Raw genomic sequence first — 91,016 nt, forward strand, 5'->3', positions numbered from 1 at the left:
CGAGTCCGATTTTATCAAAATAAGAAAAAGAGCATACCGCCTGAAACCCTTGCGATGATTGATCATTTACCCGACAGGAGGGGTCATTTGCCCGATGATCGACTTAAAAAGCCGATAGAAGGGGTCATTTACCCGATGATCGACCCAAAAAGCCGATGGAAGGAGTCATTTACCCGATGATCAATCATAGAAGGCAATGTGAGTTAAGCTGCAAACGATATGAACATTCTTATTAAAATACTTGTATTACGAATTAAAACATACAGGTTTCCTCCACAATTTTGAATACAATTTTTCACTTGGCATATTTTCTAACATCAATGGATGAACTGTTTTAACAATCTCAAATCACCTTTTGAATCGTATTTTTCAAATAAATATTAATACCAATGCCATGTTTTCCAAAAAAAATTCAACCACCTTACCCCTACTCCTTTTCAGATAAATAATATCTTTGCTCGCAACAAATACGAACTTTCAGATTAAGATTATGCGTAAATCTTTAGCCAAAAAGCTCTTGATATATTTTGTTGTACTCAATCTCGTCTCCATTCTTGTGGTAGGAGTTTTCGCGTACACACAAGCAAAAGATGCATTAATTTCACGCACCTTCGACCAGCTTACCTCGGTTCGTATCGAAAAAAAGAAACGCATCGAAGACTTTTTTCAGCAGCGAATTCACGAAATACAAGCCATAAGCGAGGCGGAATTTTCCAACATTAATTCCAATCAATCCGCTGAGACTGGTTTTTCGCAAAAACTCATCGACCACAAACTATTCTCCGGTGTATTTGCTTCCTTAATCGCGAGTAAAAGAAATTTCAATCGAATCTATATTTATGAATCGGATACCGTTTCTTTTGGATTCGAAATTAATCCTGAAAATGGAACCTGGGATTCCAGGAATCTGCGAATCGATCATCAAAATTTATTCAAAGATTTAATCGAGCTTCACAACAAAAAAATAAGCATTCACGAATTAATAAATCCGAAGCAAAAAAATCAGGCAGAAATCCTACTTTGCGAAGTAATTACCCAAGCAAAACACAAAGTTCTGATTGCTTTTAGTATCAACACAGAACAATTGAATTCCATTATGCTCGACCGAAATCCATTAAATGGATTGGGTAAATCAGGGGAAGCCTATTTGGTTGGCGAAGATTACTTTTTACGAAGCAAAAGCCGATTTAAAGAAAACTCAAACTATACCGTAAAATCTTATACACAAGGAGTTCGTTATGCCTTTCAGGATAGTATTGGCACTGCTATATTCAGGGATTATCGTGGAATTAAAGTACTGAGTTCTTTCAGTAAAATTGAGGTGAGTAATTTAAACTGGGCCATTCTTGCCGAGATTGATCAGCGTGAAGCAATGATTCCCATCCGCAATTATGGAAATAGCATGTTCTACATCTTAATTATCCTCAGTTTACTCTTATTAGGAGTTGTTGCCCTTATTGCCAATACCATTACGGCACCTATCCGCAAATTACTAACAGCAACAGAAAAAATTGCCTCGGGCGTTTACGAACAAATGAGCGACATCAAAGCAGATGGTGAGTTAATGGAGTTAATTGCTGCCTTCAATCAAATGACTAAAAAGATTAAGGAGCAACAAGATAATCTGCAAATTGCCAGAGATAAAAGTATCTCTTCCATGATAGACGGTCAGGAGATAGAACGCAGTCGTTTAGCTCGCGAACTACACGATGGATTGGCTCAAACGATATTGGCAATTAAAATGCGATTGGAAAATACAGCTCCCGAAGATGCTGCTAAAGTTCTAGGCGAATCGAAGGAAATGTTTTCTGATTTAATGCACGAAATTCGAAGCATGTCCAACGATTTAATGCCAGCAGTTCTAAGAGAATTTGGTCTGATTAAAGCACTAAACAGTTTGCTGCTTCAAATTGAAGAAAATAGTGCCATTCGAACCAGTTTACAAATTGATGACTCCATAAAGATCAATAAAAAGGCAGAAACTTATCTGTATCGTATTGCGCAGGAGGCAATCAATAATATTATAAAACATGCAAATGCTAAAAATATACAGCTTAGTTTAAGGATGAAAAATAAATGCTTATATTTTGAAATAAGCGATGATGGAAAAGGAATTCCAAAAGAAAATCGTTCTAAAACAGGAAATGGTTTATCAAATATTAAGGATAGGATTTCTGTATTAGGTGGGAAGGTTAGCTTTAAAAGGAATAATCCTCATGGATTAAATATTGTGTGTAAAATACCATTAAAAAGATGCCGTTATGAATAGTATAAATGTTGTATTGGTTGACGATCATAAACTCTTTCGCGATGGATTAAAATCTCTATTGCTGAAACATGATGATATTAATATTGTAGGAGAATTTGGTAATGCAGATGATCTGCTTTCTCAACTCGAACAGCTCCATGCACACATTATTATAACCGATATTAGTATGCCGGGAATGAATGGCATAGAATTAACACAACATTTGTCCAAGCAAGCTCCCTGTCTTAAAACCATTATCTTATCCATGCACAACAACAAAGACTTTATCCTGAGTGCTATGGAAGCAGGTGCTAAGGCATATCTCCCTAAGGATATTGCTGGCGAAGAATTAAGCGAAGCCATCTACGAAGTAAGCAAAGGAAACGAGTATTTCAACCCAGTCATCAGTAATATTATCATGCGCAGCTTAATGCGCGACAACAAGCAAGACGAAAAACATGGCGATTTAACCAAAAGAGAAACAGAAGTGCTTAAATTGGTTGCCGATGGTTATATGAACAAAGAAGTTGCAGATAAGCTCCATATTAGTGTTCGCACAGTAGATTGCCACAAGAACAATATTATGGGGAAACTTAAACTTAATACCACCGCCGAATTGGTGAAATATGCCATTAAAAATCATATTATCGAATTCTAAAAAAGCTCATTTGCCCTACTATATTTCCATCCTCAATTATTTGGCATCCTATAATCTCATTAATTAGCTGCAAGCGCAAATCGCACTTTCTATTGTGGTTTTCGATACACTAACTAGGTATTTCTCCTAGTACACTTCTATTTTGCGTAGTATTTTTTAGGGGAAATTCTCTATTTCACCAAATACTCTTCTCTCCTATGTTTGTTGATTGAAAATTAACACTAATTAACAAACACTATTTTTAGAATGAAACGATCAGGCGCATTCCTGTTGTTATTGCTTTTTGTAGGTATCAACAGCTACTCCTTCGGTCAAAAGGAAAATCCAAAACTTGATTTCAGTGCAGATGTCATGAGCCGTTATATTTGGCGTGGAAGCCAATTTGGTGGTAACAGTCCTAGTCTTCAACCAAGTGTAAATCTTAGTTGGAATGGATTGGAACTTGGTGCTTGGGGAGCTTACTCATTAGGCGGAACCAATAATGCACAAGAATTTGATCTTTATTTGGGCTACACTTTTTTAAAAGATTTAATGAGCATTACCCTTACCGACTATTATTTTCCAATTGAAGGAGCCAATTACGATTATTTTGAATTCAATCACAATAAAACTGGTCATGTGTTGGAAGGAACTATTGGTTTTAATGGTAACGAAAAAATCCCATTCGGATTCTTACTAGCCGTTAACTTTTGGGGTGCCGATGCGGCCTCTATTAGTGAAGGTTCATCTAATATTAATCAAAAAACTGGCATTCAATATTCTACTTACGCAGAAATTTCCTATAGCCATAGCATGTCGAATGATGTTGATTTTAACACTTTCATCGGTTTTAATCTTACAGATCCTAAGACTGCCAACCCTAATAGCGGTTTCAATGGAGAAAGTGGATACTATGGCAGTAAAGCAGGCATCGTGAATCTTGGTTGTACCCTCACTAAGAATGTAGAGATTAATGACAAATTTTCTTTGCCAGTTTCAGCTTCAATAATTACAAATCCAGTAGATAAAAAAATCTTTTTTGTCTTCGGGTTTTCTTTATAAATAACACTTAAACAATAAAACTCATGTTAGATTCAGGAGCAACAACTTTTATGATCTTATGTACCAGTTTGGTGATGTTAATGACACCAGGACTGGCATTTTTCTACGGTGGTCTTGCAGGAAAACGCAATATTTTAGGCGTTATGATGCAAACCTTTGTATCACTCGGTATCACCACAATCATGTGGGTAACCATTGGATATTCACTATGTTTTAGCGGCGGTGAAGGCGGCATTATTGGAAACCTTGACTTTGCATTTTTACATGGAGTGGGATTTGAAACCAATTTTGCAGGCGCAGGTGGTAAATATCCAAATTTCATCTTTATCGCTTACCAGATGATGTTTGCTATTATTACACCCGCCTTGATTACCGGTGCATTTGTAAACCGGGTAACTTTTAAAGCTTACCTCTTTTTCTTAGTAGTATGGCAATTATTCGTGTATTACCCATTTGTTCATATGGTTTGGGGAGGTGGAATCCTTCAGGAATGGGGTGTTCTTGACTTTGCAGGTGGTGTTGTTGTACATGCTACTGCAGGTTTTGCAGCTCTTGCTTCGGTATTTTATGTTGGTAAACGTCGCGACAGACAAAGTCCTCCAAATAGTATTCCATTGGTTGCAATCGGAACAGGTCTTTTATGGTTTGGATGGTATGGTTTTAATGCCGGTAGTGAGCTAGATGTAAATCACATCACCACTCTTGCATTCTTAAATACCGACGTTGCAGCTTCTTTTGCTGCTATCACCTGGTTAATTATTGAATGGTCACGCGAAGGAAAACCAAAATTTGTTGGTTTACTAACTGGTGCTGTTGCCGGTCTTGCAACCATTACTCCTGCTGCTGGTTTTGTGCCTTTGTGGGCTGCAATGGTAATTGGTATTCTTGCTGGTTTTCTTTGTTACCTTGCAGTACAATTAAAGAACAAATGGGGTTGGGATGATGCCCTTGATGTTTGGGGAGTACACGGTATGGGTGGTGTTTTTGGAACCATCTTATTGGGTGTTTTTGCATCTTCAGCTATCAATGGTCAATCAGGATTGTTAGAAGGCGATGGAGCTTTCTTCTTTAAAGAAATTGTTGCGGTAATAATAAGTGCTGCTTATGCATTTGTCTTTACTTATCTCATGTTAACCATTATCAATTATATTACTCCCGTTAAAGTTAAAATGGAAGACGAAGATAAAGGTTTGGATGCCTCTCTTCATGGCGAACAAGCCTATGACGAGGGTGCCCTTTAGTCTATCTTTCATTTAGCGGGACTATTAACCCCTTTTGCATATTAAAAGCAGTTTCAGCAATGAAGCTGCTTTTTTTATTGTTCCTCGCAATCCAATTGTCGAAATAAAAAACTCCTTAATAGTAAATAATCCTCGGGGCAAACCCACGAGGCATTTTAGAATATTTTTTAAACGTTTTAGTATTTTATGACATCGAGTCACAAAATACTAAATTACGAGGCAAGCCTCGAGGAATTTAACCTAAAGAAATTAAAAATTTCCAACTCCCAACAATTCAAAGCCAAAAGGTATTTGTTATTGTTTAAAAATGAGTTTTAAGATATATCATTCTACCTGATCTCTAATAAACGGAGCATAATTTAAAATCAATTCAGACAAACTTGACTTTGCTTTTTAGTAAAAAAAATTACTCAATTGATTTTTTACCTTTACAAACAGAAAATCCGGTATATATTACTCTAACTTCTAATTCGAATTATTTTGCGCTATTTTTTTCATATTGGCTATAAAGGCACCAACTACCAAGGCTGGCAAAGACAATTAAATGCCCATAGTGTACAGGAATGTATCGAAAAAATATTATCGCAGTTTTTAAAGGAAGATGTACATTGCATTGGTTGTGGTCGTACGGACTCAGGCGTACATGCATCGCAATATTATTTTCATATCAATACAAAAAAAATTATTGAATCCAAGTTATTTTTTCCCATTAACAGGATGCTTCCCCGAGATATTGCAGTTTATGAAATTTTAGAAATGCAGGAAAATAATCATGCCCAATACCACGCTACTGCCCGAACCTATAATTACTTTATTCACACCAAAAAAAATCCATTTTTAAATGAGATTAGTGCTTTATATTCTGTTTTTTTAGATGGAACTAAAATGCAGGAAGCAGCTAATTTATTAATTGGAAAAAAAGATTTTAGAGCCTATTGCAAGACTCCCGACCGACATAATCATACCTTTTGCGAAGTGAGTAAAGCCCAATTCTACAGCAATTCAAAAAAAGATATGTTCCGTTTTGAAATTACTGCTAACCGTTTTTTAAAAGGGATGATTAGAATTCTGATGCAACAATTTATCGAAATTGGAAGTAGAAATTTAAGTTTGGCCACTTTCCAACATCAATTAGAAGAAAAATCATCACCCAAAACCATGAAACTAGCATACCCACAAGGACTTTATTTAAGTAATATAATCTATCCCTTTCTAAAATTAAAGCCAAATTCTGATTATTGTCCATTGCTCCAACTTGAAGAGTGGAAGGCATTTCATCAAGACAATGATATACATTCAGCGTTTTAAGAAGCATACTTCTGTAACTTAACATACAAATCCTCTGGATTAATTGGTTTGGTTACAAAATCTGTCATTCCTGCATCTACAACCTTTTTGCGAATTTCACTAAATGCAGAAGCTGTTACAGCGATTATAGGCATTACTTTAAATTTATCCTCTCCAAGGCTTCGAATATTTCTGGCAGCATTATATCCATCCATCACTGGCATCTGCAGATCCATGAGTACCATATCAAAATCACCAGATTGTACTTTGTCGTAGGCTAATTTTCCATTTTCAGCTACCTCACAAGTTATATCCCATTTCTTCAGAAATTGTTTTAAAATAAGAACATTCATTGGATTATCTTCAGCTACTAGTACATGTAATCCTTTAATTTTATTGATTTCAGTAAAATGATCCGAAGTAAAATTCACTTTAGGTTTTGATTTCAGACTTACCGGAAAACTTAAACTCACACAAAAAGTAGTTCCTTTATCTTCTTCGCTATACACACTAATATTACCATGCATAATTTTTACCAATTTCTGAGTGATCGTTAATCCTAAACCTGTTCCACCATACAATCGGGTGGTATTAGAATCTGCCTGCGAAAAAGAATCAAAAACCGCCTCTTGTTTTTCAAGAGGAATTCCAATTCCTGTGTCCGAAATATCAAACTGAAGCTGTACTAAATCACCTTTTGAAGGTTGCATACTAACTTTTATCTTAACAAAACCTCTTTCTGTAAACTTAAGTGCATTACTACACAAATTATTAAGAACCTGCGAAATTCTGGTAGGGTCACCCATTAAATATGGAGGTATTTTCGGATCGATATTCACAATAAAATCAAGACCTTTTTCTTTAGACTTTGATTCGAAACCAGCAGCAATATTATTCACCAAATTCCTAAAATTAAAATCAATTTCTTCTAAACTAATTCTACCTGCTTCAATTTTACTAAAATCAAGAATATCATTAATCAAACTCATTAAATTATCAGCAGACAATTTTAATATATTAATATTATTTAGTTGATCCTCTCTTGGATTATCATCCGCCAACAAATGAGTTACTCCAATAACAGCATTCATCGGAGTCCGTATCTCGTGCGACATAGTTGATAAAAATTGAGCTTTCGCCCGAGTTGCTTCTTCTGCTCTTTCTCTAGCCCTAATCAATTCATGTTCAACCCTTTTTCGTTCGGATAAATCGTGAAGCACAACAAATAAAAGATTACCCTCCACCATAGGAATCGAATTTAACGAAACTTCAACAGGAAATTCTTCGCCATTCTCTTTTATATGAACCCAATCGAAAGTATTGGAACCTGTTTCCTTCGCTATTTGTATCATTTCCTTTGCTTTATCTTCCGAACAATTTCCATCATGTTGATATTCCGGGGAAAAATTCTTCACATATTTTCCTACAAAATTTTCCCGTTTACTTACCCCAAATAAATCGAGACAAGCTTGATTACATTCCAGAAATTTAGCTCCTTCAATAATTAAATAAACTACCGATGATTTTTCAAATATCAATTTGTATTTTTCTTCCGTTCTATTTTTTTCCTCTTCCAGAAGCTTACGTTTAGAAATATCCTTAATAGAGCCTGTTAATCCGGTCATTTTCCCATCCTTATTATAGGACAATTTAGCAACCAATTTACACCACACATAAGATCCTTTGACAGTAACCAAACGTATTTCCTCATTACACAATTTTTGCTTCCCGGTTAATAATCGCTTCAATTTCACCTTACAGAATTCAATATCATCGGGATGCATATATTCAAATACATTAGAATCCAGACTTTTTTTCACTTTGAAACCAGTAACCTTTTCCCAGGTTGGATTCAAATACAACCAATCCCCATTTCTGCTTGCTTGAAAGATTATCTCCGAGATATTATCAACAACAAACTCTAATCGCGAAGTTGTTGTTTTAATTTCTTCTGTTTTTGTAACAAGAGTCCTTTTCAATTCAGCATTCGCCTTGATTAACTTCTTCGATTCTCCCGCCAACGCATCTGACATTTGCATTAAATCTGTATCTAAACTACTAAAAGCATTATCAATTGCCTGTATAAAATCATGCAATCTCTGCTCTTCCCCGCTAGATAAATACTTCTCTATTTGCTTTTTTAATAGTGGATTCATAATTAATAAAATTTGCACTCACCATTTCTTTTTTATCCGCTCAATAAATTAAAATAACAGATATTTCTAATCCTTATTATTAGGAATCTCCTTTGAAATATTAGGCAACTAAGAAGAATTCAATTATTGTTTTAAAATTCAAAAATAAGGTTGATTCTATCCTATTATATTGGAATATAGGGAATCCTACTTATGATTAATTTTACAAAGATTAAAGCTAGATACAATTTTTTAAAAACATATACCAAACTTTCCTAATCATCAATTTAAACTTATTCGCTTTAAAAATCAAACGACTCATCAATAACTTACTACGCATTTGCAAATCATACAGTTACAATAAACTATAAAAAAATAAAATATATTGTTTAAATTTGAAGTCACAATACAACAATCTTCCATTAGAATCCTATAATCTTTAAGACTTTAATTCGTTATAATAAAGAAGACTGTAGAAGTAAAAATATCATGGCAAAAAAGAAAACAACATCCACTAAAAACAAGACTTCTAAGAGAAAAAACATTAAAAAGAAAAAAACTACAAGACGAAGCTTGAAGGCATATATTATCCGATTTGTTCTCCTGTTAATAATGGGAGGAATATTTGCTATTGGTCTTCTTTTTAGCAGTGTTTACATTGGTCTATGGGGTAAACTCCCAGATTATAATACACTCAAAACCATTAAGAATGCAAATGCGTCTGAAATATATTCTGAAGATGGAATGATTTTAGGACGAATATATGCTGAAAATAGGACCAATGTTAGCTTTAAGGATATCTCCCCTAATGTTATTAACTCCTTAATTGCCACAGAAGATGTACGGTTTTACGAACATCAAGGCGTGGATGAGAGAAGTCTCCTACGTGTATTGGTAAAATCGCTTATACTGGGTAACAGAAGTTCCGGAGGAGGAAGTACATTAAGCCAACAACTAGCTAAAAATCTGTTTCCAAGAAAAAACTATGGTTCTATTAGTATGCCTGTAAACAAAATCAAGGAAGCAATTACAGCATCACGTCTTGAAAAAATATATTCCAAAAAGGAAATTTTACAATTATATCTGAATACAGTATCCTTTGGAGAAAATGTATTTGGCATAGAAAGTGCTGCCAGACAATTTTTCAATAAACCTGCATCAGCCCTTCACACGCAGGAATGTGCCTTATTAATTGGCATGCTAAAAGCTCCCAGTCACTACAATCCGCGACTTCATCCCGATAAATCAAGGCAAAGAAGAAATGTAGTGCTAAACCAAATGGCTAAATATGATTTTATTTCAAATCGGAGGGCAAACCAATTAAAACAATTACCTGTAGTACTGAATTATACAAAACCATCAAATAATAATGGTCTGGCACCCTATTTAAGAGAACGTATTCGAATTGAGCTTAATAAAATATTAAAAAACTATCCGAAGGAAGATGGCTCCTACTACGATATTTACAGAGATGGCTTACACATTCAAACAACCATTGATTCCAGGATGCAAGCTTACGCTGAACAATCTGTTAGCGAACACATGAAAAATCTTCAGAATTTATTTATCAAACACTGGAGCAATAGTCATCCCTGGGAAGGTAGTCCTGAAATAATTAAAAATGCAGAGAAAAGATCGGAACGATATAAAAGTCTTAAAAGAAAAGGAAAAACAGCCGCTGAGATCAAAAAAGAATTTGACATTAAACATCCGATGAAAATCTTTTCCTGGAATGGAGACAAAAAAGTAAACCTATCACCCTTAGATTCTATTAAGTACTATGTGCAGTTATTAAATACTGGATTTCTGGCAATGGAACCTCGAAGTGGTAAAATTAAGGCTTGGGTTGGCGGTATTAATTTTAAACATTTTAAATACGATCATGTAAGATCGAAAAGACAAGTCGGTTCCGTATTCAAACCCATAGTTTATTCCGCAGCCCTTGAAGAAGGTATTTCTCCTTATGATTATATTCCAAACGAAAGAAAAGTTTATAAGGACTACGACAATTGGTCTCCCCGAAATGCGGACAACTTATATGAAGGAAGTTATAGTATGGAAGGAGCCCTTGCTGAATCTGTCAACACTATTGCTGTGGATGTTTTACTGCAAACTGGTATTCGCGATGCTATTGTTCTTGCTGAAGAAATGGGCATAGATAGCGATTTACCAAAAGTTCCTTCTCTTGCATTAGGAACAGCTGATATCTCTCTGTTGGAGATGATACAAGTTTATGCCTGCCTTGCAAATAGAGGTATTCATGTTGAACCATATTATATATCAAAAATTACAGACAGTAAAGGCAATTTAATTGCTGATTTGTCTGAAAACCGCGAGAAGGATCGCTATGTTATGGCTCCACAAAACGCAGATATTATTAATCATATGTTGGAAGCAGTAGTAAACGATGGAACCGGTAAATCACTTCGAAATGTATTTCATTTAGAAGGGGACTTAGCGGGAAAAACAGGAACAACACAATCGCATGCTGATGGCTGGTATATTGGATACAATGCCAATTTGGTTGCAGGTGCCTGGGTTGGTGCTGATGATAGGAGAGTTCATTTTAGAACCCTAAGTCTTGGACAGGGAGCCAGCATGGCACTTCCTATATATGGAAAATTCATGAGAAAACTAAGTCAGGACAGACACTATTCCCATTATAGTTTTTCTGCCATTCCGAAACCTGATAATGAAATACTATCGCAATTGAATATACCTCATTATCTTCCACCGGATTCTAGTTTTTTCGAGAAGATTCTTGGAATCAAAGCTAAGAATCACGATAAACTAATGAAAAGAAAGTTAAGAAGAGAGAAACGTAAAAAAGAGAAAAAATCTATCTATCAAAGAATTAAAAATATTTTTAGAAAAAATAAATAGTTTGCTTTGTTTTAGGAAAACTCCTTCATCAATGCTTTAACTTCATTTAATAGCATTAACTTCTCTTCTCTTTTCCAAAATTTTAATTCTCTAAAGAATTTTCTATAATCAGCATCTGGAAATTGATTTTTATAATCAAGCATTCGTTGATCGAAAACCTCATAATCGTGCCATAAACCTAATTTTGACTCAATTTTATTCACCAGATTCAAACTCTTTTGAAGCTCCTCATTATCATTTATTTCGATTAAGAATTGCAATAAAGTCTTTTCAATTTTAAAGTATTTTCTCAACTGATGAAGATTCTCCAAGTCATAGGAAGAGTTCCATATTTTAAGAATAAGCTTCAATTGATCTTGAATAATTTCTTCAAGCTTTGCAACAAGTTCATTTAATTGCAATTGTTCCAGTTTGATACAAATGCGGTTCACTCTTTTTTCAAATTTTAATAAATTGAATTTTTCGTAGACAGCATTTACCTCCTCAGATACTTCAGTTTTTTTTACTTCTAACAAAGACTCCATTGCTAAAGGAATATCCAAAGGAAATTCGTTTAATAATCGATTGCCAAGCTGAAGCGTTCTTAATTTACCTGATGCCTTAAAAACAGGGCGTAACTGTTTCAACAATTTAGATACTGGATCTTCTTCAATACCTAATTCTTCTAACACCAAAAGTAAGGACCGTAGCTTCTTAATATCTACCCGTATCTCATGAATACTCTCTTCACTCAAGTCTTTTGCCTTTGCTAAAAGATTCAAAAAACTCTCAAAACGAATACTATAGTAAAAACTTACACTAAAATTGTTTTTATTGGCTTGCATATTTTCAAATTTTAAATACAATATACATAAAAGTACAGAGACTTTCTAAATTATAGATTCAGTTCTTAAATGAAAAATCCAACGACATACAATTATAGCTATTTTTCCTCACAAATAGGTAGAGATACATAACAAATACAAAAAAGGACATTCCTTTTAGAAATGTCCTTTTAAAACATATGGTATATCCTTAAAATCTATATCCAATTTTTGCGATCACAGCACGACCAGGCATATTGTAACCATCTTTCTCTGTGTAATTTTCATCCAATAAGTTAGAAATTGTTATTCCCACACTATATTTTTCTTTAAAGGTATAGTTTGCACTATAATCAAATACATAAGAAACAGGATGACGCAAAACTGATTCATTTAAAAGATCAGGTCTAACATCTGCTCCCTTAAAATTAATAGGAGTCTTTGCCCAAGTTGTAATCCAATTATCTTCATATCTATGACCGATATAACGACCATTTAAACGAGTAGTAAAACCTTTCAGGTTATCGAATTCAATACCAAATGAAGCAGTATTGTCTCTCACATATTTCATTTGAGATTCCAAATACTCATTTCCAGATTTGGTTTCTACCGTAGCATCAAATAAATGGGTATAGTTTAAATAAACACGCAAAGAATAATCGTAATCAGACAAAGCTCCAAAATCATAGGAGGCAACTACTTCCAAACCATTCATATCTGCCTTATTCGCATTCATATAGGTATTGTATTCATCTCCATTATAAGGAGTTCCATCAGGATCAATACTTTCGGTAACAATTTTATCCTTATGGTGAGTTTGGAAATAAGTCAGGTCAAAATTGATTCCTTTCTTAAAATCCTTATAAGCAAAACCTAAATCGAAAGTATTTGACTTTTCAGGATCAAGATTAGGATTTCCTTTTGTAGTAGCATAAATAGTTGAAAAAGAACCAGCAACCTGATAGGCATCAGGAGCTAAAAAAGCATTTCCCCAACTAGCATGAGCTGCTAATCCCAAACCTAAATCATATTTCAATCCAATATTCTCTGTTAGTACTGAATAATTTTCAGTTTTTGATTTTGCATTTAAGAATTGATTCTCATTAATTTTAAAGGCAATTTGATCAAAACGAGTCCCCACAGAAGCATTCAATTTATCGTTGAATAATTTAAAATGTATTTGCCCGAATATTCCTGTAGCAGAATGACTGTAGTTTGGAAGATAAGGAGCAGCTTCATCTCCGGAATTTCCCCACAAAGTACTCTCATATTTTTCGGTATTATTATCTATTCCTAGCGCGAAAGTATGTTTTCCAATTGCAATAGCATCGTTAATTAAGAAACCATAGTTTTTAAACACATTCTCACTACTTTGATAGTAATTGGCATCCATATCCTTACTAAAGAAATCACTATTCTCTTTCGAATAGAATGGACTAATGGTCAATTTATGATTCCCAATTTGCCCCAATACATCCATTCCTGTTGAGAACTTATCCAAATCTTTTTTGTTCATTCCATAGATATGCCAAAATGTACCAGGAGCTTCTACATCATCAGCAAGAAAATAGCTGGCGTTATAATTTATTTTCCAATTTTCCGATAGCTTAATTCCTAATCTGGCATCGAAATTTTGCTTTAGCAATTGAGAATTCTCCATGCGTTCCCCATAAGTACTTACATCTAAAATAGTTTTCGCATAATCCTCATCGTAGAAGTTATGATCTCCCACTTTATAATCCTTTGCTTGATTATAATAGGAATAAGCGAAATCAAAATCGAATACATCAGATAGTGCACCTCCCACATTCATATTCGCCTTACTGGTTTGAAAACTGCCATATTGCAAGTCAACAGCTCCGGCAATATCTCCAGTACTCTCCTTAGTTACAATATTAACAACACCACCCATAGCAGCAGAACCATACTGAGCAGAAAATGGACCTTTCAATATTTCTACACGTTCCACATTATTAAGGTCGATAGTGGCAATATTTTTCGTTCCTGCTGGCTTTCCGTTGATTAAAATCACAGCATATTTACTAGAAGTAGAAGCTGAAAATCCCCGAATACCAATACCTGCATTAACACCAGGATATTGCTGGATATCCACAGAGGAAGAAGCTTTTAATAAACCTGCCATATCAGCTGCTGGCGATGCTTCAATAACTCTTCTACTAATCACATCTACCTTTTGTGGTAGATCTTTCATTTTTGCATTAACACGTGAAGCATTTACTTGTACTTCGGATAGATTTAGATGCTTTACGGCTGTTGAATCCGTTACCGTTTCTCGATTTTCTTCCGCTTTAAGTGTGAAATTCAAAATCGAAAGCAATGCAAAAGTTGTTACAATAGTTTTTTTCATGAATGAAATACATTAATAATTGATTAAACTTATGCATTACATTCAGGGAGCAGATAAAAGAAGGAATTCAAAATAATTGGCTAGCCATTCAAGATTTGAATATCATCTTTTGTCTTCTTGCTCTTGTCCCGAAAGCAATGACTTTTGGTTTGCATTGGCAGGTCTTCTGACTTACTCAACTTTTTTTAGCCTTCCCATTTCGAAACAAAACAGTGGCAGTAGTAAAAAAGAAATAATTGAGCTTACAGCTACGGGAATAGTTCCGGATTCACACCGGATTCCCTTTTGATCCACTCTTTTGAAAAAGAGATATGGAACCAATTGCGCAGCAAATGTATGTAAATTTTAATTAATCAAAGCTTAATTTCAAGAAGGAAATAAGCAGATTTTATAGGTTATAGAACAGCAAAGACTAGTTCTGTGTTAGCTTGCTAGTTTCATGCTTACGAAGATCGAGTATCAACGCTTCCATCTGAGTATAAGTCTTATGTCTTCCCTTCAGAATAAGATTCCATGTGCGATTCACTTCATCTAAAATGATCTTACAATCGGCAACTTCTTCACAAGTCACCTGATAGCCTTCACGCGAAAGTGCACGACTGGTCCAAAAGCCCATCACATCATTACCAACAACTTGAATGGCTGCTTTTTTCTGATAATGCATGATAAAGTTTCCGGATTTGCGATCGAAATTAAAGGAATTGTTCTCGAAAGTCTTTTCGATACTACCGGATAGCACCAAGTCCTCCGGAACTCCCACCCTGATCGCTTCATTTTTAGACATTAACCAAATTCTGTCGGCTGCCTGAAGCGCCAAATCCAACTCATGGGTAGATAAAAGAATCGCCTTATCTGTTTCCTGTGCCAGACGACGAAGTAATCGCATGATCTCTACCCGATTTGGCAAATCCAAATGTGCCGTTGGCTCGTCCAGCATGATTAAAGGAGTATCCTGAGCAAGTGCCTTTGCAATCATCACTCTCTGCCTTTCACCATCACTCAACTGGTTGATAAACTTATCGGCAAAGCCTGTTAAGCCAACCTGTTCCAATGCCCATTGGATAATTTCTACATCCTTATCAGACAATCTTCCCATAAAGGAAGTATAGGGATGTCTTCCCAAAGAAACGATATGATATACAGACAAATTACCAACCGATAAACGCTCCGTTAAAACGATGCTCAACAAGCGGGCTATCTCCTTAAAATTTCTCTCTTTGATAGGAATATCTTCCACCAAAGTATATCCCGCTAAAGGAGCTTGTAATCCCGCAATTGTCCGCATTAAAGTAGACTTCCCCGAACCATTGGGCCCCAGCAAACACACCAGTTCTCCCCTTCGAATTGTGAGATTAATATCCGATAACAAACAAAAATCGGGTCCCTTCGATTCTTTATATCCGATCGAAAGCTGTTTTGTGGTTAATATATCTTTAAAATATTTTTTAGTATCCATGGATATTCAATAAATCAGGAAAATGAAGCTTTTACATTACGACTACGGATTATCACCCAGATAACTACCGGTCCACCGAACAAAGCCGTTACCGAATTAATCGGCAAGGTAGATTGATTGCCCGGCAGTTGGGAAATCATATCACAACAAAGCATTAAAACTGCACCTATTAATATTACCGCTGGCAATAACACTTTATGACTTGCGGTACGAAAAATAGATCGGGCAATGTGAGGAACAGCAACTCCAATAAAAGCAACAGGGCCAGTAAAAGCAGTAAGTGTTCCGGCCACCAAAGCAGTACAGATAATCACTCCTATTCGGATTCTATTAACCGAGATCCCTACTCCTCTGGCATAATTCTCTCCCAACAGAAGAGCATCCAAGGATTTTATGAGTAGAACTGCCATTATAATACCTGCTACAACGATGGGTGCCATTACTCTCATCTCTATCCAGGTTACCCCACTCAGGCTACCAAATGTCCAAACGATAAAACTTTGCAATTGCTCTGGTGTACTAAAAAACTGAAGAATGCTTACCACTGCACCTGTGATACTTCCAAACATGATACCGATTATCAATAAGGAAACGCTATCGGAAATTCGAATGGAAGCCATACCTACAATAAAGAAGATAACTGAAGCTCCGACGATAGCAGCTACCACCAAAGCCCAACTTCCTAACGAAGCATAAACCAATCCGAAAACACCTGGCAAAATTACCGATGCCATCACCATTAAGGCAACCCCCAGACTTGCTCCGGAACTAATACCCAAAACATAAGGACCAGCAAGAGGATTGCGAAATAAGGTTTGCATCAACAATCCGGTAACCGATAAGCCAGCGCCTACCAATATTGCTGTAATCGCTTTGGGCAATCGAAAATTAAGGATGATATAATTCCATGATGTTTTCACCTCTTCCCCCATTAAGATTGCAAATACCTTTTCAACAGGAATACTCACACTCCCCCAAATCAGATCTAGAATCAAAAACAAAAGAATGCACAAAAAGAGTACGCTAAAGAGCAATATCTTCGTATTTTTTTTCAAACGGAATAACATAGTCTTAGTTCAGCTTTTTATAAAAGTACAATTCGTAATCCGGCAAAACTTCCGGATGCAATATCTTGATGATATCCTTTAATACCGTATCTGGTTTCATGATACCAGACTCCCACCAATCATTTGCTCCCGAAGCCGTCATTCGCTTGGTACAACAATAAACCTGACCGGTCTTATAAGCTTTGAATAAGGTATATCTCTCATCCATATTTTTCAGTTGTTCCAAAGAGGCGCACTGAGCCGGTCCAAACCAAATATCCGCATTGGCCTGTTTCTCGTAAACCACTTCAAAACTCAATGGAATACTTCCGCGAGTGGTATCCGAAAGCCAGCAATAATCCCCTTTACTATCGCGAAGCACCTGTCCCAGATAACTTTTTCCCCCCGGCATGTACCAAATACCTTTAAATTGATAACCGGACACTACAGATGGACTCGATTTTATTTTCTGTACCAAACTTTTTACTTTTTGATAACGTTGATCCAGATCATTGAACAATTTATCTGCCTCTTTTTCCTTATTAAAGAAAGCCGCAATAAATTTAGCCCATTCTGCACGAGCAAGTGGATCACTTTCCATCCATTCTATATTATACACTACAGGAAGTCCCGCACTAACCAGCTTTTTCTCCTGTTTTGTCTTGGTCATAAAGCCAGCAAGCATCACAATCTCGGGAGAGAGCTCCACAATTTTCTCAAAATTAATCTGATGCGCGTGTCCTACGCCTTGGATTTTCCCTTCCTCTGCTTTCCTCGAAAGTTCTTTATCGTAAATATGATCGGATAAGGACAAAGCGACAATACGATCTGCCACACCTAAAAACTTAAGAATACCAATATGAGTATTGGAGAGAGCAGCAAGTGTTTTTACAGGAGTTCTCACTACCTGCACATCAGCAGGAATACTATCTGGCAACTTACTGCTTTTTGGCACCAGATAATAGCTTTGGAAAATTTTGCCTTTGTTCCAGGGATCATTTACGATGATCTCCTTAAAACCATTCCGCATTTTAATGGAAAAGCCTTCGGCATATTTTACTGTCGAAGTATAAAAAAAGCCCGAATCAACGCTTGTTTGTAAAGCCGCCTTCCGTTCTCCAGTTCTTCCCGACTGGTTCGGATGACATGATTCCAAAAGCCCAATAAAGCAAATACCCACAATCAGGTATAAAAATCGATAAGCCATATCAAAATTAAATAAAGGCCAGGGAGAAAAGATAGGAAGATACAATCCTTCCGGATTATATAATCGTTACTCGACACCCCGAAGTTACGAAAATGTATATGCAAGGCAGGTCTTCTGGCTTACCCAATCTGACGCCTTCCCATCCAAAATAAAACTTAGATAGTGGCAGTGAGGTCAGAATCAATGAAATAAATCATTGAGGGCTTACAGCTGCGGGGACAGCTCCGGTATCACACCGGATTCCCTTTTAATTCCCAAAATTCGGGAAACCCTAATGCTGCAAATCTATGGAATATTTCGGAGATAAGACGAAGATTTGAAAAAGCATTGAGGGGATTGTACAACACATCCGTTTTTTGTATAATCGGAGAATTAGCAGAAAAGAATTTATTACTGCAAAAAAAAAGAACAAATTGAATTTGTTCTTTTTGAATATTATCGATAAATCTCAAACAACTATTATTCCACCAACTTATACAAATACAATTTCCTCCTTCATACTATATAATACGAAAAGTACTTCTTCCTTCTCCCGTTGTTCGATATTGTTTTTATCTAAGGCTTGCATCACATCATCAATAACAGAAAAAAATTCGGAGTGACTAATATTCATGCCCTGATGCGTTTTCATCATATCTTTCCCCTTATAAACAGCAGGACCACCTGTTCCTGCAATAAAAAACGTTGCAGCCCCATTCTTCAAGCTATTAACATCTGCCTTGGCATTCTCAAACCGGGTAGCTATTTTAGTATTCTTTAAATGCAGATCCACTGCATCATTGGCAATATTTGTTATTCCTTCACTTCCACCTAATCTCTCATAAAGTGTTTTTTCCATCTTTCTTCCTCCTACTTAAATTTAAATAAATCAGAATTTACGAAGAATCCCAAACAATGTCAATTGTCTAGACTTAGGAAAATAAAGCAAATAAACCACCAAAAACAGCTATCTTCATCTCCCATCAAACTTCTAAAAACAAATATGAAAAAATTACTTCTTCTATTTATCCTTCTTCCTCTTGTTGGTATGGCACAAGATCAGAAATTACCTGATAACTTTTCAGCTTTAAACTTCTTTATGGGAAATTGGCAAAGCGAAACATCGGGTAAAGCAGGCAAAGGAATAGGAACCCAATCCTATACGATGGAGATGAACGGACAGTATATTGGTGTGAAGAATGAAACCAAGTTTGAAGCCAGTGAAAAAAATCCCGAAGGGGAAGTCCATCAAGACTGGGGAATGATTAGTTTCGATGAAAACAGGGGAAAAATTGTATATCGCCAGTTTAATATTGAAGGATATGTGAATCAGTATGTATTAGATCATTCGAAGGAAGGAATATTTGTTTTCGAAACCGAAGCCATTGAAAATGTACCTGCCGGCTTTCGAGCTCGCATCACCTTAAAGGTTGTTGATGACAATACTTACGAGGAAGGATTTGAGTTAGCAGCACCCGGTAAAGATTATTCGGGATGCATCTACAATACCTGGAAAAGAAAATAGCTCCGCTAACAAAATAAACAGGATACCTATATTTAAGGTAGAGGTATAAAAAAGTGCCTCTACCTTAATACATTTAATTGCTGCTCTAATTTCGCAGAATATTCCTCTATTCCTTTGGTGATAAATTCGTGAACTACAAAATCCGGATTAATTTCCCCGATAATCTCCTTCACCCTTTCGGTCTGAAACGGCAAGTGCTGATCAATTTTCAGCACATGATTTCTTGCAGCCGAATATTTTTCAGAAAAATTCAGTTCCGACCAATTCAATGGTAGTCCTTTTTGTAATTGTTCTACCTGATAAACTCCGGAAAGGCTACAGTTCAGGTGTAAGCTTTGAATTTTTGCTTGTGCCTCCTTTGATAATCTGGAAACCCGATCCAAAACAAAATCCACCGCCTCATCCTCACAGCGCAAGGCAGGATTGGTATTCATGAGGTGCCCGGTATCCAAAAGCAGATTCCAGTTCGAAAACTCCAATCTCCCTGCAAAATCATCCAATTCGGCAGGATAAAGGAAATCAAGTCCCGGCCACCATAAATTCTCTATCGCCAGCTTCACGGGAGGCTCCCCATCATTACATTCTTTTGCCGTTCTATTTAATAAAGCAGCCAAACCAGCTAATACTTCAGTGTTTTTATAAGTAAAATCCCAGGTAAAAGCATGTTCCAACTCCACATGAGCAGCATGCACCACCGCATGTGCGGGATGAAACGAAGCAGCATATTCCCACAATTGCTTTTGGCTAGTCACCATTTCCTTAGCATTATTCCCACCGCAGCAAAATTGCAGATGATCTGCCGACATTCCGGGGAAATAGTGCTTTGCAGCCACTTCTCCCTTTCTCCAAACCTCCAACCAGGTCACCCAAAAAGGCAAATGCACCGATTTCACAAGCTCCCTGGGAATATCCACAGAAGGAGTTTCATAACCTATTAATAGCTCCACCCCATCCAATTCCTTTTCGGTAACATAGGCTTGCAAGCCCTCCCATTTATTAGAGAAACGATTCACATCGGAAGGATGGACAGAGAAATCCATTAAATTTTGATAGCTCATATTTTTACAGATAGATAATTTGAATCTTTCCTGCGATAAATATTTAGGAGAGATTTAAAATGTGGATCAAAAATAGTTCAATTCTGTAATTTTTCAAGTCTTATTTTTGATCAAAAAAAATCATTTTTAATTCGGAGTTGCAAAAAAATGACGTTTTGGACATTTTGGCAACATTTCGAAAACGTTATCATAAAAGCTATTTTTCCAGTTTGAGCTTAATAATGACAAAATTCTTTATTAAATCTGTGTAACGCAAACAATTTCGGGGCTTTCCGCAACCGTTATAAGTTGTTTTTTTTGTTATTTCTGCAATTTCGAAGGATTTTATTTAGATCATTTCTATGATTTAGCTTTAGATTTACAACATCGGTTACAAACAATAAAACAAGGCCGATGTAATTAACATTTAATTATTGAAATTTTACAAAATGAAAAGAAAAAATTTAAATCTAAAAGGAATCGTATTGGGAGTAATACTATTCTTAGGGGCAAATGCAGCATTCGCAACGGGTAACATTCGTATCAATTCTTATTTGGATACCGATTTGTCTATTGTTTCCATCATCAATCCAACACAAGCACCTTTGAGAATGAATATCACTGATGAAGCTGGTAATTTGTATTACTCTAAAAAAGTGAGTAGCGCAACCACTGCACAAAAACTATTCGATTTCTCTTATCTGGAAGATGGTGTTTACAAAATTGTTTTAAACGGAAACGAAGAAAACATCGAAAAATCCTTTGAGATTGTCAATAACAAATTGGTAGCCGCCAAAGTAGAAAAAGACACAGAGAAAACCATGTTTAGAGCAGATGCAAACAATTTGTTTATCACCTATTTATCTTTCGATAACAAAGATTTAAACATCTCTATTACCGATGAATTTGGTAACGAAGTGTTCACAAAGAGCTATACTTCTGAACCTACATTCTCTAAGAAATTTAACGTAGAAGCATTACCCGAAGGCGACTATAAAGTACGTTTGATTTCTAACAATAAAGAATACAACTATGCCTTTAGCAAGTAGTGAATCCAGTGATCAGGATGACCAATCGGTTCATCAGAATCAACACAAAATAATAAGTGTATCCCTCCAAAATCAGAGATACACTTATTTTTTTTGTTTGACATTATCCCGCAAAGTGTGTCAAATAATATTTCCAGGCTCGCACTTATCCTCATTCTCACCCGCTAGTTTCCTGAATCTATAAAATTCAGCAAAAACAAAGAGGAGGTCATCAGAAAAAACATTTTCATTTCTTCTTCAGACCTCCCCAATCATGACAATTACAATTAACCTATGGCTTCGCTTGTTTCATTAGGAACTTCTGCTCTAGGCGTCGGAATTTCCGTACTTGGTTCCGATACCGGAATGGGCTTTATCTTTTCAACAACAACAGGCTTGCGTACCAATTTAATAATCTGATTCAAGCGATAATCATCGGCTTTTGTTTTATCGTAGCTCATCACTAATTTTCCTGTTTTGGAAATATCGCTGAGCATACTCCATAAAACATTAAATTCGGAGTTGTTATCTATAACCAATTGCTTGCGTTCTCTTAATTTTCCCTCCTGAACCAGATTTAAATCATAAATTTTTTGGGTAAGCGTTTCTAATTCGGTTCCCAACTCCTCTTTATAGCCTTTTCCTTTCAAAGCCTCCAGATTATTGGCGATATTTTGCTGTACCACTTTTACTTTTGCACAATAACCTTCAACATTTCTGCTTCGAAGATTCTTTTTGGCTTCCTTCACGCCAAATGCAGCATACTTTATATTCAAGCTTTTATTGGCGCGTTGTGCATAAGCAGCAATTCGATTCAGTAGGGGAAGTACTTGATCCATACTCAAGTATAAATCCTCCGTTATCTTAGCAATTTCGGCAGTTAGCAGCGGTGATTGGGTTAAGTCCCGTACTTTGCTGATTTGGTTGCGAACTCCAGTTACATACTCCCCATTATATTCTGGAGAAAAGGCTTCGAAATCACTTATATCCCGATTAATTAGTTGTAACATTAAATCACCTGCAACTGGCAGTTCCTCTTGACGAAATTTAAAATACCTAGCACTCATTTTACTTTTTTTTAGGGTTAAACTATATAATTAAAAACTTTTCACTTTCTAATTTCATATTCCAACTCCCTCTATCCTTCTTGCTTATTTTATTGATTTTCTGCTCTAAAATCTCAAAACTCTCTTTTTCAAATTTTTCCGCCTTGCTACTTTTTCGTTCCGCCTGCTTACTTTCTTGTTCCGCCTTGCTACTTTTCCGTTCCGCCTGCTTACTTTCTTGTTCCGTCTTGCTACTTTTTCGTTCCGCCTTGCTACTTTTCCGTTCCGCCTGCTTACTTTCTTGTTCCGCCTTGCTACTTTTCCGTTCCGCCAAGCGATTTTACTGCATTACATCAACTTCTTATCGTTCATATCTCTTTCTCATACTCCTATTCTACTTACTGTTCTGCACAAACAAGCTACTTTTTTCTATATCTGATTATCTTCAACGAACTATCGAAACACTCACCTAATACTTAAAGCCACCAAAAACCCTAAACAACAAGCAGAAACAAAACAACACACATATAAAGTCCTCTTTACTAATTTAACGATAGTATTTTTACTAACACAACACCTAATTTAGTAGTTTAAATTTATATGTCAATTATTTTTTCTGTTTTTTTTCATTATTTTTTTCATATGATTATTAACACCAATAAAATCAAGGCTTGTGCGATTTTCGGACTTTCCTATCCGATTTACAATAAAAGAAGAACACATAAAAGACCATTTGGTTAAGAATTACAGGAAATGATATAGCTTTGTTTTCCCAAAAGCGAAAAATTCTTTTTTATTTGAAGATTGGCTGCATAATCTGTATCTCAAAACCAATATCCTGATGCCCTATAGAAAATAGCCACTAAATAATCAGCCGAAGAAGGAATTATTCTCTCGCCATGCTACAGCAATAGAAATAAGCGATCAGCAATGTCCTATACATCTATTTTACAAAACACCATAGTGGAATAATCCTTATTTCCAGAAACATTACTACAACTCCTGCTTAATACAAGCTGGAAAACATCACTATGATTAGTATTTTATCTTTTTACCTTAATATAATTGATTACTTTTGCAAACTATTACCCAAAAACGAGAGCGGACAAAAAGAAAATACAAGATGCTTCTACATGATATTAATTGGAAAAAGCAGGTATAAGCACAGGAAATATTTACACTGCTATCGGTAGGCTTAAGCAATAAAGAATATCAAAAAAGAATACAATATAAACTATGAAATTACAGAACATTATCAAGAGCCGTTATGGCGGAATCGTCATCTTTAGCATGATATTTTTAGCTTTATCCTTTCTGGTTCGAAGCATATTACTTATCACAGACTTCAGCAATGTAGATTTTGGAATTACTCATTTCTTGCAGATCTATTTATATGGTTTGTTTTACGACTTGGTAACCATTTCCTATTTTATTATTCCTTTCGTGCTTTACCTTTTAATAATGCCCGACCAACTATACCGAAGTAAAATTCACCGATGGATCTCCTATCCTTTCTTTATCTTCACTATCGGCATCCTTGTGTTTTCAGGAATTGGAGAATGGTTTTTCTGGGAAGAATTTAGTGTTCGCTATAACTTTATTGCAGTAGATTACCTGGTTTACACCCACGAAGTAATCTCTAACATTAAGCAATCATATCCTATGCCAATCATTATTTTGGGAATGCTTACGCTCTCGGCGGGAATTTTTGCATTAGTAAAGAAATATTTCGATAGAAGTCTGGACAGCAAATCCCGTTTTATCCACCGATTGGGTATCAGCACAGTACTTTTGCTTCTGCCTGTGCTTGCATTCTTCACTATCGACAAAACAACTGCCGAGGTAAAAGACAACACCTATTCGAACGAGTTGGCACACAATGGGATCTACCAAATATTTTCGGCCTTTCGCAACAACGAATTAGATTACAAGACTTTTTATCAATCGATAGATGATAAAGAGGCTTTTACCCGCTTACGAAAATTAATAATGACTCCAAACAGTAAGTTTTTAAGCGATGATGTTTTTGATGTAAGCCGAAAAATAGACTATCCCGGAGAAGAAAAACATTATAATGTGATAATGATAACGGTGGAAAGCCTAAGTGGCTCCTTCTTTACTGAATTTGGCAATACCCAACACATCACTCCAAATTTGGATAGCCTCGTAAAACAGTCGCTTTTCTTCACTAACTTTTTTGCATCCGGAACCAGAACCGTTCGTGGAATGGAAGCATTAAATCTTTCCTTACCACCAACACCCGGATACTCTATTGTAAAACGTCCGAACAACGAAAACATGTTCACCCTGGGTAATATCCTAAAAGAAAAAGGCTATGTGAATAATTTCATCTATGCAGGAAATGGGTATTTTGATAATATGAACTATTTCTTTGGAAATAATGGCTACGACATTATTGATCACAGCAATTTTAAAGATGATGAAATCAGCTTTGAGAATGCATGGGGCGTTTGCGACGAAGATCTTCTGACAAAAGTTCTACAAGTGTCCGACAGTATCTACAAACAAGGGAAAGCCTTCCATCATTTTATCATGACCACCTCTAATCACCGTCCATACACCTATCCGGAAGGAAAAATTGATATTCCTTCTCATTCGGGTCGTGCCGGAGCGGTAAAATATACCGATTATGCAATAGCTAAATTTCTTAGGGATGCCAAAAAACACGCATGGTTCAACAACACTATCTTTGTTATTGTGGCAGATCATTGCGCATCAAGTGCTGGAAAGACTTCACTACCAGTGAAGAAATATCATATTCCGCTAATTATTTATGCACCACAAATTATAAAGCCTGCAGAAAACACAACCCTTGCCTCACAAATTGATTTTGCACCTACTATCTTAGGTTTATTGAATATGAGTTACACCTCAAAATTCTTTGGAAAGGATATTTTGCTAAGTCCACCAAACCGGGCGGTTATCGGAACTTATCAGAAAATTGGATTCCTACACAATAACCAGTTAACCGTGCAAGTTCCTACTAAGCAAATCGAAGCTTTTACCGTTAACGGACTGGAACAAGAGCCTGCAAAAACAAATCGGGAGGAATTACTGGATGCAATTACCTATTATCAAACTGCCAGCTATCTTTTTCATCATAAAAAATACCAGTTTAAGGAATAAATCATGCCACAAGTTTTAAAACTTCTAGTAATTATCAATCCGGTTTCGGGAACAGGAAAGCAAAAAGGCATAGAGAAGCTGTTAAATCAGTATCTTAATCCAGCTCGCTTTGCACTGGATATTCGATACACACAGTATGCCAAGCACGGAATGGAATTGGCAAAGGAGGCCATTGCGGAATCCTTCGATGCCGTTCTGGCTGTGGGCGGAGATGGCACTGTGAATGAGATTGCCAGTATATTAACCGGTACTGATGTGGCATTGGGCATTCTTCCTTGTGGGTCGGGAAATGGCTTAGCCCGACATCTTGGTATTCCCATGAATCTGAAAAAAGCCATTGCCTGGATCAATAAAGCCCGGATAATAAAAATGGATACGGTAAAAGCAAATCAATACATTTTTGTGAATATGGGAGGAATAGGTTTCGATGCCTTTATCAGTAATAAATTTGAAAACATGAAAGGAAGAGGATTTTGGAATTACGCCCGGGCAGTACTCCAGAGCTTTTTCACTTATCCCATGCAAAATTTCACGATCATCGAAAATCATCAGGAACATCATCATCGGGGTTTTCTGCTGAGCTTTGCTAATTCCGATCAATTTGGAAATAATGCATTTATCGCTCCTAGCGCTAACATTCAGGATGGAATTTTAAACCTGGTATTATTGCAAAAACCAAAATGGTATCAGATTCCTCTTTTGGCATTCCAGGTATTCACCAAACGTATAGAGAAATCCCCCCTATTTAGCCAAGTAAAGGGAAGTGAATTTCGAATTATTCAGGAAAATACGCTGGCACACCTCGATGGGGAACCTATAGAGTTGGGACAGGAAATACATTTACAGGTTTGGGCTAAATCTTTGAAGGTGTTTAAAGTATAATACACTTCTTAACTAATAGAACTTTCGATTGTAAGGCAGGATACATGCAAGTGAAAAAGTGGTTCATCCAAAAAATGCAAAGCTCAAAAGACAGCATTCCTATCAAATATCGGTTTTTATATGATTTGCTTATCTACAAACTTCATTTCAATTATTACTTTTCAACTCAAGCCGTTTTGGCTCCTACTTTTGATTGCCCAAAAGTAGGCAAAAGGTCACCGCGGCATGAAAAATCCCTAAAAATCAGTTCACTAAAACTTAGGAACTCGTCCTTTTAGCCCCACCTCCCTCGCAGGACAATCGCATTTAAAAAATACATGTAATATTTCGGTGCGCTGCACCTTTTGATATGGCATAAAATATTAAGCTATAAATATTGCGCAACGCTGTTGCTTATTAACAAATAAAAAAAGCAGTACAGATTCACTCATTACAACAATCATTGTTGTTTGATGAATTAAAGATGTGAAACATCGAAATATTAAAGGAAAAAAAATTAAATGCGTTTGCCCTGTCTTATCTCGGGGCTAAGGTCTTCAAACAGCCTAAGTTTTTTAACCTTACCTACTTTTGATTTTTTTAACGGCTTTTTTCATGATGCAGATCCTGCTCTATCAAAGCCATTTATCACTAATTAATCGATGCATAAAAGCAAAAACTAAAAAAATAAGGCAAAGCTATTGTAATCTACAGGCTTTGCCTTACTTTTGACCACTTTTTAAAAACCGGGAGATTAACCCCACAAATATTACGAAATGAGATTCTTACTATTCAGTATAGCGATTGCCTTTTTGGGGAGTTGTAACAAAGCTCCGGAAAGAAATTTTGAATTTGATTACAAAGTGAGCTTAAAGGCAGACACCATTAAAAACACCAAAATATGGATTCCCATTCCCGCTAGTAATGCGGCACAGGAAATTAACAACCTAAACATACAGTCGAATATCGATTACGAAATCAAAAAAGAGGAGAAATTTGGCAACACCTATTATTTTACGAACATCAAAGGAGAAAGAACAAAAGCAAGTCATATCCACTTCCATTTTACCGTTCACAGAAAACAACGAAATACCATAGCAGCATCAGGAAAAGATGTTACGAAGTATTTGCTTGCCAATCGTCTGGTACCTGTTGGTGGCAGATTCGATTCAATTATAAAAACCAATTCCTTTCGCCCGGATAATATGCGTGCCATTTATGATTTTGTGCAAAGCGAAATGCAGTACGGCAAACCAAAAACAAAAGACCAAAAGGATCATTACTACGCCAGCCTGCCGGAAATTATCAAGAAAAACATCACAAAGGACAGTGTGGTAAACCTCTACGAACGATCTAAATTACTCCACAGCGAATTTACTTTTGGAAATGGCAACTCAAACTATGCCTGCGACATTTCTGTTGGTAACTGTACTGATTTTCATTCCTACTTTATGAGTTTGGCACGCAGCATGAAAGTACCTGCTCGTTTTCACATTGGTTTTTCGATACCAACCGAAAAGAAAGGGAAAATTGGCGGCTATCATTGCTGGGCTGATTATTACAGCAAGGATCAATGGATTCCTATAGATATATCGGAAGCGGATAAATCTCCTGAAAAATCAGATTTTTATTTCGGGAATCTCGATTTCAACAGAGTAGAATTTACCCACGGAAGAGATTTGAAATTAGAAGATTACCATCACGGGCTGGTAAACTTTTTCATCTATCCAATTGTTGAGGAAGATGGCGTAGTTACAAATAATTACAGTAAAACATTTTCGTATAGAGAAATAAATTAAGAGATAATCCTCTTATATTTTTAAAGCCAATCAATAATCAATTTTTTTATGATTTTTAAGAACATTACTTAGCAGATAAAAGCTATAATTTTAATTAACAATGGAGTACAACTATCGTTTGCATGGGATCATTCCCAGTATTTTCCAGACAAATTTTTCTTTTTTGTTAAATTTACTTGCTTTTTTGTCACAAAATTAATACTTTCACAAAGCTTCTATTAGGAAGAAAAAAACACTTCCTTCGGAATCATCAAAACAATTTAAACAAACTAATTAGTCTTATCATGAAAAAATTATTATTTACGATCGCTATTTGCGGTTTTGTAATGACATCCTGTGTTAACAAAACAAAAAAAGCTGCAACAGAGGAAAAAACTACTACTCCAACCGAAGCAGTGGAAACTACAGCTCCTGATACAATTCAAGCCGATTCTATAAAGGCTGAAATGGTAGACACCCTTAAGGCAGAAGCAGCCAAAGTTGATATTCAAAAAACAGAAGCTCCTGAAACTAAATAGAAGAATTCAAAAGCAAGAAAAGACCAAAAAGCGAGCTTGAACAGTCGACAAAACTTATAAGCCTCTATTGCTAAAATTAAGCTAGCCATGAAATAAACTTCATGGCTTTTTTCATTCCTAAAAACAAAACTCCCTAAAACCTGTAATTGCATATCAAAGAAGGCAAAATTGATGACTCAATTCCAAAAAGAAGAATCAAACATTGGGAAAATAGAAAAAGAAACCGCATTTCAGAAACTTTTTCAAAGCTATTTAAAACTAAAACAAAGCTTGAAGGACTACCATGAGATATTTTCAGAAAAAAAATATGACAGCTCACTTCGCAAAACCCTTAACTACGGCGAAATATCTGGAATTGAATATCTTATGGAGAGCATTTACTACTATGATAGTTTTGACACTTATCTGAAAATTGAACATGAATACTATAAAACGGCAGCAAAAATTCAAAAATACCAGCTCTAAGCATATTTAGAATGAATTGAAATACCACTTTTATTAGAACCTTTTAAAACAGGTGGCGTAGAAGATGCAAAACGATTTCCGTTTTTAAGGTTTAAAGTGAATAGATAGAAGAGGATGGGGTGGTTCCCATCCTCTTTTGATTTTACAAGTTCTACCTTACCGACCCGTTTAGGATCTACTTTCCCAAAATACAAGTAATTATTATCATCAAAATACACCCACCGACAAGGAATGAAAGTCATTATTTCCAATCAGTTAAAAAATATTTTTTTAAATTTTATTAAACTTTTTTATTGACAATAAAAAAGTTTATCCATATATTACAATTGAATTTTCTACGGAAAATTTAGGTTTTAAAGTGAATATGAAAAGGGACGGAGTGGTTGCCGTCCCTTTTTCCTTTCCTATATCCAGGTGGATAGTAATCTAAAAACGGTATTTCTCCTACATAAAACCCTACTTACAAAGACATTCCTTTTATTAAAATATACTATCCATATAAAATGGACAAAACTTATTCAAATTGAAGATTAGGAGACATATAGACACAAAAAAATGAAGACTTAAAAGTCTCCATTTTTCTAATTGTAAACAAGCTCCTTCTATTTAAATAATTTCTTTAAAAGATCCTTCCCTTTCTTCTCCAATTCTTTCTTTGCTCTGCGTTCTAATTCTCTAGCTACCGCTTTCTGTGCTTGCTTAATTGCCTTACTCAAATCCAATTTCACATTAGGATTATCCGAAGTACCGGTAATCTTAACAGCCACATCAAGCGCAGGAACATTTTCCATTCCAGGCAATTTGTCAAAATATTGATTTACTTCCTTACCCAATGCTTCTTTAGGAAGTTTCATATCCATAGTGAAATTCATTTTTCCATCTACCGATTGAGTACCATATATGGTTGCCGGATGTCCTGCTACCTTCGCTTGAAATGGTTTTACTTCCAGATTTCCATTTACAATTACAAAATCCATATCAAACTGAGAAACAGAAATCCGCTTGTATCTTTCATCTTTCAAGGCTGCAGCCAAGGCATCAAAAGCCTTATTATCTTTAATAATTACCTCTTTGGAGTGTAAAGAACCCTTTCCGTTCAAAGTATTCATCTTAGGGTTCATTTCCTTATCAAGTAAAGATTTGATCTTTAAATTAGAGGAAACTTTCCCGGAACAATTTACCGCAATTGGCATCATTTGCTTAATCATGCTTAAGGAATGGTAAGCATCATTAATGTCCAAATCCTTAATATCCATTCCGAAATCCATAGCGGGTTGCTTCACATTCTTTGTGCTATACGAGCCATTCATCGTCATGCTTCCTTTCAACATCTTCATAGATAAATTAGTCAGCTTGGCAACAGAATTCTTAACAACAATCAAGCCTTTGACATCCTGCACATCCATTTTATCAAATCGGATTGTGTTCATTGAAGAAACCAAACTTAAATCGAGATTTGCAGGAATTTCAATAACAGTTAAAGGAATAGTATCAGCATTTTCTGTTTCAGGAAGCTCCTCATCAGTCATAAACTCATTTAAATCGAATAATTTTGAAGTAAGCGTAAACTTCCCCTTCAATACCTGATTTTTTAAAGCATAGGCAATATAATTCTCAATATTTCCTTTTAATTGAATATCTGATTTACCGATTCGGGAATCGAAAGAACTCAAACTGATATACCTGGGCGTAAAATTGAGTACCGAACTTAAGATTTTAATACCCTGTGGGAAATCTGGTGTTGCGAACTCAAAATTCCTTAGTTTCACATTTCCTTTGGCCATAAATTTCTCGTACTGCTCCTTTTCAATATCCGATAATCTGCCGTCAAAACGAACATCAGATGTTACGATACCACTAATTTTAACACTATCCATTGGTATAGCATTGCGCAATTTGGCAAAATCAATAATCCCTTTGAATAAACCCTGAATTTGTGGATCGGTAAGTAAATGCTTTGCATGTACTTTCGCATCAAAAGGATTTTGCGCCACCTCGAAATGAAAGGCATTAACATCTGCAGTTAAAAGATCCATTTCCCCTCCTGGGTGATTTATCTGTGCATTGATATTGATATCTTTCACTGATTCGGGAAGATCGGCATACTTTATAGTAGCATTGTGAACCAAAAGTTTTGCTCCAAATTTCGGAAGACTATTTTCATGATATTCCCCTTTGGCAAAAGCTGATAGTTCCATCGTTCCGGTAGTTGTCAATCCCTCCAAATCCGATTTGAAAACATCCGGAACCATTGCAAGCAAAGTTTTAAAATCTGTTTCCGATGCATTCAACTTCAAATCCATACCATATCCTTCCTCAAGCATGGATACTTGTCCAACCACACCAAAAACCAGCTGATTCAAATTCAGTTTACTTTCTTCAAAGGAGAAAATCATATTCTCCAAATCGGCAGCTATTAAAGCGTCCAATTGAAGATTAGCCTGTTTCAAATATCTAAGCTTCTCAAAATCAAAGTTGATATCTGAAAATTTAGTCTGTAATTTTAGTTTGGTTGATTTGGCAGAAAAGTCACCACTCAACAGCACATTAACATCCGCAATGGTCAATTTGCTTTGTAAGGATTCATCATCATAGGTAAGTGCAAAATCCTCTACCCTCACCTCTTTAAAAATCACTTTGAAATCAGATGCTTCTCCACTCTCCTCTACTGTTTCCTCCTCCGCAGTACTTTCCTTAAGAATATCCCAATTCGCCTTACCCGATTTTAAAACTTTGGCATTTATCTTAGAGTTAGACAACACAATGGCTCCTACTTCAATCTGCGAACCTGATAGAGCAGATCCTAAATCTACCGCTGTGTATAGACTTCCAATCTCAGCCAAAGTATCCTGCTGAAATTCATTTTCCCCAATTACCCGCACATCTTTCAATTCGACATACAGATTTGGAAAATTTTTAAGCATAGATAAGGAAAGGCCACCGATTTCTACCTTAGCATTCATAGAACTATCCATCTCGGTTTTCACCCGATCCAGAATTTCATCCTTAAAGAAATATGGTAATATAATTAGTAGTGCCAGGAGAACAATAATAATTGCTCCGAAAATTTTTAGAAACTTCTTCATTCGAATCTGATTTTTGGTTTTACATAACAAATATAGGAAATATCAGCAATAAATCCGCTTTCACAATGAAGAAAACACAATATTTATAAAAATAATTTATGCTCTAAATTCAATGAGCTATCTAAAAGATTTTTAGATTTTTATCCAATAAAACTGGAAATGCTTACAGCAAAGCATCAAAAAATATTAGCAAACCGCTTGCATTTAAACATCCTTTTTTTCTATATTTGCACCGCCTTAAAAGGGAAAAGGATGCGTAGCATAACTGGATAGTGCACTACGTTACGGCCGTAGAGGTTGGGGGTTCGAATCCCTCCGCGTTCACAAAAAAAGCTTTGGTATTTACACCAAGGCTTTTTTTTATGCACAACTCCCATGGCGAGTAGCAAGGCAAAGTACCAACCAATTAACTTCAGAAGCCGAAATTGAATTTATACCAGATCTATTCCCTTCTATCGTATAAAATCCAGCATAGGGCAATATTTCAATTCATCAGCGAATAATATTTATACATTACACCAGACTAATCAAAATGACGAAATCAACGTGGTGTCTAAACAAAAATGAAAGCTAATATATTGAGGGAATGCAAATTTGTGGCTTGAAATCAAAAAGATAAATATTAAGACAAAATAATTAAGGCATAATTCTTGTATGTTTCCAATTAAATTCCCTATATTTGCACCGCCTTAAAAGGAAAAAAGGATGCGTAGCATAACTGGATAGTGCACTACGTTACGGCCGTAGAGGTTGGGGGTTCGAATCCCTCCGCGTTCACAAAAATTAGCTTCAACATTGAGTTGAAGCTTTTTTTATGCATTTCCCTTCCCAAAAATAAATTCCGATTTGGTAAATTTTCCCTAAATATCGACTGATTTTAATAAATGAATGCGTTTATGATACAGGAAGGGTCACTTTTCTTTGAGAAAGAGGGATTCCGATGTGAGAAAGAACGGTTTATTAGCTTCCTCTTATAAGATATTAGATTTGTTTGATAAGAGGAAGAACTAATCCTAAATAGTCAAAACAGAAGATTTAAAACTAATTCCTTCCTACTAGCCAAAACATTCATCTGCCAGAACAGTAAATAATCCTCTAGGCAAGCCCACGAGGCATTCTTAATATTTTTTAAACGTTTTAGTATTTTGTGACTCGATATCACAAAATACTAAATTATGAGGCAAGCCTCGGGGAATTTGACCCAAAGAGAGTAAAATCTCTGTAATAAAACACCTTAAAGTCTTTTTTTTACTTATTTTTACTGCGTCTAAATTCGAATAAACGAACAGACAGAATCTTAACTAAAATGAAGAACAACTTTTCAGATTATATACAGGCTTTTGAAAAGACCCTTAAGTCTGTATTTTACGAACGCGACGACATTAATAAGTTCAGTCTTCAACGAGGATTTCCTCCTTTGGTGATGCGTGAAATTATGGCTAGCGCTCCCCTTTCTGTTGCCATACCTGCCGAATATGGTGGCAGAGGCATGAAGGTAAAGGAATGCCTGGGGATTTTATCCTCGGCAGCCTACGAATCATTACCACTGGCTTTAACCTTGGGAATTAATATTGCTTTATTTCTGGAACCTGTTGCCAAATATGCCAACAAGCTGGTTAAGCAAGATATTTTCACCCGATTTTTAGAGAAGCAGCAAATGGGTGGTTTGATGATTACGGAACCAGATTTTGGTAGTGATGCCCTAAACATGCAAACTTCCTATACACAGCAGAACGATACTTTTCATATTAAAGGAACCAAGCATTGGCAAGGTTTAACCGGATTAGCGGATTACTGGCTCATCACATCGAGACAAAAAAGTAATGAAGGAAAGCTAAGCCGCGACATCGATTTCTTTATCTGCGATGTTACCCAAAAAAACCAACAAGTAGTTGTAGAGGAATACTTCGACAATCTGGGCTTGTATATGATTCCTTATGGAACCAATAAATTAAATCTGCAAATCCCACAGAAATTCAAATTGGAACCTGAAACTACCGGCATTAAAATGATGTTGGATATTTTGCATCGAAGCCGAATGCAGTTTCCCGGCATGGGATTGGGATTTATCAAGCGATTAATGGATGAAGCAATCCATCAATGTAAAAACAGAATTGTTGGCGGTAAAAGTTTACTTTCCTTCGATCAGGTTCAACATCAGATTTCTAAAATGCAAAGTGCTTTTACCGTTTGCTCGGCACTATGTACCCGCAGCAGCGAAAAAAGTGGAATTGAGAATAACCTGGCTACCGACGGAATTGAGGCCAACAGTATCAAGACAATCGTAACCGACCTGATGCAGGAATCGGCACAAACGCTGGTGCAGCTTTCCGGAGCAAAAGGCTATCGCCTGAGCCATATTGGCGGACGTGGAATTGTAGACAGCAGACCTTTTCAGATATTCGAAGGAGCCAATGAGATGTTATATACTCAGATATCCGAAATGATTATCAAATTGATGAAAAAGAAAAAGGAGTTGAATTTATTCCGTTTTTTAAAAGATTTTGATCTCACCAATAAGGCTTCGGATTATTTTAAGAAAGAGATGGATTTTAACCTGGATATTAATTTACCGCAACGTAAACTGGTGGATTTAGGCAGAGCTTTGGGTAGAATTGTATCTGCCGATTTCGTTATGGATTTGGGAGCAAAAGGATTTAGACAAGATCTTATTGACAATTGCCTGGCCTCCTTACAGCAGGATGTCAGCAACTTTGTAAATTCATTTCATTTCAATAAAGGAATTTCGAGTATCGAAAACTACAAGGACGGCAGTTCGTGGATGGAATTGGCTTAATCGCAGACAACATATTAACCTGAGGTCGATTTAAAATATGGCAACAGTTTGAGCTTATTTTAAAAGACCTTTCTTGTTTGCAATAAAAGATACAAATAAACAGAAACGTTTAGGACAATATTGACTGCATACCATTAAATTTTCATCTTTATTATTCGATAAATGCTTTCTTCCCTTAGCTGATTGAAGTAGTAGAATTTTCGATTAATTTTCTTCTCTATTCCAATGCACATCACACCTGTAAGCTATTTAGAATAATTCTAATCGCGCTTCCTGACCAACTTGACACATTTGGCAGCTTATTTTTATATAAACTTTACTTAACTTCATTTTTTCGTTTAGCAAAGCGTAAGAAGGACTAACAATATCCCCTTTACGGATAATTCCATATCAACAAGAAAAAGCCCTGTAAAAAACAGGTTTGTTCGACCATAGGATTATATGCATGAAACGGAATTTGATCTTTGACATGTTGGAAATCCTAAAACAAACTACTTTCCTATCTGAACAATGGAAATAATAGAAGGATATAAGCTGTGTGTATATTCCGTAATTATCTCGATAAACATGCAGAAAGCTCAGGTGGCTGCCCATTCGTTTTGCTTAAAATAAAGCACTCCAACGGTATTATCCGTTTTACCAAACCGAAAAACGATAAACCCCAGTGGCTTTATCCGTTTTACCAAAACAAAAAACGATGAACTCCAACGGCCTTATCCGTTTTACCAAACTGAAAAACGATAAACTCCAACGGTGTTATCCGTTTTACCAAAACGAAAAATGATGAACTCCAATGGTGTTGCTTGTTTTATCAAAATTGCAAATGAAGTGTGCCGCCGGACAGTAATTTTTCATCGAACAAAAATGCTGATCGAGTAATATTATTCCCTTTATCCTTAACCCTTTTTACTAGCCAATAAGCTGGAATACCATAATTAATAAGCATAGTACTCAGGTGGTTGTTGATATGACAACAGCCATTGAGCCAATACAATTCTAATCACATGAAACAAGCATGTAGATTTAATCGATTAAATCCCACCCGATGGAAGATTTAAATTTACTTGCGCCCTCCATGTGATCTTAACAAGAAAATTATAAACACATGAAAAAAGTAGCATATTACGTTTTTTCACACAAAGCACTTTACACCTTTATTGGTGGAGTTATTGCTTTGGTAGAAAAAGTAAATACAGAAGAATTAGGTTTGAGTGTATTTGTAGAGAAAACCAAAACCGAATTCGAAAAATTTGCGAATGCCATCAATCGCGAATATACAAATCCGTTTACACAATTATTGATTGAGGCAGATCAGCATCGCGATGATCGTTTCATCGGGTTAAAATCCTATATCGGGGCATGTAAATATCGCAAAGAAGAAGCATATCCGGGAGCCTCAGAAGAATTGGAACGACTAATTGCAAGAGTTGGTACCGATTTATACAAGATGCCTTTTGCCGAAGAATCAGCTGCTTTAGATACCCTGATTGATGAATTACAATCGGAGCAGTATGCAAAAGCAATCAGAACCATTAGGGCGAAGGAGTGGATTGATCAATTGGTAGAATCGCAAGAAGTATATAAGAATTTAATTCAGCAACGAATAGAATTACCAAACACCAATACCGATACGATTGGTGATACCAGAAAACCATTGATTCGGGCAAACCGATCCTTACTCTTGATGATTAGCCTTCAGGAACAAGCATCGGAAAATCCTGCAATTACTGAATTAATCGATCAGCTAAATAATCATATCAGCAAGAGCATGAGTAGTGCACGTCTGTCGAATTCCAGTAAGAATAAAGAAGAAGAGACAGAGACTGCTCAACAATAACAAATTAATTGGGAAGTAGCTGTTTTTGGGTTTCGAACATACAAAAGAGCTCCCCCTTATCCTCGTCGTTTCAATTAAAAATCGTAGCGAATACCAGTGAAAATACCTATAGAATATGGTTTATAATCGTAGGCTTTTCTTTTGCTGATAGAATTGATATAGTACTTAAGTGAGGGTTCCAACCCAAAATGAATCTTATCATTGAGTTTAAATTCAAAGCCCAATCCTACTTGTGAGCTAAAATTTGTGCTGCGAATATCTTCAATCTTGCCAATTTTTGTTTTCCCATTACTGATTTGATAAACTGCATTGCCAACAATCCAATTCGTACTAAGTCCGCCCGAAACAAAAATCCCCACCTTTCGCTGACTAATATTATAACGAATCAGGAATGGAATCTCCACCGTTTCAAAGGTCTGCAAAATGTCTGATCCGGAAGTGGCATACGTATTGTCAGCTGTTGCATAATCCAATTGCGATCCGGAAGATAGTGCTATTGGCCCGGCCTCGGTTTGTGCTGGTATCACCTTTATATTCGTTTCATTATTATCAGGATTACCGCCATTATCCATAGCATAATCGCCATGCAGACTACTACTAAAATCCTGACCGAACTGATTGTACATCACTCCGGTTTGCACAGCAAGTTTCCTGTTAATGGCATAATTCACCTTTAAACCACCACCTAAACTAATAATGCCATTGGAAGCACTTTGTGCAGATTTCTCGTTGGAATAAGCCGTAGAAAGCTGCCCCAACACAGCCCATTTATTTTTAGGTGCATCCTCCTTTTTGTGCTGATTCATTGCCATCAGGTTGCTTTCTATCTGTTGCCTTTCCAGTTCAGTTATGTCAGGTATTATTTTCTCTCGTTTCAAACTATTCGTTGCTAACTTATCCGGTAAGTGCATATTTTTATTGGCAATACGCGATGTAGTAAGCGGCTTTGCCAAACGTGTAAAAGTCCATTTCTCGGGATAGGTATCCTCCGACACATTCGCCATCTTCCGCTCTGTTTTTGATGTATTTATTTCAGAATTTATCTTCTTCGTTTCCACCACCTGTTTTTGCACATCAGCATTTACAGCATGCACTTCTGTCTTATTTATTGGAAGAGAATCATGGGATGTTTTACCCGCAATACTTGCAACCTTCATGTCTGGTTTTCCGACAGGACTTAGCGGCATTAATGATCGATTGGCAATACTGAACAAGAGTAATAAAGATGCAGCCATAGCAGCACTTGCAAACCAAAGCAGCATGCGCTTCTTTCGCCGCTGTCCCATCAGTTTACTATTTATTGCATTCCAAACTTCGGGATTTGGTTGAACCGATAAATCCTTTAATCCATCTGCAAATAAGCTATCGATATGGTTTTTGTCCTCTAACATATTCGTAATTTATTCTCTTTTTTAGCCAGATACTCCCCTATTTTATGCTTAAGAATTGCTCTTCCTCTTGCCAGATTAGACTTGGAGGTTCCCACTGAAATTTGCATTACTTCTGCTATTTCGCGATGTGTGTAACCATCCAATACATATAAGTTAAAAACTAGTTGATACCGATTTGGCAACTCCTGAATCATGTTAAGCAATATATCCAAAGGAATATCCGATTTAAGCTCATTTTCCATCTCGCTCTCCTCCCTATCCCAAGGCTCCTCTACCAGTTGAACATGTTTTGCTTTTCGAAATTTTTCAAGTGCTGTATTTACCATGATACGCCTCATCCAGCCTTCGAAAGAACCTTTAAACTGATAGCTTTTTATGTGTTTAAATATCTTTAAAAAACCATCCTGTAAATTATCTTCCGCTTCGCTTCTATTATTAGAATAACGCATACATACCCCCAGTAATTTTGGAGCATATGCAACATAGAGAGCCTCCTGAGCTTTGGATTTTCCCTTGATGCAATCTTTAATGATTTGTTCTAACTTCTGGTTTTCCAACGTAGCGTTAGGTTTTGCGCAAATACATGGTTTATTATCTAGTTGCAGTAAACCCCAAAGGGTTGCTTTAAAATTACTGCTTTTTGTGGATTAAGAGATAAATGGTAACAATCCTTAAATCAGAAAGTCTATCGGATTTTAAAATTGTGAGGCTGAAATTATCCTTCCGTATCCCAGTTCATAGAACGACCCAAAGCTTTATTCCAGCCTTTAATTAAGGTTTGAGATTTTTCCGGCGACATGCTTGGTTCAAATTTTTGATCTATTGCCCATTGTCCTTGAATATCATCTGTACTTTCCCAATATCCCACGGCCAAACCAGCCAGATAAGCTGCTCCCAAAGCAGTTGTTTCTAATGTTTTGGGGCGAATCACTGATACTCCTAGCACATCCGATTGGAACTGCATTAGAAGGTTGTTAATAACTGCACCTCCATCCACACGCAATTCATTGATTTTAATTCCTGCATCTGCTTCCATTGCCTTTAAAACATCCATTACCTGAAAAGCGATTCCCTCTAAGGCAGCTCTGGCAATATGTGCTGATGTTGAACCTCTGGTTAGACCTACGATTGTTCCTCTGGCATACTGATCCCAATGTGGAGCTCCTAATCCTGTTAATGCAGGAACTAAGAATACACCTCCATTATCTGCCACCGATTCGGCAAGTTCCTCTACTTCTTCCGAAGTTTTGATGATTCCTAAACCATCGCGAAGCCACTGAACAATAGCTCCACCCATAAAGATACTTCCTTCCAAAGCGTAAGTAGTTACCCCATTAATTTGCCATGCAATTGTGGTAAGCAGATTATTTTTAGATTTTACCGGAGTAGTTCCTGTATTGCAAAGCATGAAACATCCTGTACCGTAGGTATTCTTCACCGAACCCGGTTTCAAACACATTTGTCCGAAAGTTGCAGCCTGCTGATCGCCTGCGATACCAGCGATAGGTACCTCATGAGCAAATAATGTTGTTACAGTATGTCCGTATATTTCGGATGAAGACTTTACTTCCGGTAGCATACTGGCAGGAATATCAAAAAGCGCTAACATTTCAGTATCCCATTCCAGAGTTTTGATGTTATATAGCAAGGTTCTACTTGCATTCGAAACATCAGTTACATGAACGGCACCTTGAGTTAATTTCCAGATTAACCAGCTATCAATGGTTCCGAATGCCAATTTACCTGCTTCGGCCTTTTCACGTGCTCCTTCCACATTATCAAGTATCCATCTTATTTTAGTTCCTGAAAAGTAAGCATCGATAATCAAACCTGTCTTATCCTGAATCATCTCTGCATAACCATTGGCTCTTAATTCATCGCAATATTTTGAGGTTCTTCTGTCCTGCCAAACAATTGCATTGTAAATTGGTTCACCTGTTTCCCGATCCCAAACTACTGTTGTCTCTCTTTGGTTGGTGATACCAATGGCCGCAATACTTTTACCATTCACTCCTACCCGAACAATTGCCTCTGCTGCTACTCCTGCCTGTGTTGACCAAATCTCATTAGCATCCTGTTCCACCCATCCCAGCTGCGGAAAGATTTGTGTAAATTCTCTTTGAGCGGAACTTATAATTTCTCCCTTTTTATTAAAAACAATAGCTCTGGAACTGGTAGTTCCCTGATCGAATGCTAAAATAAATTTTTCTTCCATAATTATACAAACAGATTACATGGATTCAAGACCAACGAATTTAATCATTTCTATAAGTTCTGTATCCTGAAAGTGGAAACTTCTGTATTATCAAAACAAAAAAATCCCGTCTACCAATGGTAGACAGGATTCCCGGATTTAATTACTTAATTGTGTTTGACGCAAATCAACACCTCATAAATAATCGGATTAAATGACAACTTAAAAGAATAAATAAAAGTTACCCTTGAAGGTCTAACATTACTAATTAACTAGCCAAATTAATCTTACTTATTACTAGAAATTTACTTGAACTCTAGCTTTTAACATTCCTATTTTTTCATCCAATGGATATTTTTGATTTGTAACATCCATCAAGCTGTAATTAAGGCGGAACATGATATTATCATTCAAATAATAATTCACCGCAGCACTATAAGTTTCAGCTTTTCCACCTGCAATACTCATGTTACCAACGCCAGTTAAAGCAGTAGCTAGATCTGCATCGCCATAAGCACCATTAAAATAAGTACCATCAATATCATTTAAATTGGTATTGTCGTAACGTACTAAGAATTCATAAGTACCGGCTTTTGGTCTGTTAATATATGCAGTAGAAGATTTGTAAGAATAGTTATCTCCAACTAAGAACCCAATCTGAGCATAGTAAGCTTTTGTTTGAATATCACGTAACTTACCATACCAGTCAGGATAATCCTTAGGTTTTGTTGGCCACACGTAAGTAACGTAAAAAGCAGGACCATCTTTCATTAAACGAGACATGTAATCATCATCTCTGGTAACATTGGTTTGAGTGAATTCTGATTGAAACATGAAAGGGCCACTAAGTACCAAAGCCTGAAAGTTAAAACGCATATCGGTTCTTGCTCCTGTAATATCAGCATTCAGGAATTTGTGCTCAGGACCTGCATTCAAAACTACTTGACGATTGTAATCATCATCATTAAAAGCTTCATTAAATCCATTTGCTTCAGGAATTCTGTAAGTAAAGGAACCTCCTAATTGCACAGTCAGATTTTCTTTGCTTATTGGTGTATAAGCCAATTTAGAAGTAGTAGAAAATCCCTGATCACCTTTATTCATATTATCTACAGAACCAGCAAAAACACCTGTAGAACCGTAAAATTTGTTGGTATAATAAGTGTATCCTAAACCAATGCTACGACCAATTCCCATAGCTTGAGTTGTATTAGATGCTCCGCTAGATGCAGAAGCCTCAATTCCGAATGGCTCGAAAAAATTACCAAGTGTAAAAGTGCTGTTTTTAGAATAATTATATCTTAAAAAGGCATCCTTTATTTTTACTTCGTCATTACCAAAACCAATGTTGATTTTAGCGATCCATTTTCCCCAGGTTACTTTCGTTCCTAAACGAACATCATGAATAGATGCATCGGAACTCAAATCGGTAACATCATCGAAATAGTGAACACCATCCATATAAATTCTACCATTGAAGTTGATTTTATAATCCTGATCTCCAGAAGTTAGAACGATTCCACCTTTGTTCGTTTTTGCGGTCAATTGCTTTTCCTGACCGATAGCATTGCTTGCAAACAAACCCAAAGCCAGGGCTGCTATATATATTTTTTTAAACATGTTATTCGAATTTTATGTTATTGATATGTGAAATTTTGATATTAATAACCCAAGGAAGTTAATACCTCTTGAGCTGTTCCAATCACATCACGTTTTTGGTATTCCATTGACAAATCTGTCAGGTTGGTAAAACCTCCATCGATAAACATGTTGCGATTAACATCATAACCAAAATCACCACTCACTTCACGATCTGAATTTTCAAATCTTGAAATTCCGTTATAGAAATAATCACCATTGTATCTTCTTAATTGATCCTCTGTATCAAAAGTATAAGCATGAACAATCATTCCGGCACGGTGGTACATTTCACACATCCATGGCTCAGTTAACTCAGGATAATTATTAGGTTTTCCTTTTATAGAAGGACCAGCAATTTCACAATTATACTCCACTGAGAAATTGATAAACTCAGCCAAAGATTCAATAGTATTTGAAGGACGAACATAAGAAGCACTTTCATCTTCCCATAACAACATACACTTAGGGATTCCTGGTAATTCTTTTTCTAATTTAACTGCTGATTCACGAGAGAATGTTTGTAACACTACACGACCATTTGTATTCGCAACACCCACTTTTCCTGGTACTGTTGGAATTGTTTTTGGAGAGGTAGTAATATTCCAGCCATATTCTGTTAAAGCTTTAGCTAAATCAGCTTCCATTCCTGGAAATAAGTATGGTTCTTTGGTTTCAGGATAGATTCCAGGACGATTACCATTATCATCAGGATCGACTTCGAACTCATAAAATCCAGCCCACTGTCCATTTTCATCTAATCTGGTTAGATCTTTAACAGGCTCTCCATTAACATCTTTTTTAATTCTATATCCTTCTGCAATTTTAGTAACCTCTTCTAAGGTTAATATTTTTTGTCCCACGTAAGCTGGACGTGCATTCTCTGGATATTCATCATTGAACCATGAACCTGCATCTAGTTTACGAAGGTCTACTAATGTAAAGTAACTTACAGGATAGTCTTCTTTTCCTGGTAATACACTTTCAATATTAGTGGTGCGTCGTAAGTTATCATCATGTAATGCTATTAAAACACCATCTTTCGTTCTTTGCAAATCCAACTCTAAATAATCTCCACCCATATTTCTTGCCCAACGATAAGCAGGTTCGGTTTCTTCAGGTGCCCAAAAGTTAGTACCACGATGCGAAATAACTGCATCCATCTTCACATAATCGCGAATTGTTTTTGCTTGTGCACTTAACTCATTCAAAGGATAAGTTTGGTAATAATTGTAAGCATTGTAATCAGGAGTATCATCTTCACAGCCTGCGAATCCAATGCTGAGCAAGAATAATGCACCTACAAATAAATTTTTCAGATTATAATTCTTCATTTGATTTATTTATTAAAGGTTAGTATAAAAAATTCAACTATTTATTTTCTGGTTTCACCCAGATATTTCTTTAATGTATTCCGTTATGTCCTTTATATTCCTGATACCAGGATATTCCTATTAAGATTATCGCTGCAACACATGCTCCCAAAAGAACAATGAAACCACCTGACCATCCCCATTTATCAACTACAGCACCCATTGCAATATCAGCGAATAAAGCACCTCCCATATATCCAAAAAGTCCGGTTAAACCAGCAGCAGTTCCTGCAGCTTTTTTAGGCACCAAATCCAGAGCATGAACTCCAATTAACATTACTGGACCATAAATTAGGAATCCGATACAGATTAAGGCAATAGAATTGGCAACAAGAGAATTACTTACCCAATACATAAATACGGATACCATAACCAATACCATATAAATAATACTGACTGGTGCTCTTTTTCCATGAAACACCTTATCACTTAAATATCCACAAAGCAGTGTACCTGGTATAGCAGCCCATTCATAAGCAAAATATGCCCAACCACTTTCTTGAATAGAAAAACCTTTAGCTTCTTCCAAATATAATGGAGCCCAATCCAGCACACCATAACGCACCAAGTATACAAATGCATTTGCAAAAGCAATAGACCACAATAATCTATTCTTCAGAATATATTCCATGAATATCTGCTTGGCACTCATCTCTTCTTCAAACTTATCAGAGTACTCGTCAGGATAATCATCTTTAAACTTTTCAATATTTGGAAGCCCGCATGATTGTGGAGTATCACGAATCAAAAGCCAGGCTATAAGCGCAACAACCAAGGCTATAATTCCAGGAAAGTATAGTTTTGCGTGCCAATCCGTAAAAATAGCGACCCCTAAAATTGCTAATGGGCCAATAATACCACCACCAACATTATGAGCAACATTCCAAATTGACATTTTGGTACCACGTTCTCTAATTGAAAACCAGTGAACCATTACTCTCCCACATGGAGGCCAACCCATTCCTTGAAACCATCCATTCATGAGAAGTAAGGCAAACATGATTGCAATCGATGACGTTGCAACAGGTAATAAACCCATTGTTATCATGGTAATTGCCGATAACACAAGACCTAAAGTTAAGAATCGTCGTGCATTGCTTCGGTCGGACACGTTGCCCATAATAAATTTGCTCAGTCCATAAGCGATAGAAACTCCAGATAATGCAATTCCCAATTCGGTTTTACTATATCCTAAATTAACCAAGTCGGGCATCACTAATGAGAATACCTTTCTTACAAGATAATATCCGGCATATCCAAGAAATATTCCAACGAACACCTGCATACGCAATCGTTTGTAAGTCGGAGTAATTTTTTCATCCGGAAGCAGCGCTTTATGCGCTGCTGGTTTAAGAAATCCAATCATTATAATGAGTATTTAGTAATTAACTTTTAATTCAAAATATATCTCGAAGCCAGGTTAGTGTATTTTTTCACCTGCTTATCTTCCCACTCTTTATCGAATCCAAATTCTTTGGCTAACAATCTGGCAACTTCTGGAGCCATTCGAATGCTTTCTTTTGCATCGAGTAATAAGGAACGGGTTCTACGAGCTAGAATATCCTCAACGCTACGCGCCATTTCATATCTCGCACCCCATACTACCTGAGCTTTAATAATTTTAAGCTTCTCACTTAAATATTCCCCCAGTTCCGCATTTGACTTCACCAAATTCAAGATTTTTTCTTCATCGGAGCCGTAAAAGTACATTGGATTTTTTAAATCAATATTCTGCTTATATCCATGTATTTTTAGGTTACGGGTAACCGATTTCTTTTCTGGTAATCCAGCTGTTTTTGCAATAGTATTCATCACATCTTCTGCCATTTGTCGGTAGGTAGTCCATTTACCACCAATTAATGAAACCATACCTGATTTGGAAACAACTATCTTATGTCCTCTGGAAATCTCTTTTGTTTTTTTACCTTCTCCACTTGGTGCGGCTAATGGTCTTAATCCTGCAAATACACTGCGTACATCAGAACGTTTTGGAGGCTTCACTAAAAACCTACCAGCTGTTTCCAAAATAAAATCAACCTCTTGTTCCAATGCTTGCGGTTCTAGTTCAGCAACATCTTTCTGAACATCAGTAGTTCCCACCACCACTTTATCATGCCATGGCACTGCAAATAAAACTCTTCCATCGTCTGTTTTTGGAATCATTATGGCATAGTTTCCCGGAACAAATTCTTTATCCAACACTAAATGTACTCCTTGACTTACACGAACAATATCTTTAGCACTTGGTTCATCCATTTTAAGTACCTCATCTACAAACACACCGGTAGCATTCAATATAGCTTTTCCACGAATGGTAAATCTATCACCAGATTCCATATCTCTGGCAATAACAGTATCTACTCGACCATTGCTTTTTTGTAAACCTTCCACTTTCATGTAATTCACCGCCAAACCTCCGTTCTCAATAAAGGTTTGAGACAGATTAATTGCAAGACGTGAATCATCAAATTGTCCGTCATGATAAACCACTCCTCCGCAAAGATTTTCCTTTTTAAGCGTAGGTATATATTTTAAGGTTCTTTTCTTAGAAAACGGTAAAGATCTTCCATAACCGAGCTTTCCTGCCAACATATCATACATGGTTAAACCCAACGTATAGTAAGGAGTACCCCACCAAGTATAATTTGGAATAATAAAAGATTGATCTTTCACCAAATGTGGCGCATTTTTTTTCAAAATTCCTCTTTCGCGCAATGCCTCTAACACAAGAGCAATATTTCCTTGCGCCAAATACCTCACTCCTCCATGTACCAATTTGGTACTTCTACTTGAGGTTCCTTTGGCAAAGTCATCTTGTTCTAATAATAAGGTTTTATATCCCCTTGTTGCAGATTCTATCGCTGATCCCAAACCTGAAGCGCCACCTCCAATGATAATCACATCCCATTCTTGATTAAAACTCTTCAGCTCCTTAAGTATTTTCTTTCTTTCCATGACAGGTATTTCTTTTAAATCTTTCTGATACGACTACAATTCTTTTTCCCAAAACTCCCATATACTCGCATAAGTATTTTCATGTTCTGGAAAGCTTGTCTTTTTCTGAGACACCAAAATATCCAGAAAAAACTCATACAAACGATTGCCTAATTCCAACTCAAATTTTTGATTTTCCATGATGAATAAATTTTTATAAAATATATCCCAATACCTAACACATAGTATACCTATGTTTATTTTGCAAAAAAAGGGAAGATCTCCTTCCCGTCAAATCAATTCTTCAAGGCAAATTGATTTTTAAAATCACCCTAATAAAATCTGACTCTACAAAGCTATATAAAATACTTAGCTTTACAATGTATGTGGTAATAATATGCAATATTCTTATTTAGACTAATTCTACAATAACGATACCATCCTAGATAACAGTAATTTACTCTATAAAAAAAGCTGTGTGATATTCACACAGCTTTAATAATCTAAAATAAAATTCATTTAATCATTCGCATCCAGCCAATTCAAAGATCGACTTAGTGCTTTTTTCCAATATTTTTTGTCGTGGAGTATCAAATTCTTCTCCATCTTAACATTAAACTCTTTGGTGATTTTCCATTGATTTCTAATTTCATCTACATCCGACCAAAAACCAACAGCGAGCCCAGCCAAATACGCCGCACCTAAAGCTGTAATTTCTTTAATTTTTGGTCTCACTACTGGAATTCCTAGTATATCAGCCTGATATTGGAGCAATGTATTATTAGCCATTATGCCACCAACTCTTAATTGCTTAATTTTTAATCCGGAGTCAGCCTCCATAGCATCCAATACATCTGATGATCTGTGGGCAATTGATTCAAGAGATGCTCTTGCAATATGACCAGCTGTTGTACTCATATTTAATCCCCAAAAAGTACCCCGTGCATATTGATCCCAATATGGAGCTCCCAAACCAGTAAAAGAAGGCACGATATAAATTCCACCATTATCCTTTTCGGTAAGGGCTAATTCTTCTATCTCTTCTATGGAGTGAATCAAATTCAAACTATCTCTTAACCACTGAACAGCAGCACCACCAATAAAAACACTACCCTCCAAAGCATAAGTAATCTTTTCACCAATACTCCATGCAATAGTAGTTATTAAATCATTTTTCGATTTTACCGGTTGATCCCCTGTATTCATAAGAATAAAGCAACCAGTATTGTAAGTATTATTAACCATACCTTTATCCAGACAAGATTGACCAAAGAGTGCTGCTTGCTGATCACCACAGATACCGGAAATAGGAATCTCAACTCCGAACAAAGATTTTCTAGTCATGCCATACACTTCACTTGAAGAACAAACTTTTGGCAAGATCGATTCTGGAATTTGAAGTAATTCCAAAATTTCTTTATCCCATTTCAACTCATGAATATTGTACAACATGGTTCGGCTGGCATTAGACACATCGGTAACATGTTTCTCCCCTTTCGTTAATTTCCAAATTAACCAACTATCTACTGTCCCAAATGCAAGTTTACCTTGCTCTGCTTTTTCACGCGCACCTTTTACATTATCTAACAACCATTTGATTTTAGTAGCCGAAAAAAATGCATCTAAAATTAAACCAGTCTTATCTCTAATAATTGAAGCATAACCGTCTTGCTTCAATTGATCACAGATATGTGATGTTCTTTTATCTTGCCAAACGATGGCATTATAAATAGGTATTCCTGTCTCCCTATCCCAAATAATTGTAGTTTCCCGTTGATTGGTAATTCCAATTCCAGCGATATCATTTCCACTCAATCCAACTTTAGCCAACACTTCCTCTGCTACCGAAGCTTGAGAATACCAAATCTCTTCTGCATCCTGTTCAATCCATCCTAGCTTTGGGTAATATTGCTCATATTCTTTTTGAACAAGTGAAACGATCTCTCCATTTTTATTAAAAATGATTGCTTTGGATATAGAAGTTCCCTGATCCAAGGATAAAATATAGTTTTTCATCAAGCTTTCTTTTTATAATTTTATTATTTCACTTAAACACTTTCCTTAATCCTCGTAATAGAAAGATTTAGAGAATCAACATATTCCTTCATTACTTCCAGGTGAGAAGTTCCTGTCTCAGTAAGTTTATAATATTTTCTGGGAATTCCTGTATCCATTTCGGCCCATTCTGAGCTAACTAAATTCTCTTTTTTCAGCCTATTTAGGAGTGGATAAATGGTACCCTCTGCAATTTCGAGAGATGTAAATTGGTTCATTTCACTTATAAGTTCATAACCATAACAAGGCTTCGATCTCAATAACAATAGGATAATGTACTCCAAAAGTCCTTTCTTAAATTGAGATTTCCACTTGGTAATAAAATACAAATTGATGTCTTCGCTCATGGTCTTACAAACATATAAAAAAACACCTTGTGTTACAAGATACTTGACAAGAACACTAAAATAGATTTATTCCGAACTTCATATTCCATTAAAATATTAGAAACGAAAGCAACTTTGCAAAGTTTCATCAAATAAGTATAGAACCAATCGAAATAATTATCATTTAAGCTTACATATTTCCTTATTTTTAATCTTCGTAATGATACTTTCTAAAAATTTTTAATAAGTCTTTACATCTATTTAATTTTTTTTCGCTATTATTGTGTTGAATTAATATAAACCAACTTGCGAAAAAATGAACTACTGGGACTCCGAAACAAGCAATTCTCTAGCAGGGCTAGAGTTGAAAAAATTTATGAGCAAAAAGAAGATCTTAAAATACTTGTACCACTCCGGTGAACTGTCAAGTACTAAAATTGGAAAAATACTCCATCTTAGTGCTCCTACTACACTAGCCTATTTAAATGAATTAATGGACGAGGATTTCGTCGAAGACAGAGGAAAGGGAAATTCCATCGGTGGTCGTCGTCCTAACATGTATGGTCTAAAAAAGAATTCTATATACGTTATAGGTGTTGATGTAACGAGACATCATATCACGACCTCAATTTTCAATCATGAATTAGAAAGTATTGCTAAAATAAAAGTAGAATCCTCTGAGCTGAAAAGTGAAACCACTCTAAATAAAATATACAATGAAGTTTCAAGCGTGATAGATGATTCCAAAATAGATCCCGATAAAATTATGGGCATTGGTATCACCATGCCTGGATTAATTGATTCTGAATTAGGAATTAACTACACCTATCTTACTAATAATGGAAAGTCAATCGCCTATGATTTGCAACAAAAATTTAATCGCCCTGTTTTTATAGAAAATGATGCTAAAGCAAGGACTTTAGCCGAATTGCGCTACGGAGCTGCAAAAGACTTTTTAAACGTTCTTTATCTACAGGTGGATTGGGGATTGGGAACGGGCATGATCTTTAATGGAAAATTGTATCGGGGAAATTCTGGTTTTGCTGGTGAATTTGCACATATTCCGCTCGAAACTGATGGTAAATTATGTCCCTGCGGAAAAAGAGGTTGCTTAGAAACTGTCGCCTCCGGAGATGCTTTAGTAGAAGATGCCATTTCCTCCCTAAACAGCAATGTTGAATCTGCTATATATAAATATTGTCAGAATAAAGACAATAAATTAACACCAAAAATTATAATTGAATTTGCTCAAAAGGGCGATCAATTTGCATTATCTCTCATTAACAAGTTGGGATTGGCTTTGGGTAAGGGTATTTCTTACTTAATCCAAATTCTGAACCCTGAGCTTATTGTACTCGGCGGACGAGTTGCTCAAGCTAGTGAATATTTAGAAACCCCAATAAAACAATCGTTATATAATTATTGCATTCCTAAGCTACGAGAGGATGCAAAAATTGTACAATCAAATCTTGGCAGCAAGGCAGGAATACTTGGTGCTGCTGTAATTGTAATGGAACATATTCTGGAAAATTGAAAAAGTGCACGTTCTACTCCGGTATGTATCCAATAGTAATTACAGATTTGATTTACGATCTAATCATTATCCATTAAATCATAATTTATGAAAAGTCTAATTAGTGAAGTTTAAAGTGTATTGTAAAATCACACTTTTAGCCTTTTTGAATGTACCGGAGATGATGAAAGCAAAATTCATTAATCTCGCAAGTTAGGAACCTTCTGCTTGAATCACTCCGGTATTTTCTTTATTAAAAGAATCAACTTATCCATTCCTCATCACTATTAAGGAGAAAGGATATTTAAGCTATAAAGTTTCAAAAAAACATACATATTTATTCTTGAAACACATAAAATGATTATTCAAAAAGCCAATGGGCTGAATTAATATAATACATCAAATAAAACAGTGTCTTCAAATTATTAATACCAAAATATAAAACATGGAAAATCATATATTTTCTGAAGTCGAAAATCAGTTTAAGAGCAAGTCGGGAGTCGATAAGATAAACACATCCATACCGTACATTACAGTTGACAATTTTCCTAAATTAGGATTTTTTACAGCGCTTCGCTTTTTGGAGTGGGTTCGCGAAAATCCGAATGGAGTAATTAGTTTGCCAACGGGTAAAACTCCTGAGTACTTTATCAAATGGACTAAGTTTATCCTTGAAAATTGGAATACAGCAAAGGGGAAAAAGATAAGAAATGAATATGGCCTTAAAGGAGATAAAAAGCCTGAATTGTCTAATTTACATTTTGTTCAAATAGACGAATTTTATCCTGTTAGATCCTCACAGCACAATAGTTTTTACTACTATGTGAACGAGTACTATATTAAAGGCTTTGGATTAAATCCGGATAATGCCTTATTAATAAATTCCGATGAAATTCCTTTAGTAAATGGACAACATTTTTCCGAAGTATTTCCGGATAGTATTGTAGATACTTCGTTGCGTTACAGAGAGGCAAAAACTAAAAAGGAACAGGAACAACAACAATCCATTTTCATGATTGATGATTGGTGTGTTGATTACGAGCGAAAAATTAGAGAAAAAGGAGGAATTGGTTTCTTCCTTGGAGGAATTGGTCCTGATGGCCATATTGCATTTAATACAAGGGGAGCCGATCATTTTTCTACCACCCGACTAACATCAACCAATTTTGAAACACAAGCACAGGCCGCCGGTGATTTAGGAGGCATTGAGATTTCGCGCAACCGATTGGTAATTACGATTGGTTTGGAAACAATAACTTACAACAAAGATGCAGTAGCGATCATTTTTGCCGCAGGGGAAGCGAAAGCTGAGGTTATAAAAAATGCATTGGAAAGTGATCCATCCGTATTATATCCTGCAAGTATTCTAAATCAATTGCCTAATAGTAGGTTTTATATTACCAAAAGTGCAGGAGTTTTATTGAACGACAGTGTAAACACCTATTATACTACCGGTGAATGGACACCGGAAAAAACAGAGCGTGCAATCATTAATCTATGCAGAAAGATTAATAAATTTGGTCCTAAACTAGAATTAGAAGATCTAAAACAGGATGCCTATTGTAAGCTTATTCCTAATTTATCCTTAAATACTGTAAAGGAGGTAATCGCCTCCATCACACAAAAAATATACAAAGGTCTTAGCAATAATAGTGAAGAAATTTATTACCACACGGGACCACATCACGATGATATTCAATTGGGATTGCAGCCACATGTTAATCGTCTTCTGGATAATGGTAAGGATAACTCTCATTTTGCAGTCCTAACTTCCGGTTTTACCGCAGTAACCAACAAATTTATTATCGACACCCTTAAGGATACTCGAAAATTCATAGAGAGTGGGGAAATCCAAATGCTTTCCTATTCTGATTTTTTTGAAAATGGATACAAGTACAAATGGGATAAAGACGTTTATCATTTTTTAATGAAATTAGCATCTGGTGAACCGCAAGAACGTGCCAGAGCACTCTCCCATCGCATTGTTCGCGCTATCGTTGATATCTGGGAGGTGAAAAGTAAGGAGCAGTTAAGAAATCGAATCAATGCCATACTATCTAATCTTCAGGAAAGTTATGACGGTCAGAAAAACCCGGTTAAAATCCAGAAATTAAAAGGAATGGTGCGTGAGTTTGAAGAAGAGTTGGTTTGGGCACATTCCGGAGTTACGGTTAATAATGTTCATCACCTTCGTCTTGGCTTTTACACGGGAGATATATTTACAGAACAACCAAATAGGGAACGTGATGTTGCTCCAATTCTGGATCAACTACGACAAATTAAGCCCAGCGTGATTAGTCTGGCACTTGATCCCGAAGGAAGTGGACCAGATACTCACTACAAAGTACTTCAAGCCATTGCCGATGCCGTAAAACTTTGGGGAGAAGAGGAAGATATTTCCAATCTTAAAATTTGGGGATACCGAAATGTATGGTACCGCTTCCACGCTGCAGATGTTAATGTAATCGTTCCGGTTAGCATGAATGCCTTGAATGAGCTCAATACTTCCTTTTCGAATTGTTATTTAAGTCAGGTAAATGCTTCCTTCCCTAGCTATATGTACGATGGCAAGTTTAGCGTTCTTGCTCAAAAAATCTGGTCTGCACAATTAGAGGATGTTCAATACTTGCTTGGCAAAGACTATTTTTACACCAATAGCAATCCTAAAATAAGAGCCAGCCACGGATTAATTTTCTTCAAAGAAATGAGTGTTGCCGAGTTTATTTCAGAAGCACGAGAATTAGAAAAATCAATGGAAGGAATGGTTTAATATCAGAAACACCACAAACAATATTCATCATATACAATAGGAGGATATCTAAAAAACAGAAGAATGATTTTTTTAGATATCCTCACTAATCCCAATTAAAATATGCTTAATAGATCAATACTTGGAGTAGATATAGGAGGAACCAATATAAAAGCAGGTCTTATTTCGAATGACCAAATAATAAGAAAATGCACCAATCCTACAGGAGCTATGCGTTCGAAGGAGGAGATTCTACAGACTTTATTTGATACGATTGATGCGGTACTTACTCCTGAGGTTCAGGATATAGGTATTGGTGTTCCGGGTCTTCTAAATCTCGAAAAAGGTCAACTTTTGAATATTATCAATCTGCCAGCCTGGAAAAATCTTCCGCTTAGAGATATTGTACAAGACAAATACAATCGAAATGTTTATTTGAATAACGATGCCAACTGTTTTGCACTGGGAGAAAAATATTTTGGAAAAGGAAAAAAAGTACACAATATGCTCGCCATTACCCTTGGCACAGGATTGGGAGGCGGTATTATCTCCAACAATCAATTGGTTACCGGACTTTATGGAGGTGCTGGCGAAATAGGCTCTATACCCTATTTAGATGAGAATTTGGAAGCTTATTGCAGTAGTAAATTTTTCATTGACAAGCATCAGATTACAGGAAAAGAACTCTTCCTTCTAGCAGAACAAAATCAGGAACATGCCTTGCAGATATTTAAGGAATTTGGAACCCATCTGGGAAAAATGATACACGAGGTACTCTTTATGCTGGCGCCGGAAATGATTGTTTTTGGAGGATCTATAAGTAAGGCATTTTGCTTTTTTCAAGATGCACTTCAAAACGAATTGAATCAATTTCCTTTCGAATTGATCCGCGACAATGTACAAATTGAACAATCAGACTTAGAGGATGCGGCTTTATTTGGAGCAGCGGCACAATACTATAATTCTATTCTGACCCAAAATATAGCAGAAGAACAATAAAAACCACACATACTCCAAGTTATGAAAACGAATTACTTATTCTTGATTCTATTGATACTTAGCATAGCTGCATGCTCAACATTTGAGTCTCCTAAGCTTTATCAAAAGCTATCCATCACCCCAAAACCTGTCGAGCTAGAGAGGACAAACACACCCTTCTCTTTAGATAAAAATACAAGTATCGATTTTGATGATAATATCCCCGAATTAGCAATTGCTGCCGGGTATTTTAATAAATTTTTAAAAGATCAATACCATTTTCAATTGCCGGTAAATAAAAAATCCGACACTACAATTCGATTGGTCTTGAAAAAAATATCAGACAAACAGGAGGAATATCAACTAATTGTAAATTCCGATTCAATTGTAATTACGGCCAATCAAACTCAAGGTATTTTACATGGACTGGAAAGCCTGAAGCAAATCATTTATCCCAGTCAGGAATTAAGTAATGGAAAAATAGAAATTCCGGGAGTGAAAATCACAGACTACCCAGCCTATTCCTGGAGGGGAATGCATCTCGATGTATGCCGACATTTCTTTCCCAAAGAGGAAATCCTCCAACTACTCGATGCAATGGCTGCCGCAAAGCTGAATATATTCCATTGGCATTTAACCGATGATCAGGGATGGAGAATTGAGATCAAGAAATATCCAAAACTAACTCAGATCGGAGCCTTTCGTGATTCTACAATTATTGGTCATATGGCAGACAATCCCAAAAAATATAAGGTGGAACGCTATGGCGAATATTATACCCAAGAGGATATTAAAGAAGTTGTTCAATATGCTGGCAATTTAGGAATTACAGTAGTCCCTGAAATCGAAATGCCTGGTCATGCTGTAGCTGCTTTACGAGCATACCCGCAATATTCATGCAATGGAAAACATGTGGATGACTTTAGTGAATGGGGCGTTTCCGATGATGTATATTGTGCCGGTAATGAAAAAACATTTGCCTTTCTACAGGATATTCTCTCTGAAGTAATTGATCTCTTCCCCTCTCCCTACATTCATATTGGAGGCGACGAATGTCCGAAAACGAAATGGAAAACCTGTCCTAAATGTCAGGCGAAAATGCGGCTATTACATCTTGACAACGAAATGGAATTGCAAAGCTACTTCATCAAAAGAATAGAAAAATTTGTTCGATCAAAAGGAAAACGATTGGTTGGCTGGAACGAAATATTAGAAGGTGGATTGGCTGAAGGTGCCATGGTAATGTCGTGGCAGGGAGAAAAAGGTGGAATCGTAGCCGCCAAACAGGGACATGATGTAATTATGACTCCCAATGCGAAAGTATATCTGGATCATTACCAATCGAAATATTACGAACCGCTTGCTATTGCAGGACTCACTACTCCTGAAGAAATCTATAACTGGTCGCCAATGCCAAAAGAATTAGATGCAAAATACAAGAAATTCATTCTTGGAGCTCAGGCTAATGTATGGACAGAATACATTCCAAATAACGATCATTTGGAATATATGATATTTCCACGACTAATTGCTTTAAGCGAGATACTCTGGACAGGAAAAGACAGAAAAGATTTTGCTGATTTCACTAGCCGAATGAACGAAATGTATGCTCGATTAGATGCAATGCACATTCATTATAGAATTCCCTATCCCGAAAATCTACTTCCTTATAAAATTTTCACCAAACAGAAGATAGAGCTTCCCTTAACCAATGGAATTCCATCTTCAACCATCCTTTACACGCTCAATGGAGAAAATCCATTGGAAAAGGGAGAAAAATATACGAAACCACTCCTATTGAATTTAAAACAAGATGTGGAATTAAAAGCAGTAAGCGTGATGCCATCCGGCAGACATAGTGCTGTAATAACATCCAGTTTACGGTACAGAAAACCCGAAAAGGCAATAAGAACAAATCATGTTAAAGCGGGATTAACTTATCATTTGTATAAAGGTGAATTTTCATCCGCAGAAAAATTGACAGGGAAACATACTACTGGAGTTATAGAGAGCTTAATGATTCCAAAAGAAACACCTGAACACTTTTTCGGATTACAATACGAGGGACTGATAGAGGTACCTGAAGATGGAATGTATCAGTTCCGTCTGACAGCCGATGATGGTGCAACACTTTATATTCATAACAAGCTGGTGATTACCAGAGATGGCTTTTCCTATGGTAGCGATGCCGTCGGATATGCTTTACTAAAAAAAGGACTGCACCCCATTAGAATCAACTATTTTCAGGCAAAATATGGCAAAGAACTTCGGTTAGAAGCAAGCCTGAATGAAAATCAGACTCCAATACTGCTTCATTATTTTCACAAAGCACAGAACTAAAATGACAGCATCTACAAATCCTAAAAAGCGATTGGCCTCCCTCGATGCATTTCGGGGATTCACCATTGCCGCAATGATCATCGTTAACACACCCGGATCCTGGAAACACGTATTTCCTCCTCTGCTACACTCGCATTGGAACGGAATTACACCTACCGATCTGATATTCCCATTCTTTTTATTTATTGTTGGAGTTTCCATTGTATTGGCCTATTCTAAAAAAATAGTGAGCCAACCTCGCCCTATTTTATTAAAACATCTATTCAAACGCGCGGCACTTTTATTTATCATCGGAGTAATTCTAAACCTGATTGGAAGCGAATTTACTGCAATCCGATTGCCAGGTGTTTTACAGCGCATATCCATCACTTTTCTGGTTGGAGCTCTCCTGTTTATATACACCAAGCGAAGAACACAATTCTACATTGCCGGAAGCCTTCTCCTTATTTATTGGGCTCTGATGAAATTAGTTCCTGTTCCTGAATTTGGCGCAGGTGTTCTGGAACCGGGAAAAAATCTGGCAAACTATATCGATCATCTGCTTATTCCATTCAAAATGTATGAAGGTAGCTGGGATCCGGAAGGAATACTTTCTACTATTCCAGCCATAGCAAGTACCATCACCGGAATGTTTACCGGATATATCATTCTCAGCAAGGAAAGCGATATGCAAAAGTTAGTTCTAATATTTGTGAGCGGATTTCTAATGCTTATTAGCGGTGTTGTGCTAGGATGGTTTTTCCCAATCAACAAAAATCTATGGACGAGTTCCTATGTTTTATACACTTCGGGATTAGCAAATTTAGGACTTGCTACCATCTATTACTTTATGGATGTGAAAGCTTATCTGCAATGGGGAAAAACAGGTGTTATTTTTGGCACTAATGCCATTACAGCTTATATCATCCATTACCTTCTGATGATGCCATTATCGCAAATAAACATAGGCAGTGCAAGTATTCAAGCTCACTTTATGAATCTGTTCGCAAACATGCATGTCATGCCGGAAATAGCTTCCCTGACCTGGGCTTTACTTTATACCAGTCTCTGTTTTATTCCGGTTTGGCTTTTATATCAGAAAAAAATATTTCTTAAAATTTAATAGGGGCGGAATAGCTATGTCTTTGCCAATCTCTAAACTGTTTACAATTAATTAGTATAAAAACATGACACATTCAAATACAAAAAATAACTATCTCATTCCGCTAATCATTATTGGTATTCTCTTTTTTGTTATCGGCTTTGGCGTAGGCATTAGTGGGTTTCTAACACCCTTTTTACAAGATGCCTTTCACCTGAAAGCCAGTGAATCTTACCTGGTTACTGCGGCAATTTTTTCTGCCTTTGTGGTTTTCGGAGCTCCAGCCGGATGGCTTATCAAAAAAATAGGATACAAAAAAGGGATGGTGGTTGCTTTCTTCATTATGGCAGTAGGTATGCTGCTCTTTGTACCGTCGGCAAAAGAATTAAGTTTCAAGCTGTTTCTTATTGCACTATTTATAGGAGGAATTGGAAATACTCTATTGCAAGCCTCGGTAAATCCCTATGTTACCATCGTTGGTCCACAGGAAAGTGCCGCCATGCGAATGAGTTTAATGGGTGTAATGAATAAATCGGCATGGTGGATGAGTTCTTTGTTTTTAGGAATCTTCATGGATTTAAAACATGTAGCCTTACAAGATATTGTCCTTCCCTTTTATATTGTTGCCGGAATATTGCTTGTCTTGGGAATTTTTATGTGGTTTGCCCCACTTCCTGAAGTGAAAGCAGACGGAGAAGAAGAAGATTCCGAAGATGAAAATAAGAGGAGCTATGCTTATGGAAAAAAAAATATCTTCCAATTTCCACACCTGCTACTTGGTGTATTGGCTCTATTTCTATATGTAGGAGTAGAAACCCTGCCGATGGCTTCCATCATTGGATATGCAAAAAGCATATTTGGCGATACCAAAGGAAATTTAGACTCCTTTGCCATGTATGTTCCTCTAGGCTTGGTTTGTGGTTATATTTTAGGAGTGATAGCCATTCCTCGTTTAATTTCTCAAACCAATGCGCTTATTCTTTTTGCAGTATTAGGCATCGTAAGTTCTTTATTACTGATTTATTTGCCCGGAAACATTAGTATCTACATGATGGCATTAATAGGATTTTCCAATTCATTAATGTGGCCAGCAATATGGCCACTGGCGATTGTCGATTTGGGTAAATTTACGAAAACAGGAGCTTCCTTATTGGTTATGGGTATTGTTGGAGGAGCAGTTATTCCACTTCTTTTCGGCCTTCTTCTTGATATGGTGAAAACATCAGAAGTAGCAATGAGCTCAGATTATCAGTCTGCCTACTGGATTTTTATTCCAGCCTATTTGTACATTCTCTTCTTTGCTGTTAAAGGAAATAAAATAAGAAATTAAAGTTTTTGGTTCTCAAAGGGCTCTGGCAATTCGAGCCTTTTGTACCAATTTTGTAGTAGTAGTGTAAAAGGAGGCTTTCGCCTCCTTTTTTTTAATCCAAATTTTAATGATTATAAATATGAACATCATTTTGTGGGAATGGTATTCCAATTTTATTCTTATCAAATTCTTTTTTCACAGTTTCCTGCATATAAAAGAAAACCTCCCAATAATCAGCAGCATTCACCCAAGCCCGAACTACGAAATTCACAGAGCTGTCTGCCAATTCTGAAACAGCAATAAAATGAGCAGGATCCTTTAGCACCTTAGGATGATTAACAAGTAAACCTTCCAATACGCTTTTGGCTTTATCAATATCATCGGAATAACCAATACCAAAACTCATATCCACCCTACGAGTTGGTTGAGTAGAATAGTTGATCATCGAACCGGTAGATAAACCACCATTAGGAATGATTATGGTTTTATTATCCAGTGATAAAATGATGGTATTGAATAATTGAATCTCCTTCACTACACCCAAATATCCTTGTGCCTCCAACACATCGCCCACCTTAAATGGTTTAAAAATTAAGATGATAACTCCACCTGCAAAATTCTGTAAAGTGCCCGACAAAGCCAAGCCTACAGCCAATCCTGCTGCACCTAAAATGGCAATAAAAGAAGTCATTTGAACGCCAACCATTCCAATAACAGATATTAGCAGCATCACTTTTAGTAGAATGGAGAACAAGCTAATAACAAAAGGCTTTAAAGTTTCATCCATCTCCTTTTTATCCATCAAGTTCTTCACTCCCTTAGTAAGCATTTTAATAATCCACAATCCGATAAGAAGGGTTACTAATGCAAGTAATAATTTTGGTGCATACATCATCACCATTGACCATACCTGATCCGATTTACTCATAATAAAATCCATATCCATTTTTATAAAGTTTAATTAATTGGTCTTATTCCGTATCCATTTCAGGAATCTGAATTCCAGGTCTATTTTGAATATTAGCACAGTGCTAAAAAGCTCACTTTTGGCATTTTCAAAACAGATTAAACTAAATTTAAATAAAAATGATGCAAATAAAAAACCTGAGCTTTATCAGAATTGATAAAACCCAGGTTTACTTATTAGTTTTTATTAAACAGACGTTCTGTTTATTTCATTCGCTTCCGTGTATTAACACCTATGCGTCTCTTCTTTTTCTATCCGAATATCTGGAACCTTCGCTCTTTCTTTTTCTATCGCGGTAGGATTCTTTTTTATATCCTCCCCGATCCGAAGATCTGCGATCTGAAAATCTGCGATCCGAACCACCTCTGTCTGATCTGGAACCACCTGATCTTGGAGAATTCCCTTTACGATGGCTACTTTGTGTAGGATCATCACCAGAAATTTCAATACGAATAGTACGTCCACCAACAACAGCACCGGCAAAACCTTTGATGATTTCATCGGTATATTGCTTCTCTACATCAAAAAAGGAGAATACACCTTTCAAGTCAACGCGACCGATATTCTTCCCTCTCACACCACATTGTTTGTGAATCAAATTCAATAAACGAGGAACGTCGATACCATCTTTTTTACCAACATTAATAAACATTCTATCTTCGTTACTATCCCCTCTGTCACTAGCTCGTATGGCACGTTTTTGAGTAGAAGACTTCATATTCAAATCTGGCGTATTCTTGTAATACTCCCAGAATCGGTTAAATTCAAGAGATACGAATCTTTTAATCAAATCCTCTCGATCCAAATCTTTCAATTCCTCATTGATACCATCTAAAAATGGTGCAATTTCGGTTTCCTCTACATTTACTTCCTGCACACGATGCATAAAGTTTAACAACTGTCTTTCGCAAACTTCCTCTCCAACAGGAATTTTTACCTGAGCAAATTCAACTTTCAATTTGCGAGCAAGATTTTTCACTTTTCGCTCATCTCGGGGAGTAATTAAAGAAATAGAAATTCCTTTTTTACCAGCACGTGCAGTTCTACCACTTCGATGTGTATAAAACTCTAATTCGTCTGGCAAATTATAATGAATCACATGGGTAAGATCATCCACATCAATACCACGAGCTGCCACATCAGTAGCAACCAATAATTGAAGTGTACGATTTTTAAAGTTACGCATTACACGGTCTCGCTGCACCTGAGTAAGATCACCATGAATCGCATCGGCATTGTAACCATCTTTCATTAATAATTCGGCAACTTCCTGCGTTTCCTTTCGGGTACGGCAAAAAACAATACCAAATATATCAGGATAATAATCCACTACACGTTTTAAAACATTATAGTGATCTCTGTTGTTCAAAAGATAATACTGATGCTCAATGTTAACATTGGTAGCATTTGCAGTACCTACAGTAACCTCTACCGGATCGGTCATGTAGTTTTTAGAAATCCGACGAACTTCAGGAGGCATGGTTGCAGAAAACAACCAGGTTAATTTTTCCTCTGAAGTAGTAGCCAGAATTTCGTCTATATCTTCCTTGAATCCCATATTAAGCATTTCATCTGCTTCGTCAAGAATTAAGTATTCAATTTTTGATAGATTTACTGCTCTTCGTCTAATCATATCAAGAAGACGGCCCGGAGTAGCAACAATAACATGTGCTCCTCGTCTTAATTTTCGGATTTGATCATCAATGCTAGCGCCGCCATACACGTTCACTACACTGAGGTTCAAAATATTCTTAGAAAATAATCTTAAGTCTTCTGCAATTTGAATTCCCAATTCCCTTGTAGGGGATAGAATCAAAGCTTGTGGTAATTTTTCCTCCTGCTCGATAAGTTCGAGCAAAGGCAAACCATAAGCCGCCGTTTTTCCTGTTCCTGTTTGAGCCAAACCAACAAAATCAGATCTTCCTTCTAAAAGAACTGGTATCGCTTTTTCTTGAATAGGAGTTGGATTTTCGAAGCCTAATTCAGAAATGGCTTCGAGGATAGCCTTTGACAGGCCAAGATTTTCAAATGAATTCATTCTATAAAATTTATGAGCGGCAAAGATAACAATTAATACAGGAAGTCTATTGTATTGGTTGCTAGAATTTAGCACAATCGTATTTAAAACCTTTCCGGATAATAAATTACTGTAGTTCACCCCTCTGGTAGTAAGCTGGAATTTTTGTTTTTCCAAACTGATACTTTGTTTAGGACAAAGCTATTTATTGTAAGGTTTAAAGATACTATCATCTTTATACCAAAAAATGATAGTGATAAGAAGAAAAGGTGTTGTGCGATGCAAGCTATCGGTTCGGAACACAGATCTAACAGATAATCACGAATAACAACAATCCCTTTGCAATTCTGCTATGCTTTCAATTTCCATCGATAATCGCATTTGAACAAAACTGTACTTGTAATATTACAATGCGCTGCACTTCTGCGAAAAACCTAAAATGAAGAGCTATTAATATTGAACAACGCTGTTGCTTTAATCGCAAACCCCAAAAATGGCTTAGATACAGCGTACCGAAATTTTTATAGCATGCTGAGCTTGTGGTGCAGCAAAGGTGCAGCGCACCGAAATATTTAAATCTTCAGGAAAGTGCGCATTAGCAACAGATTGCTTCTTTCGCTATCGCTTCATCGCAACAACAGCTAAATTTGTTGCTTTAACATCAATCAATTACATCTACCCGGAATACCATAAAAAAACTCCTCTTCCGGTGCATCCAAACCAGAAGAGGAGTTTATTATCAGATTTTAGGATTCGATTAAATCATCGCTCGAATTCTGCGATGACTTGGGTTTCGGCAAACTATATTTTGCCAATTGCGCCTCATCGTCGCTAAAAATAATCCGTGCCACATCGCTTAAAGGTTTCACTAACCCATAAACTTTATTCAATAATTGGCTCCGATCCTGAGTTAACACGCCACGTTCTTTTTTAAATTTCTCCTGCTCGATGTTGGCAGTTTTCAATCTTTCTGCCTTCTGAAACAAGGAGTCAATAAGCATCGCATTACATCCTTCGGCAAGCAACTCGTTTTTATACTCGGCAGTAATTTCGGCATGCTCTTCCATAAAATAAATGAGCTTAGCTTGCGAATTACGCACTTTATGCAAATCACGAAAACCAAATTGATTTTGTACAGCTTCATTGTCTTTAAAAGCCTTGCGTACAAAATAAGAAATGGATTTATAAGCATGATTGCAATCACTCATGGCATCGAGCACCTTTTGGGTACACTCGGCCATTTCGTTCATCACAATCTGATCCGATTTTTGCGTTTTAACCGCAGCAATCGATTCTTTTATCGCATTTCCGTATTCTGCTGTAAAAGTAGAATCAAAAGCAATAAACTCTTCCGCATTGGCAGGATACAATTCTGCTACTACCTCTGCATATTCCAGAAGAACAGCTTCCGGAATTTTAAATAATCTGTCATTATTCGACATAAGTTTTAAAATTAAAAAGTTAATTCTAATCTTGGATGCATCATTTTCATCAAAAGAAATTAACATACGAGGAGTAGTCGGATTTTTCAGATTTTATTTCCATACGAATGAACTCGTGCAGCAATATATCTACCGCAAAAATTTATCGAAATCAAAAAATCACCAACAAACCTCCTCTGCCTGCTATTACTAATCATGATGATATTACTGCCGCCATTCAACGACAGTAAGAGGAAGAAGAGGAATATCCGGTTCGAATCCTGAACATCGGAATATTCCCCTGGGTTTATCTAATAAACTGTATGTACTGCATTTTTATAAATGGCGGAAGTCTGCCGAATCAGGCACGACACCGACCAAGTGGAAATAAGGCTCGCCATTTGTGGCGGATAACCAACAAAACCGGCGGGCAATCGCCAATTTGGAATTGCTCCTGCAATTTTAGGATCAATCCCAACCAAGTGGAAATAAGCCCTGCAATTTTGGGCGGGCAACCAATAAAACCGGCGGACATTCGCCATTTTAGGCGGACACCTGCAACTTCGGGCGGGCTCTCGACCAAATGGAAATAAGACCTGCCATTTGTGGCGGACAGTCAACAAAACCGGCGGATACTCGCCCATTTGGTCGACACCTATTCCGCATCGAAATTCCCGATTTCCACAATCATAAAAACACTTCTATATCATTTACTGATATTCCTAATGTCAAAGAACCTTTGCTCCCATCCATTCACAGGCAAAACCACGAAAGCCCTTCCGCCACTATTGTTGGGAAAAGAGGCTTACACCAAATAGGCCTTGCCACAAACGATAAAGTTATTATTGAGAATTTATTGACCAGACAGAATTTTAAAACCTGTCTGGTCTCCTACTTATTGCTACTCCTCCGGCGAGAAGCTGTAAAAACAAAAAGTGATATAAAAAGTACTATCCCGCTATGAATACCTCTCCAGCGAAAGGCTATAACAACCTAAAGATCCTAAATCGCAAACACATTTGAGTTGTGAATACCTCTCCAACAAAAGACTATAACAACCAACGATTTACATCCTAAGCAAAAGTTGTAGTTGTGAATACCTCTCCAACGAAAGACTATAACAACAGATGATACTTGGTATCAAATGACTATTGAGTTGTGAATACCTCTCCAATGAGAGGCTATAACAACTTTGTTTCGGTTAACGCGATTGGTGGTTTTGTTGTGAATACCTCTCCAATGAGAGGCTATAACAACCTATCCTTTGTAAAACATTACTGTCAAGTCATCTAAAATCTTATTTTCTATTAAAAATGGCAGCGTCTAAAACATATTTGCCTTTTTATTTAGCTTTTTCTATTCCTACAACTTACGGGCAACTGGTTTTCGATCTTCGGTTCCCATCAGGCAGCGTAATTGCTTGTGAATATTCTCTTCGCCACTAATCAGGCTGTTCACACTATTTACTGTATCCGGATTTATCAATTCGATAATATCCTGTTTTCCGGTTTTATCTAACATGCCGTGTACCAATCCTCGTAAGTGATACAAATCGTTTCGCAATTGTCGGGGTAAAAATAACTCTCCGTTTTTACTATACAAAAAGGTATTTAAAGCCAACAAAAAATCCTTGCCTTTGGTTCGATGCAAAAAAGTGCTTTTATCCCGGTTATTTTTCTGCACTACAAATATAGCAAAAGGATTATCCGGATTTTTACTCACATATTTTAAGGGCTCAAATAACAAACAAAAAGCATCGGCTTGCATCTTATCAATCTCCAATTGCAATTGCTCCTGTTTTTCTTTACGCATGGCATCTACCTGTTGCTGATGTTGCAGTTTTATTTTCTTCAGCTCCCGCTGATTTAATACAAAAGCAGCAATAAAACTCAAGACACCCGAAAGCAGAATGGGAATCACTATAGAGCCCCAATCAGGAGTTAGGGCAACAGCTTCCTTAGTTAGTAATAATATCATGGCAATGTATTATTTGTTTGTACAATTGTATGGCTTCCCCGAAATAATTATCGCGACAAGCTTCTGTGGATAAGCGAATGTATTGCTCGTTTACTTTATTGTGAGCTGCCGAATTTCTGGCCTGTATCAGCAATTCCATTTTATCGGCATCGGGAATAATTCCCATTGCTAAGGCTTTCTGCATTAAAAAACAATGACTGAAATAGTGCAATGCCATTTGTTTACTTCTGTCAGCTTGTTGATTTTTTTCACGAATCTCGTTTTGCCAGCTTTCCAATTTATCGGCACAGGTTTCGTGGATAAATTGCTCGAAAACATGAACCGCTTCGAAGAGTTCCAATTGCTCTCGGGTAAAATCGTGCAAAGCACCCGCAATTTTGGCATGTACTTCCTCTTCGGGTCGCCCTGCATACAAGTCCTCCCCTTTATATCGGAATAAACTAACAAAACGGCTATCGTAACGATAACGAGCTATTCGCCCAAAATTTTTCAGTTTCTCCTGAATACAGAATTTCCGGTCGCCAATAGGAAAACTAATTTCCACTTTCTTCTCTTCAAGAGCATTTACCATTTCCTGTCCATCGACTGATGGCGTATAAATATCGCATAAGTCTATCTCCGAAAAATCCAGATTCATATCCTTACAACGCAGCTGTAGATATTCCTGAATCATCTTCCAGAGCAATCGGTCGCAGGTTTGATAATAGCGTATTTTCTGTTCTCTTTTCAGGAAGTAATAAAGGGTTTTATGCGATTTATTTTCCTTCTCGTTGCGATATTCCATTTTGTGTAAATGCCTATATTCCGAATGTATCTGTTCCAGATCCACCTCCTGTTTATGAATGGGATGCTGGCGCTGAAACTGGTAAAAAGCCTGGGTAGCAGGAAAATCACATTCTATTTGTCGGCTGGCATTGTTCTGATCACTTACTCCTGCTCTGGCAAGAATATCCCGAAACAATCCACTTGGCATATTCACCGGTATATTGTGCGCTTTAATATCTGCGATAAGCGGTTTTAGATATCTGCTTCCATACTCGCGGTGATAAATCCGCTTCCCATTTTCCTCACTCGTTCCCAGTTTAAAATAATAGAGCAATCCCTGTGCTTCTTTTAATGAGGAAGTATCCGTTTTATGAAGAAAACGATTTACATTCTCGAGCCACTTGCGCTTTTGCTTGTAGTAATTCTGGGCAAAATGAAAGAGGGAGCTGTTATCGTTCTTTATAACTTTAGGTTTCGGAAAACGGGCTCTCGGGTTAAAACTTTCCACTTGAAACACCTTGTGCAAAAAAGGATGTTTTTTCTCGAAAAAGAGATCGTATTTGTTATTCTCTTTATCTGTTTTTTCGAAATAGCTTAATTGCAATTCCCTGCGGAGCAGGCGTTCTACTTCTCCTTCCTGATAAAAAGCCAATGCCTTTTGCAGATTGCTGTATTCAAAAAGCTCCAGCTTATATTTTTCCGGTAGAAAAAACTGAATATCCCTTGTTAATTCATTGGCCAGACTACCTTTCTTTAGTTTAGGTTGATCTTCCGTGCCCGCTAGATCCAGGTAATTTTTTAGACGATAAAATTTTTCTTCATTATCGTTATGCCACAATTCCCATTTTTTTAATGCCTTTTCCTGATAGCTAGCTTGTTTTATCTGCAATAAACTACGCCTTATCTGTTTCGGGATATGCGTATTCTGCATCTGGTAATTTTTAGCCAAATAGCTGTTAAATTCTTCTTTCCGAACATTCTTCTCTGCCATATAGTTGATGTTGGGAAAGACCCCACATTGCAAATCGCTTAGGAATTTATTGTAATTTTTAACCTGATTCAGCAATTTATTTTCTGCCTTGGCACGTTCTCCTCTTCCCAACAAACAAGCATAAACCAAATTTTTAAGTTCATAAATACTGATTATACCATCCGCCAAAATTGCTTTGGGATTCTCCTCGCATAAATCAGGAAATTTATCAAACTTCTCTGCTTGTATCACAAATTTGATATTCTGATCGTGAATGGCATAGGTGGGAGCAAAATTCTCCAGTCCGCTTCCCGGTTTTAGATGATGTTCCTTAATTCCGTCCTCGTTCAAAAATTGCTCGGTATATGGATTTTCTTGCAACAACTTGTGCAAGCTGGTAAAAGCATACACACGTTTATGATGCACTACTGGCTCGGTAGCATTATCGTGCGTATGGAATTTTTCCTTACGGTGACCAATACAAACCTGAAAACGAATTTTTGGCAGGAGATTCATTTCATCGAGGTAACGCAGGGCAAAATAGGGAAACTTATCTTCGTAGCGGATTAAATCTACCTTTCGGGATTCCATTTCCATTTCTCCGGTTTCCTCCTTTTCCATTTGAACCTCAGCTGTAGTCTGGCAAAGCTCTTTATTCTGATCCGGGAAATGATGAAATAAATCTTTCGGACATCGTTTCAGTTCATTGATACCATCCAATACAAAACGAAATTCAAAATCTTTACTTTCCAAAACGGGTTTTGGCATTTTGACGGAAAAGTGTGTAAAGCTTGATAAGGTAGCCTTATGCGCAGGATTATTTGAACTCTTATATCCCCTTTGAACTTTTAAAAACTCCATTGCTGTCTTCCGCTCCAAAAACAGGCAGACAAGGAAATTAATGGCAGCTTTCTTATTCTGCTCTGCCAGAAAATTAAAATAACCATTCGGTTCTGCCAGATGAGTCAGATTTTCAGAACCAATAAAATAAGGTTCTTTGTTTAAACGGTACAATACCAACTTTTTGATTTCGTTTAAAAACCGAAAAAGCTTTTCATTTCTCCCGAATTCTAATTCATCAATCTGATAAAGGTCGTGGGTAAAATAATTGCGCAATTGATTCATACGGGTGAAAAAATGTATCAGCTCTTCCCGATAGGCTGTATATTCCCCTTGCTTAAGAATTGCATTTACAAAAGGAAGTGAGCGACTCAGATAATTCAATCTTCCCCTGGTTTCTACGGCATCCTCTTCTGTTAATGGCAAAAGCTGATGCAATTTTTGAACTAAGGCTCCCGGCTGATTCGGCAAATAATCATGATGCAATCGTGGGTATATTTTTTCAAATTCCCCTAGAATTTTGTTTAGGTTATTTTGTGCAAGATTCAAATAAAGCGCAAAATAATGCTTGTGATTCAAGGTGTAGCTGACTCCTTGTCCGTAGTACTTTTCCTCCATGGTAGTATATTTATTGGGTTTTAAATTAATAGATGCAAGGCATCTGTTTTTAGGGAACAATAAATATAAGAAAATAGTAAGCCTGAATAACAAGAAAGAAAGATTTTTGTTAACTGTTTTAAAACATGTGATTGAAAATAAAATGATACTCCTGATAAATAGTCTCAATAGGAAATCACCCCTACCTCTCCAAAGTGGAGATAACAGTGCGAATGACTAACAAAAACAAAGTTGGTTTAATTTCACCACTCTGGTTAAACAATTCCATACGAACAACCCAGTAAAACCACTAAACAGATGCTTGACAATAAAAGACAGTATCCTAAAAACAAAAAGAGCCATTTCGACAGTTCGAAACAGCTCTTTTGTACATTTTACTATTTGTATATTAATGCTTCACCAGCATAAAAACCAATTCTGATTTAATGACGGATGGCATTTCAATTTTCCTCAATTCCAGACTTCGTATCCAGCCTTCTATTTCCTTTTCTTTTAAGCTATATAGCACATCGCGAAATTCATCAATCTGCTCGTCGTTATAATCGTTCTCCTCAAAGTTTTTATAGGCATCTAAATCTTCATCCTCATAGTAAATGATTTCCTCAGACATTTTATTAAGCAGGTCGACCTCGCAAATCTCGTGCGCCCCACAACAATCCCCCATGGGTTCGGGATTAGATTCCTCTTCCTCCACGATTCCCTTTTTCCGCCTCCATAGCTGCCCTATATAGCTAGCAAGAAGCACTATTCCAGCAGTTGCTACAAGTAATATCAATAAAGCTTTCATGCGTGCAAAGCTAAAAATTCAACATTAATAATTCAAAATATCTATAGTTTACTTTTTCGCCCAACAAATTGAATGGTCATGGCCACCCCCTGATGCAAGCCTCCTTCATTCATATGGGTTTCGTTTTCCTCTAAATAAAGAATTTCGAAATCCTCAAAATCTCTTTTAATTTCGTCCAGATCGTAAAGCATATCAGTATTTTGCGGTCCTCCGGATGTTCTGCCCAATTGTTTTTTCGAGAACATTTCCAACAGAATTATACCTCCGGGACTTAATGAATCCATAAGATATTGATGAACCATTTTCCGATCAGCGGATGGTAAATGCAGAAACAAACAGGCTACAAAATCATAATTAGATGGCTTTTCTTGCGGATCTAAAATGCTTGCCTGCTTCATATTTACCTTCACATTCTGAGATTGAAAAAAGGCCTGAGCATTTTTCACCGCCTGATTGCTATAATCAAAAGCATCTACCTGCCAGCCTGTTTTTGCCGCATATGCTGCATTTCGACCTTCTCCTTCACCCGGAAGCAGTAATTTACCTACAGAATGTTTATTAATTTCCTCCTTAAAAAATCGATTCGGTTCCGTTCCATATATAAATTTCGATTCCGAATATCTTTTATCCCACATCTCTTTCATCCCTGTCAACTCCCTATTTTGCGATTGCTTTTTCGTATTCTTTTTTATACAAATTCACCTGATTGCTTAATCGTTCTATTTCTTCCTCGTTTTTAATTTTTACTTTTCTAAGCCAACTCAATTTATCATCTCTTTCCTTCACTTGCTTTTGTAAAGCTTCAATTTCCAAATCTTTTTGAGCAACAGCATCAGCAGTTTTTTGTTTTTCGTTGAGGAGCTTTTTCTTGTCCCATTCTGATTCTACCCCGGCAGTTTTCACCTCCTGCGTTAATTTCGCAGCACCCGCCTTTAAAACTTCAATCTGTTTTTGCATATTCAAGATCTGCTCTTCGTTGCCCGAATTTATCGTAACCAAGTGATTATATTTCTGAAGTGCATCCTCTAAGTGCATTTTCAATGCGGTAGTATCCGAAGCTATACCCATCAGCTCGGTACTCAGCTCATCAATTTCTGTATTCTTTTTAGCATTACTTTCAGACATGCTATTTTTCATTTCGTTGTATTCGGCAAGCGTTTCGTCCAGCTTTGAATTCAAATGGTTAATTTGCTTTTTCTTTTTGGAATTTTCTTTATCCAAAGCAACTACTTTGGCATCACTTCTGCGTTTGGCATACTCCAATTCCTCGTATTTTTTTTTAGATACAACACAAGAAGTAATCAGCAATGGAATCACGGACAACAATAAAAATTTAATTTTCATAGGTACATTTTTTAAGATAATGAGATGAAGACGAACTTTTAAAGAAGCTCCTAAATCTTTCCTTAATGGATATATTTTTACAAATTAGATTAAAGGCGAAGATATTTCTTATTCAACAAAAAATAAACTCATCTCCTCAAAATTAACATTTTTTATAAGGTTTTAGTTCCATTTCTCTTTTACCGATATTATATAAATATATCTTTGTAAAACATGTTCCATTTCGTATGAAATTTGTCAAAATATTTTAACAACAAATTGGAATTTGCAAATCAGAATATCTAAATCGTTACTTGTAAAAAACCACAAAACATGAATAAATACTATAGTTTCTTATTGGCCCTACTGATGATATCGGTAATTGCGAATGCACAGGAAAAAGCTACAACAGAATCTAATCCTAAAATTATTCGCATTGTTGGTAAACTCATAAATAAACAAAATCAAGACCCCATCCCTTTTGCAAATGTTGGAATCATAGGCTCCTATATTGGTGCAGCATCAAATCTCGATGGTGTTTTTGAGTTTAAGATACCAGGAAAATATAGAGATAAAACGATTCAAGCTTCAGCAGTGGGGTTCACGACCTACACCGAAACAGTGGTAAACTGCATACTGCAGGATACCCTAAGAATAGAATTGAGTCCGGTGAATTACAGTATTGGCGAAGTGGAGGTAATGGCAGAATCACAAGTATTACAAAAGATTTTAAAAACTGCAGTCGAAAAAATCCCTGATAATTATATCCAAACACCCTTTAATTATGATGTTTATTATCGATCGGAAAAACTGGTGAATAACGAATTAAGTCGCTTGCGCGAAGCTGCAGTTAGAATCTATGATGATAAAGGTTACCAGCGAGAGGATGCTTATCAGGTATTTAAGGAACGAGGATACAAATTTCTACAGGTGCGTAAGAATTTCGAACCAGCATCTTTAGCTGATGCCTCTACCTATCTGGATGAACTTTTAGAGATGGATATTGTGCGTGGACGCGGTAATATTCTGAATGCGAACCATATTGGCTTTTACGATTTAAAGTTAGAGCGAGTATCTGAATATGAAAATGATTCCATTTGGGTGATCAGCTACAAAAGTAAAAAACCAATGTTGAGTAATACTGGCGATTACTATGCCAAAAGCTATTCCGGAAAAATTTATATTAAAACGAAAGACTATGCTGTTATTAAAAACGAAACACATGTGGAGGCAAGCAATTGTTCCCCTCAAGGTAGAAGCTTTTATGTGAATCCGGAAAGGCAAAAATGGCAGCCTTTAAAAATTGAGTATGATTTTAGCGTTACCTACAAACAATACTCTGGCAGCTACTATTTGAGCTATATAAGCTATAAGCGTCATCATGAACTGAAAGAAAAAGCCAGTGGAAAATGTAAGAATTTAGATATCAATACCGAAATGTTAATCACCAAAATCAATACGCAAAACCCCGAAATAATAGAAAAACGAGCATATTATGAAAATATGGCTTACAATAAGAATTTTTGGGAGAGCTATAATATTATTTTCGATGAAGAATAAGTAGAAAATCAATAAAGAATCCGTCATTCCAATTGAAAATTCTTAAGGGAATGGCGGATTTTCATTTCACCTCTTCCAATCGCACCATGGCATAAATCAATTGATCTTTCAGCTTTCCATTTTTGTAAATTGCCATTTTCTGTATGGATTCAAGAATAAAACCAGCTTTTTCCAGTACCCTGCAGGAGGCATTATTTCCTTCAAAAACATAGGCAAATAATCTCACGATATTCAGATTTAAAAATGCATATTCTACCATTTGTTTCACTGCTTTAGTCATAATGCCTTTGTTCCAATAATCCTCTCCAAGCCAATAACCAAGTTCGGCTGATTTTCGGTAAACATCATCCTTTATTTCCACCCCAACACACCCAATCACTTCCTCATTCACAACAATTGCCAACTGTACCCCATTCACTCCGCAATTTGCATATTGAATCCAATGGGAAGCATCAACGAATGTATAGGGAGAGGGAAAACTATCTCTTAAAAATTTTGCAATATTCTTATTGTTGGCATGCTTTACAATGGCTTGTGCATCACCAGATTTCCACTTTCGTAATATAAATTTTTGTTTATCCACGGGCTGTGCAAGCTTGTTTTTCGTAATATACAAGTTCTGTAAAAAACCTGACAGAACCATATAAAAAGAAAAAAGCCACCCTATTTCTAAGGCAGCTCCTATTATCAGATTCGAAATCCTTATTCTTCTGTATTTTCTTCTTTCGCTTTGGCATCCTCCAACAATCCATTCTCCTGCAATAAATTATACCATTGGAAGATTTTTTTCATATCCGAAACATAAACACGATCTTCATCATAATTAGGAAGAATCGCACCCATATAAGCTTTTAAGTCATTTCCTGAAGCTTTATGACTAATGGCCTTCTCGCCGTTTTCCTTTTCCTTTATGCTTACAAAAACATCTGTCAATGGCACATCACCTTCATCAGTGAAAATGGCAATATCCTCTAACGCACTAATTTTTGAAGACGCATAGGCAGGCATACGCTTTTTATCTATCAATGATTCCACGATTATGGCATTTTTTGAATTCGAAACCATTTTAAAAAGACCAGGATATCCTGATATAGCTAATATTCCTTTCAACATATTTTCATTTTTTTATTTGGAAGCACAAATTTATAATTCCATTACATTTAATAAAACTATTTTTGAAAAATAGTTCAAATTTCAATTAAATTAAGCAAATCCCCGCTGTTTTTTGATCCTCTCAAAAGCTTCGCTCACCTTTTGAAATTTTTCTTTTGCAGCATTCTGTACATCTTCTCCCAGATAACTCACCTTATCGGGATGATATTTTACAGCCATTTTACGATAGGCTTTTTTAATCTCATCATCACTTGCATCTCCGGTCAAACCTAAAATTTTGTAACTGGAATCGGTAGATACCACAAACATAGATTTAATGGAAGCATAATCGCCCGATTGAATCCCCAAATAATAGGAAATCTTATCTATTAAAACCTGCTCAACACTTGAAATTATTCCATCAGCCTGGGCAATACCAAACAAAAAGTGCATTAACTGCAAACGAGAAGAATAATCCAGATTGTGTTGAATTTGTCTACAAACTTCTTCAACAGGAATATTTTGCTTTAGCACATCCTTTAATAGGTTAATCGCCTCGCTGGCTCTTCCTGGTCCAAAGCTCTTAATAAAGTAGGTTTTTACGTAATCCAATTCCGATCGAACTACTTTTCCATCAGCCTTCATAACAGCGGCAACCAAAACCAGGAGACTCATTACAAAATCACCTTGTTGGGTTGCTCCTGCTCTGTGAACTGTTTCTATATCGACTGAATCAAATGCAGATCCCAGCATGAAGCCTAGCACTCCACCAATCGGACCTAAAAAAGCCCAACCTAAACCTCCGGCGATCCATTTTCCGTATCTTGCCATTTTCTGATATTATAATTTAATCTTCGCTTTATTCCACGAATTCACAAAGAAAACAAAAGATGAGTAAATAGAAAATCTCCTTTAGAAAATTTCTATGCAGTTAACAAAAATTAACAGGTTTAAGATTTGGATAAACTGCGAAGGAAAGCATCAATCTTTATCACTTGTGGTAACACCAATTCCAAATTATTAAAAATTACGTAGTCTGATTTCTCAATTTTAATACTTTCTTCTAATTGATTCTTCATTCGTTCCTCCACTAATTCTCTGGTGGTTAGATCCCGCTTAATAATCCGCTTAATTCGTATCTCCTTATCAGCGGTCACGGTAATAATCTTATCGAAAATTTTATACAATCCAGTATCAAATAGAATCGCAGATTCCTGTATTACATATGGATATTTACTGTACTTTAAACACCAAGATGCAAAATCAGCCCGCACAACAGGATGCACAATTTCATTAACTTTCTGTAAAGCTTCTGGTTGGTTAAAAATGATCTTGGCAAGATATCCCCTATCCAGATTAGAATCAGAATCGAACACTTGTATGCCAAAATGCTGAATAAGTTGTTCCCGAATATCAGAATTGGTATTCATTAATTTCTTTGCTTTTAGATCGGCAATATAAACAGGAATATCAAGCAAAGTAAAAATCTTTGCAATCAAAGATTTACCAGTACCGATACCTCCTGTTAAACCAACTTTAAGCATATTAATATATTTCGGATAATGAAGATTACTGATCGGAATTTCTCTTCTCAATCAAATAGGTAACACTCAGGGGATAATATCTTACATTAGAAACAAAATCAGGACTTCTGGTTAAGTCGACCTTTAGCCTATTCGTTTTACTCTTGACTGCATTTAAATAATCTACATGTAAATCAAAATGGTCTGCAGACACTGTTTCATATTTTTTTAAACCCACAAAATAAGATACTTTCACTTCTCCAGGAAATAAACGCAGGATAAGCGAATCGGGAAGATTTTCAACGTTGATTGGCACCATTTTTTGTGCCTCTGTAAAGCGTTCAACGGGAATACTAATCAGGACTTTCTTTTGCGAAAATTCGATCCCTGATATTGATTTTAATGATACTTTTTTTTGTGTATCCTTAGTAAGCTTTTCCAAAACTAGATTGTTGGTCTCCACACACTTCACACTATCTAAAAAAGTCTCTGGCCCTCTAATTGTAATGCTATCAGGTTCCACTTTAATCGAATCACCCAACCTAAATTGATGTTCAAAATTGGTAATTACATTATAATGAATTGCAACCTTTTTACTTAAGATAGGAGAAAACTCAAAATAAAGTGTATCAGGCTCAATAGAGAGCAATTTTATCTCTGAAGATATTTCATGCTCCAAACGACTGATCAATTGATTGGTTGGTAATGAATACTCAAAAATGGAACTATTGTTTATTCGATTATTTGTAAAATAATTAACATCGAAAGGATTCGTTAAAAAAGCAGAACTCAATTTATACTTAAGGATATCAAAACCAAAAGCGGATACCCGCAAATTAAGATAATTGGGTAATTTATTTACCAAGACCTTATCTTTAGGTAGGTTCACATACTCCACGGGATACTTTAAATTGGAAGTATATTCTTTACTCAAAGCATTCAAAAACCAGAAAATAGTTGAAACACCAACAAAAAACAAATAGACTATGAGTTTTTTGTTAGATGTGACATTCTCCTTATTAAAGAGAGTTTTCAGTTTTTGTAGATCAATAATATTCAAGGTACAGATGTTTTAAAAACAGACTGTGCCCTTAAAGGCACAGTCTCATTCATTTATTTTTGAGCGACATCAGCCATATCTTTCACAACTGCTGCTTTATCAACTTTCAATCGATTTTGTCCTTCAACCTCAATAATAATTGCACGTTCCTGAATTTCAAGGATCTTACCATAAATACCTCCGGTAGTAACAATTTTATCTCCTTTTTTCAATTCTTCACGAAACTTTTTCAACTCTTTTTGTTTCTTCATTTGTGGACGAATCATAAAAAAGTAAAATACCACAATGATTAAAATCAAAGGTATAAAAGAAGTTAGTGGGCTTTGACCTTCTTGAGGTTGTCCCATCAATAAGATGTTTAATAAATTATTCATTTCAATTCAAAATTTAATGGTCTTCCTGACCGTTTTATATATGATAAAGTTCTAAATTCATTCGACTTGTGCAGTTATAATCAACTCTTTTGTGCCTTCAATCGTATTACAAAAAATTGTAATGGCTTTATATTGTATCCCCGATCGACCTTTAGAATCGAATTGCACACTTAATTTTGCTTCTTCTCCTTGCTTTAATGGATATTTATCCCAATCCACAGCAGTACAACCGCAGCTAGTCTCGATATTTGAAATAATCAAATCAGCTTGCCCTGTATTTTTATAATAAAACTCACAAACAGCAATCTCACCTTCCGAAATCACCCCAAATTTATGTATTTCTTCAGTAAACTCAAATTTAGGATAACTTTTGGCTATTTCAGGATTTCTATTCTTATTGCTCTGCGTAGAGATTCCCTTTTCACTATTATTTCCACAAGCTCCAAGCAGAGTAGAATAACTGATTATCAAGAATAAGGTGAAATAAATTTTGGAATGATGCTTTAGACTATTCATTATTGCTAAATCTTCTACTCAAATTAAATGGTTATAAACGGTAAATCCGATTCTAAAAAATCTCTTTAGAGAATAATAATCTACTTTTAAATCACAGTTAATCAGCAATTCAAAACAAGAACATCCTCTTCTTAAATGATTCCCAATTTACGTAAATTAGATGCACACAAAACTTAAAAACAAAAAAAATGCGCAAAATTTTGTATTTACGCATTCCTTAATAATATCTATAGTATCCTATTTTTCACCTACCAATCCCCGTCCAACTTTTTTAACGTCACCATTGGCCTTTAAATCCTTGATCATCTTATCTAAGATACCGTTAATAAAATTGCTACTATTTTCGGTACTATAATACTTGGCAATTTCCAGATATTCATTGAAACTCACTTTTACCGGAATACTCTTAAACTCAAGAATCTCGGTTAACGCCAATTCCATGATTAAAATATCCATAAAAGCAATTCTATCCAACTCCCAATTTTTAGTATTTTGCTCTATTAAATCAAGATGCTCTTTGTGATGAATTACAGCTTTCCGAAAAAGAGTCTTCATAAAATCCTCGTCATCTTTATCCTTAAACAAAGACATCAATGTGGTATTCCTATCGTCCGTCTCCTCAAAAGACTTTATTGTCTTAATTACCATACTAATAATAAACTCGATTTCATCATTCCAATAAATACTCTTCTCCTCCATTTGAGAATAAAAGTCTTCATCTGCAGCTAATAAATTAGAATAAAATTTCTCAACAAATTTTTTATCCGCTTGATAGGAATTAGTATCCGATTCCATATAATTGATGAAGAGATCGGAGTGAATCAGCTTTTCAAACATTGATCTAACGAAATCCTCTTGATCTGTCCAAGTGATAGTATTAGTAGCTGCATAACCAGACAATTGGAGGTTATCTGCTAATTGCCTGATTAACTTATTATCTACAAGCTTTGTATTGGGATTTAAATCCTCTTCGGTAGGAATAATTTTATTCTTTGCAGTTTCTATCTTCTTTTCTGCAAGGAAAGCCAAATCTACAATCAGTAAAAGTAAATAATGATATAAATCATATGCTTTTCCGACGCTGAAAAATAATTCCTTTTCAGCTTTAGCAATTGTGCGATCCTGATTCTTGTAATACGCATACAGCAATTGCAACACTTTCACCCTGAGTAATCTTCTACTAATCATACCTTTAAAGAACTTTACAAAATTGTTATTGTGGCTGCAAAATTAGTCGTTTTTTATTTGCCTGCAAGAAAAACAGTCATTTATCCAAAAAGATTTTTCTCACTACACTTTAATATTTTACATATTACAAACCAATCAAAATCAAAGCCATCTGTATGAAAAGGTTTGCATACTGATTTTAAATAACCCTTTTTTGTATAATAAATTACCCGAAAACAACAATTAGAACGTATATTTTTTTATTTTTGGATACAATATATAGAATAAATAAAAAATTTATTTGAAATGGAAGGTTACGACAAAAAAGAAGGGTATAGTAGAAATAAACATGAAGAAATTTTCTCAAATGCGGTAAGAGCAGGAAAGAGAACCTATTTTTTCGATGTAAAAGCTACAAAGAAAAACGACTATTACTTAACAATTACTGAAAGCAAGAAACGTTATGACAAGGAAGGAAACTTTAGTTTCGAAAAACACAAAATATTTTTATACAAAGAAGATTTTGACAAATTTTCTGAAGGTTTGATTAGTGCTATAGATTTCATTAAAAATTCTAATTTAGAAGAACAGGCCGAGCCAATGAAACTGGAACAAAATGAATCTGCAGATATCATAGAAGGCTTGGAAACAGAAACTTTTTCAAATGTTGAATTTGAAGATCTGGCTGAATAATCCTTAAATAAAATCTAATAGAAAGCTATTCATTTGAATGGCTTTTTTTTATAACCATTTTTTATCCGGTATTAAGATTTTATAATAATTTTTAACCGCATCACTACATTATGAATCATCAGCTTTTTAGGTCAACCGAGAATATTACCTTCTATTAAAATACCAATAAGTAGTGATTGCAAATGACCGTTATTTACTATACGTTTGACACGACTTAAATAACATCAAAGCATACAGACGGCAGTGGATATACAAATAAGGACTAAAAAACTTGAATTTTGCACTGAACACCTGTATTGTAACTAGTAGGGACATGAATAGAAATTCTTAACGAATGAAGCTTTCTGAATTAACGAACAAACAAGAAGGAATAATAGTAAAGGTACTGGGACACGGAGCATTTCGAAAGAGAATAACTGAAATGGGATTCGTGAAAGGGAAAAAAGTTACGGTAATCAAGAATGCTCCTCTTAAAGATCCGGTAGAATATGAAATAATGGGATATGAAGTTTCTTTGCGTCGTTCAGAAGCTTCTCTTATTGAAGTAATCACCAGAGAAGAAGCCCAAAGTCTCAAAATAAATGGTTTCGAAGGAACCTTAAAAGATGACATTCTTAAAACCTCTGCAAAAAAGAAGGGTAAAAAGATTCAAGTTGCATTAGTTGGTAATCCTAATGCTGGCAAAACAACACTATTTAATTTTGCCTCGGGATCAAAAGAACATGTCGGCAATTACAGTGGTGTTACCGTAGATTCCAAACAAGCCAAAGTCAAACAAAATGGCTACTGTTTTGACATTACTGATCTTCCGGGAACTTATTCTTTAACTGCATACTCCCCCGAAGAACTTTATGTACGAAAATATATTTTAGGTGAGCATCCGGATGTAGTTGTAAATGTTGTAGATGCCTCCAATCTTGAAAGGAATCTTTATCTAACCACACAACTTATCGATATGGATATTAAGGTAGTAATTGCCTTAAACATGTATGATGAACTTGAAAAAAATGGTGCAAGATTTAACCACAAAGCCCTTTCACAGATGCTGGGAATTCCAATCATTCCTACTGTTAGTTCAAAAGGTACAGGAATCAAAGAATTATTTGATAAAATAGGTGAAGTATATGAAGACAAAGACCCAATTGTCAGACATATACATATCAACTATGGTATTCCTGTTGAAAAATCTATTTCAAAAATTCAAAACGAAATCTCACAAGACAAAAAACTCTGTTCCTTAATATCGCCAAGATTTTTATCTATTAAACTATTGGAAAATGATGAAAGTGCCAAAAATGCAATAAAAGAAAGTGATCGTTTTTTCAATATTAAAAAACATACTACAGAAGCCGTACAAACACTCGAAAAAGAATTTGGTGAGGTTTGCGAAACAGTAATTACAGATGCCAAATATGGTTTTATTGACGGAGCTTTAAAAGAAACATATCGCGAAAATCCAATTAAGAGAAGAAGGAAAACTACAATAATTGATACATTTTTAACACACAAACTATTCGGTTTTCCTATATTTTTTCTATTCATGTTTCTTACGTTTTACGCCACCTTTAATTTGGGTCAATATCCTATGGACTGGATAGATCAGGGTATCGCAGCATTAGGAAGCTTTATTAATCAGTATATGTCTAATGGCCCATTAAAAGACCTTATTGTAGATGGTATTATAGGAGGTGTTGGTGGTGTAATTATTTTCCTACCAAACATTATGATTTTATTCTTCTTCATTTCCTTCATGGAAGATACAGGCTACATGGCTCGTACCGCATTCATCATGGATAAGCTCATGCATAAAATTGGTTTACATGGAAAATCGTTTATTCCATTGGTAATGGGATTTGGCTGCAATGTGCCAGCTCTGATGTCGACAAGAACACTAGAGAATCGCAATGATCGAATTCTCACTATGCTAATCATACCTTTCATGTCCTGCAGTGCTCGGCTTCCTGTTTACATTCTTATAATAGGAACCTTTTTTCCGGCAAATGCTAGTCTGGTTCTTTTCGGAATCTACATGCTGGGAATTTTATTAGCCATTATCTTTGCCAAAGTATTTAAAGCCAGTTTCTTTAAATCAAAGGAAGCTCCATTTGTAATGGAACTACCTCCCTATCGTCTTCCGACTCTTAAAACAACCGCACGTCACATGTGGAATAAAGGTGCTCAATACCTTAAAAAAATGGGAGGTGTAATTCTATTTGCATCAATAATTATTTGGGCCTTAGGGTATTTTCCTCGTGAAGTAAAATACACAAAAGACTACGATCAGCTTATCCACCAAACAAATCAGGAGTTTAAACAAAAAACTGCTAACGAGAAGGAGAACAGCATAGTTAAATCAAATGTAGTCGCAGAGCATCATGCTAGAATCAAGCAATTGCAAAATTCTAAATTGGAAGAAAAGCAACAAAACTCATATATTGGAAAAATAGGACATTTTGTAGCTCCAGTACTTCACCCACTTGGATTTGATTGGAAAATGACCGTTAGCGTACTAACAGGAATTGCGGCAAAAGAGGTGGTTGTAAGCACAATGGGGGTTCTTTACCATGAAGGTAATGAAGCCACGGAGCTAAATGAAGGATTGCGAAATAAATTAAAGGAACAAGAGTTTACGGGTAATTACAGAAATGGTGAAAAAGTTTTTAACTCCTTATCTGCCTTATCCTTTCTCCTATTTATATTGATCTATTTCCCCTGTATTGCAGTGGTTGTTACCATTGTTAAAGAAGCCAATTGGAAGTGGGCTGCATTTGTAGTTTTTTATACCACAGGATTAGCATGGATTATTTCTTTTATAACCTTTCAAATAGGTAATTTAATACTCTAAGTATGATAAATTTTCAATTAATAGCAACATATATCATCGTAGGTTCCGCTGCATTTTATAGCATATACCAGTTTATAAAACTTATTCTGAAACAGGATACAAAATGTGGAGGATGCAGTAGTTGTAGTTTTAAAAATGAACTGAGAAAAAAGAAATTAACGACTAGTCTTATTCAAAAGAACCACAATTTTACATATATTAAAAATTAGAAATCACAATAACCCTTGCAAACAAAGGGTGTCAAGAAATTTAATTCACATAATAACATAAAGAAAGGGGCAATATTTAGATATTGTCCCTTTCTATGTAATAAATATATTTCACTAAGCTCCCAAAGTTGCAACCATCACAGCTTTAATGGTATGCATTCTATTTTCGGCTTCATCAAAAACAATAGAAGCGGATGATTCAAATACTTCCTCAGTAACTTCCATTCCGTCCAATCCAAATTTCTGATGAATCTCTTCTCCAACTTTTGTTTTGCGATTGTGAAAAGCAGGAAGACAATGCATAAACTTACATTTTGCATTTTCTGTAGCATCCATCAATTCTTTATTGATTTGATATGGCTTCAACAAAGAAATTCTTTCTTCCCAAACAGAATCTGGTTCACCCATTGAAACCCAAACGTCTGTATATAAGAAATCACATCCTTTAACACCAGCTTTCGCATCATCAGTAACTATAACTGTTGCACCAGTTTCTTTGGCGATTTCATTACATTGAGCAACTAAGTTAGCATCTGGCTGTAAAGATTTAGGACCAATAATTCTAACATCCATACCCATTTTTGCAGCACCTACCATCAACGAATTCGCCATATTATTTCTGGCATCTCCAAGATATGCAAACGATACTTGATGTAATGACTTGTCAGAATGCTCCATCATAGTAAGAAAATCTGCCAAAATTTGAGTTGGATGAAATTCATTTGTCAAACCATTCCACACAGGAACTCCAGCATATTTTCCTAACTCTTCAACAATATCCTGACCAAAACCACGATACTCGATACCATCATACATTCTGCCCAAAACACGGGCTGTATCTGCCATCGATTCTTTTTGTCCGATCTGAGATCCGGATGGACCAAGATAAGTAACATGAGCTCCCTGATCCAAAGCGGCAACTTCAAATGCGCATCTTGTGCGAGTTGACGATTTTTCAAAGATCAAAGCAATATTCTTGCCTGCTAATTTCTGCTGTTCAGTACCCGTATATTTAGCTTTCTTTAAATCTGTAGCTAAATCCAACATAAATTTCATCTCTTTTGGAGTAAAATCCAAAAGTTTCAAAAAACTTCTACTTCTAAGATTGAATGCCATTTTATATTATTTTTAAAGTATTAACAATTAAAGTTCAAAAATATAATCTTGAATTTATATAACAAAGACAATTAACAAGATTCTAAATTCACTTACTAATTTTCATATTCCATGGTAATTTTACTACCATATTTTCTATCATCCAGCTTTGTAGCCTCAGTAATCACAGACTTCTTACCACCATTTTTTACAAAATCAAGACAAGCTCTAATTTTAGGTGCCATACTTCCTTCAGCAAATTGTCCATCCTTCAATAATTCCAGAGTATCCTGATAATTTAAAAACTCTATAGCTTCCTCATTTTCTTTTTTGAAATTCTTGTAGATAAATGGTACATCAGTAAGAATATAAAACTCATCAGCTTTTATTCTAGCTCCTATCAATGCAGAAGCAGAATCTTTATCAATCACACCTTCAACAGGGCAAATTTGACCATTCTCATCTTCATACACCGGAACACCGCCTCCACCAACAGTAATTACGATATTTCCTTTTCTGGCAAGATCTTCAACAATAGCTTCATTCATAACTCGTACGGGCTTAGGGGAAGGAACAACTCTTCTCCATCCACCATGGGCTTTCACTTCCTCTTTAAAAATCCATCCCTTACTAGAAGACAAATCATCGGCCTGTTCTTTGGTGTATATTTTTCCAACTCTCTTTTGTGGATCTTGAAATGCAGGATCGTTCTTATCAACTACAACCTGAGTTACCAAAGTGATCACATCTTTTTGAATGCCATGCTTCTTAAGAATATTTCTAAGATTTCTCTCGATCATATAACCAATTCCACCCTGAGAATCTGCCACGTCAATATCTAAAGGCATTTGAGGAATATTATACATTTGTTCTCCTGCATCATTACGCATTAGTATATTACCAACCTGAGGCCCGTTTCCATGAGCAATAACAATATCGTAACCTTCCTTTATTAAGAAAATAAGATTTTCCAAGGTATCTGTAGTGTTTTGATTTTGCTCTTCTACAGTTCCTTTTTGATTGCCTCGAAGTAAAGCGTTACCTCCCAATGCAACTATAGCTAATTTATTCATTATTTATTGATTTATGTTTCTCTTAATTTTGCTACAAATCTAAAAAAATAAAACACAAAACAAGAAATTTTACGTTTTTTTAAAAATATTTTTTAATCCTGTTTTTCAACACATTACGGGATTTTGCTTTTACTGTTTAGTAAAAAACATCTTAAATAAATGAATTTCAAAGCGAATTATAAAGAATGTCTCACACGTTTGCAAAATCCGAATTAAACAACGCTCTTATGTTTATTTTATAAATGACTCGTTAAATCTTAAAGCAACTTACTAAAATCGAGCACATCTTCTTTTTAAGTTCAAATAATTACTCATTCGTAAAAGCTTGGCTATTTTTAATGTAAGAACAGCCAATTTTGTATTGTTTTCAACAATGTTTTCCTATTTTTAGAATGTCTTTAAAAAAAAGTATATTTGTTGGAATAAGACAAGCTATATAATTAACAATCTATCACTTAAGAATTATTTCATGAAGAAAGCTCTGTTCATCATACTTTTATCTGTAATTCTGGGTGGTTGTAAAAAACAAAATCAAACCAATAATACACTAAAAGAAGGAATCATCACTTACGAAGTAAGTTATTTCACTTCAGAGAAAGATAATCCAATCATTGCGCTATTGCCAAATAAGGTTGAACTTCGATTTAAGAATAACAATATTTGCTTAATATCTGAAGGTTATCTAGGTTTTTTTAGTACGAAATTCATTTCTAATTATAAAGAAAATCATAGCAATATTCTATTAAAAGTCCTCAACAACAAATTCAATTACGAATTTCCTAAGGATGAGATAGCTTTTATTTATAACAGAAAGGCTCCTTCACATATTGAATATTCTGACTCCACAAAAATGATTGCTGGGTATAAATGTAAAATGGCAACATTGTTTCATCAAGACAAAACTATAAATCCCATCAAAATTTTCTACACTCTGGAAATTGGCTTGGATAAGCCCAATAGAAACACACCATTAAACATGCTGTCTGGTGTTCTAATGCAATTTGAAACAAGCATGAATAATGTAAAAACAAAATTTACCGCTATTCAGGTAAATCATGTAAATGTAGCCGAGGAAGATTTTCAGATCCCGACCAACTATGTAAAAGCAGACATGGAAACCTTGAAAAAATATATTGTGGATTTCAATTAATTAAAAATTTCCCTTACAAAATTATCTTTTTCAGAATACTTTCCTGTGGATTTCCTTATCATTTTTATTACTTTTACATAAATTATTGCATCTACGCAATCAATACAACACCTTGAATATCTGATAAATGGCGAAAAATAAAAAACTAAATACAAAATCAAAAAAGAAAATTATCACCAAACCTAAATTTTTAGCTGATGAGCGAACTAAATTTTTGTTTGGCATTAGCTTCTCGTTACTAAGCATTTATATTGGTCTTGCTTTTGTATCCTTTTTCTTTACAGGTGGTGCTGATCAAAGCAAGCTGGATATGAAATGGCTTGAATTAATTACCAATTCTCAAATTAGAGTTGAAAACTGGACTGGAAAGACTGGTGCTTACATTTCCAATTTGTTAATCAACAAAGGATTTGGAATCGCCTCTTTTTCATTCTTGTATATACTAATTTTAATCTCCCTCCGATTCTGGGGAATTAAAATTCAATCCATAAGAAAAACTGTATTGTATACCTTAATTTTCAGTATTTGGACATCTATTTTTATGGCTTTCGTTTTTATTGATTCAACAAACGATTCCTTTCTGTATTTAGGTGGAGCTCACGGGTATTTTATGAGTGAATGGCTCATTTCTGCCATTGGAAATATAGGTACCCTTTTTATATTAATACTAAGTGCTCTTAGCTTTATCACCTTTGGCTTTCAAAACTCAACAAAATTCTTTAATAAACTTTTCAAGCACAAAAATAAACCTGAAAAAAATCAAGAAACAGTTGCTAATGACAGTAATTTAAAAAATGGCTCTGTAAACGAATCAGAAAAGAAAGAGGAAGCTGAAGATTTAACAGCAGAAATCATTCTCAGTCCTGAGCCTTTATCGAATCCTATAGAAACATTGCAAGAAGATTCTCTTAAGGGAAAAAATACAGAAACTGATTTAGAGTTAAAAATTGAAAATGCCAAAAATAAGGAGGAAACTGTTAAGATATCACATGAACCATTACACGATTTCGATCCAACTCTTGATTTATCACACTATAAATACCCTCCTTTACAGCTATTAGCTGAACACCAGGCTAACAACTCAGCAGTTAGTAAAGAAGAGTTGGAATCAAATAAAAATAAAATTGTTGAAACTCTCCGGCATTATAAAATTGAAATAACTCAAATTAAGGCAACCATTGGTCCAACAGTAACTTTATATGAAATTGTTCCTGCACCGGGAATCAGAATATCTAAAATTAAAAATTTAGAAGATGATATTGCCTTAAATCTTGCAGCCTTGGGAATTCGTATTATAGCCCCGATACCCGGTAAAGGAACTATTGGAATTGAGGTTCCAAATCGAGCACCGGAAATTGTTTCGATGAAAAGTATTATAGCATCCAAAATTTTCCAGGAATCTAAATATGCACTACCTGTTGCCCTTGGAAGAACCATATCCAACGAAACTTATACGCTTGATCTAACAAAAATGCCACACCTTTTAGTGGCTGGAGCAACAGGACAAGGTAAATCAGTAGGTTTAAATGCTATCATTACTTCACTTTTGTATAAGAAGCATCCCTCTCAATTAAAATTTGTTTTAATCGATCCTAAGAAAGTTGAATTAAGCATTTATTCAACAATTGAAAAACATTTTTTAGCAAAATTGCCCGATGCCGAAGAACCGATTATTACTGATATACACAAGGTGATTGCCACGCTAAACTCACTTTGTGTTGAAATGGATTCGCGATATGATCTCTTAAAAAAAGCGCATGCTCGTAATCTAAAGGAATACAACACAAAATTTGTAAAGAGAAAACTAAATCCGGAAAACGGGCATCGCTATCTTCCTTATATTGTAGTCATCATTGATGAATTTGCAGATTTAATAATGACTGCAGGGAAAGAAGTTGAAGCTCCAATTGCACGTATTGCACAACTAGCCAGAGCAATTGGTATCCACATGATCATTGCAACTCAAAGACCATCTACAAACATAATAACTGGTGTTATTAAAGCGAACTTTCCTGCCCGAATTGCTTTTAAAGTTGCATCCATGATTGACTCAAGAACTATTCTTGATAGTCCGGGGGCAAACCAATTGATTGGTAGAGGAGATATGCTTATTTCATTGGGAAGCGATTTAGTTCGAATTCAGTGTGCATTTGTCGACACCCCTGAAGTAGAGGCAATTACAGAATTCATCCAAAAACAGCAATCCTATCCTTCAGCTCTATTATTGCCTGAATTCGTTGGAGAATCCTCAGAAAATACAGCAGAGGTAGATCTTCAAAAACGAGATATTTTATTTGAAGATGCCGCAAGATTGGTAGTTGGTTCTCAGCAAGGTTCAACATCAGGAATACAAAGAAGGTTTTCAATCGGTTACAATCGGGCCGGACGCATTGTTGACCAATTAGAAGCTGCCGGTATTGTTGGCCCTTTCGAGGGTAGCAAAGCAAGGCAAGTACTCATCCATGATGAATTTTCTCTTGAAAAATTATTAAACGAAATTATGGCCTAGAACTGGCACAATTATTGATAATCAATTACGCATAAATAATAAAATTATATCAAATGAAAAACATTTTTTGTTTCCTTTTCATCGGAATGTTAAGTCTCAACCTCGTTGCTCAAAATAATAAGGCAAAATCCATTCTTGATAAAGTTTCGGCTAAAAATAAAGAGTACAAAACGATAATGGCTGATTTCACATTTTCAATGGATAATAAAGAGGAAGATATTCACGAAGTTTCTGAAGGAAAAATTATATTAAAAGGAGATAAATACAGATTAAAATTGATGGGAGTTGACACCTATTTTGATGGTACTACCATTTATTCTTATTTAATAGATGCAGATGAAGTAAGCATTAAAGAACCTGATGAAGATGATGATGAAGCATTAAATCCCGCAAAAATATTTTCTATTTACGAAAATGGATTTACCTATAAATATGTTGGTGAGGAAAATACTGCAAAAGGCAATTATCACTTGATTGATCTATTTCCAGATAATACAGACAGAGGGTTTTCTTCAATTAGACTAAAAATCAATGCCAAAACCAATCAAATTGAATCTCTGAAATCAATTGGAAAAGATGGTAATAATATCAGCATTGTACTTAAGAAATTAATCCCAAATCTCTCCTATTCCGATAGTGATTTTATTTTTGACACCAAGGCAAATCCGGATGTAGAGATTAATGATATGAGATAGTTTGCTAACACGATAAACTTTTAACCTCTGCTCCCCGAGTAGAGGTTTTTTTTAATATTTCAGAGGAGTTTATCTTTAAAGTGAACCAGAATTCACTTCCAACTCCTTCCTGACTTTGAACTCCAATACTTCCTCCATTTTTTTCTATAAACTCCCTACAAAGGATTAATCCCAAACCTGTCCCTTTCTCATTAGAAGTACCTGGTCGTGTGAAATTCGAATCTAATTTAAATAATTTCGAAAGATCATCAAATTTAATTCCAATTCCATTATCCCTAACTGAAAAATACAACAATCCAGACCTCTCTGATACCGATAAGATCACTTTACCATATTCCTTAGTAAATTTAATGGCATTATTTCCCAAATTCCGAATTACAGTACGAACCATATCAATATCCGCTTTCACGCAATAGCTCATATTAAATTTGAATTCTAATTCAATATTCTTTATCAAAGCCTTATCCTTCAAAATTTCCAATTCATCGGATGCAACGTCAATCAAATCAAACTCTATTGGATTATAAGTCATAATGCCCATTTTTGATCTTGACCATGTGAGCAGAGTTTCTAACAAGACAGAGCCATTTGCAGCTGATTTATGAATGATTTCTAAATACTCCATTCTTGTTGACTCTTCTATATCAAAATATCTATCAATCAGCAAATCAGAAAACCCTAGAACGGCATTAAATGGATTTTTCAAATCATGTGCAACAATGGATAGAAATTTATCCTTAGTTGCATTCAACTGCCCTAATTCCTTATTCTGTTTGTATATAGTTTTATTTTTTTCTTTTAGTAAAACGTTGTGTCTCTTTTTTTGCTTTGTTGAACGCACAGTATAAATCACTACTGCTAAAACTAAAACACTTAAAATTGAAAAATATTTATTGCGAGTATTCTGCTTCTCGATTTCTAATTCCTGAATTTTTGATTTTTGTTTAAAATAAATATTCTCCTTCTCGATTTTGTCTAGTTTATATTTGGCACTCATCTCCGCAATTTCCTTTCTATTATTTTGCCTAAATAAACTATCTTTTAATAGACTATATTCCTTTTGAAATCTTAAACTATTTTGATAATCTCCTCTTTGCTCATAAAAGAGTGATAAACATCTATCACCTTCCAATTCCAGCTCTGGAATCTTGTATTTTTTAGAAATAGATAATGCCTTCTTAATGGCTCCTAGTGATTGATTGTATCTTTTTTCATTCAAATATGCTCTCCCCAAATGAATCCAGGAAGTAGCTACAGCAGCTTGATCATCCATCTCCCTCGCCTCATACAATGCTCTCTGATAAAACACAATAGCTTTACTAATTTCTCCTTTAGATTGATATACCTCACCAATATTTTTCAAAAGGAGAGGTTTCCAATAAATATTTTGCTCCTTATCGATTGTGTGAAACGCATTAAAATATTTTATCAACGCATTAACCCGATCACCTTTTTCGAAATAAATATTACCAATATTGTTATTCAACAAGGCAATTCCCGTCAGATCCTTTTGTTTTATTCTTATCTCCAAAGATTTATTGTAATAATCAATAGCAGAATTATAATCCCTTAATTTAAAAAAAACGCTACCGATATTATTTAGTGATTTTGAAATAAAATATTCATCTCCAAGCTGATTTCTAATTTTTAAACATGTCAGATGAGATTTCAATGCCAACTTATAGTTTCCCATCTTAATATAAGCATTACCACAAATATTAAAGCAATTTGCTCTATCCACCAATAAACTATCACTCAATTGCTTTAGTGCTTCTTCTATGAAATTAACTGTTCTATTATACTCCGACTTACGGTAAGAAACTTTAGCTTCTAATAAATTAGCATATCCCAGATACAAAGTATCACCGATAAAAACAGATTTACACCTCAACCGATTTGCATAAACGTTGGCAGAATCCAAAGAAACCTGAAGATAGGATGTTCCTAGCTCATAAATTGTTTGAAGTTGATCCCTATTTACTTCATATTCCTGATTATCATTTTTAGGTGATATTTCAGCCATCGACCTTTCAGATGCCGAAAGCTGAAATACCAATAGAAATAATACTAACAAACGCATATTCATAATTATTAATCGATTAGTAGACTAAAGCCAAACAAAGATGTTAAATAAATTTTAAACACACTAATAGATTTTCAATTTTCTACAATTATCGTAATAATTCTATACCGTAAAAAATAAATCCAAATTACTTCCCTTTATTCTAATTTTACAATTTCTATATCAATAGCGTCCTAAACGATTAAAAAGAGAGAAAGAATTTAAGTATCTCAAATTATCTTTGAGTTGCACAACAAAAAAAACTTTCTCTCATGACAAATTTAAATTTATTCTCTCAAATCATATCCAAATTGGATAGAACTTGTTTT

69 protein-coding genes, 2 tRNA genes and 2 riboswitches are annotated in these 91,016 nt (G+C 35.7%); of the genes, 30 read left to right on the forward strand and 41 right to left on the reverse strand.

The features are described from left to right. The first annotated feature begins 490 nt into the window (after positions 1 to 490). The 5 genes from DLK05_RS04875 (at position 491) to truA (ending at position 6,496) form a co-directional block, all read left to right on the forward strand. Positions 491 to 2,269, forward strand: a complete 1,779-nt coding sequence (locus tag DLK05_RS04875) for a sensor histidine kinase (protein WP_127342888.1) — start codon at positions 491 to 493, stop codon at positions 2,267 to 2,269. Further along, on the forward strand, positions 2,262 to 2,906 hold the full coding sequence (locus DLK05_RS04880; protein WP_127342889.1) for a response regulator transcription factor: 645 nt from the start codon (positions 2,262 to 2,264) through the stop codon (positions 2,904 to 2,906). The genes DLK05_RS04875 and DLK05_RS04880 overlap by 8 nt, the downstream gene beginning before the upstream one ends. A gap of 246 nt (positions 2,907 to 3,152) precedes the next feature. After that, positions 3,153 to 3,947, forward strand: a complete 795-nt coding sequence (locus DLK05_RS04885) for a TorF family putative porin (protein ID WP_127342890.1) — start codon at positions 3,153 to 3,155, stop codon at positions 3,945 to 3,947. A 23-nt stretch (positions 3,948 to 3,970) separates the two neighbouring features. After that, positions 3,971 to 5,188, forward strand: coding sequence for an ammonium transporter (locus tag DLK05_RS04890; RefSeq protein ID WP_127342891.1), 1,218 nt, complete (start codon positions 3,971 to 3,973; stop codon positions 5,186 to 5,188). Between the two features lie 480 nt (positions 5,189 to 5,668). After that, positions 5,669 to 6,496, forward strand: a complete 828-nt coding sequence (gene truA, locus DLK05_RS04895; protein WP_209319716.1) for a tRNA pseudouridine(38-40) synthase TruA — start codon at positions 5,669 to 5,671, stop codon at positions 6,494 to 6,496. Here the strand turns inward: truA and DLK05_RS04900 are convergent. Continuing rightward, complete coding sequence (locus tag DLK05_RS04900; RefSeq protein WP_127342893.1) at positions 6,493 to 8,631, reverse strand: PAS domain S-box protein; 2,139 nt, start codon at positions 8,629 to 8,631, stop codon at positions 6,493 to 6,495. The two genes, truA and DLK05_RS04900, sit on opposite strands and share 4 nt — an antisense overlap. Positions 8,632 to 9,099: 468 nt before the next feature. Between DLK05_RS04900 and DLK05_RS04905 the strand changes: the two genes are divergently transcribed. Continuing rightward, entirely contained in the window at positions 9,100 to 11,493 is a 2,394-nt protein-coding gene (locus DLK05_RS04905; protein WP_127342894.1) for a penicillin-binding protein 1A, read from the forward strand. Between the two features lie 11 nt (positions 11,494 to 11,504). Here the strand turns inward: DLK05_RS04905 and DLK05_RS04910 are convergent, their stop codons facing one another. From DLK05_RS04910 to DLK05_RS04935, 6 genes are all read right to left on the reverse strand, one after another. Then, the gene (locus DLK05_RS04910; protein ID WP_127342895.1) at positions 11,505 to 12,317 is read right to left on the reverse strand and encodes a CHAD domain-containing protein; all 813 of its coding nucleotides are present in this window, start codon (positions 12,315 to 12,317) and stop codon (positions 11,505 to 11,507) included. A 190-nt stretch (positions 12,318 to 12,507) separates the two neighbouring features. Next, entirely contained in the window at positions 12,508 to 14,664 is a 2,157-nt protein-coding gene (locus DLK05_RS04915) for a TonB-dependent receptor (RefSeq protein ID WP_127342896.1), read from the reverse strand. A gap of 139 nt (positions 14,665 to 14,803) precedes the next feature. Beyond that, positions 14,804 to 15,002, reverse strand: a riboswitch (cobalamin riboswitch). Positions 15,003 to 15,076: 74 nt separating this feature from the next. Further along, positions 15,077 to 16,120: an ABC transporter ATP-binding protein gene (locus DLK05_RS04920; RefSeq protein WP_127342897.1), complete on the reverse strand. Its 1,044-nt coding sequence runs from the start codon at positions 16,118 to 16,120 to the stop codon at positions 15,077 to 15,079. A gap of 14 nt (positions 16,121 to 16,134) precedes the next feature. Further along, positions 16,135 to 17,175, reverse strand: coding sequence for an iron chelate uptake ABC transporter family permease subunit (locus DLK05_RS04925; RefSeq protein WP_235831954.1), 1,041 nt, complete (start codon positions 17,173 to 17,175; stop codon positions 16,135 to 16,137). A gap of 16 nt (positions 17,176 to 17,191) precedes the next feature. Next, a complete protein-coding gene (locus tag DLK05_RS04930) occupies positions 17,192 to 18,373 on the reverse strand; it encodes an ABC transporter substrate-binding protein (RefSeq protein WP_127342899.1) in 1,182 nt (393 codons plus the stop codon). 87 nt (positions 18,374 to 18,460) lie between these two features. Beyond that, a riboswitch (cobalamin riboswitch) is annotated at positions 18,461 to 18,662 on the reverse strand. 183 nt (positions 18,663 to 18,845) lie between these two features. Beyond that, a complete protein-coding gene (locus DLK05_RS04935) occupies positions 18,846 to 19,211 on the reverse strand; it encodes a group I truncated hemoglobin (protein WP_127342900.1) in 366 nt (121 codons plus the stop codon). Positions 19,212 to 19,355: 144 nt separating this feature from the next. On the opposite strand from DLK05_RS04935, the gene DLK05_RS04940 reads away from it, so the two are divergent. Continuing rightward, entirely contained in the window at positions 19,356 to 19,877 is a 522-nt protein-coding gene (locus DLK05_RS04940; protein WP_127342901.1) for a hypothetical protein, read from the forward strand. Between the two features lie 59 nt (positions 19,878 to 19,936). Here the strand turns inward: DLK05_RS04940 and DLK05_RS04945 are convergent, their stop codons facing one another. After that, positions 19,937 to 20,935: a TIM barrel protein gene (locus DLK05_RS04945; protein ID WP_127342902.1), complete on the reverse strand. Its 999-nt coding sequence runs from the start codon at positions 20,933 to 20,935 to the stop codon at positions 19,937 to 19,939. Between the two features lie 428 nt (positions 20,936 to 21,363). On the opposite strand from DLK05_RS04945, the gene DLK05_RS04950 reads away from it, so the two are divergent. Beyond that, entirely contained in the window at positions 21,364 to 21,963 is a 600-nt protein-coding gene (locus tag DLK05_RS04950; RefSeq protein ID WP_127342903.1) for a T9SS type A sorting domain-containing protein, read from the forward strand. A gap of 266 nt (positions 21,964 to 22,229) precedes the next feature. Here the strand turns inward: DLK05_RS04950 and DLK05_RS04955 are convergent, their stop codons facing one another. Then, complete coding sequence (locus DLK05_RS04955) at positions 22,230 to 23,009, reverse strand: hypothetical protein (protein WP_127342904.1); 780 nt, start codon at positions 23,007 to 23,009, stop codon at positions 22,230 to 22,232. Between the two features lie 22 nt (positions 23,010 to 23,031). Then, positions 23,032 to 23,322 carry a hypothetical protein gene (locus DLK05_RS04960; RefSeq protein ID WP_127342905.1) on the reverse strand — a complete coding sequence of 97 codons (291 nt, stop codon included), beginning with the start codon at positions 23,320 to 23,322 and terminating at the stop codon, positions 23,032 to 23,034. 902 nt (positions 23,323 to 24,224) lie between these two features. On the opposite strand from DLK05_RS04960, the gene DLK05_RS04965 reads away from it, so the two are divergent. From DLK05_RS04965 to DLK05_RS04985, 5 genes are all read left to right on the forward strand, one after another. Next, on the forward strand, positions 24,225 to 26,135 hold the full coding sequence (locus DLK05_RS04965) for an LTA synthase family protein (RefSeq protein WP_127342906.1): 1,911 nt from the start codon (positions 24,225 to 24,227) through the stop codon (positions 26,133 to 26,135). A 3-nt stretch (positions 26,136 to 26,138) separates the two neighbouring features. After that, positions 26,139 to 27,017 (forward strand): diacylglycerol/lipid kinase family protein, encoded by an 879-nt coding sequence (locus DLK05_RS04970; protein ID WP_127342907.1) that lies wholly within the window; start codon positions 26,139 to 26,141, stop codon positions 27,015 to 27,017. A 755-nt stretch (positions 27,018 to 27,772) separates the two neighbouring features. Continuing rightward, positions 27,773 to 28,795, forward strand: coding sequence for a transglutaminase-like domain-containing protein (locus DLK05_RS04975; RefSeq protein WP_127342908.1), 1,023 nt, complete (start codon positions 27,773 to 27,775; stop codon positions 28,793 to 28,795). Positions 28,796 to 29,079: 284 nt separating this feature from the next. Continuing rightward, on the forward strand, positions 29,080 to 29,313 hold the full coding sequence (locus tag DLK05_RS04980; RefSeq protein ID WP_127342909.1) for a hypothetical protein: 234 nt from the start codon (positions 29,080 to 29,082) through the stop codon (positions 29,311 to 29,313). Between the two features lie 171 nt (positions 29,314 to 29,484). Next, the gene (locus tag DLK05_RS04985) at positions 29,485 to 29,778 is read left to right on the forward strand and encodes a hypothetical protein (RefSeq protein ID WP_127342910.1); all 294 of its coding nucleotides are present in this window, start codon (positions 29,485 to 29,487) and stop codon (positions 29,776 to 29,778) included. Here the strand turns inward: DLK05_RS04985 and DLK05_RS04990 are convergent. Further along, complete coding sequence (locus DLK05_RS04990; RefSeq protein WP_127342911.1) at positions 29,775 to 30,020, reverse strand: hypothetical protein; 246 nt, start codon at positions 30,018 to 30,020, stop codon at positions 29,775 to 29,777. The genes DLK05_RS04985 and DLK05_RS04990 overlap by 4 nt on opposite strands. 360 nt (positions 30,021 to 30,380) lie before the next feature. After that, a complete protein-coding gene (locus DLK05_RS04995) occupies positions 30,381 to 32,864 on the reverse strand; it encodes an AsmA family protein (RefSeq protein WP_127342912.1) in 2,484 nt (827 codons plus the stop codon). Positions 32,865 to 33,114: 250 nt separating this feature from the next. Between DLK05_RS04995 and DLK05_RS05000 the strand changes: the two genes are divergently transcribed. The 4 genes from DLK05_RS05000 to DLK05_RS05015 all read left to right on the forward strand — a co-directional run bounded on the left by DLK05_RS05000 (position 33,115) and on the right by DLK05_RS05015 (position 37,498). Further along, positions 33,115 to 33,188, forward strand: a tRNA-Arg gene (locus DLK05_RS05000). Positions 33,189 to 33,567: 379 nt separating this feature from the next. Beyond that, positions 33,568 to 33,641: transfer RNA gene (locus DLK05_RS05005), tRNA-Arg, on the forward strand. A gap of 529 nt (positions 33,642 to 34,170) precedes the next feature. Further along, positions 34,171 to 35,661, forward strand: a complete 1,491-nt coding sequence (locus tag DLK05_RS05010; RefSeq protein WP_127342913.1) for an acyl-CoA dehydrogenase family protein — start codon at positions 34,171 to 34,173, stop codon at positions 35,659 to 35,661. A 1,105-nt stretch (positions 35,662 to 36,766) separates the two neighbouring features. Then, a complete protein-coding gene (locus tag DLK05_RS05015) occupies positions 36,767 to 37,498 on the forward strand; it encodes a DUF6261 family protein (protein WP_127342914.1) in 732 nt (243 codons plus the stop codon). 74 nt (positions 37,499 to 37,572) lie between these two features. Here the strand turns inward: DLK05_RS05015 and DLK05_RS05020 are convergent, their stop codons facing one another. The 10 genes from DLK05_RS05020 to DLK05_RS05060 form a co-directional block, all read right to left on the reverse strand. Then, positions 37,573 to 38,889, reverse strand: a complete 1,317-nt coding sequence (locus DLK05_RS05020) for an outer membrane beta-barrel protein (protein WP_127342915.1) — start codon at positions 38,887 to 38,889, stop codon at positions 37,573 to 37,575. After that, positions 38,883 to 39,446 (reverse strand): RNA polymerase sigma factor, encoded by a 564-nt coding sequence (locus DLK05_RS05025; protein ID WP_127342916.1) that lies wholly within the window; start codon positions 39,444 to 39,446, stop codon positions 38,883 to 38,885. Before DLK05_RS05025 ends, DLK05_RS05020 begins: the two co-directional genes overlap by 7 nt. Positions 39,447 to 39,604: 158 nt before the next feature. Continuing rightward, a complete protein-coding gene (gene glpK / locus DLK05_RS05030; RefSeq protein ID WP_127342917.1) occupies positions 39,605 to 41,104 on the reverse strand; it encodes a glycerol kinase GlpK in 1,500 nt (499 codons plus the stop codon). Between the two features lie 276 nt (positions 41,105 to 41,380). Further along, complete coding sequence (locus DLK05_RS05035; protein ID WP_127342918.1) at positions 41,381 to 42,703, reverse strand: OprO/OprP family phosphate-selective porin; 1,323 nt, start codon at positions 42,701 to 42,703, stop codon at positions 41,381 to 41,383. A 41-nt stretch (positions 42,704 to 42,744) separates the two neighbouring features. Continuing rightward, entirely contained in the window at positions 42,745 to 44,055 is a 1,311-nt protein-coding gene (locus DLK05_RS05040) for a glycerophosphodiester phosphodiesterase family protein (RefSeq protein WP_127342919.1), read from the reverse strand. Between the two features lie 70 nt (positions 44,056 to 44,125). After that, on the reverse strand, positions 44,126 to 45,460 hold the full coding sequence (gene glpT / locus DLK05_RS05045; protein ID WP_127342920.1) for a glycerol-3-phosphate transporter: 1,335 nt from the start codon (positions 45,458 to 45,460) through the stop codon (positions 44,126 to 44,128). A gap of 26 nt (positions 45,461 to 45,486) precedes the next feature. Beyond that, positions 45,487 to 47,049, reverse strand: coding sequence for a glycerol-3-phosphate dehydrogenase/oxidase (locus tag DLK05_RS05050; RefSeq protein ID WP_127342921.1), 1,563 nt, complete (start codon positions 47,047 to 47,049; stop codon positions 45,487 to 45,489). Between the two features lie 33 nt (positions 47,050 to 47,082). Then, positions 47,083 to 47,229, reverse strand: a complete 147-nt coding sequence (locus DLK05_RS17455; RefSeq protein WP_209319717.1) for a hypothetical protein — start codon at positions 47,227 to 47,229, stop codon at positions 47,083 to 47,085. Positions 47,230 to 47,547: 318 nt separating this feature from the next. After that, a complete protein-coding gene (gene glpK / locus DLK05_RS05055; protein ID WP_127342922.1) occupies positions 47,548 to 49,044 on the reverse strand; it encodes a glycerol kinase GlpK in 1,497 nt (498 codons plus the stop codon). 32 nt (positions 49,045 to 49,076) lie between these two features. Then, the gene (locus tag DLK05_RS05060; protein ID WP_127342923.1) at positions 49,077 to 49,430 is read right to left on the reverse strand and encodes a PadR family transcriptional regulator; all 354 of its coding nucleotides are present in this window, start codon (positions 49,428 to 49,430) and stop codon (positions 49,077 to 49,079) included. Positions 49,431 to 49,785: 355 nt separating this feature from the next. Here DLK05_RS05060 and DLK05_RS05065 point away from each other — a divergent pair, with 355 nt between their 5' ends. The 6 genes from DLK05_RS05065 (at position 49,786) to gluP (ending at position 59,400) form a co-directional block, all read left to right on the forward strand. Further along, positions 49,786 to 50,943 carry an ROK family protein gene (locus tag DLK05_RS05065; RefSeq protein ID WP_209319718.1) on the forward strand — a complete coding sequence of 386 codons (1,158 nt, stop codon included), beginning with the start codon at positions 49,786 to 49,788 and terminating at the stop codon, positions 50,941 to 50,943. Positions 50,944 to 51,367: 424 nt separating this feature from the next. Further along, the gene (locus DLK05_RS05070) at positions 51,368 to 53,692 is read left to right on the forward strand and encodes a glucosamine-6-phosphate isomerase (protein WP_127342925.1); all 2,325 of its coding nucleotides are present in this window, start codon (positions 51,368 to 51,370) and stop codon (positions 53,690 to 53,692) included. Between the two features lie 102 nt (positions 53,693 to 53,794). Beyond that, entirely contained in the window at positions 53,795 to 54,670 is an 876-nt protein-coding gene (locus DLK05_RS05075) for an ROK family protein (RefSeq protein WP_127342926.1), read from the forward strand. A gap of 21 nt (positions 54,671 to 54,691) precedes the next feature. Further along, a complete protein-coding gene (locus DLK05_RS05080; RefSeq protein WP_127342927.1) occupies positions 54,692 to 56,989 on the forward strand; it encodes a family 20 glycosylhydrolase in 2,298 nt (765 codons plus the stop codon). 1 nt (position 56,990) lies between these two features. Further along, positions 56,991 to 58,091 (forward strand): acyltransferase family protein, encoded by a 1,101-nt coding sequence (locus DLK05_RS05085; RefSeq protein ID WP_127342928.1) that lies wholly within the window; start codon positions 56,991 to 56,993, stop codon positions 58,089 to 58,091. Positions 58,092 to 58,155: 64 nt separating this feature from the next. Then, positions 58,156 to 59,400 carry a glucose/galactose MFS transporter gene (gluP, locus tag DLK05_RS05090; RefSeq protein WP_127342929.1) on the forward strand — a complete coding sequence of 415 codons (1,245 nt, stop codon included), beginning with the start codon at positions 58,156 to 58,158 and terminating at the stop codon, positions 59,398 to 59,400. A gap of 103 nt (positions 59,401 to 59,503) precedes the next feature. On the opposite strand, the gene DLK05_RS05095 is transcribed toward gluP, so the two are convergent. The 8 genes from DLK05_RS05095 to DLK05_RS05130 all read right to left on the reverse strand — a co-directional run bounded on the left by DLK05_RS05095 (position 59,504) and on the right by DLK05_RS05130 (position 71,085). Further along, positions 59,504 to 60,325, reverse strand: a complete 822-nt coding sequence (locus DLK05_RS05095) for a mechanosensitive ion channel family protein (protein ID WP_127342930.1) — start codon at positions 60,323 to 60,325, stop codon at positions 59,504 to 59,506. Positions 60,326 to 60,578: 253 nt separating this feature from the next. Next, positions 60,579 to 62,540 carry a DEAD/DEAH box helicase gene (locus DLK05_RS05100; RefSeq protein WP_209319719.1) on the reverse strand — a complete coding sequence of 654 codons (1,962 nt, stop codon included), beginning with the start codon at positions 62,538 to 62,540 and terminating at the stop codon, positions 60,579 to 60,581. 569 nt (positions 62,541 to 63,109) lie between these two features. After that, positions 63,110 to 63,805, reverse strand: coding sequence for a hypothetical protein (locus DLK05_RS05105; protein ID WP_127342932.1), 696 nt, complete (start codon positions 63,803 to 63,805; stop codon positions 63,110 to 63,112). Between the two features lie 1,341 nt (positions 63,806 to 65,146). Beyond that, entirely contained in the window at positions 65,147 to 65,761 is a 615-nt protein-coding gene (locus tag DLK05_RS05110; RefSeq protein WP_127342933.1) for a hypothetical protein, read from the reverse strand. Continuing rightward, on the reverse strand, positions 65,742 to 68,954 hold the full coding sequence (gene cas13b / locus DLK05_RS05115; protein ID WP_127342934.1) for a type VI-B CRISPR-associated RNA-guided ribonuclease Cas13b: 3,213 nt from the start codon (positions 68,952 to 68,954) through the stop codon (positions 65,742 to 65,744). The genes DLK05_RS05110 and cas13b overlap by 20 nt, the downstream gene beginning before the upstream one ends. Positions 68,955 to 69,342: 388 nt before the next feature. Continuing rightward, positions 69,343 to 69,741 carry a phospholipase gene (locus DLK05_RS05120; protein ID WP_127342935.1) on the reverse strand — a complete coding sequence of 133 codons (399 nt, stop codon included), beginning with the start codon at positions 69,739 to 69,741 and terminating at the stop codon, positions 69,343 to 69,345. A gap of 41 nt (positions 69,742 to 69,782) precedes the next feature. After that, entirely contained in the window at positions 69,783 to 70,385 is a 603-nt protein-coding gene (locus DLK05_RS05125) for a class I SAM-dependent methyltransferase (RefSeq protein WP_127342936.1), read from the reverse strand. Between the two features lie 13 nt (positions 70,386 to 70,398). Then, a complete protein-coding gene (locus DLK05_RS05130; RefSeq protein WP_127342937.1) occupies positions 70,399 to 71,085 on the reverse strand; it encodes a coiled-coil domain-containing protein in 687 nt (228 codons plus the stop codon). A 312-nt stretch (positions 71,086 to 71,397) separates the two neighbouring features. Here DLK05_RS05130 and DLK05_RS05135 point away from each other — a divergent pair, with 312 nt between their 5' ends. Beyond that, positions 71,398 to 72,624: a carboxypeptidase-like regulatory domain-containing protein gene (locus tag DLK05_RS05135; protein WP_127342938.1), complete on the forward strand. Its 1,227-nt coding sequence runs from the start codon at positions 71,398 to 71,400 to the stop codon at positions 72,622 to 72,624. Positions 72,625 to 72,685: 61 nt separating this feature from the next. On the opposite strand, the gene DLK05_RS05140 is transcribed toward DLK05_RS05135, so the two are convergent. The 8 genes from DLK05_RS05140 to nusB form a co-directional block, all read right to left on the reverse strand. Continuing rightward, positions 72,686 to 73,207: a GNAT family N-acetyltransferase gene (locus DLK05_RS05140; protein WP_209319720.1), complete on the reverse strand. Its 522-nt coding sequence runs from the start codon at positions 73,205 to 73,207 to the stop codon at positions 72,686 to 72,688. Positions 73,208 to 73,326: 119 nt separating this feature from the next. Then, positions 73,327 to 73,737, reverse strand: a complete 411-nt coding sequence (locus DLK05_RS05145) for a DUF5606 family protein (RefSeq protein ID WP_127342940.1) — start codon at positions 73,735 to 73,737, stop codon at positions 73,327 to 73,329. Between the two features lie 90 nt (positions 73,738 to 73,827). Next, on the reverse strand, positions 73,828 to 74,547 hold the full coding sequence (locus DLK05_RS05150; RefSeq protein ID WP_127342941.1) for a TerB family tellurite resistance protein: 720 nt from the start codon (positions 74,545 to 74,547) through the stop codon (positions 73,828 to 73,830). A 119-nt stretch (positions 74,548 to 74,666) separates the two neighbouring features. Beyond that, positions 74,667 to 75,260 carry a dephospho-CoA kinase gene (gene coaE, locus DLK05_RS05155; RefSeq protein WP_127342942.1) on the reverse strand — a complete coding sequence of 198 codons (594 nt, stop codon included), beginning with the start codon at positions 75,258 to 75,260 and terminating at the stop codon, positions 74,667 to 74,669. Positions 75,261 to 75,285: 25 nt separating this feature from the next. Next, positions 75,286 to 76,299 (reverse strand): CdaR family protein, encoded by a 1,014-nt coding sequence (locus tag DLK05_RS05160; protein ID WP_127342943.1) that lies wholly within the window; start codon positions 76,297 to 76,299, stop codon positions 75,286 to 75,288. A 53-nt stretch (positions 76,300 to 76,352) separates the two neighbouring features. Next, on the reverse strand, positions 76,353 to 76,673 hold the full coding sequence (gene yajC, locus DLK05_RS05165; RefSeq protein ID WP_127342944.1) for a preprotein translocase subunit YajC: 321 nt from the start codon (positions 76,671 to 76,673) through the stop codon (positions 76,353 to 76,355). Between the two features lie 57 nt (positions 76,674 to 76,730). Next, entirely contained in the window at positions 76,731 to 77,189 is a 459-nt protein-coding gene (locus DLK05_RS05170) for a DUF1573 domain-containing protein (protein ID WP_127342945.1), read from the reverse strand. Positions 77,190 to 77,426: 237 nt separating this feature from the next. After that, entirely contained in the window at positions 77,427 to 78,377 is a 951-nt protein-coding gene (gene nusB, locus DLK05_RS05175) for a transcription antitermination factor NusB (RefSeq protein ID WP_127342946.1), read from the reverse strand. Positions 78,378 to 78,662: 285 nt separating this feature from the next. On the opposite strand from nusB, the gene DLK05_RS05180 reads away from it, so the two are divergent. The 3 genes from DLK05_RS05180 to DLK05_RS18910 all read left to right on the forward strand — a co-directional run bounded on the left by DLK05_RS05180 (position 78,663) and on the right by DLK05_RS18910 (position 82,103). After that, complete coding sequence (locus DLK05_RS05180) at positions 78,663 to 79,049, forward strand: DUF3276 family protein (RefSeq protein WP_127342947.1); 387 nt, start codon at positions 78,663 to 78,665, stop codon at positions 79,047 to 79,049. A 334-nt stretch (positions 79,050 to 79,383) separates the two neighbouring features. Further along, positions 79,384 to 81,894 carry a ferrous iron transport protein B gene (gene feoB / locus DLK05_RS05185; protein WP_127342948.1) on the forward strand — a complete coding sequence of 837 codons (2,511 nt, stop codon included), beginning with the start codon at positions 79,384 to 79,386 and terminating at the stop codon, positions 81,892 to 81,894. 2 nt (positions 81,895 to 81,896) lie between these two features. Continuing rightward, positions 81,897 to 82,103, forward strand: coding sequence for a FeoB-associated Cys-rich membrane protein (locus tag DLK05_RS18910; RefSeq protein WP_127342949.1), 207 nt, complete (start codon positions 81,897 to 81,899; stop codon positions 82,101 to 82,103). 114 nt (positions 82,104 to 82,217) lie between these two features. Here the strand turns inward: DLK05_RS18910 and argF are convergent, their stop codons facing one another. Both argF and DLK05_RS05200 read right to left on the reverse strand, forming a co-directional pair. Next, a complete protein-coding gene (gene argF / locus DLK05_RS05195) occupies positions 82,218 to 83,219 on the reverse strand; it encodes an ornithine carbamoyltransferase (RefSeq protein WP_127342950.1) in 1,002 nt (333 codons plus the stop codon). A gap of 95 nt (positions 83,220 to 83,314) precedes the next feature. Then, positions 83,315 to 84,271 carry a carbamate kinase gene (locus DLK05_RS05200; RefSeq protein WP_127342951.1) on the reverse strand — a complete coding sequence of 319 codons (957 nt, stop codon included), beginning with the start codon at positions 84,269 to 84,271 and terminating at the stop codon, positions 83,315 to 83,317. A gap of 469 nt (positions 84,272 to 84,740) precedes the next feature. On the opposite strand from DLK05_RS05200, the gene DLK05_RS05205 reads away from it, so the two are divergent. The 3 genes from DLK05_RS05205 (at position 84,741) to lolA1 (ending at position 88,625) form a co-directional block, all read left to right on the forward strand. After that, the gene (locus tag DLK05_RS05205) at positions 84,741 to 85,421 is read left to right on the forward strand and encodes a hypothetical protein (RefSeq protein WP_127342952.1); all 681 of its coding nucleotides are present in this window, start codon (positions 84,741 to 84,743) and stop codon (positions 85,419 to 85,421) included. A 127-nt stretch (positions 85,422 to 85,548) separates the two neighbouring features. Then, positions 85,549 to 87,930, forward strand: a complete 2,382-nt coding sequence (locus tag DLK05_RS05210; protein ID WP_127342953.1) for an FtsK/SpoIIIE family DNA translocase — start codon at positions 85,549 to 85,551, stop codon at positions 87,928 to 87,930. A gap of 53 nt (positions 87,931 to 87,983) precedes the next feature. Continuing rightward, entirely contained in the window at positions 87,984 to 88,625 is a 642-nt protein-coding gene (lolA1, locus tag DLK05_RS05215) for an outer membrane lipoprotein periplasmic chaperone LolA1 (RefSeq protein ID WP_127342954.1), read from the forward strand. A 4-nt stretch (positions 88,626 to 88,629) separates the two neighbouring features. Here the strand turns inward: lolA1 and DLK05_RS05220 are convergent, their stop codons facing one another. Then, positions 88,630 to 90,705, reverse strand: coding sequence for a tetratricopeptide repeat-containing sensor histidine kinase (locus tag DLK05_RS05220; RefSeq protein WP_209319721.1), 2,076 nt, complete (start codon positions 90,703 to 90,705; stop codon positions 88,630 to 88,632). Between the last annotated feature and the right edge of the window lie 311 nt (positions 90,706 to 91,016).

The sequence above is a fragment of the Ancylomarina longa genome, assembly GCF_003996985.1.
Classification (GTDB): domain Bacteria; phylum Bacteroidota; class Bacteroidia; order Bacteroidales; family Marinifilaceae; genus Ancylomarina_A; species Ancylomarina_A longa.

Bases quoted from the DNA above. Each gene is read 5' to 3' on its own strand.
- DLK05_RS04875 (WP_127342888.1), top strand. From the start codon at position 491: ATGCGTAAATCTTTAGCCAAAAAGCTCTTGATATATTTTGTTGTACTC.
- DLK05_RS04880 (WP_127342889.1), top strand. From the start codon at position 2,262: ATGAATAGTATAAATGTTGTATTGGTTGACGATCATAAACTCTTTCGC.
- DLK05_RS04885 (WP_127342890.1), top strand. From the start codon at position 3,153: ATGAAACGATCAGGCGCATTCCTGTTGTTATTGCTTTTTGTAGGTATC.
- DLK05_RS04890 (WP_127342891.1), top strand. From the start codon at position 3,971: ATGTTAGATTCAGGAGCAACAACTTTTATGATCTTATGTACCAGTTTG.
- DLK05_RS04900 (WP_127342893.1), bottom strand. From the start codon at position 8,631: ATGAATCCACTATTAAAAAAGCAAATAGAGAAGTATTTATCTAGCGGG.
- DLK05_RS04905 (WP_127342894.1), top strand. From the start codon at position 9,100: ATGGCAAAAAAGAAAACAACATCCACTAAAAACAAGACTTCTAAGAGA.
- DLK05_RS04910 (WP_127342895.1), bottom strand. From the start codon at position 12,317: ATGCAAGCCAATAAAAACAATTTTAGTGTAAGTTTTTACTATAGTATT.
- DLK05_RS04915 (WP_127342896.1), bottom strand. From the start codon at position 14,664: ATGAAAAAAACTATTGTAACAACTTTTGCATTGCTTTCGATTTTGAAT.
- DLK05_RS04920 (WP_127342897.1), bottom strand. From the start codon at position 16,120: ATGGATACTAAAAAATATTTTAAAGATATATTAACCACAAAACAGCTT.
- DLK05_RS04930 (WP_127342899.1), bottom strand. From the start codon at position 18,373: ATGGCTTATCGATTTTTATACCTGATTGTGGGTATTTGCTTTATTGGG.
- DLK05_RS04935 (WP_127342900.1), bottom strand. From the start codon at position 19,211: ATGGAAAAAACACTTTATGAGAGATTAGGTGGAAGTGAAGGAATAACA.
- DLK05_RS04940 (WP_127342901.1), top strand. From the start codon at position 19,356: ATGAAAAAATTACTTCTTCTATTTATCCTTCTTCCTCTTGTTGGTATG.
- DLK05_RS04945 (WP_127342902.1), bottom strand. From the start codon at position 20,935: ATGAGCTATCAAAATTTAATGGATTTCTCTGTCCATCCTTCCGATGTG.
- DLK05_RS04950 (WP_127342903.1), top strand. From the start codon at position 21,364: ATGAAAAGAAAAAATTTAAATCTAAAAGGAATCGTATTGGGAGTAATA.
- DLK05_RS04955 (WP_127342904.1), bottom strand. From the start codon at position 23,009: ATGAGTGCTAGGTATTTTAAATTTCGTCAAGAGGAACTGCCAGTTGCA.
- DLK05_RS04965 (WP_127342906.1), top strand. From the start codon at position 24,225: ATGAAATTACAGAACATTATCAAGAGCCGTTATGGCGGAATCGTCATC.
- DLK05_RS04970 (WP_127342907.1), top strand. From the start codon at position 26,139: ATGCCACAAGTTTTAAAACTTCTAGTAATTATCAATCCGGTTTCGGGA.
- DLK05_RS04975 (WP_127342908.1), top strand. From the start codon at position 27,773: ATGAGATTCTTACTATTCAGTATAGCGATTGCCTTTTTGGGGAGTTGT.
- DLK05_RS04980 (WP_127342909.1), top strand. From the start codon at position 29,080: ATGAAAAAATTATTATTTACGATCGCTATTTGCGGTTTTGTAATGACA.
- DLK05_RS04985 (WP_127342910.1), top strand. From the start codon at position 29,485: ATGACTCAATTCCAAAAAGAAGAATCAAACATTGGGAAAATAGAAAAA.
- DLK05_RS04990 (WP_127342911.1), bottom strand. From the start codon at position 30,020: ATGACTTTCATTCCTTGTCGGTGGGTGTATTTTGATGATAATAATTAC.
- DLK05_RS04995 (WP_127342912.1), bottom strand. From the start codon at position 32,864: ATGAAGAAGTTTCTAAAAATTTTCGGAGCAATTATTATTGTTCTCCTG.
- DLK05_RS05010 (WP_127342913.1), top strand. From the start codon at position 34,171: ATGAAGAACAACTTTTCAGATTATATACAGGCTTTTGAAAAGACCCTT.
- DLK05_RS05015 (WP_127342914.1), top strand. From the start codon at position 36,767: ATGAAAAAAGTAGCATATTACGTTTTTTCACACAAAGCACTTTACACC.
- DLK05_RS05020 (WP_127342915.1), bottom strand. From the start codon at position 38,889: ATGTTAGAGGACAAAAACCATATCGATAGCTTATTTGCAGATGGATTA.
- glpK (WP_127342917.1), bottom strand. From the start codon at position 41,104: ATGGAAGAAAAATTTATTTTAGCATTCGATCAGGGAACTACCAGTTCC.
- DLK05_RS05035 (WP_127342918.1), bottom strand. From the start codon at position 42,703: ATGTTTAAAAAAATATATATAGCAGCCCTGGCTTTGGGTTTGTTTGCA.
- DLK05_RS05040 (WP_127342919.1), bottom strand. From the start codon at position 44,055: ATGAAGAATTATAATCTGAAAAATTTATTTGTAGGTGCATTATTCTTG.
- glpT (WP_127342920.1), bottom strand. From the start codon at position 45,460: ATGATTGGATTTCTTAAACCAGCAGCGCATAAAGCGCTGCTTCCGGAT.
- DLK05_RS05050 (WP_127342921.1), bottom strand. From the start codon at position 47,049: ATGGAAAGAAAGAAAATACTTAAGGAGCTGAAGAGTTTTAATCAAGAA.
- DLK05_RS17455 (WP_209319717.1), bottom strand. From the start codon at position 47,229: ATGGAAAATCAAAAATTTGAGTTGGAATTAGGCAATCGTTTGTATGAG.
- glpK (WP_127342922.1), bottom strand. From the start codon at position 49,044: ATGAAAAACTATATTTTATCCTTGGATCAGGGAACTTCTATATCCAAA.
- DLK05_RS05060 (WP_127342923.1), bottom strand. From the start codon at position 49,430: ATGAGCGAAGACATCAATTTGTATTTTATTACCAAGTGGAAATCTCAA.
- DLK05_RS05065 (WP_209319718.1), top strand. From the start codon at position 49,786: ATGAGCAAAAAGAAGATCTTAAAATACTTGTACCACTCCGGTGAACTG.
- DLK05_RS05070 (WP_127342925.1), top strand. From the start codon at position 51,368: ATGGAAAATCATATATTTTCTGAAGTCGAAAATCAGTTTAAGAGCAAG.
- DLK05_RS05075 (WP_127342926.1), top strand. From the start codon at position 53,795: ATGCTTAATAGATCAATACTTGGAGTAGATATAGGAGGAACCAATATA.
- DLK05_RS05080 (WP_127342927.1), top strand. From the start codon at position 54,692: ATGAAAACGAATTACTTATTCTTGATTCTATTGATACTTAGCATAGCT.
- DLK05_RS05085 (WP_127342928.1), top strand. From the start codon at position 56,991: ATGACAGCATCTACAAATCCTAAAAAGCGATTGGCCTCCCTCGATGCA.
- gluP (WP_127342929.1), top strand. From the start codon at position 58,156: ATGACACATTCAAATACAAAAAATAACTATCTCATTCCGCTAATCATT.
- DLK05_RS05095 (WP_127342930.1), bottom strand. From the start codon at position 60,325: ATGGATATGGATTTTATTATGAGTAAATCGGATCAGGTATGGTCAATG.
- DLK05_RS05105 (WP_127342932.1), bottom strand. From the start codon at position 63,805: ATGTCGAATAATGACAGATTATTTAAAATTCCGGAAGCTGTTCTTCTG.
- DLK05_RS05110 (WP_127342933.1), bottom strand. From the start codon at position 65,761: ATGATATTATTACTAACTAAGGAAGCTGTTGCCCTAACTCCTGATTGG.
- cas13b (WP_127342934.1), bottom strand. From the start codon at position 68,954: ATGGAGGAAAAGTACTACGGACAAGGAGTCAGCTACACCTTGAATCAC.
- DLK05_RS05120 (WP_127342935.1), bottom strand. From the start codon at position 69,741: ATGAAAGCTTTATTGATATTACTTGTAGCAACTGCTGGAATAGTGCTT.
- DLK05_RS05125 (WP_127342936.1), bottom strand. From the start codon at position 70,385: ATGAAAGAGATGTGGGATAAAAGATATTCGGAATCGAAATTTATATAT.
- DLK05_RS05130 (WP_127342937.1), bottom strand. From the start codon at position 71,085: ATGAAAATTAAATTTTTATTGTTGTCCGTGATTCCATTGCTGATTACT.
- DLK05_RS05135 (WP_127342938.1), top strand. From the start codon at position 71,398: ATGAATAAATACTATAGTTTCTTATTGGCCCTACTGATGATATCGGTA.
- DLK05_RS05145 (WP_127342940.1), bottom strand. From the start codon at position 73,737: ATGTTGAAAGGAATATTAGCTATATCAGGATATCCTGGTCTTTTTAAA.
- DLK05_RS05150 (WP_127342941.1), bottom strand. From the start codon at position 74,547: ATGGCAAGATACGGAAAATGGATCGCCGGAGGTTTAGGTTGGGCTTTT.
- coaE (WP_127342942.1), bottom strand. From the start codon at position 75,260: ATGCTTAAAGTTGGTTTAACAGGAGGTATCGGTACTGGTAAATCTTTG.
- yajC (WP_127342944.1), bottom strand. From the start codon at position 76,673: ATGAATAATTTATTAAACATCTTATTGATGGGACAACCTCAAGAAGGT.
- DLK05_RS05170 (WP_127342945.1), bottom strand. From the start codon at position 77,189: ATGAATAGTCTAAAGCATCATTCCAAAATTTATTTCACCTTATTCTTG.
- nusB (WP_127342946.1), bottom strand. From the start codon at position 78,377: ATGATTAGTAGAAGATTACTCAGGGTGAAAGTGTTGCAATTGCTGTAT.
- DLK05_RS05180 (WP_127342947.1), top strand. From the start codon at position 78,663: ATGGAAGGTTACGACAAAAAAGAAGGGTATAGTAGAAATAAACATGAA.
- feoB (WP_127342948.1), top strand. From the start codon at position 79,384: ATGAAGCTTTCTGAATTAACGAACAAACAAGAAGGAATAATAGTAAAG.
- DLK05_RS18910 (WP_127342949.1), top strand. From the start codon at position 81,897: ATGATAAATTTTCAATTAATAGCAACATATATCATCGTAGGTTCCGCT.
- argF (WP_127342950.1), bottom strand. From the start codon at position 83,219: ATGGCATTCAATCTTAGAAGTAGAAGTTTTTTGAAACTTTTGGATTTT.
- DLK05_RS05200 (WP_127342951.1), bottom strand. From the start codon at position 84,271: ATGAATAAATTAGCTATAGTTGCATTGGGAGGTAACGCTTTACTTCGA.
- DLK05_RS05205 (WP_127342952.1), top strand. From the start codon at position 84,741: ATGAAGAAAGCTCTGTTCATCATACTTTTATCTGTAATTCTGGGTGGT.
- DLK05_RS05210 (WP_127342953.1), top strand. From the start codon at position 85,549: ATGGCGAAAAATAAAAAACTAAATACAAAATCAAAAAAGAAAATTATC.
- lolA1 (WP_127342954.1), top strand. From the start codon at position 87,984: ATGAAAAACATTTTTTGTTTCCTTTTCATCGGAATGTTAAGTCTCAAC.
- DLK05_RS05220 (WP_209319721.1), bottom strand. From the start codon at position 90,705: ATGCGTTTGTTAGTATTATTTCTATTGGTATTTCAGCTTTCGGCATCT.